This is a genomic window from Pantoea ananatis LMG 2665 (assembly GCF_000710035.2).
In the GTDB taxonomy this organism is placed as follows: domain Bacteria; phylum Pseudomonadota; class Gammaproteobacteria; order Enterobacterales; family Enterobacteriaceae; genus Pantoea; species Pantoea ananatis.
In genome coordinates this window covers 173,015-288,357 of the sequence record NZ_JMJJ01000017.1, presented here as the reverse complement: position 1 = coordinate 288,357, position 115,343 = coordinate 173,015, and the positions used below count along the sequence as shown (strand labels likewise).

Below are 115,343 nucleotides of genomic sequence, written 5' to 3'. Positions count from 1 at the left end.
TTGCCCTTTTACTGAAGATGCTGATGGCACTATTGGCGGGACCGGGGCGGTTGTGCTCGTACTGCAACAGCTGGAACAAGCACTGCTGGAGGGAGCCCCGTGTTGGGGCATAATCAAGGGCAGCGCAGTAAATAATGATGGTAGAAAAAAGGTCAGTTTCACGGCACCGAGTATTGACCAACAGATTGCCGTTATGCAGCGTGCGTTAAAAGTGGCGGGAGTAAAAGCCAGCGATATTGGCTTTATAGAAGGTCATGGTACGGCAACAAGCATGGGGGATGCGATTGAGCTGGCTGCCTTGAGTGAAGTCTATGGTCGCCAGATGCCGCTTCCTTCACTCGGGAGTATCAAAGCAAATATCGGTCATCTGGATGCAGCAAGTGGCCTTGCGGGCGTTGCAAAATGTCTGCTGTCATTCCACAACCAACTGATCTATCCGCAGCCTCACAAGACCGGCACGATCCTCAAAGGCACGTCTTCTTTTGCTTTACATGCCCGGCCCTTGCCATGGCGTGGTGCATCACGCATGAGCGTCGTCACGTCGCTTGGCGTTGGTGGAACAAATGTGCATATGGTATTGGGCGAGGCACCACCACGAGAAATGAAGCATATAACCGGGCCCTTCCTTATCCCTTTAGCTGCATCCACTGGGCAGAGGGTACAGGAACTGGCACGTCAGTTGCGCGAAGCGACTGAATCCATGTCGCCTGACACACTGCCATATTGCGCCTGGACGCTTCAACAACGTTATCTTTCTGAAAAATTCAGCTACCGTTGTCATTTGGCTGTACAGAACTGGGAGCACTGGCAGCAGCAGTTACAGCAGGTTGCTGACGGGGCTCCTCTGAGCATTATGCATTGTGAGGATGCTCCGCCAGTACTGAATAAAAATGAGGGGCTGTACAGAATCGCGCTACCAGCGACACCTCTTGACAGCCACAGCATCCCGTCACCAGTTGAGCAGCCCGGCAAGAACTTCATTCAGCCTGAAGGAGGGGAACCTGATAGCGATCCCGAAACCCTGATTGTCGCGGCCTGGCAAAAATGCTTGGGGTTCAGTGATAAACCTACCACTGACACCCATTTTTTTGAAGCAGGCGGGAATTCTCTGCTTTCTGTTCAACTTATACAGGCATTAAGGCAGCAGGGCTTCACCACCGTGAATATCGCCGATATCTACGCTGCGCCAAAGCTAAGCCATTTTGTCAGGCGGCTGAAACAGAAGGACAGTGAGAAAGCTGACGTAGTGCCACAGGAAGTCAATACTGATTATAAGGAGATGTGACTATGTATCTCAGCCCGGTACGTAATAACAGAGCAGATTTTGTCATCCTTTTTATTCCTCATGCCGGCAGTTGCGGTGAGGCTTACATGCCTTGGTTCAGGTATTTTTCTCAGCATGCGGATTGCCGATATTTGCAATTGCCAGCCCGTGGAGCCAGAAGGGAAGACGTTATGCCCGACAGTATCCAGTCAATGGCAGATTTGATATTGCCTGAACTAGAAAATCTCATGGATAAAAAGATAGTATTTTTTGGTCACAGCATGGGAGGTCTGATTGCATTTGAGCTGGCGTGTAAAATGGAAAGTTACTGGGATAAGCCTGCTCATGCTCTATTTATTTCAGGTTGCCGGGCACCTGATGAACCGATTATCCGAAGCCTTACTGGTCTGGGTGATAAACAATTAATCCGGGAGCTGGCAGGCATGGGAGGGACAGAGACTTTCTTACTTGAGCAGCCAGAACTGTTGTACCCCTTCTTGGCCACATTACGCCAGGATATTTGCTTGTGTGAAAAGTATGTCAGTCCGATATCTGAACCTTTGCGGACCCCTATCCATATTTTATGGGGAACGGAGGATTATTTGATCACAGAAAAGATGATTGACGGATGGAGGCGATTTTCCAGCGAAAAGAACATCGCCTTTTATCCTCATAAAGGTGATCATTTTTATCATCACCAGCAATCAGAAAATGTAATTAGGCTTATCTGTGAAATCTTAACTCCGGTTGGAAATAATTAATAAACTCACCCAACTTAACGATGGGTAAAATACGCATGCACGATATGGACATTAAAAATACAGAGGAAGATATGATTAACATCAATGAAGTGAATGTCAGTCTTTATATGTCGGGTAATATTTCTGAAAAATTTTCCTCCCTAGCTCGGCAATTGCCGGACATGCAGGTACGTTACCTTAACGGACTTCAGTATATCGACTGTGGTAAACGCTCTGATACCTTTAATACCGTTTTTGGAACACCGACATTACAGGAAGATATTACGCGTATTACCCAATATTATAGTCAAAGAAATATGCCAGCAGCGTGGTGGTTTGCTGAACCCACGACGGTTATTGCAGAGTTATTGGAACAGGCAGGCTGGTGTCATGAAGAAAACGATGTAGGAATGTATTTTCCTCTGACTGCACCGATATCAGCTTGTCCGAAAAAAGTATTATCTTGCATCGAATATTGTGATAGTCCGGTGCGTTTTCGGGATTTTGGAGAGGTTTTATCAGCTATATTCGAGCCGGGTAATCCTGTTGAAGCAGAAAACATCCGTGCAATTTATCAGGCAGCAGGTGAACATTGTACTCGTCTGGATGAACATCTTATTCAGTTGGTAGGGTATCTGGATGGGGTACCTGTGTCGACGGCCACCCTGTATTTAAAAGACAATGTTGCAGGGATTTTTGATATTGCGACTCCGGAAAAGTGGCGCAGGAAAGGCTTTGGTAGCGAGATGTTTCACAGTGCTTTACAGTTAGCACAGAAAAAACAAGCAAAAATTTGCGTGCTGCAGGCATCTCCTGACGGACTAAATATTTACAAGAAATATGGCTTCAAAATTTCCGGTAAATTTGAAGTATGGAATCTGTCTACTACGGCCTAATGCAAGGGCATATAAATACCGTTTGTGATTTTTATTCTTTGAGAGATGATATGTATCGCCACCTGAATACGACTATATTTTTATTTTTGACTTTAATGTCATACTTCTTTTCATTCTCGATTAACGCACAGGATGAAACGGAAAATTTAATTGAAAAGCTAACGAATCTTCCAGGCGCAAGTAGTTTTGAAGGGCCTGTGCGAAATGTCATAACCGAATTGTGGAAAAATAATAATGTTGATATTTCTGTTGACAATGTAGGCAATGTTATTGCGCGGATTAAAAACAAAGAATCAGAAAAATCAAAAAACAATCTTAATGTGTTGATCATGGCTCATATGGATGAAGTGGGTTTTATCATCACAGATATTGATGAGCGAGGATATATTAAAGCTAAACCATTAGGGGGCTGGATAGATCATGTTTTATGGGGGCATCGCTGGAATATTTCGATTGGCGATAAAACGCTGCCTGCTTTCACAGGAATGGATGCACCGCATGTACTCAATGATTTCAGCGTTCCTCCAGCGGTCACATCGGCAAAACTATTCTTTGATACAGGGCTTAATCGGCAGCAACTGTTGGATAAAGGTGTCAGGCCTGGTTTAGCTATCACGCCAGCCGCTAATTTCACGATTCTGGATCCGGGTAAACGCTATGCGGCTAAAGCATTTGACGATCGCGCTCTTCTTGCCATGATGACCGAACTGCTGGCTGACATTAGTAAAAATCCTGAAACTTATAAACATCTCAATCTCACCTTTGCTGCAACCGTACAGGAAGAAGTCGGCATGCGAGGCGCTGCCGCGCTGGCTGGTCAGGTCGATGCTGATGTGATTTTGAATTTGGAAGCGGGCATTGCAAAAGATTACCCCACTCAATTTACCCAGGAAACTACCCCCATACTGGGTGCCGGGCCGGCTTTGTTCGTCTACGACGGGAGTATGTTACCTGATACCCGGTTAGTGACATTTATTCATGATGTAGCCCGTGATCACCATATTCCGAAACAGTGGGAGAGTGAACACAGTTACGGTCAGGATGCCTCTTCGCTACAGTTCTCTGGAAAGGGTGTCCGAGCCATTAATCTGGCTCTACCGATACGTTATGCTCACAGTCAATGGGGAATTATGGCGCGGCAGGATTATGATGCCATGCTTCAGTTACTCAAAGTGGCTTTACAGGAGATAAGCAGGGATAAGCTATGAACCATCAGCGTAGATTCTGGCTAATCATGCTAATGTTGACTTTGCCATCGCTTCTGGGGGCGCTGGCAATGGATATGCTCTTGCCAGCGCTGCCGGACATGGCCGTGTCTCTCCAGCTAACCGCTGGCCAGATTCAGTGGATGCTGAATATTTTTATTCTGGGTTTTGCTTTTTGCCAGCTCCTGGTCGGGTTGGGAGCCACCCGTTTCAGCGATCATCAATTATTTTTGCTGGCAATTGTGTTGTTTATTTTGAGTTCAGCAGCTATTGCTTTCATGACATCTTATACCGGAATACTCGTGTTGCGTTTTATGCAGGCTTTGGCGTCCTGTACAACACTGGTTATATCAATGTCATTAATCACACAAAGTTTTTCCGCTTCACAGGTAACCAAAGGACACAGTATTCTGTCAGGCATAACCAGTCTTGGACCATTGCTTGCACCTCTGGTGGGTGTGGCAATTCTCAACACAGGGGCTAACTGGCGTGGCATATTCTTTATGCTCGCGCTGACGGGCTGCCTGATTCTGATTTTATTTTTTCGGGTTAACCCTTTATTTTACTGGCGCACGCAGCCCGCGCCTCGGCAATATTACGGGAAGATTGCACGGAGTCCTCAATTCTGGCGCTATGCTATATTTTCATCAGCAGGCATGAGTTGGATCTTTTTATTCTTTTCTACCTCGCCTTTTATTGTGCATACGGTCTATCTGCAGGACAAATGGGCGCTTGCCTTATTATTTTCTATAGCTTCGGGTTGCTTCATGATTGGCAGCTACATGGGAGCCGTATCACGGCAGAAAGAGCCTTCAGGGCTGCTTTTGGAGTACTGCCTGATAGCCCAGATAGCATTGTCTGCTTTTTTAGCAACGCTCACTGTTTTTTATGAATTGCCTTTTTATGGATTTGTTACCTGGATAATGATGATGCAAGTAAACTGTGGCCTTTATTTCGGACCTGCCATTTCTGCTGCATTACAAACATTTCCTGATATACCGGTTCAGGCTGCTGCTTTTCAGGGATTTCAGCAATTTTCCATCACTTTTCTGATCGCTGGCCTGTTGCTGTTTTTTTTCAGACACGAAATTTACGATTTGAGTGTGATGGTTCTCATTGTTTCTTTTCTGGCTATTAGTGCTGTTTCAATTGTTAAAATTAAATACGGAGTATGATATGGGATTTGAACATACAGAACTGAGTCTGGGATTTGGGCTCAAAGTAACCGGAATTGATGTAAAGTCAATCGATCAGTCAGATGTCGAGTCCTTAATCAGGCTCGTGATAAATCATCAGGTACTGGTTATTTCAGGGCAGCAATTAACACCTGAAGAACAGATTATCTTTTGTCGTAAATTAGGAAACATTTTTCCGCACCCGCTGAAAAAGAATACCTGCCCATGGCCGGAAATGACTTATGTGACTAACGTTCAGAAAAATGGTGAGGCGCAAGGGTATCCAGGCCCCGGGTTTCCTATCTGGCATTCCGATATGTGTTATGAAAAAGAACCCCCACGGTTTACTACCTTTTATGCTGAGAAAGTTCCTGAGCAAGGTGGAAAGACGCTATTCTGTAATACTCTGGCAGCTTGTGATGATTTACCTTTGGCACTTAAGGAAAAATTGGAGGATAAGCAGGCTATTTTCGGTTTTTCTCACAAACTGATGCAGCGCTGTCAGGAACGTGGTTTCATGTTAACTATTGAACCTGAAGATCAGAGACCTGATACTCTGCATCCTGTGTTGCGTCCACATCCAGAGACAGGGCGTAAATCAATTTATGTTAACTGGACTCACACAGACACTGTATCAGGCATGACGGAAGAAGAGAGCCAATCTTGCCTGAATGCCGTTTATGCGCATTGTGAAAAGTCGGATTATATTTACGCGCATCAGTACAAGCAGGGGGACTTAGTCATATGGGATAATGGTTCGACATTACACACCGGAGATGGGGCTGTGCCGGCAGGTCAGGCACGTATTATGCGCAGAGTAGTCATCATGTAATTTTAGTAAGCCCCCATGTCAGGGTAGTTGCCGCCTCTTACTGAAAAAAGTTAGGGAGCTGGAGGGTAGAGTCTGAGGGCGTGGTGTAAATTCAGCAGGATGGTGAAGGCCGTCGGCTTATCCGGTAAGTTAATGGTTGTGAAGACAATTATCTTAAAAGGAACAAACCGATGGCTGACAACACCATGACATTCAGCAATACCCTGATGCAACTCGGCGGTGAGGATTTTCTGCGAGAACGGTAGCACGCCTGCGGTGCAGCGGAAGTCCTTTCCACCTTCACTTTTGTATCCCGCCCAATGATGGTCTCCCCTTCAAGTTCGTTTTTCTGCACTAGGGCGGCGACAGAATCGACCACCACGCCGACGGCGCCGGAAAGCACCAAGGCGTCACAGATTTTCAGCGCCTGCTAGCCGGTGGTAAGCGTTAAGTGAGCGCCGTATTGACGGCTATTTATTGGTGAGATCCACACCATGGCAGGATTTCAGCCACTTTATTCGACGGCCACTCCGGCAACTTGATTACATCGAAATGTTCTATAACAGTAAGCGTCGGCATGGTTCGAGCGATCAGATGTCACCAACAGAATATGAAAACCAGTATTATCAACGGCTCAGGAGTGTCTAGATTATCCGTGGCGATTCAATCATCGTGAGTCCACAACTAAACTTTGGCAACTTTCTGATTCATCAGTAACATCTCTGAAAGAGAGGAACTCATGGACTTAAGATCAAATCCAGCATATTTAACATAAATAGCATTATACGAACTTACTGTGTAACGGGTAAATTCAGATGTCCGCCTCTAGCTGTATAGAAATGTCCGCATTATCGGCCTTTTTCAAGGGTTCGCGGCTGAGGACGCAACTGATGACGGCTTAGGGTTCGGAGTACTTTACGATGAATGAAGTTAACCGCTTCAAAATCCTGCAGGATGTCATTGATGGCAGGCTCACCACTTCGCTTGCATCACAACGACCTGGCATTACGGATCGCCACTGCCGGCGTCTGCTGATAGCCGAATGACGCGAGACAGAATGGCACCACACCGAGCATGTAGTGCCAGTAGGATCCTTCGTGATTTTGACTATCTAACAGATAATCAATTTATATGTAGTGGGGTACTGCTGTACTCCATGCGAAAACGTGAAAAATTATTATGTATCGACAATTTTTTAATTCTGGCGGTATAGCCTGGAAACCTTACTGCCGAGTAGCGCTCATTCGCCACCATTGGATGGCATATTATTCGACATGTGTCAGGTATCCACGGAACACCGCCACAATGGTCATAGTGACCGTGGGAAAGTACAGACGCGGTAAGGTTTGTCAAATCGACTCCCATTAAACCTGCATTATGCATGAAGCTATCATCAGGGCCGGTATCAAACAGAATTGAATCATTTTCATCCTGGATAAACAGACTAAGTCCGGCTTTAGCACGCAGCAAATTTTTAGATTCGGGCTTAAGTCGGTTTTCCAGCAGGACGCTGATGGTTATAGACATGTTCGCTCTTTCCCTGAAGTAATTCGTTACCGCCAGGCTGCGATAACTCTCTGAGGCACAGTCAATAATACTCCATTGGACTATTGGACTGCCCCCACAACCCTAGACAATTTGTGTCCTCACGATGAGGCCTGATCGAAGGCCTCTGGAGTGACGCCGCCGAGGTGACTTTGGCGCCGGGCCCGGTCATTATTCTCATCGAAAACCCTTTAAAGATGCGCGAAATACTTTCCACACCTGCAGATAACGGAGATTAAAAGTTGGAGTACTTGCCTCCCCTGTGACATCTCTCACCCCCTGCCAAAACATTTCCGTTTAGTACTGGAAAAACACTCTCTGTATCCGGCCAGACATTGCTGATAATTTGTCCAGACTCTGGTTTAACATAGCTGACACAACGCTTAACGGACGCATCAGAAAACGAACAGCATCAACGTAAGGCTTCGTGCCACGAGGGGCCGTTTCTGACATTTCAAAAAGCGACACGACTAACAGCAAACGAATACCGCTCATCTCCCTTTTCTGGCAACCGTTTCGACGTGAAGAAAGAACGTATTACTGAAATGCGACGCTCTGCCCTTTTGCTTACTAAGTATTCATTGCCCGGATGTTCAGGCGACCGTAAAAATTAACCACACTGACGAGTAGGGAAAAATGATGAATAAAACGATTCTGGCGCTAGCCGCCGTTGCAAGTGCTTCGGCCATTGTGCCGCTGATGGCTCAGGCATCTTACGCGTATGTGGGAACCTATAATCCCAATGGCGAAGGGGTTTATCGATTTATCGTCAATGCGCAGGGTGAACTGTCGGGAAAAACATTGGTGAGTCAACTGCCCAACCAGGCACAGATGGTGGCGTCAGCGGATGGTAAACATCTTTATGTGGCGAGTGAGACCGAGAAAGGTAGCATCACCGCTTATCAGATTGGTACGGACGGTTCACTCACTGCATTAAATCAGGTCGACACGCAAGGCAAAGGACCGGTGTACCTGTCCCTGACACCCGATCAGCGTTACCTGATGGTCGCAAATTATGTCAGCGGCAGTATTACAGTGTTTGCGGTGACGCCAGAAGGCAAGCTGAGTGAGGCTGTCGATCATCATCAGGACAGCGGCCCGGCTGGCGCAGGCAAGCCGGCCGCAGCGGTAGACGGCAGCTTTGCCATCAACGATCACAATGGTCCGCATGCACATATGGTCGCCAGCGATCCCACGGGCCAGTTTGTTTACTCGACGGATCTGGGGCTGGACCGCATTTACCAATACCACCTGAATAAAGACGGTACGCTGACGCCCGGCAAACCCGCATGGATAAACGCCTCGTCTGCCGGTGCAGGCCCCCGCCATTTCGTTTTTAGCGCTGAGGGTCATGCGCTCTGGTTAGTGAATGAAGAAGCCTCCACGCTCACACATTACCTCATTAATCCGCAAAGCGGTGCTTTGCAGGAAAAGGCCACGGTTTCTACGCTGCCTGACGGTTATAAAGGCACCAGTTTTGCAGCCGGGTTAGTCATTGATAAGGGCGGGAAAAATCTTTACGTCGCCAACCGTCTGCATGACAGCATTGCGCACTTTGAGGTCAATGCTAACGGCACACTGACGCATAAAGATGATGTGTGGACGCGCGGGGATTATCCCCGAACGCTGACATTATCCCCTGATGGCAGCATGATTTACGTGATGAATCAGCGTAGCGATAACATCACCAGCTTCAGGGTGGATAAAGCGAGTGGTGCCATCAGCTTTACCGGGAACTATGTTGCCGTAGGCGCGCCTTCACAGATGGTTATTGTTCCCTGAAACATTGATGCGGATAACATGCACGTCACACTGTGGTGCGTGTTACCGACGCAGCGTGCAGGTGCACGAGAAGGTCAGTCTCGCGCACCTGCCCGTTCAAGATCACTAACGGGCATGATCGATAAGCACTCAGGCCTAGCGATTATCGCTGCCAGTGCTAACGCAAAATCAGGTGTTATCCTCCACAATCACCGCAACCCGCTGTCCGGCGCGCACGGCACTGCCTGGCTGTACGTTAACCTGCTGGATGATCCCATCGCAGGGTGCCAGCAACGGAATCTCCATTTTCATGGATTCCAGTACCACCAGAACATCCCCCGCCTGAACCCGACTTCCCACCGTGGTTTGCACTTGCCAAAGGTTGCCGGAAACCGGGCTTTCGACACCCTGCTCGCCCTGCTGTAGTGGTGCATCACCGCCCTCTTCTGCCACGTTCTCCTGGCTGTCGAAATGGGCCTGACCACTGGCGATCCAGCGATCGCGTTCCGCATTGAACGCCTGTTGCTGGTGGTCACGAAACGCCGCGATGCTTTGCGCCTCATGAGCGAGAAACTGCTGATAATCACTCAACCGCAGCGTACTGGGCTCAATGCGCAGCGGATAACGCCCCAGCGGGAAATCGCGGCGGATTTGCACCAGTTCCTCGGCGGATACAGGGTAGAACCGCAGTTGATCAAAGAAGCGCAGCAGCCAGGGTTTCCCCGCAAAATCAGCAACCTCTCGATAGCGATTCCACATCTGAAGCGTGCGCCCCACAAACTGATAGCCGCCAGGTCCTTCCATGCCGTAAACGCAGAGGTAAGCGCCGCCGATACCCACCGAGTTCTCTGCCGTCCAGGTGCGCGCCGGGTTGTATTTTGTGGTGACCAGGCGATGGCGCGGATCCAGCGGTGTCGCAACCGGCGCCCCCAGATAGACATCGCCCAGCCCCATAACCAGATAGCTGGCCTCAAACACCGTCTCCCAGACCGCCTGTTCGTCAGGCAGATCGTTAATGCGGCGAATGAATTCAAGGTTACTGGGGCACCACGGTGCATCAGGGCGTACCGTCGTCATGTACTTTTCAATCGCCTGGCGACAGGCGGGATCGTCCCAGGAAAGCGGCAGATGTACTACGCGAGTTGGCACCTGCAGATCATCACTCAGGCAAACCCTGAGCCACTCGCCGCGTACCCAGTCCAGCAGCGCGTCATGGGTGAGGATTTCAGGCTGAAAATGGATCTGCAACGAACGAATCCCGGGCGTGATATCAATCACCCCGTCTTTTGCATGCGCTTCCAGCGCCTGCATCAGGGCATGAATGCGAAAACGCAGAACCAGATCCAGCTCCGGCTCCCCGGCTTCGAGTAGCAGATGCGTATCGCCAGAAAGTCGCGCGACCAGACGCTTATCGGCCTCACCGCAGGTCATCACGATCGGCGAGGTCAGCGGCGCAGGTTGCCAGGCTGTCGCCTGGCCACAGAGCGTTGCCAGTTCCTGGCCTCGCGCTTTAGCCAACTGGCGCGCGGTGGTTAAATCCACCGAGGTAAAGCGCACTTTATCACCGGCTTTCAACTGCCCTAACTGCCAGAGATCGGCTTCGATGACTGTGACCGGACAAACGAATCCCCCGAGGCTGGGTCCATCCGGGCCCAGAATCACCGGCATATCGCCGGTAAAATCAACCGCACCTACCGCGTACGGATTGTCGTGAATGTTTGACGGATGCAGTCCGGCTTCGCCCCCGCTGTCTCGGCTCCAGATGGGCTTGGGCCCAATCAGGCGGACGCCCGTGCGGCTGGAGTTAAAATGCACTTCCCATTCCGTGGCAAAAAAAGTGGCGATATAGTCCGGCGCGAAGAACTCCGGCGCACCGTGTGGACCATAAATTACCCGTAGGGTGCGGATCTGCGGGAGATCCGTGCGCAATGCCTCAGGAAGTGCCGCGCCAGCTTCCGTTGCTGTCTGTGGGGCCAGGTGCAGCACATCGCCGCTACGCAGTGCGCGTCCGGCGTGGCCGCCAAACTGGCCAAGCGTAAAGGTGCTTTTACTGCCTAAATACGTTGGCACCTGAATGCCGCCGCTCAGGCAGAGATAGCTTCGCACGCCCGCCCCACTCACAGCACCCAGCTTTAACGTCGCCCCGGCGGGAATGGTAAAAACACAATCCATCGGCACGGGCTGGCCATCCAGGATAGCGCTCAGTGGTGCACCGCAGATGACGGCCTGGATGGCGGTATTGAATTTCAGAGTGGGTCCGGTGAGGGTCATTTCCAGTGCGGCTTCCCCCTCATCATTGCCCAGCAGCCGATTGCCTGAACGCAGAGCGCGGTCGTCCATCGGCCCCGATGGCGGTACGCCGACCGCCCAGTAGCCCAGACGGCCCGGATAATCCTGCACGCTGGTTTGCGTACCGGCGCCTAGCACCTCAACCGTCGCTGCCTGATAGCTCAGCTGTTCCAGACAACGGGTCCAGGGTTCTCCCTGAACAAAGGGCGCAAACGCTAAAATTTGCTGCAGATAGAGGCGGTTGGTTTCAACACCGTATAAACGCGTTTCTGCCAGCGCCTGCGCCAGTGTGGCAATGGCCTCCGGGCGGCTGGGCCGCCAGGCGATCGTTTTCGCCAGCAGCGGATCAAAAAAGGGCGGCACTTCGCAACCGGCTTCAATCCAGTGATCAATGCGCAGGCGAGCATCCTGTTGGTCGGGAAAGGCAACGTCTGTCAGCAGGCCCGGTGAAGGCTGAAACTGCCGTCCCGGATCTTCCGCATAAATGCGTGCCTGGATAGCATGGCCTTGTGGCGCAAGCCCGGCAACCAGCTCGCGCAGGGGCGGCAAGGTGTCCGCAGCCAATTCAATCATCCATTTCACCAGGTCAACGCCCCAGACCTGTTCTGTTACGCCATGCTCGACCTGAAGGCGAGTGTTGACCTCCAGGAAGTAAAATTGTTGGTTCAGGCTGTCATAGACAAACTCCACGGTGCCCGCGCTGCGATAGTTCACTGCTTTACCCAGCGCAACTGCCGCCTCGCAGAGCGCCTGTGCCATGCCTTCAGGCAAATTGGGGGCAGGTGTTTCTTCGATGACCTTCTGGTTACGCCGCTGCACCGAGCAGTCACGCACACCCAGCGCGATAACGTCTCCTTGCCCGTCACCAAAGATTTGCACCTCAAGATGACGTGCGCGTTCGATATAGTTCTCGAGAAACACGCCGGCATCACTGAAGTTGTTCTGCCCCAGCCGCTGCACGGTATCAAACGCTTCCGTCAGTTCATGCGCATCGCGACAAACGCGCATGCCAATCCCGCCGCCACCCGCCGTACTTTTCAGCATCACCGGATAACCAACGGTCTCGGCGACGCGGCAGGCTTCGGCGGCATCGGCCAGTAATTCGCTGCCTTCCAGCAAGGGCACACCTTCAGCTTTCGCCAGAGCACGGGCCGTGTGCTTCAGACCAAAAGTCCGCAACTGCTGTGGCGTTGGGCCAACAAAAATCAGCCCTGCGGCCTCGCAGGCCTCAGCGAACCCGGCGTTTTCAGAGAGAAAACCGTAGCCCGGGTGAATCGCCTGTGCACCGCTTTGCTGCGCTGCGGCAATAATTTTTTCAGCGGCCAGATACGTTTGTGCCGCCGGGCCGTCGCCAAGGGACAACGCTTCATCGGCATCACGAATATGCAGGCTGCCCAGATCGGCCTCGGCATAGACAGCCACCCCCTTGACCTGCATGGCGCGCAGGGTGCGCAAGATGCGGCAGGCGATCGCACCGCGGTTAGCAATCAGTAAGGTATCAAACATAAACGGAACTCTCAGGAAAGCGGGTCGTCCCGCAGAAAGTCGACATGTCCCCTGGGGCCGTCCCCGGGGCTTCTCCTTTTCAGGCGTGCGTATTGTTTAGTCGCACCAGGCTCAGTTCCATACCAATACCTCGGCGGGCGTGGGATTCCAGCCGTTACAGGGGTTATTCAGCTGCGGACAGTTTGAGATTAAGACCACCGCATTACACTCGGCGCGCAGTTCAACATATTTGCCGGCGGCGGAAATACCGTCTTCAAAGGTCAGTCCACCCTGCGGCGTGACGGGAACGTTCATAAAAAAGTTGATATTGGCGCCGATATCGCGTTTATGCAGGCGACCGTCATGCAGGCAGGCACAAAGAAAATTATCCCGGCAGCTGTGCATATAGCGCTTGTCGTGAGCATAACGTACCGTGTTACTTTCCTGCGCGCAGGCACCGCCCAACGTATCGTGGCGGCCACAGGTATCGGCGACAATAGTCAGCAGCGGATTGCCCATATTCGAGTAAAGTACGCTGCCGGTGGTCAGGTAAGCATTACCCTGACGGCGCAGCGTACGCTGGGGATCGTAACGCTCGCGCGGATTATCTGCGTTGTAGAACAGCGTATCGATCGCCTGATTCCCTTCCAGGTCGAGCAGACGCAATGTTTGCCCTTGTTTGACCTCAAACAGCCAGGGTTCGCCCGCCGGAATCACATGACGGTAAACCGCATCCTCTGGGCGGCGGTCGCTGGAAATAATCATCATCGCTGACTCCTTACAGGGCAAAAAGTTGGGTGTTATGTATTGCGCGCTGATTTTCATCGCGGATGAACAGCGCTTCGGTGGTAGCCTGTACGTCATCGGCCTGATACCAGCTCAGCTGGATGGGACGCGGTGCATAGTCAGGGGCAGGATCCATTGGATGGGGGAGCGCGGTCAGGACGATCAGCACGTCCATTGGGGCAAACAGCTCAACAACATCCCCTGCGCGGCTATGTTCGGTATCGAAGCGGAAGCGGCCATCTTCATCGACGGTGACTTTGCTAAAGAAGTTAACGACCATGAGCAGATCTTCAAGACCCAAATCCCATTTGCCCATCTCGACCAGCAGATTATCGACTCCATTGCGGTAAAACCCATTCCGCAGCTCCTGATAGCGCCCTGCGCCATATTTTTCGCGCGTTTCCGCCGCGTTAAGTACGCCCCCAAACGGGTCGTGCCAGCCACAACTGTCCGCCACGATCCCGGCGAGTACGCGGCCCATATCGGAATAAAAACAGTGGCCGGTAGTGAGCCGGGCCGTATGCTGGCCCTTCAGCGTATCCGGTAGATTAAGGCGTTCACTTTTCTCATGCGGATTGAGCATCATCATGCTGACATTCGCGCCGCCATCAATATCGGTCAGGCGCAGGATGTGCCCTTTGCGCAGAATGAATGAGGTGTGCGCCCCGCCGGGAAGCCGCTCTTCGCGCAGGCTGGGCGCTGAGTGAAAACGTGCCGTCATTGCTGTCTCCTTAATGCATAAACGTTGTCTTTACTGTCTGTCATCAGCTGTGCCATTCGCGCCTCATTCAGCGGAATGTCATAGGTGATACGCGCCCCCCAGGCATGAGGGGCTTGGGGATCGTGGCGGACTTTGTCAAATACCAGTAGCCGTGTCCCCAGGTTGAAGCCTTCAGTAAGATCGTGGGTGACCATAAAGACCGTCATTCGGGTTTCACTCCACAGTTGAAGCAGCAGCGCGTGCATGTCTTTGCGGATACCGGGATCCAGTGCGCCAAAGGGCTCATCCAACAACAGCACTCGCGGTTGCATGATAAAAGCCTGGGCAATTGCCAGCCTTTGCTGCATTCCGCCGGAGAGCTGTGCCGGATATTTATCCAGCGCATTTCCCAGCCCTACTTTGTCCAGCATCTGTCGTGCCTGCTGCCGGGCCGCGCGTTTTCGGGCGCCGAACAGGCGACCCGACAAGGGCGAAGCAGGCAGTTCGAGCCCTATCGCGACGTTATCCAGTACATTGAGATGGGGAAACACGGAATAGCGTTGAAACACGACGCCGCGGCTGCGGTCGGGTTCTGTCGCCAGTGCCTTACCATCCAGGGTGATCTCTCCCCGGGTGGGTTTTTCCTGCCCCAGCAGCAGGCGCAAAAACGTCGATTTCCCGCAGCCCGATGCACCGACCATAGAGCAGAACTCGCCCGCCTTAACCTGCAAATTGATGCGTTCCAGCACCACGTGGTCGCCGTACTCCTGCCAGATATTGTTGATATTGATAAAACTCATTCCCGGCCTCCTTCCGCCCATGGGAAACAGGCGTTGTGCAGCTTGCGCAGGCCCAGATCCATCAGCCAGGCCAGCAGCGTGATCCAGATGACATAGGGGATAATCACATCCATCGCCATGTAGCGACGCACCAGGAAAATGCGATAGCCCAGCCCGGCGGTCGCCGAAATCGCTTCGGAGGAAATTAAAAACAGCCAGGCCGATCCCAGAAGCAGCCGTACCGAGGTGATAAGCCGCGATAACAGCTGCGGCAGCACGACCCGCAGCACGACCGTCCAGCTATTGGCTCCCAGGGTTTGCGCTTTGATTAACAGTTCCGCCGGAATTTCCCGTGCCCGCTGTTCAAGATCGCGTGCCAGCATCGGCGTAATGCCAATGACGATGAGCATGACCTTCGACAGCTCATCCAGGCCGAAAACAATAAACAGCACGGGCAGAATCGCCAGCGGCGGCACCATCGAGACAACCGTCATCAGGGGTGACAGTGCGGCGCGGGACATCGGAAAAACGCCCGCGGCAATGCCGAGGCACAGACCAATCAGCGAGGAGAGCGCCAGCCCCATGAGCAGACGGCTCAGGCTGATAAACGTATCGGCCCACAGCAGGTATTCACCACTGCGCTTATCTGGCGTGAAGGCCATCCGATCAATCGCCTCAATCATCTGCGACAGTCCGGGCAGCAGTTTGTCCTGCGGATTGGCCTCCAGCCGCACCGCTGATCCGATAAACCAGGCGGCGATGATCAGCACGAAGGGCAGCAGCATTAGCGTCAGGCGCATGCCCTGGCGGGGATAGCGGTTGATGTAGCGCATGACATGAACTCCCGTGGTCAGTGGTTACAACTTGCCCGCAGCGGCCAGCTTAAGATAGCTGTCGTCAAAGCGCAGTTTGCTGTTAGCCCTATCGCCAACGGTGACGTTGCCCGGGAATGTCATGCCGATAAAATCAGCGCTCTGTGCGCCCTGACCCAGCAGACCTTTGTCAAACGAGAAGTTCGCCACGCGTTGCATGGTCTTTGGCAGATCAGGCGAAGAAATAAAGGCCAATGTCTCAGCAGGCGTCCAGAACAGATGCGTTGTTTTAAGCTGAGCCTGATAGCCCGCGAGGTCGGTACCGGAATCTGCCGCCATTGCACTCAGCGCTTGTTTATCACCCGCCTGCATTTTTGCCATCATTTCAAACCACGCACCGGTCAGCGCTTTGCCGAGGGCGGGGTTATCTTTCAGCGTTTGGGTGTTCACGACCATCATGTCGATGAGTTCGCCGGGCACTTGGGTGGAGCTAAACACTTCGGTGGTTTGTGGCGTCTTTTTGATGACGGACAACTGCGGGTTCCAGGCTACCGCTGCCCGCACATTGCTGGTGCCAAAGGCCGAGACGATATCCGCATCGGAGGTATTAACCACTTTCACATCTTTTTCCTGCAGCCCGGCTTTTTCCAGTCCGCGAACCAGGAGATAGTGCGATACCGAGAGTTCGGGCAGATAAACCGACATACCTTTCAGATCGCTGAGTTTTTTATTCATCCCTTTTAGCACGACGCCGTCGTTGCCATCGGAATAGCTGCCGGTGATGAGTGCTGTCGAATCTACCCCACCTGCCGCCGGGATAGTCAGCGCATCCATGTTGGTCATGGTGCAGCCGTCAAACTGCCCTGCCGTGTAATGGTTGATGGATTCGATGTAGTCGTTGAGTTGAACAATATTGATTTTGATGCCGTATTTGCTGGCCCATTTATCAATAATTTTTTCATTGCTGATGGTGCCCCAGGGCATCCAGCCCGCATAGATCGTCCAGCAGATGTTGAACTCTTTTTTAACCGTGGCGAAGGAAGAAAAGCTGATCAGCAAGGTGAGTGACAGCAAAAGCGTGCGGATGAACGGCGTTGTTTTCATGGTTAACCTCTGGTTGGCACAAAAAAGGAGCAGCGCGACACCTGACGGTGCTGCTGTCTCCCGGGCTTTTGTCCCGCCGTGTAACCTCTCAGAGGTCGCCAGCTCTCGGACCAGACATTCACCTGCGTGAACCGGAACCCTAGCCAGCTATTTAATTCAGATTATGTGTTGCGCTGCTTACCGATCAGGTTTTTGCAATTGACGTGCCAGAATTAATGACAATAAAAATCAGTGATTTAGCATTATTCCTGGTGACGAAGCACCAGAATGATGAGTGACCGAGGGGCATTGCACACAATCAGTGCCGACTGGAACACGAAATATGCTGTGCAGTCCTTACATCATAAGCATCAGCGCGGTTTCTGGGCGACGTTGCAGCGGTAGTGTCCATCCTGACGAGGCGTAACGGTATAACGCCTGACGCAATACCGCTGACGGCGCGAGGTGCTTTAATCCTGTAGATGTCGCGCGGCCAAAGGGGAGCCACTATTACGCGATAGCCATCCTTGTAGCTTAAGGGAACGTACACGCTTTTAACGGTGACCATCCGCACTTCTCGTTTGTTGACCCTCCATTACTGCTATAGATGCCCGCACGCGGGTATGGCAGTGGCGTGCTACACAGAGACTGGCTTCGCATTCTGCCGGTTCTTTAACCCACCATAAACGTCGCGCGTTTTTTGCAGCAGGGTCATCCGGCCTGCACTACAGTTAACTGACTCAGTAACCAGCAAAAACATAACCATGTCCTCTTCCCTTCGCTCAAATCTGTTTGCCCGGTTGCGCCTGCTGATCTCTGTGGTGGCAGGTCTCGTCTGCTATGTTTTACTGCCTGAGCATCTGGGGCAAATGCAGAGACTGTTAATCAGTTGGAACGTGCTGGCATGGCTCTATCTGTGGTTTATCTGGTTTCGCATGTTGCGTACCGCGCCAGATGAGATTAAACGAATCGCCCAGATGCAGGATCAAAGTGCCGCGCTGGTGCTGGGGCTGGTCATCGTGGCCTGTATGATCAGTATGGTGGCCATCATGAGCGAGCTTCCCACGTTAAAAAGCCTGACGGGCTCTTCGCGGGCCCTGCATCTGCTTTTGACTGCCATGACGCTCATCGCCTCATGGGCCTTACTGCCCAGCGCATTTGCCATGCATTATGCCCATCAGCATTACCTGCTTCGCAGCAACAGTATCACGCCGATGATCTTTCCGGAGAAACCGACGCATCCGGGTTACTGGGATTTTCTCTACTTCTCTTTCACCATCGCGGTGGCATCCCAGACGGCGGATGTGGCGACGGGCACGACAGAAATGCGCAAGATCGCCTTGTTGCAGTCGGTTATCTCTTTTATTTTTAATCTGGCGATTCTGGGACTGTCCGTGAATGTGGCAGCCAGTTTGTTAAGTTGAGAGTCTGCCTGCGACGATAGCCAGCAGAGAAGCGCATTGACTGTTACGGGAATTTACCGCTTAAAGCCTGTGCGACGGGAAGCTGCACCCTCTTTGAGAGGGTGCAGAGACTGCGAGAAAAATTAACCGCCCTGCTGCTGTTGCCCTTGCTGTTGACTGGCCGCTTCTTTCTGTTTCTTTTTGGCCATATGATGTCCAACAGCGCAGCCTGCTGCGGCCCCAGCGACACCGTGATGTTTAAGATGCCCTGCCACGCCGCCCACGGCCGCGCCCTTTAAACAGCCTTTGGCTTCAGCTTGTGAACTCATCGCCATGAGCAGACCCGCGGTAACAAGAACAACTGACAATTTTTTCATCGAATGACTCCCTGATAAATAGCGAATACGCATTAATGTCTACTGAGCATAGTTAATCAGGACGCTTCTGCTGGCCGAAGTCAGTAAATCTTGAAACCGTTTACCCGCCGTTAAGCGTTTAACGTTCCGGGAGTGATAGCGATATCATAACAGGCGCTTTTTAGCACAATATTCAGTCCTTAACGCTTATCGATAACGATGGGAAGGAGATGTAAGAGAATATAAAAAACTGCACCTTACTCAGTCAGACGTCCAGCTTTTGAGGTGCAGTTCGTTGACGGGGTTGAGCATAATTAAAAGGCTAAATAATCAGTTCAGGATGTAAAACCGAGCAGGTTCAGGACATATCATCCTGAGTTTCATCGTGTGGGCAAGGTTCGCCGGTGTCATCACAGGCAGGATTAATGCGCAAACCGCCTGAAGGCTTTCGATGAGCAGCAAGTTTGATGTTCCCCGCACTGCCCGCATTGTTCTTTTGCAGCGTAGAAGCTGACTGTTGTTCATGTACAGATACAGCCAGTGCCGCATTCTGAAAGGTAATCAAGGTCGCGATGGTGAACGCCGTTGTTTGCAGTGCCACTTTTACGGATAACATTTTCATAACTTGCCCTTTAGAGATTACGCCAGGAAGGACAGAACGGTTAGCCGTTCTGCTCTGTGCTGTATTCAAACTCAGCAGTGTGAAAATAGAATCTTTATATTTCCATTTTAATACGGACCTGATAAATCAGATTAACCCTTGCCAGCCTGATGCAGAGAGCTCCAGGCGTAGGGAAATAACAAAGATTAAAATCATTATCTTATTTACCTCATTCTGCTCGTTGATATTGCAACATCCCCCCTTACTTACACATTTTTCAGATCCTGACTGAGCAGAGCATTAACCAATGACGAGCGGATGAGCGGTAACTGGCTGCACTTTCTCTCAAACTGTCTAAACCTGGCATCGATAGCACCATACTCAAAAACCTGTGTAGGCTGCGGCCAGAAATTTCATGCTTTTAGCGCAATGTATTCTGCGCATAACTTTCATGCCAAAGCGTTTAAGACGCGCTTTGTTTTTCCGTTTTTGTATACGCTGACGTATCAATTCAGACCACGCTGCATCGTTAACGACTGCTCAGGAAGCATGAAATGAAAGTACAAAAACTTAATCAACCCGCTTCAATCAAGACGCTGGAATCATGGGGGACCGTTGAGGGCCTTCCGGGATCGCCCGAGATTGCACTGGCCGGGCTGCAGACGGTGATCCCCGGTCATGAGAATACAGATATGGGCATTTTTGAATGTACGGCGGGCAGTTATCGTCGCGGCGTTAAGCAAGCAGAGATGATGCATTTCCTGTCAGGAACGGGTTCCTTCACAGCGGATGGCGAAGCACCACAGCATTTCAAACCTGGCGATACCTTGTTCTTTGAAGCGAATACAGAAGGGACATGGGTCATGGAGACCACCATGCGCAAGCTTTATGTGATTTTCGACACCCTGTAAAAGTTCGATCACTGATTCATCCCACTGAGGATGAATCAGGACAGCATAAAATCGACGGCATCGTTCGCATGAATGCGCGTTGTATCGAATACCGGTAGCGCGCTTTGTGCTTCTGAAACCAGCAAACCAATTTCCGTGCAGCCAAATATGACTCCTTCTGCACCTTGTGAAGCCAGTTCCTGTATCACCTCAAGATAAAACTGGCGGGAGCCTTCCGTAAATTTCCCCATGCAGAGTTCATCAAAAATGATTTGGTTGATGACGTTACGCTGTTCTGCCGGTGGTACCAGGGTAGCAATTGAGAATTGTTTATTCAGGCGGCCCAGATAGAAGTCCTGCTCCATGGTATAACGCGTGCCCAGCAAGGCTACTCGGGTCATGCCTTTGCTCGTTATCGCCCTGCCCGTCGCATCCGCGATATGTAAAAAAGGCAAATGACAGCGAGATTCAATCGCCCCGGCAACCTTGTGCATCGTGTTGGTACATAAGACGATTGCGTTTGCACCGGCACCCGCCAGACCCACGGCCGCCTCAGCCAGTAGTTCACCAGCCCGATCCCAGTCGCCACTGCGCTGGCAGGCTTCAATTTCATGAAAATCCACGCTGTGCAGAAGCAGCTTTGCCGAGTGTAAACCGCCTAATTTGCTTCTGATTCCCTCATTGATCAACCGATAGTAAGGAAGCGTTGATTCCCAGCTCATGCCGCCTATAAGGCCGATTGTTTTCATCACTCTCCTTTGAAATACATCACTGCCAAAGCCTGTCGAGGATAATAAAACTGCGCGTTGCCTGAAAGGATTATGACGGGTTAGCCGCGTGTTTTCAGGTGTTGCGCTAACCCGTTACCGCCAGAGCCTTGCCGCCGCCGGGCAGCGGAAATCCAATGCCCGGCAGGGATCTACCATCACATTTTATTGCCTTTTTCACTCGCCTGCTGCAATGCCGTGATGACGATCCCCGGCGTTAACACCTGAGGCAGGACAACGGGTTTTCCGCCGTCAGCAGGATAAACCACATACAGCGGCAAACCACCACGGCCAAAATCACTGAGTGCCTGCTCAACGTCAGGATTGTACTTTGTTGAGTCAGCAATCATATAAATGGTGTTGGTGCGCGCCATAGCCGTCTTTACTGCCTGGGTTGACAGCGAGGTACGTTCATTAACCTGACAGGTAATGCACCAGGAGGCGGTAAAATTCACCAGAACCGGTTTACCCTGGCCTTTTATAGCGTCCACATTTTGGGGAGACCATGCCACCGCAGCCGCTGCCACAACATCCGAAGAATCAGGGGCTGCCGTTGAGGTTTTCAGCGTAAATAACGGTGGTACCAACAGGATAATTACAACAGCTGTGGCGATGTGCAGAGCCCAGTGCCGCCTTCCCATCATCTGCCGCTTCTGAGCCAGGCCATACAGCCAGGCGGCAAAACCCAGCAGCAGGCAACAGGTCAGTATCGCTGCCAGCGCCGTCGAGCCAGCCTGCCGTTCCAGCACCCAGATTAACCAACCCGCCGCACCCAGCATCGGAAACGCCAGGCCATGTTTTAGGGTGATCATCCAGGCACCCGGCGACGGCAGTATTCGGGCAACGACAGGGAAAAAGGAAATCAAGGTGAAAGGCGCAGCAAAGCCCAACGCCAGAGAAAGAAAGATAATAAAGCTGATAACGGGGGGCTGTACAAGCGCATAACCTATGGCGCTGGCCATAAAGGGCGCGCTGCACGGGGTAGCAACAACAATAGCCAGCGCCCCCGTTAATGCGGACCCGGTCAATCCACCCCGCTCGCCCCCGACTTCGCCGGCCCGCTGAAGTGATAATCCCACCTCGAACAGGCCAAACAGATTAAGTGCGGATGCCAGCATCACCAGAACCAGCAACGCAATCACCAGCGGTGACTGCAGTTGAAAACCCCAGCCCACTGATGACCCACCGAATCTCGCCAGCAACAGCAGACCAACCAGTAACATCATGGTGACCACTACGCCAGCCAGAAAAGCGAGCCCTTCTGCACGAGCCTGTGCGGGCCTGGCGTGATGCCGTATCAGACTCAACGCCTTGAGCGAAATGACCGGGAACACACAGGGCATGAGATTAAGTATGATGCCGCCCAGAAAAGCGGCGGCGATAGCAGTCAACATGATTTATCTGTCCAGATCGGGAATTAAGCCGGGTTGGCCTGGCGGTATTTTTTCACGGCATCCAGCGTTTTCTGAATGTGTGATTCTGGGTTTTTATCCGTATAACTCAGCAGGATTTTGCCATCCGGTGCAATAACATAAGACGTACGATCGGAAAGCGTTTTACCTTTCATCTCCATCGTACTTTTGTATTCTGCAGCCACTTTTGCGCCCGGATCGGCAGCAACGGTGAATTTATCGCGGCATTCAAGTTTAGAAAATTTCTCAATCTGGTCAGTATTACCTGCGGTGACGCCGATTACCGTTGCGCCCTCTTTTTTAAAGTCATCTGTCGCTTCTGCAAAGGCATGCGCCTCTAAGGTACAGCCTGCACTAAACGCCGCCGGGAAAAAATATAGAACGACCGGGCCTTTTTGCAGTGCCTGCTGTAAAGAGAAGGTGGTTTCTTTACCTGCCAGTGCGGCTTCCAGTTTGAAATCCGGCGCCTTTGCACCCACCGGCAGTGCCGCGAACGCGGAGGTCATCGGAAGGCTCAGTGCCAGTAATGATGCAGCCGTCAGCATTTTCAGGTGATTCTTGATACGCATTCTCTTTTCTCCGTCGACAAGCAGGCATAAGTGCCCCTTGCACGTTAATACTAGGTTCATTCACTAAAAATGAAAAAGTTTGCGTCATGGAATAACGCGATAGCGTCACCAGAGCGTTAATGCAAACGTGTCTGGCATCTACAGTAAGATAGTCTTACAACCGATCATTTAGATATGTGGTTAGGCGATAATTTTGTGTCAGACGGTAAATATTCAGGGAACAGAGAGATGCCCTACCTGATAACGCTGAAAATGGCCCGAATCTTGCGCGGGCGCCGTTGTCCAGAGACAAAAATCTATGTGGCGCCAGTGAAAGGTATCCAGAGCCGATACGCGTGCTAACGCCCCGGCTTGTTTTGGGGGCTGTGTTAACCCGGCGAGATCGGCGTAAGCAGGAACGGTGCTGACGTCCAGGGAAGCAAAACCGGCTTGAACCATCTCTGGCGACAGCCTGGCCGATAAGACCGGGAAGGTATGCACCTGCGGCCAGCCAAAATCCTCAGTAAGCTTTTTAAAACCTGCCCCAGACAAAAAACAGTGCATGCTCTCTGCGTCCTGCCAAAGATAAAAGGGCGCATACACATTTTCATCCGTGTTTATGGGACCTTTGGCTTTGCACGCATAAAGCCAGGCTTTGAATATGAGACCAGGAAATCCCGCCATCTTATATCCGTTGTCATCAATCCGGCGTTGAATAATCGTCATGTCGTAATCGGCGGGAAGAACAAAACGGTATTGCATAGCAAGCATGGTTTTCTCCTTAAAGTTGGGGAATATCCGCCAGGTTAAACATCTTCCCATGACTAAAAGACCAGTCTTCTGGCTGAGTGAAATGAAGAACGATCATGACATCATGGGGCTTTATACCCATCGATTTTTCAAGACGCCGGGTAAGATCCTGATAAAAGGCCTGTTTCTGCTGCGTATTACGCGTTTTACCTGCGGTAATGGTAAACAGAAGAAAGTCATTGCTGCGGCCCGCCTCAGCACCACAAAGATAATGCCGATCAAAAATCCGGCTGTGCGCGTCATAACAATCAAAAAACTGAAAGCAGTCTCCGCGCGGTACGGAAAATGAAGCTTCAAGCGATTGCTGTAACGCAGCAGAAATTTTCTCTCTCCACTGCTGAAAACGCGCTGTTGAGATGGCTATATGGCTTACAGGCATCGGTATCCCTCACTCAGGCTGTGTGTTTTTGAAGACGGTCAACGCGGAAACGGCGTTGGGCCAGCCGCAATAAAAGGCAAGATGCGTTATCACTTCGATAATTTCATCGTCTGAAATGCCATTTTGGCGAGCAAATTCCAGATGCCAGCCCAGCTGTTCATTTCGATACAGTGCAATGAGGGCGCTGACCGTAATCAGACTTCTGTCCCGCGGTGAAAGCCCGTCCCGCTGCCAGATATCGCCAAATAAGACCTCTTCACTGAGACGTGCCAGCTTGGGGGCTATCCCGGCCATATTCTCCCGACTCACCTTTATCGTGTTCATTTTTGTTTCTCCTTGAGGATGTGGTAGAAAGATAGGATGCTTTGACGATCTATAAAATCAGAAATATTGGGACCCATAATCCCATAAAACGGGATGAAAAATGGCGAAAAGACCTGTTACGTTCGATGCTGAAACATTACGAACCTTTGTCACCGGTATTGAGTTGGGAAGTTTTGCTGCTGCTGCAGAGCGCCTGGGGCGTTCAACATCGGCGGTAAGCGCTCAGCTTAAAAAGCTTGAGCAGCAGGCAGGCGCCGCGTTGGTGCAAAAGTCAGGACGACATCTGGTCCTTACTGCCCAGGGGGAAATGATGCTTGCCTATGCGCGCAGGCTGATGAGTCTCAACGACGAAGCTTACCAGGCGATGAAATCGGTGGGCATCCGTGGCGAGGTTCGGCTGGGATTGCAGGAAGATTTTGGAGAATCACTTCTCCCCTCTCTTCTTGGGCAATTTTCACGTGCGCACCCCGACGTACAGGTCTCCGCGACCGTGACCCGCAACAAGCCTCTGCTGGATGCAATACGTCACAATGAACTTGATGTTGCCCTGAGCTGGCAGGGTGACGAGAGCACCGCTTACAGCGAGTCGCTCGGGTCATTACCACTCTGCTGGATTGGCGCAAAAGATTTCGATATCGGCGCATTTACCGATCGAAACCGACCTCTGCCGTTACTGGTTTTTGAAGCACCCTGTCTGATGCGTAGCGCGGCGACAGCGGCCCTGGACAGCATGAATATCCCCTGGCGCATTGCGTTTACCAGCAGAAGCCTGAGTGGGATATGGGCGGCCGCGGCGGCCGGGCTCGGAATGACGTTGCGAACACAAACGGGCATGCCGTCATCACTCGCGATATTTGACCAGCAAAAATTGCCAGATACTGGCGCGATTGGCATTCGTCTGCATCAGTCTGAAAAAAACGTATCAGCCGCAGCAGCCTCGCTTTGCCAGATGATAAAAACGCACTTTCGTGGCACATAAGCCAACTACCGCGCCTGAAGAAATCCAGCCAACAGACAGCATCAATCAATGACCGGACAGGCAGGATTTCTGGCGGTTGAGGCTGAGCACAGGGCTGTCAGATTGTGGTCGTTTAAGCAACGCCCTGCTTTTTGTCCGGCCCGGCTTTGGCACCCCTCCTGCTTGCTGCGCTAATCTTGACGCGGGCACCTGAGTAAGGCCAATTACAGTATGCTGTAACTAAAATCGTTACAAAAAATACTGTGCTCACACTTTTGTGACATCCATCGCCAATGCTGTTTACCCCCGGCTTATCTCTCCACCATAGCCTTTTACGCTGAGCGTATCACCGTCTGCTTCCACCCACGCGAAGGGCACAACTGAAGGGCCGTCGAGCATGCCCTTCATGATAAAAAAGTCGGTGTCCAGAATACGGGCATAGCCTCCGCGATGATCGTGTCCGGCAAAACAGGCGCGCACCCGGTAGCGGGTGAATAAATTCACCAGCGCGTCGGCGTTCATTAACATATGCGTATTCCCGGGAGCCAGCGGATAATGCCCGAATACCACGATGCTTTCTCCGCACTGCTGTGCCGCCTGTAACTGCTGCTCTATCCACACCAACTGTTGCGCGCCCACGGCACCGTTCCAGGGCTGCGCGTGGGGTTGATGCTCATGTTGCAGCCGGGCCAGCAACGCTGCCGCCTGTTGGCGATCGGTGCCGTTGAGCGCATTGCAGTAAAGACTCATATCATTGCCATCGTAGACAATGAAGCGCCAGCCGTTAAAACGGAAAGCGTAATAGCTCTTGGGTAGGGGAACCTTACCTTCAAGTCGTGTGGCAATCGTCTGCGCATCATGATTACCCAGCACCACGGCATGGGGATGCTTTAATTCTTGATATACCGGCAATACCGCAGCATAGCTGTACCAGTCGCGATCGACGAGATCGCCCAGGGTCACCACAAAATCGAGCGGCTGCGCGTTGAGCGCCGTGATGGCCTGGTGCAGTTTTTGTAGTCCGTTGCGATAGTAAAGATGGTTGTCAACATCCGGTTCGATATCTGCATATTGCGGGTCGGCGATCAAACCAAAACGAACAACGTTGTTCCGCGCAGCTAAGGGAGGCAGCAACGGCGGTTGATACAGCGGTACGACCTCCGCCAGCAGTTCGCGCTGCTGCAGACTAAGCGAGTGAGGCGTTAACATTGGCGTTCACCTTAACGTATACCGGCACGCATGAAAGACTGAATAAACTGACGCTGAAATATCAGAAAGAGCAGCAAAAGCGGCAGCGTTGTCATCAATGTTGCTGCACCAATAAGCGCCCACTGCACGCCCTGCTCTGGCGCGGAAAATAGCTGCAGCCCGACGGTTAGGGGCCGTACCTTAACCGAGTCGGTAATCACCAGCGGCCAGAGAAAATCATTCCAGTGAAAGCTGACAGAGACTAACGCAAAGGCGATATAAATCGGTCTGGCCAGCGGGATGTAGATCTTACGCAAGATATAAAACCGGCTGGCGCCTTCCACGATCGCCGCCTCTTCCAGCACTAAGGGGATGCTTTTAAACGTCTGGCGCAGCAGGAAGATGGCAAAGGCAGACGCAAAATACGGTAAGGCAATGCCGGTCAATGTATCGCGCAGGCCCAGTGCGCCAATGGTTTTATAGTTATTCAGGATCAGCACATCGGGGCTGATCATGAGCTGCAACAGGATAAGGGCAAACAACATGCCCGAATACTTCAGGCGAAAACGGACCAGTGCGTAAGCCGCCATCGTGGCCAACACCAGCTGGACTGTAACGATCATCATCACCAGCAAAATCGTATTCATAAAATAACGGGCAAAGGGCGCAGCATGCCAGGCGTTAATAAAATTTTGCAGCGTCAGCGGCGCAAAAAGCCTGAAGCTGCCCTGCTCTGCCGCGGGATGCACCGCAACCCACAGCGCCACCAGGATAGGGAGCAGCCATAGCAGCGCCGCTAACCAGATAATCAGATTCAGGCCGAGGCGGCCAACAGAAAAGGAAGGCTTCATTGATAGTGGGCTCGTTTATCCATCAACTTAAATTTAACTAGCGCAATCGCCGCCAAAATCAGCAGCAACACCACGGTCATGGCCGCGGCTGCCGGTAAATCCCAGTAACTGAATGCTGTGCGATAGATGTAAAACAGCAGCAGGCTACTGCTGTTGTCCGGGCCGCCATTCGTCATCGCAATAACCTGATCGACAATGCGAAACGCATTCATGGATGCATTGATCAAGACAAATAACGTGGTCGGCATCAGCAATGGCCACTGGACGCGCCGGAAGAAATAGCCCTTTGATGCCCCTTCGATTTCCGCCGCTTCACGCAGGCGCGGATCAATCTGCTGCAGGGCAGCAAGATAGAAAATCATAAAGAAACCGGCCTCACGCCAGACGGAGACCGCCATCAGGCACCACAGGGAGGTGCCCGGCTCGCCAAGCCAGTTAACCGGAGCAATGGAAAACAGCGACAGAAGTTTGTTCAGTAAGCCCAACTGTGGCGTGTAAAAAAACAGCCACAGGTTAGCAATCGCAATCATTGGCAGAAGAGAGGGAATAAAAAAAGCCGCACGTATCACGGCGTTAGCCGCCAGTCGTCGGTTAACGGCCAATGCCATGAGCAGAGCCAGCATCACCGCCAAAGGGATAGTGACCAGGGCATAGAGCAGATTGTTCCACAACGACCGGATAAACACATCGTCATCCAGCAGCGCAGCGTAGTTATCCAGCCCAACAAACTGGGCCGGATGACCGTTACGTGAGGCGCTGAACAGACTTTCCCACACCGTCGCCAGAGCAGGATAATGGGTAAACAGCAATAAAAAACCCAGTGCCGGTAAGATCAGCAAATAGCCGCACAGCTGTAATGATCCGACGCCTGAGCGTAAAGCAGGGGATGCTGTTCCAAGTGTGTTCATCGCCATCGTATTACTGGTAAGCCTTCAGCAAACGATCGGCCTGCTTCTGGGCGGATTCCAGTGCTTCTGCCGGTGTTTTCGTCTGGGTTATCGCGGCTTCAATGGCGTGGTTCAGCGCCTCCTGAATTTGCACGCTGTTATAGGTCGAGAGTTCTGGCTGGGCATAGTTAAGTTGCTCACGTGCCACCAGCGCCTGCGGAACCTGTTTCACATAGTCTTTCATGGCTGGCGTTTCCCAGGCGGCGGGTGAAGTCGCGACATAACCGGTAGCAATACTCCAGCGAGCAGCCTGTTCAGGGGCGGTGACCCAACGGATAAACGCCATGGCGGCTTTCTGCTGTGCCGGGGATGCATTTTTGAAGACATACAGATTACCGCCACCGGTCGGGCTTCCGCGCTGTGTCTTTTCAGGAAGCATCGCGACACCAAACGGGAACGTCGCATTTTTACGCACCACGCTCAGATTACCCGTGGTGGTCACCATCATCGCGGTTTTGCCACTCAAAAAATCTTGTGGCGTGGTGCCCCATGCAACGGCGCCTTTAGGTGAAACGCCCTCTTTCTGACCGAGATCGGTTAGCCACTGTAGCGTTTCAATGTTCCCGGGCGTATTAAAATACACGGCCGTGCCCTTGCCATTATCAAGATGCGCGCCATTGGTCGCAGCAAACCCCTGAAACACCCAATAGCCATTTGGCGTAGTCGGGATTTCGATGCCCCACTGGCTGACGTTTTGCCCGTCTTTCACGACCAGCTTTTTGCCAAAGTCCACCACCTGCTGCCAGTTCGCAGGCGGCGTATCAGCATCCAGACCCGCTTTTTCAAACGCCTGCTTATTCCAGTACAGCACCACGGTCGAGCGCTGAAAAGGAACGCCCCAGACTTTTCCATTGATATGGCGTAAGAAAGCAGGATAGAAACTGTCGATCCATTTTTTACCCTCATCGTCTTTGGCCAGATCGCTGGCCGCGACAATCGCCCCCGCATCCATCAGTGAATAAGCTTCGATATCGCCAATAACGGCCATTTGTGGCGCATTACCGCCACGAAAAGCGGTCAATGCTTTGGTCACCGTCGTGGCGTAGTCACCGGTATAGACCGGCTGAATACTGACTTCGGGATGAATTTTTTCGAAATCGGCAACCAGTGCTTCAACGGTGTGGCTGATCGCGCCTCCCACTGCGATGGGATAATACATTTGCAGTTTTACCGGATCGGCAGCAAAAACTGACGCGCTGGTTGCGATAAGCAATGCAGGAAGCAGATGTGACAGACGAATAGCAGACATGATTTTCCCTTAGGTAAAAAGATCGTTAAACCGCGTATTTTTTGGACGAAACAGACATCAGCTGTTCTGCATGCAAACAGCGTTTACCGCTATCGGTGGAAAACAGGTATTGCTTATCAGCAGGCCATTGCAGCCCCACCAGGCTTCCCTCACTGAACCGTTTCATTCCTGCTACCGTCACCGTTAATGTTTCGTGGCTGTGAGCAAGCTGGCACATTAATAAGGTATCAGCCCCCATATATTCGTAACTCACCACGCTGGCCGTCAGCACCGCGCCATCAGCGTTAATAAGCTGAATATCTTCAGCCCGAATGCCCAGACTGAGTGCGCCGGCGGTGAAACCTTCGACGACAGGCTCCCTGAGCGGACTCAGATAGTGGTTCGCGTTGTGGCAGGCGAGCGGCAGGATGTTCATGGGCGGTGCGCCAATAAACTGTGCCGCGAACACGCTGGCAGGGTTGTTGTAGAGATTATCAGGTGTGTCGTGCTGCTCAATTCGTCCCGCGTTCAGCAAAATAATGCTGTCCGCCATGCTCATGGCTTCTGTCTGATCGTGGGTGACATAGATCATTGTCAGACCCAACTTCTTCTGTAAGGCACGGATCTCACGGCGCATGCTTTGGCGTAGCTTGGCATCAAGGTTAGAAAGGGGTTCATCCATCAGGCAGAGCGTATTGTTGGCGATAACGGCTCGCCCCAGTGCCACCCGCTGTTGTTGACCACCGGACAACTGGGATGGCAAGCGATCCAGCAACGCCTCCAGTTCCATCAACTTACTGACCCGACTCAGACGATCGGCAAACGTGAGCTTATCTTCACCGCGGGCTTTTAAGCCAAATAACAAATTTTCTTTAACGCTCAGGTGAGGAAAAAGCGCATAAGACTGAAACACCATGGAGAGCTTGCGTTGGGAGGGGGGCAAATGGGTGATATCCACATGATTGAAACTCACCGAACCCGTGTCAGCCGTCTCCAGGCCGGCAATAGTGCGCAGCAGCGTCGATTTACCACAGCCTGAAGGCCCCAACAGAGCAACGAACGTCCCTTCGGCGGCGTCAAAATGGATATTATCCAGTGCGATTTTCTCGCCCCAGCTCTTGGTGATGTGATGAAGCGCCAGATGGCTCATACATGCGCCGCTTTGCAAATAAGAATTGCAGTAAGCTAGCCGAGAAAAATGAACGATTTATGGCTGAAAAATGACAGAAAAAAGATGCACCCATTGATTAATCATGCGGGCTTATCCTTCCCTGCCTTACCAGGCCGCCGTCACGACCGAGCTTTTCCTCTTGTTCCTGACAGCGAATGAACGCAGAAAGCAGCATCCTGACAACCTGTCGTGCCCATAAGTGACGTTGAACGTCTTGATTGACCAGCCGAGACTGCATGCGATTCTGCTGCACGACAGGGCCAGGGCTAACGTAATACGTTCGGCGGCACCCCGGATGCTATAAGAAATGACCAGACGCATGCAAAGCGCCAGAGACTCACACAACGTCTCGGAATCCTCGCTGCAGCCACAGAGAAAGGGCTGCAACGACTGTTCACTGCCGGAAACAGACACAGGTTGAATATTTCCGCTTAGTAGGTAGACTGGTATACATACATACCGCTAACAAAGGTTATCGTCATGCCAACTCAATCTGCCAGCGCAGAAACTGCTTATGATAAGTTGCTCAGTGCGGCGCGCGTGCTGTTTTACAACCACGGTATTAACGGGACAGGTATCGATGCCATCGTAAAGCGGGCCGGGGTCGCCAAAAAAAGCTTATATAACAACTTTGCCTCTAAAGATGAGCTGGTCGCGATTTATCTCAGGGTTCGTCACGAGGAATGGCTTGCCTTGTACAAAAATCGTCTGGACCTTGCCATGACGCCGAAAGAACGGGTACTGGCCGTATTCGCGGCTTATGAGGACCATGCTGAATTTGCCTATGAAAACGGGTTTCGCGGATGTGGCCTGCTGAACGCAGCGGCAGAGTTGCCCGCCAGCGCGCCGGGACGACAGGCCGTTCGTGAGCACAAGGAGGAAGTGGAGGCGATTCTGACCGCGCATCTGACAGATTTGATGATGGGAGATGCAGAAAGCGCGCGCAAGATGGCACGGCACTTCGCTTTTCTACTGGAAGGCAGCATTTCACGAGCCGGGCTGGAAGGTAACAGCGACTGCGTGAGTCAGGCCAGTATAATTGCTGAACAACTGATGGAGGCATACTGATGCCTGCATCCGGACACCAAACGGGTGGCGCAACGGCCGTCATTATCGCGGCTGTGCTCTGGGGAACGACCGGTACAGCCGCCACCTTTGCCCCGGCTTTAAGCCCGCTCGCCGTGGGCTCGGTGGCAATGGGTATCGGTGGACTGTTCCAGGGACTTATCGCTGCAACCCCGCTTATTCGACAGCGGCGACTGATTTTTCGGCATTGGCCTTTTCTGCTGACGGGCGCCCTCGCAGTGGCGGTTTATCCGCTCGCTTTTTATGCGTCTATGCGCTATGCCGGGGTCACTGTCGGCACTGTCATTTCCATCGGCTCTGCCCCGCTACTGTCAGCCCTCATTGAGTACCGTCTTGAAGGCGTACGCCTCACAAAGCAGTGGGCAGGCGGTGCCGCTACAGGGCTTGCCGGCATGATCCTGCTTTGCCTTGCGGAAAGCGGTGGGCACAGTACTGGACAAGGTTCTGCAATGACGGGCATTACGCTGGGGCTGCTGGCTGGTTTTACCTATGCCCTTTATTCGTGGTCTGCGCGGCGGTTAATGCAGGGCGGCATAGCTCCACGCGCGGCAATGGGGGCGACCTTTGGAGCGGGCGGTATCCTGCTTGTCCCTGTCCTTCTGATGACCGGCGCACCGCTTCTGGAAACCTGGAATAATGCCGCCGTCGGGATATATATGGCGCTGGTTCCAATGTTTCTGGGATATCTCTGCTATGGCTACGGACTGGCGCGCATCCCGGCCAGCATGGCAACCACGATCACGCTGCTGGAGCCGGTCGTCGCCGCTCTGCTGGCCGTTCTGCTTGTCGGGGAAAGGCTGCCGCTTTCAGGTTGGGCCGGTGTAGGACTCATTATTGCCTGCCTGGGTGTGATCACCTTTCCAGCGGACAAGCGCTCCTCCCCTTCAACCCAGCGCCGGGCTGATAACCTTTAATCTGGCGACAGGAAAAAAGAAGGAAAAAGCGGCCTTCGATGCATTCTGGGCTCTCGACGTACGCACGGGCGCTCTCATCAAGCTTGAGGAAAGCAAAACCCGCCTGGAGAATGATAACTGACCCCGTCCCTGAACCTGAGCGGAGGTGTCCTGTGGCGCCTGTATCAACGATAACGTCCAGGATTTACAGGGCCCCAGGGTAATCTGCATAGTCAATCCGGGTACGATGAAGACAGGACCAAAGAAATCGAATGTTCTGCTGCCTGGCGTCTCCGAGGGTTCAGGCGGGACGATACCTTTCGCTTTTTGCTCATGGCTGACATTACCAACATCAGCAGCGATGTCTCAGCCCTCTCGGTCTGCCCTTATCAAATATAAAACGCCTGTTGCAGGGCATCAGGCGTTTAAAAGCTGCCAGATTTCGATCCTTATCAGAACCTTTTATGGCCTACTTTTATCAGAACTGCTCCCAGTTTTGATCCTGTCCGCCAACCACTGCGGTCTGCGGTTTCTTAAAAACCGGCGACGATACCGCTGCGGCGCGGTTTTGCTCCCGATTATTACTGGCTAACTGACCCGCAAGCGTAATCGTGAAGGCACCCACTAAATGACCCAGCGTGGAGGCCTGATCTATCAGAGAACGCGATGCTGCGGAGGCCTGCTCAACCAGTGCGGCGTTTTGCTGTGTCGCTCCATCCATCTGATTTACGGCCTGATGGACCTGGCTGATGCCTTGCGACTGTTCTCCGGCGGCTACGGATATTTCATCCACCAGATCAGTGACCTGCCGCACCGCATCATTCATGCGTGACATGTTAGAGCCTACCCCTTCCGCCTGCTCAGAACCGGCCTCGACAAAGCCCATTGATGACTCAATCAACTCCTTGATTTCACGAGCTGAAGAGGATGAGCGCTGTGCAAGATTACGAACCTCACCCGCCACGACCGCAAATCCCCGCCCCTGCTCACCAGCACGTGCAGCCTCAACGGCGGCATTCAGCGCCAGGATGTTGGTCTGGAAGGCAATCCCTTCAATGAGTGCAATGATGTCAGTGATTTTGGCTGAGCTTGCCCTGATGTCACTCATAGTGGACAGTAGTGTGCGGACACGACCAGCACTGTCTTCTGAGATATCCCGGGCGTTTTTCGCCAACTGACTGGCAAGACGCGTATTTTCAGCGGTCTGACGGACGGTTTCGCTAAGCTCGGACATACTCGCTGCTGTCTGCTCCAGGGAGGCCGCCTGCTCTTCCGTACGGGAGGACAGGTCTTCATTACCCGCCGAAATCTGTGCAGAAGCAGAGCTTACCGACTGAGCAGAAGCTTCCACCTTAGACAGTGAATCTGAAACATTCTCAATCAGATGGTTGAAGGCCCTTGCCGTCAGGCCGATTTCATCATGACGTGACTCATCAACCCTGAGAGTCAGGTCGAGTTTTTCACTGGCCTCTTCCATGGTCTGACGCATGCCGTTCAACTGACGGCGTATAGACATGATGGTTTTGATCGTGAAAAAACCCAATACAAGGATGACGGCGCCAGAGCCGGCAATCAGTCCCCATAGAGTCGTATAGTAGATATGGGTATTGGTTTCATCCAGTTGAGTGCCGATATCAATATTTATCTGCAGTTGCTTACGGTAACTGCTTGTAAGCGTGCGAATGGCTTCACTCAGATTTTTACTGCTTTCATCTGAGTTCGCCGTCGATGATGACTGGGGAATCCTGTTGGTCTGCAGGAAAGGCAGCAGCCTGTCATGAATGTTTTTAATCATGACGAACGCCTCTTTGGTCAGCCGCAGATCTTCGTCGCTGGATATATCATTCTCAAGATAATGCTGATTGAGGGTATTAAGGCGCTCAACCGTTTTGTTCATTTCTGATTCAATTTGCCCCTGCCTGGCAGGGTCTTTTGCGCCCTGATAGTCGTATAGCTTAATGAGAAGTTCATTGTTCTCATCAATCAGTACGTTTAAGTCGATGATCGAAGGTATGGCGTTAATCTGAACATAGTGAAAGCGATACTGGAAGCCAGTAACGACCACGATGGAAATAATAACCATAGAAACGAGAGAAGCTGAGAGCAGAGAAAACGTAAGATAAAGTCGCTGTGAAATTGTCATAACTCACCCTGTGTGTATTTAAAAAATAAAAAACCAACGCTTAGTAAATCGTCGAAATCAACGAAAACCTGATTTTTTTAGAGAGAGGCTGGTGAGTTATGGAGATGAGTAGAGTGAGAATGTGCAGGGCCTGAACATAAACGTGAATATCGCGTAAAACCCAGGGCTAACAAAGCCGCGAAAGGCTGCTCAAGTTTCGCTTTCTGCTGAATGTGGACATTGCGCAATAAGCTGGCTGTTTTTTGCCTGAATGGGCACGGCTCACCCTTTTCACTCAGTTAGGCTAATGCAGCTTTTCATCGCTTATGATAAAAAAGATAACCCGCACTAAGGAGATTTTTATGTATCTGGATGATATTCCTTCTTCTTTTCGGCAGCATGACATGCTTTATCTGACAGCGCCTGACCTGGGCCGTGCAGAAGAAATGCAACGAAAACTGAATGCGTTCAGCTCACTTCATCATGAGTTCTTACTCTGGTCTCCGGGTTTTCACTCTATTGATTCAGTTGAGAAAAACATGGCAGATGCCGCAGATAACTTCCTGAATGACAGAGACGAATATAAGTTTTTAATCATTGAACGCAAGTCAGATGAACTCTTAGGCTGCATAAGCTTGTTCATCCGCAATCAGGCTATCCCTTACGTCGAAATCGGCTACTGGCTTGCAACCAATGCACTGGGCAAAGGCATCATGCCCGAAGCGTGCAAACTGGCCACTAAAATAGCCTCCGATTTTTTGCACGCAAAGAGAATTGAAATTCGTGTCGCGGGACGTAATGTGCGGAGTCAGTCCGTTGCATTAAAATGCGGTTTCAAACTGGAAGCCAGGCTGGTTAACGAGCGCCTCGACAGCATGGGAATGACTGACGATACCTTGATCTACAGATATGGCGGTTGACTCTCCCCATCCTGTGAAGTCAGCCTTTCGCTGAGCGCGGCTCTAGACTGTTACGCATGTCCGCTTTATGCCGGTACGGGTCGTTACCCTCAAATCAACCCATCTGTGTCCTCTCACCCACGGTTTCCCTTTCCGGCGAGCCACAGGAGAAAGAACGAATGATTAAGCGCGCCCAGGGTAAACAGTCAGGCTGCTTATTTGGTGAATGATGAGGAGATTAGTTTGATACCCAGTATGCCCAGGACCGCTGAGGAAACGCGATCAACTGACGTCTTGATACGTAAATATACCTGACGCGGTTTCTCGGCAGACAGCGCGACAGAAACGATGGAGTACCAGACAAAATCGATCAAAAAGCTCATCAGAGGGATGACGACATAAAACAGTAGCGGGATATTTTTAGGCAAAAGGGCACTAAAAATAGAGGCAAAGATAATGGCTGTTTTGGGATTGCTCAGTTGTGTTAACAACCCATCTCTGAATGTTTTTAGCCATGTCTTGCTGTGCCCATTTTGTCCATTCAACGCGAGGTGTACAGGCTGAGATGCACCTTTGAAGATGTTAAAAGCCAGCCATAATAAGTAAAACCCGCCCGCCACCTTCATAACCACAAACAGTTCCGGCACCAAAAGTAGCAGCCTCTGTAGCCCAAGCATCGCGACCAGGGCAAAAATCGCAGCACCAACGCCAGTGCCTAAAGCGGTCACGATTCCGTGAAGACGAGAATGCACAACAGCATTTCTGGCAACATAGATAAAGCTTGGGCCAGGGCGGCTTATCACCCCCATAATCAGAACGGCAGCAATGGCCATAAGGCTTGAAATCAACATCCTGGACCTCGGTAGGGAATAATCAGAGCGGCTATTCTAAAGGAAATGATCCGTTTTCACAGGGTGGATTGTGTTGTCTCCGGGATTCGAAAACGAAACAGGCCCGCTGAAGCAGCTTCTTGCTCGTCACCATCGTTCATCGCTCACCACCCAGGTGCATCTGTTTAATACCTTTGCTGGTTACCCACGAACAGCCTGACTCACCTGTTAAATTTGTTATTAATCGGCAGCTTAAAGCCAGTGCGGTTAAAGAGGTGCCAGTCTGTATTTGCTATCCTTGGGAAACGAATTCTTGGGTTACCCTTTTTGGAGCAATAATGAGCGATATTATTAATCTGTTCACCAGCCATAAAAGTGAGCGCAGCTTTACCGATAAACCTGTTGACGATGCCATCCTTGATCGCATTATCAGCACCGCCTATCGCGCCCCTACCTCCGTTAACTCACAACAGGTTTCACTGGTCGTTACGCGGGATGCCGCTCAACGTCAGGCCATTTCAGAGATTGCCGGTGGACAGCCCTGGATTGCCAAAGCGCCCGTTTTTATCACCGTCGTTCTCGATATGCATAAATCCCGGGTCGCCATGGCGGCCGTGGGCAAAGAGCAGGTTGCTCAGGACAGCATTGAAAGTATTGTTTCTGGCGCGACTGACGTGGGCATTGCACTAGGCAGTATTATGGCCGCTGCGCGGGCGGAAGGTTTAGGCATCGTGCCCATCGGGGGAATTCGCCGCGATCCTGACGCGATGATCGAACTGCTTAATTTGCCGGAATATACTTTCCCTGTCGCGGGCGTCGTTATCGGTTACGTCGACCAGCCCGCTTTCCAGAAGCCGCGCCTGCCTCTGCAGACCTTCCGTCACGAAGAAAGCTATCGCACCGAAGGTCTGGAACAGCAGATCGCCGCTTACAATGCCGAAATGGTTCAGCACTGGCAAGCCACCGGGCGAGCAGACGGCGAAAGCTGGAGCGACAGCGTGAGCGGATATTATCAGCACATCTATTTCCCAAAAGTCCTGCCTGCACTGCACAAGCAGGGATTTGGTAGCGACAAATAACCGTCATCCGTCCGGGCAATGCCCGGGCGATGTCTTTCCCTCTGGCTCAACTCTCACAGGCTAACCCCTTGCCCCGTTTCGCCCCTCGTGTTTAGCACGATAGAGCGCTTCATCCGCCCGTTTAATTAATCGTTCCGCCCTTTCTGGCCCTTCCCCTGCCACCGTTGTTGCCACGCCGGCACTCAGCGTGACGCACCCGGTTTCCAGCCCTGTCGAGCTGTGCGGTATCGCTAACTTCCTGACGGCCTCAACCACGCTTGAGGCTATTTTTAACGCATCCGCGGCGCAGGTGTCGGCTAACACGATGGCAAATTCTTCTCCGCCATAGCGTGCGGCGATATCGATGCGGCGCTGGGCAAACGTCTTCAGTAAGCGTCCTACTTGTTGTAAACAGGCGTCACCCGCGACATGGCCGTAGGTATCGTTGTAGCGTTTGAAATAATCGATATCGAAAAGGATTAATGATACCGGCCCACCGCTACTGCGGCCGTGCAGCAGGCTTTTTATCAGAAAGTGGTCAAAGTACCGGCGGTTAGCCAGCCCGGTGAGCCCATCGCCGTTTGCCAGATTCTCCAGTGAATGATTCGCTTCGGTCAGTTCATCCCTGAGATGGGTTAATTCAATTTGATAGCGTAAGCTACGTTTGGCCTCATGCCGTATCAACATCCACAGCAGAATGATCGCCATCAGAAGCACCAGGCTTAATACTACGCCCTGAACCCGGCTTTCGGCCCAGCTAATCAAAAGCCCCTCTTTGTCAAATCCTGCAGCGACAACCAAGGGGTAACGGCTAGAACTGGCGAAACCAAAAATGCGGGTTACGCCGTCAACCTTCGCTTTCCACTGGCCGCTGCCGCGTTCGGCATTGGCTAACAGCTGGTGAAAAAGCGGGCTGGAGGAGAGATTTTTACCGATGTAGCTGTTCGACAAAGGACGAGCATAGAGCACGGTGCTGTCTGCCAGCATCAGCGCCAGTAAGTCCTTTGGACCAATAACAAAATAATCGTAGTAGTGACGAAAGTAATCGATGCTCACCGTGGCAAGGAGTACACCACGGAATCCCTGGTAGTTATCACTGACGCGCAGCGAAACAGGAATAACGTAGCGGCCCGAACTGCGGCTTCGTAATGCAGGCCCCACGTGCAGGCTGTTGCGTGGATTGTTGCGATGATAGCTGAAATACTCCCGGTCGGCGTTATTTCCTGAAAACGACTGCATTAACGAACTGGCGACCCATCTCCCCTGCGCATCGTAATAGAAAATACCCTCCAGCTGCGGCAGGCGGCTCTGTAACGTCCGCATGATGTCGTTGAGGGTTGAGACATCTCCGCCCGTCTCTGCCTGAGACTCGATTTCACGCTGGACTTCACGCAGCGACAGTTCCGTTTGCAGAAAGGTATCTTCGGCCTGACGGGCCTGAGCCAAAGAAAGATCAATGGCGCGTTCTTCAGTGATACGAACCGTTCTTTGCCAGTCCTGGTAAAGCGTCCAGACATTGATCACAATAACGCCAATCGTCAATAAACTTCCCGCCAGGGTAATGCTTCTGAGCAGTGGTGAAAGGCGCATCATTGCCGCATCTTTTTTTCGACGTAATTCCATGCTGGTTAACCCTTCTCTCGCCACGGGATAATGCAACATATCAGAAACAACGTGTTATCAATAACATCCTGAAAGGCCATTTATATCTGCCGTTTTCAGTTTAGATTAAGACAGGAACGCCAGCCTCGCCTTGCGCCTGTTCAGAGTACAGGCAGCAGGCTCTGATAGCAGGCTGATGGTGCCAGCCTCACCGGTCGGGCGTATCGGGGAACGCGCAGATGTCGAGGCAGCGCTCCACGTCATCCATGACATGGAGAAGGAGAGGTTAACGTCGGCGGCGCCACCACCAAAACAGCAGCAGTCCGATCGTCAGCACAACTACTGCCAACCCTGCGCGGGCTATCGGTAAAAGCAGTGACGGCTCGCCGCCCTGACGCAGTGATTTCACCCGTTCCGGGGTAATGCGCACGGCACTGTTGCCTATATCCTGCATGACATAATTCGTGACGTCGGCAATTTGCGTATTATCCAGCGTATGGGCAAAACCAATCATGCCCTGACCGTTTGCGGGCCAGACACCTTCAAGCACGGCCATGGCAACGTTATCGGCCGTAGGCTTTTCCAGGATAGGATGTTTACTCAGGGCAGGTAAACCATTCAGGCCCTGTCCCTCAAGGTTATGGCAGGCGGCACAGTTGTTGCGGTATACGCGCTCGCCATCCGTTAAATCGGACAGCATGTCTGGCGTATCATCTCCGGTCACCGGCGTGAGTCCGCTAGCCGGTTCCTGAACATCTGAATCCGCGTCAGCCTCGCCTTCTTCCTGATCGGCGGCAGGCATCAGGTAGGTTGCTATGGCCGCCCGATCTTCCGGCGTCATACGCGAAAAGCTCTTGTCTATCGCTTCAAGCATCGGCCCCGCCGCCGTCGCACCGTTATCGGCGTGACCGCTCGCCAGATAAGCTGCCAGCGATTCCCGTGACCACTGATCGTCACTCTGTAAGGTATTGGCGGTGATGTCAGGCGCAAACCACGTCCCTAAAGAGGCGCCCTGTAACGATTTGCTCTGCTGCTCAGCCATTAAAAAATTGCGCGGCGTATGGCAGGTGCTGCAGTGCGTTAGCCCTTCGACCAGGTAAGCCCCCCTGTTCCATTCCGCGGACTGGCTGGGATCGGGCTTGAAGGGTTTTGTGTCCAGGAAGAGGAAATTCCACGCCGCCATACTTAAGCGAAGATTAAACGGAAACGGCAAATCGGTTTTTTCTGGCTGGCTATCGACCGCTTTCACACCATGCATAAAGTAAGCATAAAGCGCAGACACATCGCTATCACTCACTTTGGCATAGGCGGTGTAAGGCATAGCCGGATACAAATGACTGCCATCGGCACGAATGCCCCTGCGTAGCGCATCGGCAAACTGTTTTTCAGTGTAGTGACCAATACCGGCTGTTTTCGAGGGCGTGATATTGGTGCTAAAAATAATGCCTAAAGGGCTACCGATGGCATGGCCGCCGCTGAACGGCGCTTTGCCTTCCTCTGTGTGGCAGGCCGCACAATCCCCAGCCACAGCAAGATATTCCCCTCGTTTTATGAGGTCAGTCTGGCTTTCCGCCCACGCGCTACTCTGAGTTGCAGTCAGCATTAGCAGCGTAGCGGGCAGCAATCGGCTCAATCGCTTACCCATGCTGTGTCTCCTGCAAAATCTTATCAGCGGTACGCAGCGCAAGCGCCATGGCGGTGAGCGTGACATTACAGGTGCCGACCGTTGGCATCACGCCAGTACCGACCATAAACAGGTTTTCATGATCGTGCGCCCGTCCCCAGACATCGGTTACGCTGGTTGCCGGATCGAGTCCCATCGACAACGTACCGATGATATGTTGACGGTTCGAAAATTTACCGCTTTTGCTGTGTCGGATATTGGTCGCACCCAGTTTTGCCGCTATCGCATCGTAGCACTCTCGCGTTTTTTCCGTGCCCTTCTGCACATAGTCATCCACATCCCAGAAGAGCGCAGGCGTGGGTAATCCTAATGCATCTTTATTGCTGCTCAGGGTCACGCGGTTATCGGGATTGGGGAGCTGTTCCAGCGCATTTTTAATGCTCAGTCGGCGGGCCGCACGAAAACGAACCTGCTCCTGGAGTTTTTTACCAAAGTACCCCTCTTCCAGCACTTCCTTCGTCACCGCCGCCACCTGTGATGCATTGGAGATATCCAGACGGAATGGCGCATGTTCGCGGCGGAATTCGCCGTCTCTGAACTGCCCTATTGAACAGGGACTGACAGGTCCGCGTCCGGGCCAAATCTCTTCATCCACGTCGAAGGTGACGCCAATGGCGGGATGGTCGCAGAGATTACGACCAACATTGTCACGGGCATTGCCAATCCCGTGCGGAAATTTATCGCTGGTCGACATCAGTAAAAGCTTTGGCGTTTCAATCGCATTGGCCGCCAGAACAAATGTCTGTGCCGTAATGCGATGGCTGGTTTTATTCCAGTCATAATAGTGGGCGGCAACAATCCTGCCCTGCGCGTCATGCTCAAGCTTATACACGACCGCCTCGGTGATCACCTGAACGCCTGTGTCCTCAGCCTGCTGAGCGGCCAGACCGCCGTGATACTGAGCATCAATCGGACACACCGGCATACAGTTGTTGTTACCGCAGCAGGCCGGGCGACCATCGTAACTGCGACTGTTGCGTCCCGTGCTGTCGTCCAGCACGCTGAAGTCGGGTGCCAGTCTGGCCGTGACGCGTTGCTGAAGCCATGAAGCCGGCACGCGCGCCATCGGAAACGGTTTACTGCGTGGCGAGCCGTTATCAGGTGAACCGCCGACGCCGGCAATGACCTCAGCCTCATAGTAATAGGGCTCCAAATCCTGATAGCCGATCGGCCAGTCTTTGCCCACGCCATAAAGGGTATGCTGCTGAAAATCATTTGGCACAAAGCGCCACAGCTGAGCAGCCCAGTGCCAGCTGGTGCCGCCAAAAATACGGATGTACTGCGCATTAAACGCCTGCGGACCGAGCTGTTGCAGATAATCATTAGGCTCAGGCGTATAGCGTGGCTGAGGTGCCATGGGAGAAAAGGGATAAGGTGACATAAAGTCAGACTTAAAGGCGGAACTGCGAAAGCGCTCGACCAGTTCATCGCGCCCAATTTTCGGCCCGGACTCAAGTAATACAACGGATTTACCCGCTTTGGCCAGTCGGGTGGCCAGCAAAGCGCCATTTACGCCCGCGCCTATCACAACGACATCCGCCGACTCATTCTTCTTCATTGATGACATTACTCATAAAAAGGATCACGGTTGACTCGACCAGCTGCCGCAGACGCCATAGGAGAAGCTCGGCGGTACCAGTTTGTCATTCACAATTTGATTCGCGAGCGTGCTAATGTAGGTGATGTAGCGTGCATTTTTGCCTTTGCCCACAACCCCGGTGTACCAGCCGCTCAGGATAGTGCTCGCCAGCTTCGCGCTACCTGCGTCACTCTCAGCAAACGGCAGGCGTTCCTGTTGCAACAGATCGGGCTGATGGGCCAGCAGGCTACTCAAACGCAAAAGCGCAGAGGAGAAATTCTTTTGGGTCTGACTCAACGTGTCATACAGCGCAGCACCCACGGTTTCGTTAAGTTCATCCTGCTGGGTAAGCTGCTGAGAAACCTGCATAAAGATATCCAGCTCATCTGTCTGGGCATCGGGTTGGGCGGCGTTGAGGCGAGCAAGAGGGAGCAGATGTCCGGCAGCGCTGGTTACAGCAACCAGACCGACCATCTTCAGCACGCGTCGGCGTGAATAGTGATTCATCATATCTTCCAGTAAAAGCCACCTGTCGCTGGCAGCAAATCAGCCTGCGTAATACGGATTATTATGCTGGCAGCGCGCATAATATTTGGGCCAGGATTCACAGCAATTCCCTGCCGCGTTCGCACCTGAAGCCGCTGGTTAAGCGCCAATTCAACAGCATAATGGTTGGTGAGTCTGCCATCTGCCGCTTTCAGTCTGCGGGATCATGAACGTCTCTTTCTCAATGATCCACTGGTAATTAACTAAATGTTAACAATCCGCTGAGGATAAACCAGATAGTTGCTTGGGTTATAAATATATTAAATCGATATTAAACAAATTTGATACAAAGCGGAACTGAGAGCACGCTGACCCATGTGGCATTTTCAGGCTATGGAGGGCGATCGTTGTCTTTGAAGCGGAGTGAAGTAAACTGCCATTCTGCCCTGCTGCAGCGGCATACGTTCTCAAGCAAACGGAGTTGATCATGCCCCCATTACGTTTACTGTTATCAGAATCGAACGATCCCTGGTTTAATCTGGCGGTAGAAGAGTGTATTTTTCGCCAGATGCCGGCTAAACAGCGCGTGCTGTTTTTGTGGCGTAATGCGGAAACGGTGGTCATTGGTCGGGCGCAGAACCCGTGGAAAGAGTGCAATACACGTCGTATGGCAGAGGACGGTATTAAGCTGGCGCGACGCAGCAGTGGAGGCGGCGCGGTGTTTCACGATCTGGGCAACTGCTGCTTTACCTTTATGGCGGGCAAGCCAGGTTACGATAAAAGTGTCTCAACCGCTATCATCCTGCAGGCACTGGCAACGCTGGGCGTCAATGCGCAGGCTTCAGGACGAAACGATCTGGTGATCGACACCGGTGACGGCGTGCGCAAAATATCCGGCTCTGCTTATCGCGAAACGCCCGACCGTGGCTTTCATCACGGCACAGTTCTAATTAATGCCGATCTGTCGCGCCTGGCTGATTATCTCAATCCCGACGTGAAAAAGTTACAGGCGAAAGGCATCGCCTCCGTGCGAGCACGCGTGACAAACCTGCAAACGCTGGTGCCCAATATCAGCTACGAACGCCTTTGCCATGCCATCACGGAAGCCTGTTTTGAACACTTTGCAACTCGCTGTGAACCCGATGTTATTTCTCCTGATAACCTGCCGGATCTGCCGGGCTTTGAACAACAGTTTGCCCGTCAAAGCAGTTGGGCGTGGAATTTTGGCCAGGCGCCAGACTTTTCGCATCTTCTGGATCATCGCTTTGTATGGGGCGGCGTGGAGATACATTTTGATGTTGAACGGGGCGCCATTAGCCGCTGTCAGATATTTAGCGACAGCCTGAACCCTGCGCCACTGGAGGTGCTGGCCTCCCGCTTACAGGGTGCAGCCTATCAGCCTGACGTTTTGGCTCAGCATGTAGAAACGTTGAAAACGGACTATCCGCTGCAGCAGCACGAACTGGATGAGCTTGCACAATGGCTGGTGACAAGTCTCCGCTGACAGTCCGGTGAGCGAGGTAGCGTTTGCCCGGCTCAGCAGCAGAAATGGGCCGCGTCAGACGATTGCCTGCGGCTGCCCAGGTTCAACTTAACTTCCCGTATTGACGCGTTTGCCGATATCTTTCAGTTGCGAATATTTTTCAAGCAATCGGGGTCCGTCATCCAGGCTCATGGCAAACATCCACAGATAGGTCATGACCGAATAGATGTGCCCTGCGTCACCCATCCCTTTACGGGTCATGGACAGGATGGTAAAGGCAAACAGCAGCGCCGCTGCTGTACCTATCGTTATAAAACCTAACGCCTCGCGATCGGATAGCCCTATGCGTAATCGCGCCAGTACGCCGTAGTGTTTCGCCAGAGCGGGTGCCTGGGCAACGGTGACCAGGCTAACCTCTTTTTCAAGCCGGTTATTCAGACGGCCAAACAGCGCTTCGTTCTTGCGCGAAAAGCCCGGCAGAAAGCAGGCAAGTATCAACAAAATGATCAGACAGCCCACGCCCGTCCAGAACTCAATTACCAGAAGCATAATGGCTGCGCCGCTAATTGATGCCAGAGAGGTGATCAGCGTTGGCAGATGCAGCTCAAAAAAATCGACAAACTCACGTGACAAGGTCACGCGAGCGGCGATAGTGGAAGCATTTTGCTTCTCGTGACGTTGTGCCACGATAACCGGCACGGCCAGTTCGGCATAAATCCGGGCGAAGGTGCGGGTATCAACGCTGCGTCTTGCGGCGCCTAGTGCCCACATTGTAAAGACCATGACCGCATAAAGCACAGCATGAAGCGCCTGCCCGGTGACAATGGCGTTAATGGCAAACCCGGCTAACAGCGGATAAAGCAGGTAGGTAACGTTTTCCGCCACTACTAACAGCAGGGTAAGAAAGAGCTTTTTACTGTGACGACGTCCCAGCATCTTGAGGGTGGCAATGGCATTTTGCGGCGCCGTCTCCGGCGTTATTGTTTTGTGAGAACACATGATTTTCTTTTGGTAAACGGTTAAAATTGAGCGGTCGCTCAATAGCCAGCGCATCGTATTTGAGCGATTGCTCAAAGTCAATCCAGGAGTCACAATGAAAGCATCAACGGCAACATCTGGAGAAACACGCAAAGAGACGATTATTGCGGGCGCCATCGCGCTGTTTATCGAGAAGGGAATTGAAAAAACCACGACACGTGACTTAACGGAATCGCTGGGTATTTCACGCAGCCATATTTATCACTACTTTCCTGACTGGCACACGCTCACCCTGACTGCGCTGGAGCACTTTATGCAGCGCGAGTTGGATGATTTCACCCTTGAGCTGGCCGCGCTGGATCCTGTGCAGCAACTACACTCTATGATTGAAGGCCACATTCCTGACACATCAGATTCAGTCTGGCGGCTTTATGCTTCCTTCTGGCAAATGGCCAGCCATAATGCCGATTACGCTGAACTGGCCGACAAGATTATCGCCGGTTGGGATGCGTTGCTCTGCAAGATTATTCGCGCGGGCGTTGAACAAGGGTGCTTGCATACGGATGATGTGGCACGCAGCGCACGCCAGCTTAACGCCTTACTCAACGGCTACGCCGATCTGCTGAGTATTACGTCTTCACCCGCGCGAATTGAGCAGGCGTTGGCCGACATTCACCACTTTGTGCAATTTATGCGTTAACGGAGCGGGAAGTCAGTAAAGCGCCGTTTTCTTCTTTATTGCCATTAATTAAATGTTAAATAGAAGTTATACGAATGATGTGCATTACGCTTTAAATGTGTCATTCAAATGGCGCGTGCTTTACATTTTGTGGCTTGATTAATCTCAAATTTTATCGCTTATTCGCGCAGAAATGCTTGCTAACACACTTTATTTTTCTCGCCCAGACTGATGCCGAAATGCGATAAGCAGGTGTTTTTTGGCGCTTTATTGTTTACAGGTTTTGATAAAAGTGGCTGCCCTGACCGTTAATTTGGGTCTAAGTCGCTGGTTTATAAAGTAAATACATTAATAAATCCTCATAAAATTAATCATTGAGTCCTGTGATAAAAACCAATATATTGGCCGCGTTTTTAACACTAGCTCTAAATTTTATTCACTTATCCAACTGCAGCGTGATGCCACGCCCGGTTGTAGGAGAGATATGATGACGGATAAAGTCCGTATTGATAGTTTGAATGCGAATACATTAAACGGTAACAATGAGTCTTATCTGGCCCGCCAGGCCGAGTTTGAATCAAATGTTCGAAGTTATCCGCGTAAATTACCATTAGCGATTGCGAAAGCTGATGGTGTCTGGATCACAGACGTCGAGAACAAACAGTATCTTGACTGTCTTGCCGGTGCCGGAACGCTTGCGTTAGGTCATAATCACCCTGACGTACTGCAAAGCATCCAAAATGTCATTACCAGCGGCTTGCCGTTACATACTCTGGATCTGACCACGCCACTCAAAGATGCGTTTTCAGAATACCTGCTCTCCCTGTTACCGGGTCAGGGCAAAGAATACTGCCTGCAATTCACCGGTCCTTCCGGCGCGGATGCCGTTGAAGCCGCTATCAAGCTGGCGAAGAAACATACTGGCCGTTCAGGGGTGATCAGCTTCTCCGGGGGTTATCACGGCATGACGCACGGTGCGCTTTCTGTCACCGGTAACCTGTCACCGAAAGAAGCCGTTAACGGCATGATGCCTGAAGTGCAGTTTATGCCTTATCCGCACCTGTACCGTTGCCCGCTGGGCATTGGTGGTGACGCGGGCGTAAAAGCGCTGACCTACTACTTCGAAAACCTGATCAACGACGTTGAAAGTGGTGTGCGTAAACCTGCGGCCGTGATCCTTGAAGCGGTTCAGGGTGAAGGCGGCGTGAACCCTGCCCCGACTGAATGGCTGCAGCGCATCCGTAAAGTTACCCAGGAACACGGTATTCTGCTGATTCTGGATGAAGTTCAGGCAGGTTTTGCCCGCACTGGTAAATTCTTTGCGTTCGAGCATGCCGGTATTGAGCCCGATATCATTGTAATGTCAAAAGCCGTCGGCGGCGGTTTGCCGCTTGCCGTGCTGGGGATCAAAAAGCAGTTTGATGCCTGGTCACCTGGCCACCACACCGGGACATTCCGTGGCAACCAACTGGCCATGGCAACCGGCCTGACCACGCTGAAGCTGCTGAAAGAAAACAACATCGCTGGCAGCGTCGCTGAAAAAGGTGAGTGGCTGAAAGGCAAACTTGCCGAACTGCAGAAACGTTATCCTGCCATCGGTAACGTTCGCGGTCTTGGCCTGATGATCGGTATTGAAATGGTCAAGCCGAACGAAGCGCAGGATCATATGGGCTGCTACCCGGCCGATGGCGATTTATCGGCTCTGGTTCAGAAGAAATGCTTTGAAAACGGTCTGATCCTTGAGCGCGGGGGACGTCACGGTTGCGTATTGCGTCTGCTGCCTTCCCTGTTGATCAATCATGACGAAATGCAGGTTTTCCTGGATAAGTTCGAAAGCGCCCTGCTTGCCGCTGGCGTCGAAGCAGTTTGAGTGGAGTAAATTCGATGTCACGGTCAAATCCGATTCTGGCGTCCTCAGTGCAAAGCACTGAGGCTTACCAGCAGGCTATCGCACAAAGCAGTGCGGCAGTGGTTAAGTGGCTGGAACAGCCTGAAATGTATCAGGGTAAAACAGTTGCTGAACTGCGCGAACGTATCCAATTGGACTTTAATCCCGAGGGCCTGGGCAACCAGGCCGCCATTGAGCGCGCGATTGAGTATTTCCTGAAAGACAGTCTGTCGGTCCATCACCCACAGTGTGTGGCGCATTTGCACTGCCCGAGTCTGGTCATTAGCCAGGCTGCCGAGGTGCTGATTAACGCGACGAATCAGAGTATGGATTCCTGGGATCAGGCGCCTTCTGCCACCCTGATTGAAATGAAGCTGATTGAATGGCTGCGTTCACAGGTGGGTTATCAGGCAGGCGATGCCGGTGTGTTCACCAGCGGCGGCACCCAGAGCAATCTGATGGGGCTGATGCTGGCGCGTGATGCCTTCTTTGCCCGTCAGGGCCATTCTGTTCAGCAGGACGGACTGATCGGCGATCTCAGAAAGATCAAAGTCTTTTGTTCAGAGAATGCCCACTTCTCCGTGCAGAAGAACATGGCGCTCCTCGGCCTGGGCTACCAGTCCGTGACGTTAGTGAAATGCGATGAGTTTGCACGCATGGACATAACCGATCTGGCTGACAAACTGGCACAGTCGAAAGCCAATAATGAACAGGTGCTGGCCATTGTCGCGACAGCAGGCACCACCGACGCCGGTGCTATCGATCCGCTGCGTGATATCGTCAAACTGGCCGCAGAGCAGAAAATCTGGGTGCACGTTGACGCGGCCTGGGGCGGTGCATTGCTGCTGTCAGAGAAGTATCGTCATTATCTGGACGGGCTGGACCTGGTGGATTCCGTTACGCTGGACTTCCACAAACAGTTTTTCCAGACCATCAGCTGCGGTGCTTTTCTGTTAAAAGAAGCCCGTCACTATGAGCTGATGCGCTATCAGGCGGCATACCTGAACTCTGAGTTTGATGAAGCACAGGGCGTGCCGAATCTGGTTTCGAAATCGTTGCAGACCACCCGTCGTTTTGATGCGCTGAAACTGTGGATGGGGCTGGAAGCCCTCGGTCAGAAGCAGTACGCCGCCATTATCGACCATGGCGTAACGCTGGCTCAGCAGGTGGCGCAGTTTGTTGAGCAGCACGACGCCTTGGAACTGGTTATGAAACCTCAACTGGCAAGCGTCCTGTTCCGTTATCGTCCACAACAGATGGCGGAGTGGAGCGATGCCGACGTTGCGCTGTTCAATCAGCGTATTGGCGATGCTCTGCTGGAATCAGGTCGCGCCAACGTTGGCGTGACCGAGCATAACGGCGTTACCTGTCTGAAAATGACGTTGTTAAATCCAACCGTGACGCTGGAAGATATTACCGTCCTGCTGGCACTGCTTGAGAAAACAGCTCAGTCATTACGCTAAATGCTTTATCATGCCGGTGACAGTGTCACCGGCATGGCGCTTTTATTCCCCATGCTGATGGCGCATGAGTCCGCTGCACCTTCCCTCTGAATGCCTCCCTGCCCCTTTAATCAACAGGTTATCATCTGTTTGGACGTCACGGCGTTGCTGGACTTGCCGTTTGCAGGTCTCTTTAAGGCGAAGAAAAAGCGCAGCACCTATGGGATATCGCGCAGCACTGGCGTGATCATCTCCGTGGCCGAAAACAGCGAGAACGGCTGACGCAGAAACGTTATCGTCCTTCTGTTGATAACCGGAGGAGCACAATGACCTATCAAATCTCAGGCCTGAAAGCCGATGCTTTCACTCACCTTTACGGACAGAACGAGCGCTATTTAAAACAACATGGCGTAATGAGACTGAAAGTAGAAAACGCTCCTGGTTATCCCGACAGAATTTCACTGCGTGATATCCCGGCGGGTGAAACCGCGCTGCTGATTAATCATCTCTATCAACCGGCCCGAACGCCTTATTATGGTTCTCATGCGATCTACCTCTGGGAGCACTGTACCCAACAGGGCATTTACATTAATGCATTACCCCCGGTCATGACGCACCGGCTTCTTTCGTTACGGGGCTTTGATGTGCAAGATTTACTGATCCAGGCAGACGTCTGCGAAGGAAAAGCAGCAGACGAAATGATAACGCACTTTTTTAGCCACCCGACGGTGCGCTATATCCAGGTCCATAACGCCAGGCAGGGATGTTATTCCTGCCGGGTAGATCGTTGTGAGTAACGGGCCCGGCAGTGACCGGGGGAAGGCGAAAGGTGCGCTTCGTCTGTTTTGTTCCCGAAGTCGGTGAGGCGCAGAGAGTGAAATGATACAGCGCGCTCAGATAGCCCAGGAATGCGTGCAGCAGATTTTCAGAACAGACAGCGAATATGTCCAGTCAGCGCTTGCACCCTGAGGCACCATACTGCAGGATCGGTTTTTTACCGCATTTATCGGAAAGACTATGACCGTTCACGCCTCTAAAGATCCCCTGCATGGCGTTACGCTTGAAATGCAGGTCAACAGCCTTGTCGCACAGTATGGCTGGCCTGAACTGAGTAAGCGCATCAATATTAACTGTTTTAAAAACGACCCCAGCGTGAAGTCCAGCCTGAAGTTTTTACGCCGTACGCCGTGGGCGCGGGCAGAAGTGGAAGCGCTCTATCTGGCTTCGCTGAGTGAATCTCAGCCGGATTCTGCGCCCCCAGCCAGTGATGATCCCTGGGCTAACTGGCGCGAAGATAAAACCTGAAAACGTGTTAACGCCCTTCTAAACAAAAAAAAGCCCGCGTCACGGATGGCGCGGGCTTAGTTTCGTTCAGATGACCGTATTACAGCGCCATATCGTGCTTCGCCGAGGCTGGGGCTTTTTCGCTGTTAGCAGCGGGCGCTTCAGTTGGCTGATTGCCCATCTGAATAACCGGCGGCTTGGTCAGCTGCAGCGTTGCTGCCGTTTCATCCCAGACCTGCTGTGTGAGCGCAGGGTTGTCGTTCAGTTTCTGGCCGTAAGCAGGAACGATTTTACGGATTTTTTCCTGCCATTCTGCTGACTTGAATTGTTCAGGGAACAGTTTCTGCATCACATTGATTGCGATAGGTGCAGCCGTGGATGCGCCAGGCGATGCACCCAGCAATGCGGCAACGGTTTTCTGCTGATCGGTCACAATTTCCGTACCCAGTTTCAGCACGCCGCCTTTATCCGCATCCTTTTTGATGATCTGCACGCGCTGACCGGCCTGAATCAGTTTCCAGTCTTCTTTCTTCGCTTCAGGATAGTACTCTTTCAGCGCGGCAAAACGGTCATCATCGCTCAACATAACCTGACCGATCAGGTATTTGACCAGGTCAAAGTTATCCATGCCTACGTGGGTCATCGGCATAAAGTTGTGGGTGGTCGTTGTGCTCAGTAAATCAAACAACGAACCATTTTTCAGGAACTTGGTTGAGAACGTTGCGAAAGGTCCAAACAGCACGACACGCTTACCATCAAGGTAACGGGTATCCAGATGCGGAACCGACATCGGTGGCGCACCCACGGAAGCCTGACCATACACTTTTGCCAGATGGCGATCGGCAATCGCGCTATTCTCTGTCACCAGGAAGGATCCCCCTACCGGGAAACCTGCGTAATTGTCGGCTTCCGGAATACCGGTTTTTTGCAGCAGTTTAAGCGCACCGCCACCTGCACCGATAAAGACGTATTTCGCGTCTACGGTACGTTCGCCGCCATTTTTGGCGTCTTTAATGGTAACGTGCCAGGAATTATCACTGTTACGTTTAAAATCGGTCACTTCCGAAGAGGTTTCCAGGCGGAAATTATCGTTCTTCTTCAGGCTGCCAATTAACTGACGGGTGATTTCACCATAGTTAACGTCGGTTCCTACTGGCGTCCAGGTAGCAGCCACTTTTTGTTGTGGATCGCGACCTTCCATAACCAGCGGCGCCCACTGCGCGATCTGCTTGTGATCGGTTGAGAACTTCATGCCCTGGAACAGCACAGTTTTCTGCAGTGCGGCATAGCGTTTCGTCAGATAATCAACGTTATCGCCCCAGACAAAGCTCATGTGCGGCGTTGAGTTAATGAACGAACGCGGATTATTTAACACGCCGTCTTTAACCTGAGAGCTCCAGAACTGACGAGAAATCATGAAGGCTTCGTTGATTTCCAGCGCTTTGGTCACGTCAATAGAACCGTCTGCACGCTCTGGCGTGTAGTTCAGTTCCATGTTGGCTGAGTGGCCGGTACCGGCGTTGTTCCAGCCGTTAGAGGATTCCAGCGCTACGCCATCAAGTTTCTCAACCATGATCTGTTTCCAGCCCGGTTGCAGCTCTTCCAGCAGGGTGCCCAGAGAGGCGCTCATGATACCGCCGCCAATCAGCAGAACATCTGTTTTTTCTGGTGAATTTTCAGCGTGGGTCACTGAAGAAACGAGTAACGCTGCAAGCGACAGTGCAGGTACAAATTTAGTTGATTTAATCATTAGGGATCTACGATTTCGTGGAGAACTAGTTAAAAAAAGTTCCGAAACTTTAAAATATTGTTATTTCGTAGTTAATATGAAAATAGTTAAAAAATTAAAAGACAGGGTTTTGCAGTTAATTTAGTTACAAAAGATTAACTTTGTTATCGATATATTTTAACCACACAATAAAGGGGCGTTTCGAAATATACAATGCCCTAACACAAATATTCTCTGTGCGACGAATAAACGGAAATGGCGGCGCCTGACCGGAAAGTGGGGTTATTTACTGCGGCAAACGTGCATTAACATGTACGGAACAGGATGAGGCGGTTGACGAAAAAGTATGGGCAGTACACGCAACCTGATGTCCCTGAACGATACGCCTTCAGGGACATGGATTAGTGGCGAATCAGCGCCAGTTCGTCTTCACTCAGACCGGTCATCTTCATAACCGTCTCACGGTCAAGACCGCTTTGAAGCATAGTGCGGGCGATTTTCAGCGTCGCTTCGCGCTCTCCCTCTGAGCGGCCTTCTTCGCGACCCAGTTGGATGCCTTTTTCCATGCCTTTTTCCATGCCTTTTTGTTCGAGCTGCTGCGCAATGGTCATCAGTACGTCTCCGTGTTGCGGCACGCGATGTGCCAGTTCTCTTACCAATGCTTCGGCGTCGGCGGTTTCTCCCGCCTGCACGATATAGTGTATCAGCGATACGACCTGTGATGAAGAAAGATAGCCCGCCAGTAAGACCGGGACAAACTTATCAACCAACTCCGCTAAATCGCGCTGGTGGATATGTTTCTGAAGCAGGGTTAACGCGGCCATACTGCGGTGCTCTGCAATCTCCTCGTCAGGAATAATCGTGACATCCACCAGCGGAAAAGCCGTGCTATAGAGCCGGTTGGCCAGCGCAGGATCGGTAAATTCATCCAGCCAGCGCGTGGAATAAGGATAAGGACGACGTTTCCCGGTATAGAACAAGACAGGGATGACCAGCGGCAATTTTTTATGGCCGGCTTCAAGGTGGCGCTGCATCGCCGCCACGGCATAACGCAGCAGCCTGAATGCCATGTGCTTATCCGGTGAGGACTGATGTTCGATCAGGACGTGAACATAGCCGTCATCGCCTTGTGCGGTTTTCAGGCTGTACAACACGTCGCTGAAATATTGGCGTAGATCATCTTCAACGAAAGATCCGGATTCGAGTTTTAACGTGCTGAGATCGCACACGGCCCGTAATTCCGCAGGCAGGTGCAGTTCCATAAAATCACGCGCAATCTCTGGCTGCGTAAGAAACTGGCGGAAGGTGGCATCGTGAGGCGTGGGTGTACTGTTTTTTTTCTTCATCTGTCCTGACTCTGCAAGCGCAACCTGGCGTAATGCTTACCGGCGCGAAAACGAATATGTCGATTCACACATACATTTTTTCCAGCACTCTCTGATTTACCTGCCATGCTGTCAGTATGATTTACAGGCGTTGTCCGTCATCATGCCAGATATCAACGGTTAAAAGCACGCTAACCTGCTTAATTTACTGGATTTCAGGCGCAAACTGTACTGGTGCGACGACTTCGCGTATGTTGCAACGCGTACCTCAACACATCTGATGCTGACTATGAATGACTCCCGGCCACAACGATCGTTAAAGAAGCGCCCAATGAAGCTCAGCACCCTGTCGTCATTGATGATGGCGGCCGTGCTGATGACCGTAATATTAAGCGTCCATCTGCTTTATTACATCCAGATCGATAACTTCACCCGTTCGCATTTGAAAGATAAAGCGATGGCGGTGGCGCGCACTCTGGCCGACAGCCCGGAGATTCAGCAGGCCCTGACGCGGCCAGACGGAAGCACCATCATTCAGCCGATCGCGCAGGCAACGCGAAAACGTAACGATTTGCTGTTTGTCGTCGTCACCGACATGCGCGGTATTCGCTTCTCTCATCCAAACCCTGAAGTGGTTAATCAGCACTTTGTCGGGGACGATATTAAACCGGCGTTACGCGGCAGGGAGAATGTCGCGGTGAATCATGGCGTACTGGTTGAGGCGCTCAGGGTATTTACGCCCGTTTTCAATCAGGCGCATCAGCAAATTGGCGTGGTGGCAATTGGGATCTCGGTGAATGACGTCGCGGCGCAAATTGCGAAAAGCCGCTGGAATATTCTCTGGACCGTGCTGTTTGGCGGACTGGTTGGCATGCTCGGCATATTAATCTTAGTGAAACGCTTAAAGCACATTTTACTGGGATTAGAGCCGTATGAGATTTCCAGCTTGTTTGAAGAGCGCCAGGCTATTCTCGATTCGATTAAAGAAGGTGTGATTGCGGTTGACGATCAATCCCGTGTCAGCCTGATTAATCAGGCTGCGCAGCAGCTGTTAAAAGAAACCACCCGCGAAGCATTTCTGAGCGGTGACCGCGTGCCGGAAAATGCACAGATGCTGACGCATTTACGCGATGCATTGCACGAGGGCAAAGCCTCTTATGACGAAGAGCTGAACGTACGCGGCAAAATACTGATCAGTAACACCGTGCCGGTGCGCAGTCGTGACAGTATTATTGGGGCAGTGAGCACATTCAGGGATAAAACAGAAATCAGCCAGCTAATGCAGCGTCTCGACGGCATGGTAAACTATGTCGATGCACTGCGGGAGCGATCCCATGAATTCATGAACAAGCTGCATGTGATTCTTGGTCTGCTGCACATGAAAAACTATGCGCAGATGGAAGAGTACATCCTTAAAACGGCCAATAACTATCAAACGGAAATAGGTTCGCTGCTACAGAAGATTAAGTCGCCTGTTATTGCAGGCTTCCTGTTGAGCAAAATTAACCGCGTAACAGATGAAGGCCACCAGCTGATCCTGAGCGAAGCCAGCTATCTGCCCGACAACGGCAGTGAACAGCAAATCGCAGCACTTATCACGGTACTGGGCAATCTGATTGAAAACGCGCTGGAAGCGCTCGATCCGGAAATGGAAGGGGAAATCCATGTCATGCTGCATTATCAAAACGGCTGGCTGTCGTGCGAGGTCAGTGACGATGGCCCCGGTATTCCTGCCGATCAGCTCGCCGCCATTTTCGAACGCGGCGTCTCTACCAAAGGTGAAGATCGTGGCGTTGGACTGTTTTTACTCAAGCAACAAACGGAAAGTCTGGGCGGTAACGTCAGCGTGGAATCAGAACCGGGCGTTTATACCCAGTTTCTGGTTCAACTTCCGTGGGAAAGAGGGAATATTAGCGAATGATCAATGTGTTAGTCGTAGACGATGATGCCATGGTGGCCGAACTGAACCGATGCTATATCGGGCAGATTGACGGTTTTACCTGCTGTGGTACCGCGTCCACCTTACAGCAAGCCAAAGAGCGCCTGTTGCAGACAGATCCGCCCGTTGATCTTATTTTGCTGGATATCTATATGCAGCAGGAAAACGGACTGGACCTGTTGCCAGAGCTGCGCAGTGCGGGGCGTCCGGTTGACATCATTATCATCTCATCCGCTGCCGATGCGGCGACCATTAAAACGTCGCTGAACTACGGCGTTGTGGATTATCTGATAAAACCCTTTCAGTTTTCCCGCTTTGAAGAGGCGCTGACCGGATGGCGTCAGAAAAAACGGCTGATGGATAATCATCAGTTTTATCAGCAGGCCGATGTGGATCAACTGCTGCATGGTAATCAGGCCAATGCCAGCGAGACAAAACGCCTGCCAAAAGGGCTGACGCCACAGACATTACGCACGCTGTGTTTGTGGATTGATGCGCACCCCGGTACCGAGTTTTCTACTGATGAGCTGGCCACTGAGGTGAATATTTCTCGCGTATCGTGCCGTAAATACCTGATTTGGCTGGCGCAGAGCAATATTTTGTTTACCAGTATTCACTACGGCGTCACGGGACGTCCGGTGTATCGCTATCGTCTGCAGCCGGAGTACCACACGCTTTTACGCCAGTACTGTCAATGACGGAGCTGAAAGCGGTTATCCAGTAAGGTGAAGTGAAAGTGACGTTGTGACGAGCAAATGACCTGCTTGTCGCGCGTCACGAAGACAGCCTCAATATCAGGATGGCTTTTCAGATACGCAATGCCCTTCTCAACGCCCATGCCATAAATCAGCGTGGTATAAATATCACCGTCGATCGACTGGTCGGAAATAATGGTCACGCTATACAGCTCATTATCCAGCGGATAGCCGGTATGTCTGTCAAGAATATGGTGATAACAGACGCCATCCTGTTCGAAGTAACGTTCGTAGATCCCGGACGTCACCACGGATTTGTTCACAACATGAATGACCCCAATCAGGGCATCCTGGGCCGCAAAAGGGGTTTTCAGACCGATTGCCCATCCCTGCTGCGGCGCATCACGAGGTGCGCCTAACGTTTGCACGTTGCCGCCAAGGTTAATCAACGCGCTATCGACGCCCTGCTGCTGCAAAAAAGCCTGCACCCGATCGGCAATGTAGCCTTTGGCGATGGCACCCAGATCAATTTCCATCCCCGTTTTGTTCAGAAACACCGAACGCGTGTCCGCATCAAGCTGGACATTTTCAGGACAGGTTAAGGGCAACGTTGCCAGTATTGTCTCCCGCGCAGGAACGCAGTCACCCTGAAAGCCAATTTTCCAGCATTTCACCAGCGGGCCAATCGTGAGATTAAAACTGCTGTCTGGTAACAGACTGACGTTAAGTGCGCGCTGAATTAAATCAAAGACGGGTTGACTGACGCTCACGGGATGCTGACCGGCAGCATGGTTAATCGCCATCACTTCGGAGTGCGTCCGGTTAACCGTCAGCAGATTTTCGTACTGTTTGATTAATCTGAAAGCCTGTGCCGCAAGCTTTTCGTCGTGCTCGAATAGCTTAAGCAGAATGGGCGATCCCATCAGGACGGCGGAATAAGCACAGACTTGCGACTCGGTTTGCATAAGCGACACCGCTCTGGGAGGGAATAAAACCGGCACCTGCATGCGGGCAGATGCCGGCGGTGACGACTAGCGTTTGGCTAACGCCGCAGCGTTGGCACCTGCCAGAATACCAAAGATGATGATGTCCGCAACCGCGTTACCACCGATACGGTTTGCACCGTGGATCCCGCCGACAACTTCACCGCACGCCCAGGCACCGTGGATTGGCTGTTTATGGCTGTCGAGCACGGCTGTGGTGGTATCAATGGTGACGCCACCCATTGTGTGGTGAACACCGGGCGCGATGCGGATCGCATGGAAAGGGCCCTCGTTCAACGGATGACGCAGCGCGGTCTGACGATCGAAGTCCGCGTCTTTCTGCTGTATCACAAAGCCGTTATAGCGATGCAGCGTTTCTTCCAGCGTCCGGTGTTCCATATTCAGTTTCACCGCCAGCTCGCCTACGGTTGGCGCGCTGATGACAAATCCTTTGGCAATATACTCATCGGCCGCTTTGTTATTCATACGAACCTGCTCATCGAAGACAATCCAGGCGCTTTTCTCCGGCAGTGCAATAATCTGCGCAGAAACTTTATCGCGGGTTTCCATCTCATTACAGAAGCGCTGTCCCGCCTGGCTGACCAGAATGGCCCCACCGCCACGAATAGACTCTGACACCAGATAGGATGTGGTTTGCTCAACCGTTGGGTGAATCTGAATCTCGCCCATATCCACGGTATCCGCACCAATTTTTTGCAGCATCGCAATGCCTGCGCCAGTGGCCCCTTTATGGTTGGTGGTGACAAAGCCATCCAGCTCAGGGCGGTATTTCACCACCATTTCCCGGTTGGCGCTGAAGCCACCTGTTGCGACGATGACGCTTTTCGCATTGAGAATACGGCTGTCGTTGTATTCATCCACCACTTTGACACCGCTGACCGCGCCGTTGTCGAACAAAATTTCCTCTACGGCGGTTTCAAGCAGGACGTCAATATTACGGTTATTGATATTTTTCACTAACCCACTGATCAGGAAGCCGCCAACGGCCGAGCGGTCGGCAGGACGGTGCGTACGATCAATGCTCATGCCGCCGGTGATGGTGATGTCATTCAGTTCGATACCGTGATCGGCCAGCCAGTCAATGGCTTCAGGCGCCAAATCAACGAACTCGCGCAGCAGGGTCGGGTTGTTTTTGTACTTACCGCCCTTGAGCGTTTCCTCATAAAACAGTTCTTTGCTGTCTTCGATACCTTTCAGTTTCTGAAAACGCGTCTCGGCGGCGTTCATCCCTACGGATGCTTTGATCGTGTTACCGCCGATAGTGGGCATTTTCTCAATGACAACCACTTTGGCACCTTCATCATGCGCCTGAATGGCCGCGGCCAGACCGGCACCGCCGCTTCCCACGACCACCACATCATACTGTTGCGGTGCATTGGGATTACCGCCCTCTTCAATCACATGGGCTTTATTTGAAGTGGTCATTGCACGCGATACTGCTTTTTTCAGGGCCTCACTCTGCGTGGTCGCGCCGGTGATAGCATCAACGTGTGGGCTGTTAGCCACCAGAATACGATTACGCAGGCTTTCGAAGGTGGTAGTGAAGTCAACGTCCAGCGTGTCGTCCGGTACCAGCGAGATATCTGTAATACGGTCGGTATCCAGCGTGACGTTGATCTTCAGCTTAAGCGCTTCGGCCTCAACTTTTTCCTGATAAACACCGGCTTTGTATTTGCGTCCCGACTCACTCATATCACGAATCATGGCGTCAACCAGCGAGAAACGCCACAGCGGTTCAGGGATCAACAACGCTTCACGCTGGTTACTGTCGATGTAAAGTTCAAGATGCTCATTATTGATAATGCGATCTGTCCAGTCGGGATAAGCGATGCAGGCTTTACCTATCGCAACCAGGTCATAGCCTTTTTCCAGTGCTTTTTCCGCATCTTCTTTGTTTACCACACCGCCAACGCCAATGACCGGCACTTTCGCCAGCGTTGGGGACCGCATGTTAATAAACTTCTCAATCAGCGGGGTTGGATCGGTGGTATCAACGATAGAGGGGCGCATAAGCTGCCCAACAGAAAAGTGGACATAATCGAGCCCGCGTGCCGCCAGCTTTTCCAGTAGGTACAGGGTGTCATCGAAACGGATGCCCGGGACTTCAAGTTCTTCAGGGGAAAAACGGTAGCCGATGATGAACCCGTTATGTGCAAATCGAGCGGCCATTTTATGGGTAATTTCGAGAACTTCCAGCGGAAAGCGGGCACGGTTATCGCGACTGCCGCCCCATTTGTCATCGCGTTGATTGGAATTGGGTGAGTAAAATTGCTGTATCAGATAGGTGTTTGCGCCATGAATTTCAACGCCATCAAATCCGGCTTTAATGGCGCGGTTAACGGCGTCACCAAATTTAGTGATCATGGTATCCACTTCTTCTGCCGTTAGCGCGCGCGGCGTCGTGGCACCCTCACGAGGTGCGGCAATGGCGCTTGGGGCGACAGGGGTTTTCCCCCCTATCAGCTCAGGCTCAACCATGCGGCCGCCGTGATAGATCTGCAAAATCGCTGTCGAACCTTCCTGCTTGATGGCGTCAGCAATTCGCTTTAGGCCCGGAATTTTGTTGTCGCTGTCGATGGCTATAGCCCCTGGAAACGCGGGACCTTTTGGATCGATAAAACAGCATTCAACAATGACCGTTCCGATGCTGCCAGCACGGGCACGATAATATTCAACCAGTTCACTGGTGACCGTTCCGTCATAAAAACCGGTGCAGGTTGTCATGGGTGCCATGATCAGGCGATTTTTTAAAACCGCGCCACGCGGCAACGTAATGGGATTGAGAATGGGGGTGAGTGTATTCATTGCGATTAACTCCAAAAATTCAAAACTCGGGAATTCTGTGCGGACGCTTTTTTATTAATAAATAAGTGGTCCGATGTCATAACGCCAATATACCAATTATTTTAATTTCATAAGTTATAATTTTAGTTTTTTAACTTTTAAATATTTCAGGTTTACTATTTGATTAAAGCAGGATCGTAATGTATATTTATTGTTAATCAATAGTTAAAGAAAATCAATGAGAATTATAAAATTAAAAATAATACAATAAAAACAACAAGTTAAACATATATTCGTGTTGCTCGCCCTTGCGAGAGCAAGGCTTAAAACCCTTATTATTGCAGTTTAAATATTTACCTTTGGGTTATTAATAATTTAGTTGTTAAAAATTTAATCGTATATTTTAACTTACTTGATCTGGATCAATATTCTGTTTTTAATTAATCGCATCATATCCACATGATGTTTATAAATGCCTCCATCGCACCAGAGGACAAGTTAAAGAATTATAAGGCATCACGGTTTATTCTCATAATTTAGAATAAAAATTCCCTATGGCCGAATTGCCGGGACGCTGCTCGAATTATCCTTAACACGTAGAAAAATACTATGAAAACACTCTCAAACGTCAAAGAGCCTCCAAAAGCAGCCCCTGCAGCTGCGGGCAAAAATAAAGCACTTATGCTCCTTTTGCCGGTTTTGGTCGCCGTCCTGTTGTTACTCGTCCCCGTGCCAGCGGGTCTTGAACCTTATGCATGGCACTTCTTTGCCATCTTCGTCGGCGTCATCGTCGGGCTGATTTTTGAACCCTTGCCCGGCGCAGTGATTGGTCTGACCGGCGTCGTCGTCATCGCCTTGTTCAGCCAGTTCCTGCTCTTTAGCCCGGCAGAACTGGCCAACCCCAAATTTAAAGTGGCGAGTGAGTCATTTAAATGGGCGGTCAGCGGCTTCGGTAACTCAACCGTCTGGCTGATTTTTGGCGCATTCATGTTCGCTGCGGGCTATGACAAGACCCAGTTCGGCCGCCGTCTGGCATTGATTCTGGTGAAATACCTGGGCCGCCGGAGTTTAACCCTCGGCTATGCCATCACCTTCGCGGATTTGCTGCTGGCCCCTTTCACCCCGTCGAACACGGCCCGCAGTGGCGGTACCATTTATCCCATCATTGCCAATCTGCCGCCGCTTTATGGTTCAAAACCCAATGACCCCAGCGCGCGTAAAATTGGATCTTATCTGATGTGGGTTGCTATCACCGCCGCCTGTATCACCAGCTCCATGTTCCTGTCCGCCCTGGCCCCCAACCTGCTCGCCCTTGCGCTGGTCAAAAGCGTCATTGGCTTTGATATCTCCTGGGGAATGTGGTTTCTTGCCTTTTTGCCACTGGGCCTGCTGTTGATTCTGACCATGCCGCTGCTGGCGTACTGGTTCTATCCGCCTGAAGTGAAGGTGAATGATGAAGTGCCTCGCTGGGCGATTGCTGAGCTGGAAAAACTGGGTAAGTTGACCCGTAATGAAATCCTGTTACTGGTGTTTGTTGTCTGTGCGCTACTGATGTGGATTTTTGCCACTGCCTGGATCGAACCTGCCATGGCCGCTCTGCTGGTGATTATCCTGATGCTGTGGACCGGGGTACTTAACTGGAACGACATCACCAGCAATAAAGCCGCCTGGAACACCTTTGCCTGGTTTGCCACACTGGTTGCGCTGGCCGATGGTTTAGCACGCGTAGGCTTTATCGCCTGGCTGGGCAAAGAAGGGGGAATGTTACTGCAGGGATACGATCCTCAAGTGTCGGCTGTGGTGCTGTTGATTGCCTTCTTCCTGCTGCACTACCTGTTTGCCAGTACCACCGCGCATACGACCGCCTTGCTGCCTGCGATGTTAACCATTGCCGCTTCCATTCCAGGTATTAACATGCCCGTGTTTTGCCTGATGCTGTGTACTTCACTGGGTGTGATGGGGATTATCACCCCTTACGGTACCGGCCCAAGCCCTATTTATTACGGCAGCGGCTATTTACCTACGAAAGATTACTGGCGTCTGGGCACCATCTTTGGCGCTATCTTCCTGATTGCTATGATGCTCATCGCCTACCCCTGGATGGTGTGGATGTTCTGATTGTGTCAAATGCATTTCGACGCGTCATACGATAACATGCCAACACTTGCCAGCCTGTGCTTATGGCTGGCAAGCATAATAAACAACTCATTCGCCTTTGATGTTGCTCCTGTCAGCCTGCGTTAACGGAGCCAGCACGTCATTAAGTGAGATACTATGTCGAACAAACCTTTTTTTTATCAGAACCCCTTTCCTCTTGCCCACGAGGACACCGAATACTATTTGCTTAGCCCCGACCACGTTTCCGTGGCTGAGTTTGACGGCCAGTCCATATTAAAAGTGGACCCACAGGCATTGACGCTGCTGGCCCAGCAGGCCTTTCATGATGCGTCTTTTATGTTGCGCCCGGCCCACCAGCAGCAGGTTGCGTCAATTCTGGCTGACCCTGAAGCCAGCGATAACGATAAATACGTCGCACTGCAGTTCTTACGAAACTCCGAGATCGCCGCTAAAGGTGTCTTGCCAACCTGCCAGGACACCGGCACCGCCATTATCATGGGCAAAAAAGGCCAGCGAGTGTGGACCGGTGGCGGTGACGAAGCCGCGCTGTCGCAAGGTATCTACAATACCTACATTGAAGATAATCTGCGTTACTCCCAAAACGCCGCGCTGGATATGTATAAAGAAGTGAACACCGGCACCAATCTTCCGGCGCAGATTGACCTCTACAGCGTGGACGGTGATGAATACAAGTTCCTTTGCATCGCCAAAGGCGGCGGTTCCGCCAATAAAACCTATTTGTATCAGGAAACCAAAGCACTGCTCAGCCCCGGCAAGCTGAAAAATTATCTGGTCGATAAAATGCGTACGCTGGGTACTGCGGCTTGTCCTCCCTACCATATCGCCTTTGTCATTGGCGGCACCTCTGCCGAAAGTACGCTGAAAACCGTCAAGCTGGCATCGACTCACTACTATGATGGTTTACCTACAGAAGGTAACGAGCATGGTCAGGCGTTCCGTGATGTTCAGCTTGAGCAGGAGTTACTGGAAGCGGCGCAGCAGCTTGGGCTGGGAGCACAGTTCGGCGGCAAATATTTTGCACATGATATCCGCGTAGTGCGTTTGCCTCGCCACGGCGCATCCTGCCCGGTTGGCATGGGGGTTTCGTGCTCCGCTGACCGCAATATCAAAGCTAAAATCAACCGCGAGGGTATCTGGATTGAAAAACTGGAAGCCAATCCTGGGCGTTATATCCCTGAGGCACTGCGCAAGCAAGGTGAAGGCGAAGTGGTCCACATCGACCTGAATCGCCCGATGAATGACATCCTTGCCCAGCTTTCGGAATACCCGGTTTCGACACGTTTGTCCCTGACCGGGACCATCATCGTTGCGCGTGACATTGCCCATGCCAAACTAAAAGAACGCATTGATAACGGCGAAGGCTTGCCGCAGTACATTAAAGATCACCCTGTCTATTATGCGGGTCCGGCCAAAACACCGGAGGGTTACGCATCTGGCTCACTGGGCCCGACGACGGCAGGCCGCATGGATTCGTATGTCGATCTTCTGCAGGCGAATGGCGGCAGCAAAGTCATGCTGGCAAAAGGTAACCGTAGCCAGCAGGTCACCGATGCCTGCCACAAGCACGGCGGTTTTTACTTAGGCAGCATTGGTGGTCCGGCTGCCGTTCTGGCGCAGCAGAGCATCAAGAGTCTGGAGTGCGTGGAGTATGCCGAACTGGGGATGGAAGCTATCTGGAAAATAGAGGTCGAAAATTTCCCGGCCTTTATCCTGGTGGATGACAAAGGAAATGACTTCTTCCAGCATATCGAACGTGAGCACTGCTCGCGCTGTGTGAAATAAACACGCGGCGGAAAACATGAAAAAACGGCCCCGTTACAGGGGCCGTTTTTTTATCATCGTTGCAGACGGAACATGGCGTCGCTTATGCTTTCGTCGCCTTCGGTCAGCTCAATAATTTTGCGCGAAATTTGCGGTGTTTCGACCAGAGCCACCAGCGTGGCGGCCACATCCTCACGCGGGACCGACCCGTAAGGAATCGCAAAATCTGCACGTACGGTGCCGCGGCCCGCCACATTGGTTAGCGTACCGGGACGAAGAATTACCCAGTCGAGTTGGCTTTCGACCAGGCGAACATCAGCCAGCCGCTTCACGCGCATGTAATTTTCGAAACCTTCAGATGTCTCTTCGCCACGTGCGGCATCCGGGAAGACTGAAACCAGCAAAAACCGCTTCACACCGGCCTTTTCGGCTGCGGCAACCGCCAGGGATGACCCCTCGCCGTCAATGGCGTTGGTCAGCTCAATACCCGCGCCTCCCGCCCCAGCGCTAAAAATCACCACATCGTGGCCGGCCATTTTCTGCGCCAGTTGATCCACGGTCAGCTTCTGGAGATCCCCCGCCACGGGAACCGCTCCGGCGGATTTAAGTGCTTCGGCCTGCTCAGATTTACGATGCAGTGCAGAAACCGCATGTTGCTTAGCGCTGAGCTGTTTCGTCAGATGAGAGCCAACGTTGCCCGCCGCGCCAATAATAAAACATGTCGTCATCGTCCTGCTCCCTTGAAAAAGTCAGATATCAGTATAGACAATAAGCGCAGCGGTAATGAGCGCCCGTCGGGGCGCTCCAGGACATGATTAAGGAATGATTTTCTCATGCTTCAGCTTATCGAAAAGCTGAGTGAAGGAATCCAGAGTGCTCCGGTAGCCGGTAAAGCCCGCCTTGCGACTTTTACTCATGTCGGTGAAGGCTTCCATGGGTCGCCCCAGATCCGCGTCGGTGTGCCACCATGAGGCCAGACGCGTGATATCCTGTTCACGCAGGTTTTCACGCTGAGCAAGCGCCTGCCATACGCTGGCCGCCTCCTGCATGCGCCCGTCAAGCGGCATCATTTTCGCCGGATAAGCGGCAGCCTCGAGACCAAAATACGCCGCCAGTTTTGGCCACATCCAGTTCCAGCGGAAAACGTCACCGTTTACCGCGTTGAAGTCCTGATTTGCCGCGGCCGGGCTGGTCGCCGCCCACTCAAGTTGCTCAGCCAGAAGACCGGCGTCGGTCATATCCACCACGCCATTCCATTGCTCGGGTGAGCCTGGGAAGATAAACGGCCAGCCTTTTTCTTTACATAAGGTGGCGTAAACGGCCAGAGTCTGCCCCATGTTCATGGCATTTCCGAGCGCATAGCCAATGATGGTATGCGGACGGTGGACGCTCCAGCGATAGCCATATTTTTCGGCGCCAGCGAAGACTTCATCCTCCTGGGCATAATAGAAGTTGTCTACCGGCTGACGACCCTGCTCTTCGCGGAAAGGCGTGACCGGCACAGCGCCTTTGCCGTAAGCTTCAAATGGCCCCAGATAGTGCTTAAGGCCTGTCACCAGCGCCACATGTGCGCCCTGGAGGCGTTCGCCAAGCGCTTCAATAACGTTGCGGATCATGCCGCCATTGACGCGGATATTCTCTTTTTCACTGTCCTGGCGCGCCCAGACGCTGAAGAACACTGCATCAGGTTTGACCGCTTTCAATGCCGTTTTTACCGCTTCAGGATCGGTTAAATCTGCGGTGAGGTTGCTGCAGCCCTCAGGTACCGCGCTGCGGCCCCGTGACAACCCGCTGACCTGCCAGCCTTCGTTATTTAGCCTTTCTGCTAACGCTCGACCAATCACACCACTGATTCCAACAATCAAAGCCTGCTTTTGCATGTTAATTCTCCTCTTTTTGCGTAATGCTAAGCGTAATAGAGAATTTCATTCCTATTTTGGGTAATAATTCACATCATTATCAACCTGAGTTCATCAATCATGCACGATCAGCGTCTTAAAGACATTGTTCCTTTTGTGGCCAGTGTAGAAAGCGGGAGTTTTACCGCTGCGGCTGCCCGTTTACATGTCACGGGTTCTGCCATCAGTAAAAGCGTTAGCCGACTGGAGATGCGACTGGGCTCGCGCCTGCTCGAACGCACAACGCGAAAACTGCAACTGACGGATGCGGGCAGCGCCTATTACCAAACCTGCTTACGCATCATGGAAGAGCTGGCCGAAGCAGAAGCCGTCCTGGCTGCGCAACGGATTATTCCTTCCGGCCGTCTGAGACTGGCCGTGCCGCATACTTATGGTCGGCTGAACGTGATGCCGTTGCTGATTCCGTTTTGTCAGCAGCATCCCGAGCTTGAATTGAGAATGAGTTTTTCAGATCGCTTCATCGATCTGTTTGATGAAGGCATCGACGTTGCGGTCAGAATTGGCGGCTCAGATGATTTACCCGCATCAATGGGCTGCCGTCATATTGGTCGTGAACGCATGGTGTTTTGTGCCTCGCCAGCGTGGCTGGAACGCGAAGGACGGCCGCAAAATGAACAGGCACTCATGCAGCATCGGGCCATTCTGTATGAACGGGCCGATAACACGCCAAAACCCTGGTTATTTAGTGGTAAAGACGGTCATTCGTACTGGCGGGACGTTCCCTTTCGCATGGCGCTGGCTGATGTGGATGCACAACTACAGGCAGTAATTGCCGGATTAGGCGTTGCACAAATGCCCTCGTGGCTGGTACAGAACGCCGTTGACAGTGGTGAACTGGAAATCTTACTGCCGCAGCAGCAACCCGAGGGGCTGCCACTCAGTGTGATTTGGCCCCGGCGTAAGCAGCTTCTGCCTAAAGTGGATGTTTTATTAACCACGCTAACGCAGTTAACCATTCGTTGATTGCGAGAGAATTTAATCGCTTTTTCACAGGGTGAGTAATGGAATATGGCGGATAATATAACGTCATTATAACGTTTATGCCTGTGCTGCCAGAATCGGATGGGCAGGTTAGGTCATAATATTTCAGTACTTTCTGGTCAACCCAATGGTGTTTATAACGGAGTGGCGCTAACGTAGAGGCATTCCAATCCGCTCAGGCGTAGGGACAAAGGCGATATGGCAGCAAGGGCGGTGAGCGTTAAAAAAATCAAAGGTTGTGAAACGTTGCCGGTACCTGACAGTGAACGGCTGCGTTTATGCTAAGTCTGCTCTTTCGCCTGATGATACTGACCATAATGGCACTTACGCTGGCGGGTTGCGCACGCTCAGATGCATTATGGGCGGTGACAGACAACGTTTGCATGGTGAACTATCACTACACTGGCCACCCGTCACCCTGTCAGCAAATCTATATCCCAGAGGGCAAACGGCAGGGTTTTAGCATTATTCAAAATCCTCGTTATCCCTATCATTTCATTCTGGTTCCCACGATTCCGGTATCCGGTATTGAAAGCCCGTGGCTATTCATGCCTGGCCGTCCAGATTATTTCGGCTACGCCTGGCTGATGCGTTATCAGTTGATGTCTCAATACGGCAGACCTGTGCAGGAGGACATGCTGGGCATGGCAATCAACTCGGCCTGGGGCCGCAGTCAGAATCAGCTACATATCCACCTCACCTGCCTGCGAGAAGATGTTTACAGGCAGTTAAGGGCTGAACGTCCCTATATTCAAGATGCGTGGCATCCCCTGCCCGATAAGCTCTTAACGCATACTTATTACGCTCGCCGTGTCCTTCAACCTACAGCGATGGGCATTTACCCTATCGCATCCGTTGCTCACTACTTTCGCCTGACGCCGCCTATGCTGGCTGAATATGGCGTCGCGTTAGTGCCGACAACGTTCTCGGGTGAAAAAGGGTTCATCCTGCTGGCAACCCGTCGCGGCTGGGATAAAGGCAATCGCGCCTCCGTTGAGTCTTTACTGGATAAGCAATGTGACATTCTGGGTTCGGGATCCGCAAAACCCTTACGTTTTAGATAATTAACTCACTTATGTAAAATGCGCTGAACCCACGCCCTCAACGCCTGATGTTCCCGAGGATGATGAAAATAGTGTTCGGCTCCTTGCACCGTCGTCAGTACCGCTTTGTGGCGGTGTGCAAAGGTGACAACCGCACTGAAATCGGCAATCTGGTCCTGGCTTCCAACCATAATATTCAGGGACAAGTTTTCTCCCGAAACCCGGTGCTATTGGAGATACGCAAGATAATCGGCTCGAAAAACCGTGCCGTCAGAAGCAATGATGGCCTTCTCGCGATTGAGCCGGGTTTCATCAACATCAGCCTTGACCATCATTTTTCTGATGAGACTGTCGAGATCGATAACAGGCGAAAGAAATAATGCCTGACTTATTTTTATTTTCTGAGCTGCAATCATGCTAAAACTGGCACCAATGCTGCAGGCAAATAGTGCCGTTGCACTGAATTGTTTCTGAGCATAAGCAAGCATGATTTTAATGTCATCAACGGCTTGTGCTACATGGCATTCAGACTCTACATCACGCCTTTCACCATGAGCAGGAAGATCGAAACTCAGTATGCTATATCCCGCTTTTACAGCCTCAGATGCCAGAATCTCAATGCATTGATCTTTTTTATGGGAAAAATAGCCATGTACGGCAAGGATAAGCTTACCGCCTGCCCGATTACCCCAGTGAACGCAGGAATGCCCTGCACATGGCTTCGTGTGTTTAACATAGCGCTTCGCCTTCTTCAGCCTCTCACGTCCTCTGAGTCTAACCGGGCTCACAGCAGAAAATTTTGATTCTGGAAAGTCTTAAACGGGACAGTTGTCGACGCCGCCAGAGAATGTGGACAACAGTGTACCCCTGCATGGATACCTCTCACCGCAGAACGGCCTTCAGACCTCACCGCCGCTAGACCAGATTACATAAAAAGTGAATTTTTTCATTTTGTAACTTTAACGTTATGTTACTTGGTATTTTTGCTGCCATGATTCATTGCGTTACTTATTGAAATGTGTTGGTCACCCAAACCTTACTATTGCTACAGGGAAAATCACATGTCACAACGGTCACTTCAGGCACTGTGTCTGATGAGTTTTTTTCTGGCCGACGTCAGAGACGGTCTGGGACCATTTTTAGGCATTTTTCTGACAGAACGCCACTGGAGCCCGGATGAAATAGGCCTGGTCATGACCTCAGGCGGCATTGCAGGGCTCCTCTCAACGTTGCCCGCAGGCGTGGTGGCGGATGCAACGCGCTATAAACGTCTTGTCATCCTGACAGGATGCATCGTGATTACCGTTGCGACCTTATTACTCTGGTACAGCAACCAGTCCTGGACGGCGATCATTTCACAGATCGTTGCCGGTATTGCTGCCGCCTTTATTGGCCCGACCGTAGCAGGGATAACGCTGGGCCTGACGGGGCAAAAAGGGTTCAACCACCAGATGGGGCGGAACGAGGCTTACAACCATGCCGGAAACACTCTGGCGGCTGTACTGGCAGGATTCGCTGCCTGGAAATGGGGGCTCGGCGCCGTTTTCATTTTAATGATGATAATGGCCGTCTTTGCCGCCATCGCGACGTTGGCGATACGTGGAGAGGATATCAATCATGAGGTTGCGCGCGGATTAGAAGACAATCAGTCTCAAAAGCCGACTCTGAGCCTGTGGATCCTGGCGCGCAAACCCGCACTGCTGGTAACCGGTCTGACTTTACTGCTGTTTCATCTGGCCAACGCCGCACTGTTGCCCATGCTGAGTATGCGCGTTGCCTCATCAACCGGGCCAGATGCGGTCGATCCCGGTTTGTATGCTGCGGCAACGGTTGTTATTTCTCAGCTGGTGATGATCCCTGTCGCGATTTACGTTTCACGCCGTGTGGATAAAATTGGCTATCGCTATTTGATCATGACGGCCCTGTTAATGATGCCGCTTCGGGCGCTTATTGCGGCAGAATTTCCAGAGACGCTATTCGTTATTCCAGTCCAGGTGCTTGATGGCATTGCGGCAGGAATACTGGGCGTTGCCGTGCCGGGCTACATTGTCTCCCTGCTGCGCGGCAGCGGGCACGTTAATGCGGGTCAGAGTGTGGTGATGCTAATGCAAGGCGTAGGTGCCTCCATGAGCCCGGCGATGACGGGGCTGATTGTGGCTCGCTATTCCTACAGTATTGCCTTTAGCGCATTGGGTTGTATCGCCCTGGTGGCCTTACTGCTGTGGTGGAGCACCGGACGAACGCCGGCGGCTGAACCGGCATAATTAAGGGTAATCTGCCAGCAATCTCACGCTGGCGGATTCTGGTTTGCCCCTGAATACCGCATGCAATAGGCGAATCCGCCATCCTGAATGCCGTTTAAAAGGGACTCAGGCACCATCATATGTGCCAGAATGTAAACAAAGGTAAAAAATGATTTATGCCTATCTCACTTATTAATCACTCTTTTTTCCTGATTACTTGCAAAAAATTACATTCATGTACTATGTTTTCTCGCTGCGGTTAAGAACGCTCTATCATTAATGTCACTGGCCTCTTATAGCTTTCTCTTCCTTTATTTCCGTTAACCTCGCTGACTGGCTGCGAAAGCTATAGGTCGTCTTCATTTAAGTAGTTTGAGGAAAATATGGATACAAACCGTTCATCGTCACCCAGGCCTAAAAAACATTTCTGGAATAAAAAGCAAAAAAAACTCACGGTTGATGACATAACCGTTATCGATAATGACATGTTAAAACGCGCTGTCGGTGCCGCCGCATTAGGTAATGCCATGGAGTGGTTTGACTTTGGCGTCTACAGCTACCTGGCTGTTATCATTGGTAAGGTCTTTTTCCCCGATGCCAATACGGCAATTCAGTTGATCGCGACCTTTGGTACCTTTGCAGCGGCGTTTTTAGTCCGCCCACTGGGCGGTCTGGTATTCGGTCCGCTGGGTGACCGAATCGGACGTCAGAAAGTGCTGGCCATCACCATGATCATGATGTCGATAGGCACATTTTGCATCGGCATCATTCCATCCTATGCCTCAATCGGCATCATGGCACCCATCCTGCTGCTGGTGGCCCGACTCGTTCAGGGATTCTCTACCGGTGGCGAATATGGCGGTGCAGCAACCTTCATCGCAGAGTATTCGACAGATAAACGTCGTGGTTTTATGGGAAGCTTCCTGGAGTTCGGTACATTAGGCGGCTACCTGCTGGGTGCCTGTCTGGTGACCGTAATGACGAGCTTTATCTCATCAGAAGCCATGATGTCCTGGGGCTGGCGCGTGCCCTTCTTTATTGCCGCGCCCCTTGGCTTGTTCGGCCTGTATGTGCGTTTGAAACTCGAGGAAACACCGGCTTTTAAACAACATATGCAGAAGCAGGAGGAGCTGGAGCAGAGTAAACCGCGCCTGACGCTCTTCAAGATGTTAAGTAAGCACCGCGTGCCCATGATGAAGTGTATCGGGCTGGTCTTATTGTTTAACGTTTCCAACTACATGCTGACCTCGTATATGCCCAGCTATCTTACCGGCGTACTGGGTTTACCTGAGCTCAGCGGGCTGCTGCTGGTAATGATCGTGATGTTTGTCATGATGCCGTTAACGCTGATGTGGGGCCGCTGGACCGATCGAATTGGTCGTCGCCCGGTGATTGGCTTCGGTGCAGTGGGCCTGATCCTGCTCGCTATCCCCAGCTTTATGTTGATCGGTTCACATAATATGTGGGCAGTCTTTGCCGGCCTGCTCATACTGGGTATTCTGCACACCTGCTTCAGTGGCACCATGCCCTCAACGCTACCCGCGCTTTTTGCCACTGATATTCGTTACAGTGCACTGGCGATCGGCTTCAATCTTTCGGTTTCACTGTTTGGCGGCACCACGCCTTTACTTACCGCATGGCTGGTTGATACCACGCAAAATACCATGATGCCGGCGTACTACATGATGGTTGCAGGGGTGGTGGGATTACTGACGATTCTGACGGTACGTGAAACGGCCCGTAAGCCCTTAACCGGCTCTTCTCCTGCTGTCGCAAGCGAAGCCGAAGCCCAAAGCCTGATTAATAAAATGGACAGAAAGGCTGAATCCGATCGACCCGCGCCAGCTGACGCGAAATAACCCGCCGTTTTCATCCAAAACACCCTGTCCGCAGGGTGTTTTTTTATGTGTACATTCAGTCTAGTCATTACCAAACCGGGCCACCGTGCTGGCCGCACCCAGGGCATGTCCTTTGAGTTTCTTCAACAGCTCGTCATGAGTCAAACCCGGTTCAAGCGCAGAGGGTGCAAGATCCGTGGCAATCAGCACGAAGTTATAGTGGTGAATGCCTGAACCGACAGGCGGACAGGGGCCGTAGTAATGGGCGGTGCCCGGTGAGTTTTTCCCACCCGTGTAACCTTTCCCCGTTGTCAGTTCACCCTGAGCAAAAGCACTGCGTTCAGAAGCAATGTTGTAAGCCACCATATGACTCACCCCGAGACCTTTAGCCCCCACGGGATCGGTAATCAGTAAGGCAAAGCTTTTGGTACCGGCCGGACTCTCTGACCAGTTAAGTTCGGGTGATACGTTTTCGCCGGTACAGGCCGCATTACTTTTATTCGCACCGGCAAATTTTTTATCTAACAAGCCATTATCGCTGAAGTCTTTCGACTGCAGGGTTAAAGCCAATGCAGCAGGACATAAAAAGATTAACAACAGATAAGGAAATTTTTTCACCTGATACTCCTGTGTTATCGAGAGGTTATCCTGGGACGAGAGTGAAATTCATCCAATCCACAGTGAAACAGTATATGTCTCAAAACCCGACAGAGAAGTGAGACAGGAGCCCACTGAAGAGAGGAGAAGAGAAATAAAAACGGCAGTTCGCCAGGGGCGACAGGCCTTAAGGATCGGCCTGTGAAGGGGAATAAGGCTTATTTTACTGTCATCTTTCAGGGTGAAATCGCCAGTATTTAGCGCCAGATTGCCGGTAGCAAACCGGTCTGACGCCTTTTTTTTATTTACACAAAAGGCCTGATACTTGATCTGAATCACAAAAATCCGCATGATCTGCATCAAACATTTAAACAGGTATTGAGGCAAAAATGACACTTTATCAACACATGCTGGTCTTCTATGGCATTGTTGCCTCGGTAGCGGCACTCATCACCTTCTTTATCGCCAAAGACAAGCTCAGCATCAAACTGTTGAGTGCTTTTCTGGTTGGTGCAACATGGCCTATGAGTTTTCCGGTAGCATTAATGTTCGCGCTATTTTGAAATTTCTCTCCTGTAGGTCAGATACATCGCTGCCTGCTGCGCGGTCTTCGCACTTCAATCAGACACCTTCACCAGACAATTTTGCATAACCTTCCCTTGGCGCAACAGTTGCCCTCTACTGTTCTGCAAAACCCGCTTTTTCTTGCAAGCGATGGCTGCAATCATCGCCACAGCGTGCCGTTCCGATAGACGCCTTTTGTCATGCACCGCACTCACTGACTTGCTGACGTCGCAAGATACCTGCTTTAAGCAGCGCGCGATCGCCCGCTACCGAAAGGGAAAATCGTAGGTTAAAAGACTGAATTTATTTAAGTTTTTACCCCACCTTTATTGTGAACCCAGGTGTGTTATTTCAGCATAACGGGCCGTCAGTTGCTTCAGGTGCATTTCCAGTTGAGACCGGGCAGCGGCAGGTAAAGGTTCGCCCGCAGGATGTTGTGACAATGCCCGCAGTTGCTCTTCAACCGGTATGGATTGGTTAAAGGACTGCATAGTGGAAAAAACCACTGATTTCAGCTCGCTGACCCGTTTCAAGAATGATTGCCGTCCGACCTCAGGCCAGATTCCCGGCGTTAATATCTGCGCAATTTCGCCCTGCTCACTCAGGCCCGATCGTGCGTTGCATTGGCCTCCGCCTCACTTTGTTGCTGCTTTGCCAGAGTCCGGGCGAGAAGCGTTGAATACAACGGCGTTCCGCCGAAATATTGCGCAGACAGGGTAGCCCCAAGACAGGTAATAATCATTGGCAGAATAAGCTGATAATTATTCGTCATCTCCAGCACCAGAATAATGCCGGTCAAGGGTGCGCGTACCGAGGCCGCAAATAACGCCCCCATGCCCGCAACGGCAAAGGTTGCCGCTTCAAGATGATACGCCGGAAACATTGCAACACAGAGTTGACCGACGCTGATGCCGAGTAATGTGCCGAGCGTCAGCATCGGCGCGAAAATACCGCCTGGCGCCCCGGATGCGAAACACAGCAAGGTAGTCAGCGCGCGAAGAAAAAACAGGGAGAGTAAAGCGGCGGAGGTATATGTACCGGCTGAAAAGTCGGGAATTAACGTAATACCGCCAGTGACGGCCTGAGGCAGTACCAGCCCCAGCAGACCGCATAATCCGCCCAACACTGCACCGCCCAGCACCCAACGTGAGGTTTGGCCCTTGTGAAGAGTCTGAAACAGATCCTGCAGCGTGAATATCAGACGATTAAAGGCCACACCGCAGCCACCAAATAGAATCCCTAACAGCAAATATAACCACAGGGTTTGTATCGGCGCATCTTTCAGTTGCCCGATGTTAATGATGGGTTCGTTACCGTTCAGCGCGCGAAAAACAATGCTTGAGGTAATGACCCCAACAAACACGGCTTTGATAGAAATAAGGCTAAAGCGAAACTGCAGGCGCATTTCTTCAATGATGAACAGAATGCCTGCCAGCGGGGCATTAAAGGCGGCGGCCAGGCCTGAAGCAGCACCGGTAGCCAGAATAGTATGACGGGATTCAGAAGACCGCATGCGGAAGATATCCAGACACATGCGTCCAATGTTACCGCCAATCTGAACTGTCGGCCCTTCTCGCCCAAGCACCATGCCCGAGCCCAGCGCGCCCAGCCCCCCAACGAACTTCACCGGTAAAACTCGCCACCAGCGTACGGGCCTTAACTCCTCCAGCGCACCTTCTATTTCAGGAATGCCCGATCCACCCGCTTCAGGCGCAAATCGCCTGACAAGAAAATAGCCTGACGCTGCCAGCCCTGCGGAAAAAATAAAGGCAAACAAGCCCATTAACAAGGCATTGTTTTCAAACTGGCTCAGCCAGTGGAGGCGGGAATGTATGACCCAGCTTACCGCTCTGTCGAATGCCACCGCCGTCAGGCCTGTTAATACGCCCACCAGCGCGGCGAGCAGTAATAAGGCAACCGGCGTTTTATCTCGCCGAATAAGATATTGTAACAACCGTAGCCGACGGGGGCGAAAAAGACCGGGTCGGTTTGAGACAAAAGCGCGCATGCCTGACCTCAAAATTAGCGTGCTGAACAGCACCAACAATGCAAATTAAATCCAGAGGTTATCGCATCCCCGCCATAATTCCTCGCTTTTATTTATCTCCGAATTTTACTAAATCAGCAACCTGCTGCTGCATAAGGGATGATGTAGGGTAATCATCACGCCTGATAAAATTTCAGGCCTCCTCTGACAATTTTATCTGCAAGCCATTGATTTGCAGCCTGAGGACGCTCATCATCCTGCGCCATCAACGATCTTTCTGGAGACGCGTGTGTGACCACTCTCAGTAATTCACTGCTTGAAGCCGTTCTTGAGCAGGTCCGTCCGTTAGTTCATCAGGGCAAAGTCGCTAATTACATTCCGGCGCTGGCTGACGTCGCGGCCGACCATCTGGGTATAGCGGTCTGTTTACGTGATGGCACAGTTTTTCAGGCAGGCGATGCTGAAACTCGTTTTTCGATCCAGTCCATTTCGAAAGTGCTCTCACTCACCGTCGCGCTGACGCGTTATGAGGATGCGGAGATATGGCGGCGAGTGGGTAAAGAACCCTCCGGTCAGCCTTTTAATTCGCTGGTTCAGCTTGAACTGGAGCAGGGAAAACCCCGTAATCCCTTTATTAACGCCGGGGCGCTGGTGATCTGCGATTTGCTTGAAACCCGACTGACAGCACCGCGTCAGCGTATGCTGGAAATAATCCGTCAGCTCAGTCAGCAATCGGATATTCAGTACGATCGTCACGTCGCCCGTTCTGAATACGAACACTCTGCCCGCAACGCGGCTATCGCCTGGCTGATGAAGTCATTTGGTAATTTTGACAACGACGTCACCAGCGTTATGCAGACTTATTTTCACTACTGCTCATTGTCCATGAACTGTATTGAACTGGCTCGCAGTTTTATTTATCTGGCTAATCAGGGAAAAACCCTGGATGGCGCGTCCCTGATTTCGTCCCGCCAGGCGCGGCAGATCAATGCGCTAATGATTACCAGCGGTATGTACGACGGGGCTGGCGAATTTGCCTGGCGGGTGGGCATGCCCGCCAAATCCGGGGTTGGCGGCGGTATCATTGCCGTCATTCCTGGTGAAATGAGCATCGCGGTCTGGTCACCCGGATTGGATAGCGCGGGCAATTCGTTAGCCGGCACCGCCGCGCTGGAGTGCCTGACTGACAAACTCGGCCGTTCGATATTCTGATTCAGCTCACGACATTCACGGGCCGGTTTTGCTCAAATCCCGCCAGGTTCACCATGAGTCCCTGAAGCAGATTGTGCATGCCGCTGTTACTCGCCCAGGCAATGTGCGGTGTCAGGAGAAGATTGGGGATATCGGGCTGGAGTAGAGGGTGATCCCGCGCAGGGGGTTCACTGCTGAGAACGTCCAGCGCTGCACCGGCAAGGGTGCCATTCCGCAGGGCATCTGCCAGTTGCGCCTCGTGAATTAAGCCGCCCCGCGCGGTGTTAATCAGTAACGACTGGGGTTTCATCTTTTCCAGCGTCTCGCGATCGATCAGATGACGGGTTTGCTCGCTAAGAGGGCAGTGCAGTGAAATGATATCGCTGGAGGCCAGCATCGCATCAAAGCTGACATAGCCGTCACGGATCCTGCTGCTGTCTTTGCGTTCGGCATAAAGCACACGCATTCCCAAGGCCTGTGCCAGCCTGCCGACTGCGCTGCCGATGTCGCCCTTTCCAACAATACCCAGCGTTGCGCCAGCAATATCCTGAATCGGCGCCCGGTGCAGGCAAAAATGAGAGGATTCAGGCCAGGAGTGACGCGTGCTGTTGGCGTATTCCACGATCTGGCGCCGCAAGGCAAAAATAAAGGCTATCACGCCTTCCGAAACACTTTGCGTTGAGTAACCCGGAATGTTGCTCACCACAATGCCACGTTCTTTGCAGGCTGCAATATCAATGCAGTCATAGCCCGTTGCCGTGACACAGATGTATCGCAGGTCGGGGAGCTGTGCCAGCGTCGCCGCACGTAAGGGCACCTTGTTGGTGATGGCAATGGTCGCCCCCTTTAGCGCTGTAACGATCTCGTCTTCGGCCGTGTCCGTTCGAAATTGCCAGTCACTACACCAGGCGGGCTGAGTCGGTGGCACGGGCAATGTGTCGCCATCGAGTGTTACGATTTTCATTAGATCTCCTTTATTACAATATCACCGACAAATAATGTTATTTAAATGTACGGCATGAGTAACGATAAAGTTAATTTCAAAGCCAATTTGAGTGAAGGTGCTCAAAAGGTGCGACTTTCGATGGCTTAAATGCCATTTTTTTTAACCCTTTTATCTCCGTCGCGTTACACTGCCGCCCTGAAATTGTGAATAACTATCCTGTTCTGATGATGAAATCCACCCGCTGTAAACAACAACGACTGAGCGCCTGTATTGCGATACTGGCTGTACTGCTGTTGTTTATTGCACCTGTGGTATCAAAAAATCTTGCTGAACGCCATGATGCGATGACGATGTCAGGCATGAGTGCGGATATGCCGATGATGGATCATCACAGCGATATGGCGATGACCGATCACAGTATGATGAACGACGGCCTCGCCTGCGGTTATTGCGATCTGCTGGTGCATGTTCCGTTAATGTTGTGGGTATTTATTCCCTTCATCTGGTTGATCTGCCTGACCTGTCGCGCTCCTCCGCCCCGGCACATTGCGCGCCTGGCGTTACCGCGCCTGAACGGTATTTATCGACCCCGCGCACCACCGTTGCCCCGGTTGTTTATTTCCTTGATGTGATCTTTTCTTCTTACGCCATGGCGCAGGAGGAAAAGCCCGGTATTCTGAAAATATGGAATCGCTATGACTTTTTCACGGGAAAACAATCTTCCTCAACGCGGGGCGATGTTGAATGTTCTTCGTCGTTTACATTTTTATATTGGCCTGTTTATTGCGCCCTTTATTTTTGTTGCGGCATTAACCGGCACGCTGTATGTCATTACGCCGCAGTTAGAGAACCTGATTTATAAAGATGCACTCACCACCAACGCCCAGGGCACTGCAAAGCCGCTTTCCGATCAAATTAGTGCGGCCAGGCGTTATGCCGGTAATGCCCGGATTTATGCCGTAAGGCCCGCTCCGGGCGAACACGACACGACGCGTGTGCAGTTTTCAGAGCCGCAGTCAGGCCCTTCAGAATCGCGTTCTGTTTTTATCGACCCTTATACGCTCGCTGTAAAAGGGGACATGACGGTTTATGGCACCAGCGGCGTATTACCTCTTCGCATGTGGCTCGATCAGGTTCATCGCGGTCTGCTGCTGGGCGATGTTGGCCGTAATTACAGCGAACTGGCGGCGTCATGGTTATGGGTTGCGGCACTGGGTGGCATTCTGCTGTGGCTGGGGACGCGTCCGCGGCGCAAAGTCAGACAGCCGCGTTCTGGCTTTTTATTAACGCGTTCCTGGCATATTACGCTCGGCTTAGTCCTGTCCCTTGGTCTGGTCTTTTTCTCGGTAACGGGATTAACCTGGTCACAGTGGGCTGGCAGTAATATTGATAAAATGCGCAGCGATTTTGGCTGGTTGACGCCTCAGGTCAGAACAGCGCTAAATGGCGATGCACCGGTGGTGGCTGCCGATCCTCATGCCGAACATCATGCCACGATGGACGGTATGGCAATGGGCGGCACCCTGCCCGGCATGCCGGGTCATAAGACCGACAAACCCGTTATCCTTAATCAGCCTGATGCTGACTGGGACAGGGTCGAGGCGGCCGCACGTAGCGCAGGTATCAAGGCGGCAAAAATTGAATTACGCCAGCCGAAAAGTGCCGGTCAGGCATGGACTGTGAGTGAGATCGATCGCCGCTGGCCAAGTCAGGTCGATTCGGTTTCCGTTAATCCTGATGACTTCAGCATTGTCGATCACGTGGAGTTTGCCCATTTTCCGCTGGTCGCGAAGCTGACACGCTGGGGCGTAGATGCACATATGGGCGTGCTGTTCGGCCTACCGAACCAACTCATCCTGGCGCTGTTTGGTTCGGGGTTATGTGCGATGATCGTTCTGGGTTATCGCATGTGGTGGATTCGCCGCCCGGCATTACCGCAGGCCAATCCCGCGCAAACGCTGCTGGCAGCATGGCAGGCCTTACCGCGCTATCAGCAGGGGACCAGCCTGATCCTGGCTCTCGCATTCGGTTATGCGCTGCCGTTGATGGGCGTGAGTTTACTGGCCTTCTTACTGCTTGATATCCAGCGCTGGCGGAAAGCACAGCGTGCTTCACGTCAGGAGGTTGTCACGCCGCTGGATAAGCAGTCTCCATTGGCGATTGTTCAATCCCGGTTTGCCGTTAAGCGTAAAGAGATGCGTTATTTCCTGCGCAGCGTGGTCATTCTGGCAATTATTGTGGGAACCGTTATGGCACGCGCCATGGTGAGTGGCGTAATTGAGCAATACAATATTCCGTTCAGCGACTGGACGATAATGATGTATATCACTCAGGCCATGATGATTCTGCTTTATACCACCGTATTTACCGGCTTAATGTCGATTCCACTCTGGTATTTTTTCCTGGGTGAAAGTGACGAGCAGGGCAAGTAATAAAAATGCCCGCATTATGCGGGCGTTTGATGAATCAGAATGCATGGTAAGCCGGGTCTTTAATCATGATGGATATCGTGAACGCGTTGCAACGCGTGTTTTAACTGGCTGACATCCTCTTTTAACCAGTGCCGTTGCGTCAGAGGCAGATGATCCAGTCCTTCGGGAAGCGGCACACCCTCTAACGCCCCCTCATTACAAAGCGCCCTGACCAGGGTTGCCTGCGAAACCCCTAGATAGGCTGCCATTTCAGATAATGTCATACGATCTGAGTGCATTTTTCACCTCCTGATCTTCACTTGCTGATGCATTTTTGTTCAGGCCTCCCCCGGCTATATTGATCTCAAACAGGTTTGGGCATAAAACAGTTGAAAGTGAATAAAGTTGCTAAGCTGGTAACTCAGATCCTAAAAACAGGGATAAGACTGTGCAACGTTATGGATTGATGGCGCTTTTGCTCGTTTCCTGCTGGGCCAGCGCGCATGACATCGTCATCGGGCAGCCCCTTCCGTCGGTTTTTATTGCGGATAAAGGTGAAATGCGGCTGGATAGCGGCAAGGTTAACTATCAAAAATGGAACAGCCTGTCTCTTCCGGGTCGGACACGTTTAGTTATTCATGTTGCAGGACGATTGTCGGCCAAAGAGCAGTCCGCCCCGCTTATTGCGGCCCTGCAGCGCGCCAACCTGCCACAAGACCGGTTCCAGACCACAACCATCGTGAATACAGATGATGCTTTGCCTGGCAGCAGTCTGTTTGTGATTAACAGTATCCGCTCCAGTAAAAAAGCCTCACCATGGCAACAATTTATTATCGACAGTAGCGGCGTGGCACAACATCGCTGGCAGCTTAAGCCAGAAGGTGCCGCTGTCATCGTGCTGGACCCTGATGGTCAGGTAAAGTTTGCGAAAGACACGGCGCTCAGTGCGGATGATGTTTCTCAGGTCATTGCAACATTACGTGCGCTGACAGGCTGATCCTGGCAACCCGGTAAAGGTACCGCACGGTCTGCCAATCCGACGGAGGTTTATGAATTTTCCACCTTTTCCACAAGCTCAACTAGTATTAACGATGTGGATTTAGCAAAAAAAACCTGTAACCCTAAATGTAAAATAACGGGTAAGCCTGCCAACCATGTTATGGCAGATTAAGCGTCTTTTTGAAGGGCACCGCATCTTTCGCGTTGCCGTAAATGTATCCGTTTATAAGGACAGCCCGAATGACGGTCTGCGCAAAAAAACACGTTCATCTCACTCGCGATGCTGCGGAGCAGTTACTGGCTGATATTGATCGACGCCTTGATCAGTTATTGCCCGTGGAGGGAGAACGGGATGTTGTGGGTGCCGCGATGCGTGAAGGTGCGCTGGCACCGGGAAAACGTATTCGCCCCATGTTGCTGTTGCTGACCGCCCGCGATCTGGGTTGCGCTGTCAGCCATGACGGATTACTGGATTTGGCCTGTGCGGTGGAAATGGTCCACGCGGCTTCGCTGATCCTTGACGATATGCCCTGCATGGACGATGCGAAGCTGCGGCGCGGACGCCCCACCATTCATTCTCATTACGGAGAGCATGTGGCAATACTGGCGGCGGTTGCCTTGCTGAGTAAAGCCTTTGGCGTAATTGCCGATGCAGATGGCCTCACGCCGCTGGCAAAAAATCGGGCGGTATCTGAACTGTCAAACGCCATCGGCATGCAAGGATTGGTTCAGGGTCAGTTCAAGGACCTGTCTGAAGGGGATAAGCCGCGCAGCGCTGAAGCTATTTTGATGACGAATCACTTTAAAACCAGCACGCTGTTTTGTGCCTCCATGCAGATGGCCTCGATTGTTGCGAATGCCTCCAGCGAAGCGCGTGATTGCCTGCATCGTTTTTCACTTGATCTTGGTCAGGCATTTCAACTGCTGGACGATTTGACCGATGGCATGACCGACACCGGTAAGGATAGCAATCAGGACGCCGGTAAATCGACGCTGGTCAATCTGTTAGGCCCGAGGGCGGTTGAAGAACGTCTGAGACAACATCTTCATCTTGCCAGTGAGCATCTCTCTGCGGCCTGCCAACACGGGCACGCCACTCAACATTTTATTCAGGCCTGGTTTGACAAAAAACTCGCGGCCGTCAGTTAAGGATGCTGCATGAGCCATTTCGCGGCGATCGCACCGCCTTTTTACAGTCATGTTCGCGCATTACAGAATCTCGCTCAGGAACTGGTCGCGCGCGGTCATCGGGTGACCTTTATTCAGCAATACGATATTAAACACTTGATCGATAGCGAAACCATTGGATTTCATGCCGTCGGGACAGACAGCCATCCCCCCGGCGCGTTAACGCGCGTGCTACACCTGGCGGCTCATCCTCTGGGGCCGTCAATGCTGAAGCTCATCAATGAAATGGCGCGCACCACCGATATGCTGTGCCGCGAACTCCCCCAGGCATTTAACGATCTGGCGATAGATGGCGTCATTGTTGATCAAATGGAACCGGCAGGCGCGCTCGTTGCTGAAGCACTGGGACTGCCGTTTATCTCTGTCGCCTGCGCGCTGCCTCTCAATCGTGAACCGGATATGCCCCTGGCGGTTATGCCTTTCGAATACGGGACCAGCGACGCGGCTCGCGAACGTTATGCCGCCAGTGAAAAAATTTATGACTGGCTAATGCGTCGTCATGACCGTGTCATTGCCGAACACAGCCACAGAATGGGCTTAGCCCCCCGGCAAAAGCTTCACCAGTGTTTTTCGCCACTGGCGCAAATCAGCCAGCTTGTTCCTGAACTGGATTTTCCCCGCAAAGCGTTACCGGCTTGTTTTCATGCCGTCGGGCCTCTGCGCGAAACGCACGCACAGTCAACGTCTTCATCCCGTTATTTTACATCCTCAGAAAAACCCCGGATTTTCGCCTCGCTGGGCACGCTTCAGGGGCATCGTTATGGGCTGTTTAAAACGATAGTGAAAGCCTGTGAAGAAATTGAAGGTCAGCTCCTGTTAGCCCACTGTGGTCGTCTTACGGACTCTCAGAGTGAAGAACTGGCGCGAAGCCGTCATACACAGGTGGTGGATTTTGCCGATCAGTCAGCCGCGCTGTCACAGGCGCAGCTGGCGATCACCCACGGCGGAATGAATACGGTACTGGACGCGATTAATTACCGGACGCCCCTTTTAGCGCTTCCACTGGCCTTTGATCAGCCCGGCGTCGCGTCACGCATCGTTTATCACGGCATCGGCAAGCGTGCTTCCCGCTTTACCACCAGCCATGCTTTGGCTCGTCAGATGCGTTCATTGCTGACCAACCTCGACTTTCAGCAGCGCATGGCGAAAATCCAGACCGCCCTTCGTTTGGCAGGGGGCACCATGGCCGCTGCCGATATCATTGAGCAGGTTATGCGCACCGGTCAGCCTGTCTTAAGTGGGAGCGGCTATGCAACCGCATTATGATCTGATTCTCGTGGGGGCTGGACTCGCGAATGGCCTTATCGCCCTGCGTCTTCAGCAGCAGCAACCTGATATGCGTATTTTGCTTATCGACGCCGCACCCCAGGCGGGCGGGAATCATACGTGGTCATTTCACCACGATGATTTGACTGAGAGCCAACATCGCTGGATAGCTCCGCTGGTGGTTCATCACTGGCCCGACTATCAGGTGCGCTTTCCCACACGCCGTCGTAAGCTGAACAGCGGCTACTTCTGTATTACTTCTCAGCGTTTCGCTGAGGTTTTACAGCGACAGTTTGGCCCGCACTTGTGGATGGATACCGCGGTCGCAGAGGTTAATGCGGAATCTGTTCGGTTGAAAAAGGGTCAGGTTATCGGTGCACGCGCGGTGATTGACGGGCGGGGTTATGCGGCAAACTCAGCACTGAGCGTGGGCTTCCAGGCGTTTATTGGCCAGGAATGGCGATTGAGCCAACCGCATGGTTTATCGTCTCCCATTATCATGGATGCCACGGTCGATCAGCAAAATGGTTATCGCTTCGTGTACAGCCTGCCGCTCTCGCCGACCAGATTGTTAATTGAAGACACGCACTATATCGATAATGCGACATTAGATCCTGAACGCGCGCGGCAAAATATTTGCGACTATGCCGCGCAACAGGGTTGGCAGCTTCAGACATTGCTGCGTGAAGAACAGGGCGCCTTACCCATCACCCTGTCGGGCAATGCCGAGGCATTCTGGCAGCAGCGCCCCCTGGCCTGTAGTGGATTACGTGCCGGTCTGTTCCATCCTACCACCGGCTATTCACTGCCGCTGGCGGTTGCCGTGGCCGACCGCCTGAGCGCACTTGATGTCTTTACGTCGGCCTCAATTCACCAGGCCATTACGCATTTTGCCCGCGAGCGCTGGCAGCAGCAGCGCTTTTTTCGCATGTTGAATCGCATGCTGTTTTTAGCCGGACCCGCCGATTCACGCTGGCGGGTTATGCAGCGTTTTTATGGTTTACCTGAAGATTTAATTGCCCGTTTTTATGCGGGAAAACTCACGCTGACCGATCGGCTACGTATTCTGAGCGGCAAGCCGCCTGTTCCGGTATTAGCAGCATTGCAAGCCATTATGACGACTCATCGTTAAAGAGCGACTACATGAAACCAACTACGGTAATTGGTGCAGGCTTCGGTGGCCTGGCACTGGCAATTCGTCTACAGGCTGCGGGGATCCCCGTCTTACTGCTTGAACAACGTGATAAACCCGGCGGTCGGGCTTATGTCTACGAGGATCAGGGGTTTACCTTTGATGCAGGCCCGACGGTTATCACCGATCCCAGTGCCATTGAAGAACTGTTTGCACTGGCAGGAAAACAGTTAAAAGAGTATGTCGAACTGCTGCCGGTTACGCCGTTTTACCGCCTGTGTTGGGAGTCAGGGAAGGTCTTTAATTACGATAACGATCAAACCCGGCTCGAAGCGCAGATTCAGCAGTTTAATCCCCGCGATGTCGAAGGTTATCGTCAGTTTCTGGACTATTCACGCGCGGTGTTTAAAGAAGGCTATCTGAAGCTCGGTACTGTCCCTTTTTTATCGTTCAGAGACATGCTTCGCGCCGCACCTCAACTGGCGAAACTGCAGGCATGGAGAAGCGTTTACAGTAAGGTTGCCAGTTACATCGAAGATGAACATCTGCGCCAGGCGTTTTCTTTCCACTCGCTGTTGGTGGGCGGCAATCCCTTCGCCACCTCATCCATTTATACGTTGATACACGCGCTGGAACGTGAGTGGGGCGTCTGGTTTCCGCGTGGCGGCACCGGCGCATTAGTTCAGGGGATGATAAAGCTGTTTCAGGATCTGGGTGGCGAACTCGTGTTAAACGCCAGAGTCAGCCATATGGAAACGACAGGAAACAAGATTGAAGCCGTGCATTTAGAGGACGGTCGCAGGTTCCTGACGCAAGCCGTCGCGTCAAATGCAGATGTGGTTCATACCTATCGCGACCTGTTAAGCCAGCACCCTGCCGCGGTTAAGCAGTCCAACAAACTGCAGACTAAGCGTATGAGTAACTCTCTGTTTGTGCTCTATTTTGGTTTGAATCACCATCATGATCAGCTCGCGCATCACACGGTTTGTTTCGGCCCGCGTTACCGCGAACTGATTGACGAGATTTTTAATCATGATGGCCTCGCAGAAGACTTCTCACTTTATCTGCACGCGCCCTGTGTCACGGATTCGTCACTGGCGCCTGAAGGTTGCGGCAGTTACTATGTGTTGGCGCCGGTGCCGCATTTAGGCACCGCGAACCTCGACTGGACGGTTGAGGGGCCAAAACTACGCGACCGTATTTTTGAGTACCTTGAGCAGCATTACATGCCTGGCTTACGGAGTCAGCTGGTCACGCACCGGATGTTTACGCCGTTTGATTTTCGCGACCAGCTTAATGCCTATCAGGGCTCAGCCTTTTCTGTGGAGCCCGTTCTTACCCAGAGCGCCTGGTTTCGGCCGCATAACCGCGATAAAACCATTACTAATCTCTACCTGGTCGGCGCAGGCACGCATCCCGGCGCAGGCATTCCTGGCGTCATCGGCTCGGCAAAAGCGACAGCAGGTTTGATGCTGGAGGATCTGATTTGAATAATCCGTCGTTACTCAATCATGCGGTCGAAACGATGGCAGTTGGCTCGAAAAGTTTTGCGACAGCCTCAAAGTTATTTGATGCAAAAACCCGGCGCAGCGTACTGATGCTCTACGCCTGGTGCCGCCATTGTGACGATGTTATTGACGATCAGACGCTGGGCTTCCAGGCCCGGCAGCCAGCCTTACAAACGCCCGAACAACGTCTGATGCAACTTGAGATGAAAACGCGCCAAGCCTATGCAGGATCGCAGATGCACGAACCGGCGTTTGCGGCTTTTCAGGAAGTGGCTATGGCTCATGATATCGCCCCGGCTTACGCGTTTGATCATCTGGAAGGCTTCGCCATGGATGTACGCGAAGCGCAATACAGCCAACTGGACGATACGCTGCGCTATTGCTATCACGTTGCAGGCGTAGTCGGCTTGATGATGGCGCAAATCATGGGCGTACGGGATAACGCCACGCTGGACCGCGCCTGTGACCTTGGGCTGGCATTTCAGTTGACCAATATTGCTCGCGATATTGTGGACGATGCGCATGCGGGCCGCTGTTATCTGCCGGCAAGCTGGCTGGAGCATGAAGGTCTGAACAAAGAGAATTATGCGGCACCTGAAAACCGTCAGGCGCTGAGCCGTATCGCCCGTCGTTTGGTGCAGGAAGCAGAACCTTACTATTTGTCTGCCACAGCGGGCCTGGCTGGGTTGCCCCTGCGTTCGGCCTGGGCAATCGCTACGGCGAAGCAGGTTTACCGGAAAATAGGTGTCAAAGTTGAACAGGCCGGTCAGCAAGCCTGGGATCAGCGGCAGTCAACGACCACGCCCGAAAAATTAACGCTGCTGCTGGCCGCCTCTGGTCAGGCCCTTACTTCCCGGATGCGGGCTCATCCTCCCCGCCCTGCGCATCTCTGGCAGCGCCCGCTCTAGCGCCATGTCTTTCCCGGAGCGTCGCCTGAAGTTTTGACAGGGGCGGCGCATAGAGGAAGCCAAAAGAAACACAACCTTCTTTGCCCCTGACGGCGTGATGCATACGGTGCGCCATATACAACCGTTTGAGGTAGCCCTTGCGTGGAATATAGCGGAATGGCCAACGTTGATGCACCAGCCCGTCGTGCACCATAAAATAGAGTAATCCATACGCCGTCATACCTGCGCCAATCCACTGGAGCGGCCACATTCCTGTACTGCCCAGATAAATCAGCAGGATCGATAATGCAGCAAAAACCACGGCATAAAGATCGTTAACTTCAAACGCACCTTTACGCGGTTCATGATGTGAAAGATGCCATCCCCAACCCCAGCCGTGCATGATGTATTTGTGTGCCAGTGCAGCAACCACTTCCATGCCAATCACGGTAACGAAAACGATCAGGGCATTCCAAATCCACAACATAATTTCTCCGGTAGAGACGTCTGGCAGCAGGCTTAAGGATTCAATTTTAACAGAGATTAGCCGATCTGGCGGCGGGAAGGGAAAAAGGCGCGCCAGAAAGGCGCGCCAGGGATCAGAAGTCGGCTTTCAGAACCACACGGTAGTTGGCTTTACCTGCACGAACATGGTCCAGTGCATCGTTGATTTTCGACATCGGGAAGTACTCCACTGTCGGCGCAATATCTGTACGGCCAGCCAGCTTCAGCAGTGAACGCAGCTGCGCAGGTGAACCGGTTGAAGAACCCGTCACGGCGCGGTCGCCTAAAATCAGGCTGAAAGCCGGCACGTCAAACGGCTTCAGTACGGCACCCACGGTATGGAACTTACCGCGAGGCGCCAGGGCCGCAAAGTAGGGTTGCCAGTCGAGATCGACGGCGACCGTGCTGATAATCAGGTCAAACTGGCCCGCCAGGCTTTTTAAAGCTTCCGGATCGCGGCTGTTCACCACATGATCGGCGCCCATGTCCAGAATAGCCTGCTTCTTATTGGCCGAAGAACTGAACGCCGTCACTTCTGCGCCCATCGCGTGCAGAATCTTTATGGCGATGTGGCCCAGACCACCAATACCGATCACGCCGACGCGGCTCATCGCGGTAATGTTATGCATAAGTAAGGGTTTAAAGACGGTAATCCCACCACACAGCAGAGGGCCGGCCGTGGCCGCATCCAGCTTTTCAGGTAATGGGATAACCCACTGCCAGTTGGCGCGCAGTTTGTCAGCAAAGCCCCCATTGTTGCCAATCGTGGTTGTGGTGCCATTGGCGCAGTTGACGTGATCGCCGCTGATGCAGGGATCGCAATGCTGGCAGCTCTTGGCTGTCCAGCCGATGCCCACGCGCTGTCCCACTTTCAGGCCTTTCGTTTTGGCACTTTCGCCAAGCGCAGCCACGCGTCCAATCACTTCATGGCCGGCAACAACGGGATACGCGGAAATTCCCCATTCGTTATCGATCATCGACAGATCTGAGTGGCATACGCCGCAGTATTCAACTTCAACTTCTACATCTTCAGCGTCTAACGGGCCGGGATCATAGTCGTAACGCTCCAGTGCTTGTCCCGCCTGCATGGCTGCGTAACTCTTAATTGTCATTCTGTACCTCATTTAACGCGTTGTTTTGGCGGTCAGCGTATTTGCAACTGTCACGAACTGACCGCCGCCAAGATGATGTAAAGTGTGTAGCGCTGAGTTGCTGTCATCGAAATGCCAGCGACCATCGTAAAAAACCCGATTGTCTGCCGCAGCGGTGACCACTTCACCAAACAGCGTGTCGTACGCCTGCTGCGCTTCGGTTTCAGGTAACAGACGGCATTCCATCCACGCTACACAGCTCTCCTCCAACAGAGGCACACCGAAGTGTTGACTCTCGCTGGCCTGAATATCAAAAGCCGCAAATTTATCCTGGTCGCGCCCGGTCGTGCTGCCAACGGCATAAGCCAGATCGACAAATTGCGCGGCAGGGACACAAATACCAAATGCACCACTGGCTTCAATCAGCTCACGTGACCAGGTCGATTTATCCACAATAATCGCTACCCGCGGCGGCGAAAATTCGACGGGAACGGACCAGGCTGCGGCCATGATGTTGCGACGCTGTGACTGACTATCCCGACTGGTTATTAATATAGTCGGTCCGTGGTTCAGCAAACGGCTTGCGTGTTCCAGCGCGACAGGACGAAAGTGCGACATTCGAAAATCCTTAATGACTGGGTCAGGCAATATAACGCCAGTACACCCGGTTTGCAGGTTGATGAATCCGGTACTCTAGCGGTTTTTATCTCAGATGAACTTGCCGCTTTGTGCCTTAGCTTGACAAAATAGTGTTTAATATCATGATTTAACAATCTTGAAATTTTAAACAGGTTGCACGACAAGCGGAACCGCTGAAGGGATAATTTTAGTTCGGTTTGGTATGAAAGATGAGAAATAAGACTAATCCTTATCAGTCTGCATTCACGGCTGCTGGCAGGATCACCTGGCAGAATAAGCGTAAGTTTGTCACAGTCAGTGAAGCAGATTTTAACCATCGTAACGGGAGTTGCTATGAACAATGACAAGCTACAGGCTGAACCTCTTGTCTGGGGACAAGGTCCACAGGTGTTTGAGGTTTTTATCGAACCCACCTGCCCTTTCTCTGTACGCGCGTTTAACAAATTCGATGCGCTGTTAGAGCAGGTTGGTGAAGATAAAATGACACTCAAAATTCATCTTCAGTCGCAGCCCTGGCACATGTACTCTGGCGTAATCGTGCGCTACATCCTCGCGGCATCGGTAGAAAGTAAAGCGGCGGCTAAAGCGGTTCTACAGGCCGTTGCCGATCATCGGGAAGCCTTTGAGTTTGCAGACCATTGTCGTGGTCCAAACCGAGACGTTACGCCTAATCAGCTTCTCGCCAGACTCAGAGAGTACAGCGGCGTCGATGCTTATGCGGCATTTGACCGGCCTGATTTGCAAAACCTGATCAAATGGCACTGTAAATATGCCCGCCAGAACGGTATTCATGTTTCACCCACCTTTATGATTAATGGCCTGGTGCAGCCCGATATCGGCAGTGGCGATACGGTTGATGAGTGGGCAAAACGTATTCTGGCCTGACAGACTTGCTGCCCAAAAGCAGCCATTCAGGCCCTGCTGTAAAAGGACTTAATATGACGATGACGCTTGAACAGATTAAAACGAAATACCCTGACGCGCTGGCCTGGTCGTTTGGCGATTCACCCGATCTGGCCAATGAACTGGCCACGTTGGTCCTTACCGGCAAAAAAATCGCCACCTGCAGTTCTCTGCAAGGCTGGTATGAAGATGACGTGAAACCGCAACCCGGCGGCTATAGCATCATCTTAAACGGCGCGGATAATCCGGTTTGCGTCATCAGGACGACGGGGCTGTTTGTGACACGCTTCGATCGCGTTACGCCGGAGATGGCCATGATGGAAGGCGAAGGTGACCTGAGCCTTGAGTACTGGCAGCGTGAACATCAACGCTTTTTTCAGCGTAACGGTGGATTTAGCACTGAAATGGAACTGATATTTGAGACCTTTCAACTTGTTGAAGTCATTTGAATCAGCCGTTAATCCGCACGCTATCCGGATTAACGGCCTAAATCACGCAGTGCATACCAAAATCAGCCCTGCTCACTCAGTACAGGATCCAGTAGCGAAGTGCCATAGGAGTTATCCACGGTGCAGCGCCACTGGTTATCGCTTTCCAGGCGAAATACATAGGTGGCCCGGCGGGTGCTTTCTACGGACTGTCCCTGCCCATCGGGATAGCGCAGCACAGTTTCCATAATCACCAGCGCGGTGCCTGCGCCCTCAATGACCTCCATCCTGCCCTGCTCTACCACCAGCTGATGCTGAAAATAATTTGCAATCGCTTCAAAGGCGCGACGAATGGCTACGCGACCCGTAACGGTCATTCCGGGCTTCACAACCAGGCTGGCATCGGCAGCATAGTGTTTCATCAGGGCATCATAATTACCGGCTGATATCGCCCGGTCGCATAACCTGACAACCTCTAAAACGGGATGGTCATTCATCAGCTCTTCCTCACACATAGCGGGTGTGCTAAGTATATCGCCATCAATGTTAAAAAGGAGTTATGTATGTTTAGCCATATGGTTGTTGGTACGGATAATATTGAGCAAGCTAAAAAATTCTACGATGCTGTTTTTGCTGTGATCCGTTGCGAAGATCAGGGCATTGATGCCCTGGGTCGCCCTTTTTACGTTAAAAATCACCAGCGTTTTATTATCACTCAGCCCATTAATGGCCAGCCCGCGACCTTTGCCAACGGGGGTACCATTGGCTTTACCATGGCCTCCTCTGAAGACGTTTTCAACTGGTATCAAAAAGGTCTCGAAAACGGCGGCTCTTCGGCTGAAACACCGCCTCATGTCAGAGAAACGGATGGAAGATGCGTCGCCTATCTGCGGGATCCAACCGGCAATAAGCTGTGTGCTTTTTATAATCCGGCATAATTTTTTAACGAATTTGGTGTGCGCCTTGAAGCGCTCCCACAAGCCGGTGGCGGATGGAGATTAACCTGACAGGGTTTCTGCCTGCGCTTCTACCGATTGCCCTTTCTCCCGGCGCGAGTTTCACGCTGGCGATGAACAGCGCGCTTACGGCTGGCCGCAGGGGGCTGGTGAAAACGCTGCTTGGTACCGCGCTGGGTATTTATACGCATGCTTTGCTGATCGGTCTGGGCCTGTCGACAGCGCTGGTTGCGTCCCCCGCGCTGTTTGCCCTGTTAAAAATAGCTGGCGTACTTTACCTGTTCTGGCTGGGCGGCCTTTTATTTATCACTGGCGTCAGGACCACGGCATTCGTGCTGAAGACAACGGGTAGCGCAATTACCGTTAAAGGTGCGTGGCTGGCTAATGTCGCTAACCCCAAAGCTATCCTGTTTTACCTGACGGTGGTTTCACAGTTTGTTGGCGACAGGGCCGGTATTGATGCCTTTCTGACGCTGGCAACAGTGCACATTGTCGTGATGAGCCTGTGGTTAGCGCTCTTCAGCCAGGCGCTGGTCTTCTCGGCGCAAAAAATCAATCCTGTCGCGCTGAAACGCTACGTCAATATCGGTGGTGGATTACTGCTTATCGGCATTGTCGTACGCACTCTTATCGCCTGACAGGTCTTTCGCCACCGACTCTCATACTTAAACAAGGAATACGGGAAAAATGATGGCACCTGTTCAGCACTGGCATAACGGCGAGTATGCCGTTACGACGGATAAGTCGCAGATGGATATCGGGGCAATACACCGTTACCTCACCCGTTCAAGTTGGGCAGCGGGAATTGATTACGCCACGGTCGCGCGGTCAATTGAAAACAGCCTGAATTTTGGGCTTTTTCATCAGCAGCAGCAGATTGGCTTTGCGCGATTCATTACTGATTACGCGACCTTTGCGTACCTGTGCGATGTCTATGTACTTGAAGAATGCCAGGGGCAAAGGACTGGGCGGATGGCTGATCGAATGCTGTCAGTCACATCCCGTGGTTAACACATTGCGCCGGCTGTTGCTCTTCACCTCAACCGCGCCCTGGTTATATCAAAAATTTGGCTACCAGCCGGTAAACAAACCCGACTATGCCTGGACAATCACCCGGCCCGATATTTATCAGGCCAACCGCGATGCCCAGACGTGATCAGCCGCCTGTATTACCGATCTGCAATAATCGCCAGCCGCTGGCAGCCACGTGCCTCCAGGGCCAACGCGACCTGAGCAGCACGCATGCCGCTGGCACAGACCAGAACAATGCGTTTATCCGCGGGCGGCTGCCAGCCGGCAATGTGCTGTGGCAATATCCGCTGTGCATACTGGCTGACACTGACAGGTGCTTCCTCTGTCCCCCGTAGATCCACCACACAGTCATCGGGGGTCAGCAAAGCAGGATCGATAAACGGGATGCCGGCCTTTTTGGGCTCAGGCGCATTATCGAACCGGAACTGACGCAGTTGCCATGAGACAAAATCACAGTTGATCATGCAGCCCAGTGGTGAGGGCGACAGGTGCAACAGAATGCTGAGCGCCATCTGCGCCTGTAAGGCGCCAAGGGTGGCAACCGCCGGGCCCAGCACGCCTGCGGTGTTACAGTTACCTGAGGCTTTGGGTAATTGTGGGAACAGTGCGCGATAGCTGGGCGCGCCGCCGCAAAAACTGCCTGCATAACCCTGTCGCCCCAGCACCGAAGCGCAAACCAGCGGTAGGTTACGGGCAAAGCAGCTGTCGGAAAGCAGATAAGTCACCGCGAAGTTATCCGCAGCGTCGATAACCAAATCAATATCCACCAGTGCTTCTTCAATACGACTTGCCTGTAACGCTACGGGATGTGCTTCAACCACCGTATCAGTATTACGCTGTGCCAGCGCACGTTGGGCGCAAAACACCTTTGGCTCGCCAATATCGGCAGTCGTAAATAGCGTCTGACGATGCAGGTTATGCAGCGCCACGACGTCGTCGTCATAGAGCCGGATATAACCGATGCCAGCGCCCGCCAGGAGCGGTAATAACGTGGAAGCCAGTCCACCCGCGCCAACCACTAAGACGCGGGCAGCGGACAAAGCCTGCTGCCCCTGCTCGCCCACTTCTGGCAGCATTGTCTGTCGTTGATAACGTGCCATATCTGCTCCTTAGCGAAATTGCGCCAGGCCGAAAACGGGCGTAGAGGCGGCAGCCATGTCGCGACGCTCCATCATGCCAGCCTGACGTGCCTGATATCCCGCTTCAATGGCGCGCGCAAATGCGCCAGCCATGCGAACCGGATCGCTGGATTTCGCCACGGCGGTATTCAACAGCACAGCATCAAACCCCAATTCCATCGCCTGAGCCGCCTGGCTCGGCGCACCGATCCCGGCATCAATAATCAGTGGAACGTCCTTAAACCAGGCACGCATCGTGCGTAATCCCTCGATATTGCGTAATCCCTGGCCTGAGCCGATAGGCGCCCCCCACGGCATCAGCACTTCACAGCCCGCGTCCAGCAGTTTCTCGCCCACAATCAGATCTTCTGTGGTGTAAGGGAAAACGTGGAAACCCTCTGCACACAAAATACGTGCTGCTTCGACGAGGGCAAAGGGATCGGGCTGTAAGGTATCGGCATGACCGATCACCTCAAGCTTGATCCAGGACGTGGCAAACAATTCCCGCGCCATATGCGCAGTCGTCACGGCTTCTTTCACCGTGTGGCAGCCTGCGGTATTGGGTAAAACGCGTTTATTTAAGGTTTTCAGGAGATCGCGAAAGGCTCCGCCCTGGCTTCCTTCACGACGCAGACTCACCGTAATAATCTCGGCGCCGGATGCGCCAACGGCCTGTTGCAGAATATCCGGCGAGGGATAACCTGCAGTACCCAGTAAAAAACGTGACTGTCCGCTAAAGTCATAAAACATCGTTAGCCTCCCTGCATCGGCGATAACACTTCAAGACGACAACCCGCCACAAGCGGCTCTGAGGAATAGCGCTCCCGGGGAACAAATTCGCCGTTCACGGCACTGGCGACACAGCCAGCATCGATATGTTGTTCCACGAGTAATTCAGCCAGCGTGCGGGCTTCGGTTTCAATAGCAAGGCCGTTCAGTTCTATTTTCATCGCACTCCCTCGGACGTCAGTTGTTGCATAAGCTTCTCGGCCATCATCGGGGCCAGCAGGAAGCCGTGACGGTACATGCCGTTAATAGAAAAAATGCCATTTTCGTAACGCACTTCGGGCAGATTGTGGCGGTAAGCCGGACGCATACCTGTGCCGCTTTCAATAATGCGTGCTTCGGCGAGGGCGGGATGGATGCTGTAGGCTGCGCTTAACAGTTCCATCATAGCGCGCGCGCTGATTGGGCTGTCATCCTGGCTTTCGACCATGGTCGCGCCCAGCATAAAATGCCCCTGTGCCCTGGGCACCAGATAACAGGGAAAACGCGGGTGCAGCAGGCGAACAGGACGGGAAAACGTTATTTCGTCGGTGTGGAGAATAACCATTTCACCGCGCACGGCACGCAATTCGGGTTGGGATTGCCGGGCATGAATACCCCGGCAATCGATAATTTTCCCGCTGGGTTTACCCGGGTGAAACCGGACCCCCGCATTCAGTAAACGCGTTTGTAATTGTTGCATTGCCAGCCGGGGATCAAGATGACCTTCTGCGGCAAAGAACAAGCCACGGGCAAAACGGTCTTCCAGCGCAGGTTCAATCTCTGCTGGCGTCACCCACTGATGTGATGAGGTCATGTTAGCGAAACGCGTTAACTCAGCACTGTCGCGCGGGGGCGCAATCACCAGGGTACCCTGCTGTTCCACGCCGCTGACCCGGGCCGACCACCATGCCGCAGCATACTGACCCCAGTCAACGACCTGCTGTGGCGCACTTTCCGCTTCGCACCAGGGCGCCAGCATACCGCCAGCCCAGTGCGATGCCGCGCGGCAGTCCGGTAAGGTAATGATTTCGACAGGTTCACCTTGCTCCGCCAGTAGCGTGGCGATACACAGTCCGGACACGCCGCTGCCGAGCACTGACCAGCGGCTCATTGCCAGCCAACCTGACAGGGTAACATCAGAAACAGGATTTTCACTTTGGCCTCTCTGTTAACAGTCAGAGACCCGTGATACAAGAAGGGAAAAAGCATGAGCCCGGCAAAAGCAGACTCTGCGGCAAGTATCTGCCTGTGGCAAAGATACCCGTCTTCCTACGCCAGTATCAACTGGGTCAGGTTCTAAGGGTCGCTAAGCCGCGCATTGCGCTATTAGCCTCTCAGTCTCTTTGGCGAGACTCCCCTGACGGGTTCTAGTTTTATTTTAAGCCGCGCCTTACGTCAAGGCTGATGCAGCAATTTGTCGTTAGCGACTAAGGCACATTCAGGTAACGCAGCAGAGCGGTCATACAGGCTGCGCCCAAAATGATGACGATCAGCGGCGCCCTGCGCCAGGCGAGAAAAATGGCAAACGACACGCCCAGCAGCCTTGCCATCCCGGCAAAATGCTGACCTTCGAACAACGTGGTGGTGGCTGCAACGGCCAGTAACAGTACCGTGGCCGCATCGGATAACACATTTTGCGTGCGCTCACTGACAGGCAACCGGTTACCCAGTTTGACGCCCGCATAACGAATGGCATAGGTTCCGGCAGCCAGCAAGGCAATGCCTGCAATTATCATCGGATGATTCATTTACGCGATCTCCACGTAAGCAGCCCTAACAACGAAAACAGAACAGGCATCCCTGCTGGAACAAATGGCGTGACCGCCAGCGACAGCACGGCGCCGGTAGCAGCAGGAATGCGGGTTCGGGGTTTGCGTAACGCCGGGAAGATGAGTGCGATAAGAATGGCGGGAAACACGGCATCCAGACCGATAACGGAAATATTCGGGATAAACTGGCCAATCGCGGCCCCGAGCATGACGGTGAACGGCCAGATCAATCCGATACCGATGCCGCACAGCCAAAACGCACTGCGGCGCTGAGCCAGCTGCGGCTGAGAGATGCCGAACACCACACTTTCATCGTTCATAATGTGACAGCCGAGCGCCCCCCGCCAGCCTCTGCCCACTAAGTCTTTAACCGCAATGCCAAAGGGAAGATGGCGGGCGTTGACCAGCAAACCTGCCGCCGCCGCGGTTAACGGACTGCCACCGCCGGCAACGATGCCAATAAATAAGAATTCCGATGCGCCAGCCAGCACCAGCGTTGATAACGCCAGCGGTACCCAAAACGGAAAGCCATCAGCAGTGGCGAGCGACCCGTAAGACAGGCCGACAATGCCATCTGCGATACAGACCAGAAAAATTGCTTTTATAACGCCTTTATCCAGCGTGAATTTTTTTGCCAGCATCAACATAGAATCCCATAACGAACGATAAATCCATTATAATGAACATCGGATATGTATTACAAGACGAACGATACGTTCATTTTAACGAACAGGAAAAGTGATGAGCACGCCCATTGATATCATTGCCCGAGGTTTAGTAAGAGAACGCCAGCGTGCCGGCCTGACGCTGGCTGAAGTTGCTCGCCGGGCGGGGATTGCAAAATCGACCCTGTCTCAGCTTGAAGCCGGTAACGGCAATCCGGGTATTGAGACGTTGTGGTCGCTGTGTGTCGCGCTCAATATTCCATTTGCACGCCTGATGGAGCCGGAAACGAACCGGTTACAGGTTATTCGCCGCGGAGAAGGCCCCACGGTGGCTGCTGAGCAGGCTGATTACAAAGCCGTCTTACTGGCAACCTGTCCACCGGGCGCACGACGGGATATCTATCTGCTGCACATACAGCCCGGCAGCGAACGCTGCTCACAGCCGCATTCACCGAATACCATCGAACATTTAATTTTGACGCAAGGGCGCGCAGAGGTTGGGCCGGTTGATTCACCCGTTGAGCTTGAGGTAGGCGATTACATCAGCTACCCGGGCGACACTGAGCATATTTTTCGTGCGCTTGAGCCAGATACGCTGGCTGTGCTGGTCATGGAGCATGTGTGAAGGCAGGTTTCCCTGCCTTCGGTTAAATACAGACTTCCTGGGCTATTGCGGCGCTCTGGCTGAGGGAGGCCAGTGAGATAACACGATGCGCGCTTTTCTCCAGTAAAGCGAGATCGTGGCTGACCAGCAAAATGGCGCAGCGTTGCTGTGTTGCCAGTTCGCTAATCAACGCCAGCGTCTGCTGCTGAACGACAGGATCCAGGCGCGACGTCGGCTCATCCGCGAATAAAAACACAGGGTCCAGTAACATCACCCTGAGCAGTGAAAAGCGCTGAAGCTCGCCGCCTGACAAACCTGAAGCCGGACGGTTCAGCAACGCGTGCGCTAATCCCAGTTGTGCCATCAGTTCATCACGTCGTTTCACCGTGGCGTGGTGCAGCCGCAGAACATCATCGATAACCCTGGCCATCGCGATGTCAGGTGGAAATATGGCTGAGGGATCCTGATAAAGTTTTTGGTAACGTAACCTACTGGCAGCCCCTGGACGCACGACCTTGCCCGCATCGGGCGTTATCAAACCGCATAGCGTATCCCCCAGGCTACTTTTACCGCAGCCGCTTTCGCCGTAAAGCCCCACGATTTCGCCAGCCCGGAAGATTAGCGAGGCATTGTGAAATAGTTGCTTCCCTGACCGTTTCAGAGAAAGGCCCTCTGTCTGTAACACGATGGTTTCATCACAGGGTACTCGCGAGCCTGGCGCCCAGGCCTCAGGATCGGCCGCCAACAGCAGTTGGGTGTAAGGCGCTTGTGGACGGTATAACACCTGCCCGGCGCTGCCCTGCTCAACGACTTTGCCTTTATGCATCACCATGACCTCACCACCTAACTGCCGGGCCAGTGCAATGTCGTGCGTGATCGTCAGCAAGGTTTCACCCTGAGCCACCGCCGTATTTAACAGGTTACCCATTTCATCCCGCCGCGCGACGTCCAGCCCTTTAGTCGGCTCGTCTGCAATCAGCAGCGTCGCGCCCCCCGCGCGAGCAGCCGCGAAGCAAACCCGCTGGGCCATTCCCCCTGAAAGCTGCCAGGGAAAACGCGCAGAGGCATGCGCAAGCCCCAGTTGGTCGAGTGCCTGTGCCGCGGCCTGTTGTGCATCCCTCCTGGCTAAGCCCCGCACGTACCGGTAACCTTCCGCGACCTGAGCGCTGACACGCATTGTTGGATCGAGCGCCAGCCCGGGTTCCTGGGGCAAAGACGCGATGCGATGCCCCCACTGAGCGCGAAGACGGGCCAGATCGGTTTGGAGATCATAACGTTGTCCGTCAATCTCAACCGTGCCTGTGGCACGGAGTCCTTCTGGTAACGCCCCCATGATGGCCTGGGCGAACAGACTTTTTCCCGATCCGGTTTCGCCCACCAGCGTCATGGGTTTGCCCGGCTGAATGACCATGCTCACGGGCTCGACGATGCAGTCTTCGGCGTAAACGGCGACCTGTTTAATTACTATGCCCGTCATATCCGATCCTTATTCACTAATAAATTCATGCCAGTCAGTAACAAAAAAAGCACCAGCACGGGCTGGAGTAGAAGCCAGGGCGCTTCCCAGGCATAGGGAAAAAGTTCTGTCATCATCAGCCCCAGTTCTGGTGTCGGTGGGCGAACCCCCACGCTGATGAATCCCAATGCGGACACCGCCATAACGGCACTGCTAAACGCATAGACCGTTAACGTCAGCAACAAGGGCGCCATGGCTGGCCATAAGTGTCTGCGAAACAGATAGCGTATCGAGAAACCAAGCAGTGAAGAGGACTGGACGGCGGGAGACGTAACAACGGGTCGCAGGGTGGCTCGCGTCACGCGAAAAAACTCGACCCACAGCACCAGTGAAATCCCCAGCCACAACATTTCTGGCGAGTCAGGTGAGATAGCCGCTAACAACAGCACCAGCAGCAGACCGGGAAGCGCAAGGCACATATCCGCTAATGCGTTGCACACCTTGTCCACCCAACCGCCGCGCCAGGCACTCATGATCCCCGCCAGCGTGCCCATTATCAGTGCCGTGATAACGCATATCGCTGCCAGGCCCAGTGATAACCTGAGTGCCGCACTCAACCGGGCCAGCATTGAGCGGCCAAGATGGTCATAGCCCAACCAGGCCTGCCCAGAGGGAAGCTGTAACATCTGCAACAGGTCCTGCTGCACAGGATCCCCAGCCCCGAATAACGGCACCAGCCAGGCAAACGCGAGCAACGCCAGAATAATTGCCAGACCTGTTTTTTGACGAAAGGTCATATGCGTTTCCCCCTTGGATCCAACACATAGCACAAACCATCGACCAGCATGTTCAGGGTGACAAACGTCAGCCCCAGTACCATTGCGCTGGCCTGTATCACGGGCACGTCCCGGGCAAAAATCGCATGGACCAGCGCATGGCCAATGCCTGGCCAGGCAAACAGCGTTTCCACCACCACCACGCCTTCCACCAGCCAGACGAACTGCATGCCGAGCCAGGTCACGACCGAAACGCTGAGATTACGCAGGGCGTGACGCCAGAAAAGACGCGGTTGAGAGAGACCCTTTTGTGCCCCCCAGCGATACCAGCTGGCCGTTACAGCCTGGAATGTCGCCTCACGTACGACCCGAGCGCCCACGGCACTTAGCGGCAGCGCCAGCGTCACTGACGGCAGGATGAAATGTCGCCAGTTCCCCTGCCCGGCACTGGGCAGCCAGTCCAGACGCAGCGCAAACAAAACGATAAGCAGCAGGCCAAGAGCAAAATGCGGAACCGATTTGAGAATGGCGGCAGCGCCGTTAATGGCCCGGTCCAGGAAACGGCCGGGATGACAGCCTGCCCAAATCCCGAGTGGAATAATCAGCAGCAGGGTCAGTAACAGAGAAAAGCCGGCAAGGGCGAACGTTTGTTTCAATTGCCAGACCAGTTCGCCACTGACAGGCTCACCCGATACCAGTGAACGGCCAAAGTTGAAGCGCAGCAGATCCCACATCCACTGCCCCAGCGCACTTCCCTGGGCGGTCATATCCGCCAGTTGCTGTTTTACCTGGGCTACCGCTGCCAGATCGACCCTATCATAACCATAACGTCCCGATGCGATACGCCAGGCCATATCACCCGGTAATGCCTGTACCAGAACAAACGTTAAGATCCCGACCGCGAGAATGACGAAGGCGGCCTGGCAAAGGCGCCAGCTGAGTGGTTTAAGCATCATTTCACCCATTGCATATCACGCAGGCCAAAATGGCGTTCAAACGGATCCAGCGTGACCGAGGTGAGGCTGGCATTAACTGCCGCCGACTGCTGATACCAGGCGATGGGAATAACCGGCAAATCGCGCTGGAAAGCCGTAGTAATGACCTCTCTGGCCTTTTGTCGCACCGCAGGATCATGACTCTGCGATAACGTACCGAGCGCCTCGTTAAAGGCCTTGTCGTGCCAGTTCATTGCTCCCCAGTCACCGCCTTGAGGGCCGTAATCCTGAAGCAGCGTACCGGTGGGATCGGGCGTTAAGGCAAAATTACGGGCGAACAGCGCCATCTGCAGGCTCCCGTCGTGATGACGAGCGGGGATTTCACTGGAGTTAGTTGAATTAATGACGACATCGATTCCAATCTGACGCAGCTGCTGTTGGATTACCATCGCGATGAGCGGCAATTCAGGACGGTCCGGATAGGTCAGCAGCGTGAGCGTAAAACGCTGTCCATTACGGATCAGTATCCCATCCTGACCGGCTTGCCAGCCTGACTGCGTAAGCAATGCTGCTGCACGCTGTGGTGAGTAATCCAGCGTGGGCAATGCCGGATTGTGCCACTCGGCCATCGAAGGCGGGAACATCTGTGTCGCCGCCCCCGGATAGCGCAAAACCGCATTAGCAAGCGCACTCCGGTTAATCGCCAGGCTTAACGCCTCGCGCGTGGTGTGGTCGCTGAGAAAGGGATGTGCCAGATTCAGTTTGAGCATCACCGTTCGTGGAACGGAAACGGTAAGCAGCTGCAGAGATTTTTTATGTGACAGGCGCTGCCGACTGGCGGCATCAAGGTTAAAAACATAATCGGCGTCTCCGCTTTCAGCCAGCAGTGCGCGTGTTTCAGCGCGTCCCGCAGATAAAAATTCAGCGCCAGCGATGGCCGGTTTTCCCCCCCAGTAACCCTCAAATCGCTTTACGCTCAGCGCCTGAGGCGGCTGGAAACTTACCAGCTGAAACGGACCGCTGCCAATGATCCGCGTGACAGCGTTCGTGCTATCCCATGATGCCAGCGCCAGAATTTGTGAACGACTTTCTGCCAGCACCGCCAGTAGCGGTGTAAAAGGTTCACTGAGTGTGATGGTGACCTGTCGATCTTCACCCACAATCGACGTTATCGGTGCCTTATCCAGCAAGCCCGGCTTACCGCGGGCGATGTTAAGTGATTTCACCACGCTTTCAGCAGTAACAGGGGAACCGTCGTGAAAATGGGCGCCTGGACGCAGTGTAAAGCGCCATTGCAGACCATCCGGAGAAGCCTGCCAGCTCTCTGCCAGCGCTGGAACAGGGGCTCCTTTAGCATCCGTCTCCACCAGCGTTTCCACCACATCCATGCGGAGTAAAATATCACCCGAAAGAGCGGGATCGGCACCCTTAATTTCAAATGGGGCGGCAATACGGACCGGTTTTGTTTCGGCAGCACCGGCACTCAAGGAGGCAAATAACAGGCACGCAAGCGTGCTGTGAAGGAGGTGCTTAAGTTGTTTCATAATATGTCTTTTAACCACATAATGTTACCCAGAAATATTATGTTATAACATATCAACCCAAAGCAAAACCCATCTGAACATGTCGAGTCGAAAACGGGATAGTCACTCAGCAGTTTCACGATCCTGTGTTTTGCTATTCCTGACAAACAGTGTTGAAAATCACCGCCATTTTGTTATGTTATAACATATTAAATGACACTGATTTTAAGGATCTCTCATGGCGCTTCATTCCTTACCGGACTCACCCGATCCCCGCTTGCCTGTTTCTGTACTGTCAGGATTTCTCGGCGCAGGTAAAACGACACTGCTAAATCACATTCTTAATAATCGCGAGGGTCGACGCATTGCAGTGATTGTTAACGATATGTCTGAAGTCAACATTGATGCGGCGTTGGTGCGTAATGGCGGAGCTGAACTCTCTCGTACCGACGAAAAGCTGGTGGAAATGAGCAATGGCTGCATATGCTGCACCCTTCGTGAAGACCTGTTACTGGAGGTCAAACGGCTGGCGCAGGAAGGCCGCTTTGATCATCTTGTCATAGAATCGACCGGCATCTCTGAGCCGCTTCCGGTTGCAGAAACCTTCACCTTCGCCGATGAGGACGGGGAGAGTTTATCCACTATTGCGCGGTTAGATACCATGGTCACCGTCGTAGATGGGTATAACTTCCTTCAGGATTACCGTTCGGTCGACTCGCTTCAGGCACGAGGAGAATCTCTTGGGGCAGAAGATGAGCGATCTGTCGTCGATCTTCTGGTCGATCAAATCGAATTCTGTGATGTGCTGGTGGTTAATAAGACTGACCTCATCACGGAGGATGAGCAACGGACGCTTAAAGCGATGCTACATTCGCTGAATCCACGAGCGCGTATCATCACCAGCCACTTTGGTAACGTTCCCCTTGATCAGGTACTGGATACCGGTCTGTTTGACTTTGATCAGGCTGCACAGGCACCGGGTTGGCTGAAAGAGCTGCGCGGCGAGCATCAGCCTGAAACAGAAGAGTATGGTATTCGCAGTTTTGTTTACCGTGCCAGGCGCCCTTTTCATCCAGAACGTTTCTGGCATGCTGTTAACTACCAGCTTGATGGCGTCATTCGCTCAAAAGGCTATTTCTGGCTGGCCAGCCGTCCGGAATATGCGGCGATGTGGTCACAGGCCGGTGCGGTCGCACAGCATGGTTATGCCGGGAGCTGGTGGGCCAGCATTCCGCGGGACAAATGGCCCAGAGACAGCGAGTCTCTGAATTTTATTGCTGAGAACTGGCTGGATGGGATTGGCGATGCCCGACAGGAACTGGTTTTTATCGGCATTGAAATGGATGAAGATCAGGTGCGCAGCGCGCTTGACGCTGCGCTGTTAACGCCGCTGGAAATGGCTCAGGGCCCCGAATACTGGGTAACGCTTCCGGATCCCATGCCGGGCTGGTTTGGTGATGCTGATTCCTGATCGTTATATCCTGATTGCATCCTCTGACTCGCAATAGAAAACCCGTTTGTCTGTTCTGCATGAAGGCTGAAAGTGATAAGAAACAGGCGCATTGACATGCGCCTGTGTTATTGTTGTTGTCGCCAGAAGCCAGAACGTGGATTACTGACGGTTTTTCCAAATCGTCTGCACATTACAGAACTCATGCACACCAAAATGTGACAGTTCGCGGCCATAGCCACTCTTTTTCACACCACCAATGGTGACGCGCGGATCTGAAGCGCCATTGCCATTAATAAACACAGCGCCCACTTCCAGCTCTTCGCTCATCCGGGCAGCCATATGCTCATCGCCTGTCCAGACGGTCGCGCTCAGCCCAAAGTCGCTGTTATTGGCGATTTCCAAGGCATGCTCCGCATCCCGGGCCACGGCAATCGCCGCTACCGGACCAAACAGCTCTTGCCGGAAGGCGGTCATTTCGCTGGTGACGTCTGAAAGGATGGTGGGGGCGTAATAGTTGCCCTGCCCTGCTATTTTCTCACCGCCTAACACCAACCGGGCACCCTCACGCAGGCTGGCTTGTACCTGCTGATCCAGCTCATCACGCAGATCGGCGCGGGCCATTGGGCCGATATAGGTGTCCTCATTCAAAGGATCGCCGATTTTAAGCGCTTTGACAGCCTCTACAAAACGGGCCTCAAATGCCTCTGCGATGGATGCCTCAATGATGAACCGTTTAGCCGCCATACAGACCTGTCCGGTATTCTGATAACGGCCTGTCACCGCAGATTTCACCGCTTCATCGAGGTCTGCATCAGCCAGCACGATGAAAGGATCTGATCCGCCCAGTTCCAGCACGGTCTTTTTCAACGCTGCGCCCGCCTGTGCTGCGATCGCTGCACCAGCCCGAACACTGCCTGTTACTGCGACTGCAGCAATACGATCATCTTTGATAGCGGTTGAGACACCTTCGTTATCAACGTTAATCAGATTAAAACCGCCCTTTGGCAGGTCGGTTGCATCAAATAACTCAGCCATCAGCGTTGCGCTTCCCATGACGTTGGGCGCGTGTTTAAGCAGATAGGTGTTACCCGCCAGCAGCATGCCTACGGCGCCGCGCAGAACCTGCCAGAAGGGGAAATTCCACGGCATGACGGCCAGTATCACGCCTATTGGGCGAAAGGACTGCCACGCATCAGGTACCTGTGATGGCTGGTCTTCCAGCATCGCAGGTCCAAATTCTGCATACCAGTCACACAGATTGGCGCATTTCAGGATCTCCGCTCTCGCCTGCGCCACGGGTTTACCCATCTCGAGGGCAATCATGCGTGTCAGTTCAGGCTCGCGTTCACGAAGCTGATGACCGAGCTGGCGAAGCACCGTTACGCGTGATGCCATGCTGCTTTTTCGCCATTTTTTAAACGCGGCCGCGCTGGTGCTTAATGCCTGTTCCAGTTCAGCTGTGTTCTGCATGGGATAGCTGGCAAGAATGTCACCCGTGGTTGGATTACGTGACACGGCAAAGTCAGTCATGGTTTCGATCCTTTTCAGTAAGTGATGTTGTCACCATACGCTGGGATAATGCTGATGAAAAATGAATAATGCTGAGCAAGTTGTTTATAAAAAATGAAGTGATCGCTTTGTCACGCCAGGTTTCGCTCAGGCGAACACCACGAGCAGCGCGTTACTATTTTGGCAGAACGGATCCGGACAGACGGCTGGATAACGTGAATGCCATATGTGTTTCAGGCAAGTTATCCACTTATACAGTGAATAGTTCCTATATAACGATCATAAAGAGATCCATTATAGATCCAAAGAGATCCCCGATCGCCGCAGGCCGCACCACACAAGGGCTGAGAGGGGGTTTGCATTCACTGTAATCAGTAAAGTATTCACTGTAATCAGTACTTTATTCACTATACACAGTAGAATGTTCACTATAATCAGTGCTAATGTTCACTGTAATCAGAAAACGATCCTTTTCATCCACAGAATGAAGATCTTATCCAATGGCAGATAAAGATAGTGAAAACAAAGCGTTACTAGAGCCTTTTCTGTCTGTGACCAAAAACAGTGGTGAAGTTATTCAGCTTCATCCCAACAAAAATAATACCGTTCAGCCCGTGGCCTTAATGCGTCTGGGACTCTTTGTTCCCACGCTTAAATCCACAGCGCGGGGCATTTCTGGTGCTATGGCTTCAACCGATGCCACCAAAGAGCTTAAAAACCTCTCTCTGGTTAAAGCGGAAGGTTATGAAAAGATTACCATCACCGGTGCCAGACTGGATATGGATAATGACTTTAAGACCTGGGCCGGTATTATTCAGTCTTTTTCCCGTTACCCTACACAGGGTGATACGGTAACCCTGCCTTTTATTGATTTCGTGAAGATGTGCGGTATTCCCTCCGCCAACTCCTCTGCCGCATTGCGTAAGCGACTCGACGCTTCGTTACGCCGTATTGCGACGAACACTCTCTCTTTTGAAGGTAACGGTAAGGCCTATCATACGCATCTGGTACAGTCAGCTTATTACGATCGTGAAAAAGACATTGTTCGCATACAGGCTGATCCCAAGCTCTTTGAGCTGTATAATTTCGACCATAAGGTTTTACTGCAGCTGAGGGCTATCTCCCGCCTTAAGCGTAAAGAATCGGCTCAGGCGCTTTATACGTTCCTGGAGAGCCTGCCGACCAACCCTGCGCCCATTTCTCTTGCCCGCTTACGTATGCGGCTCAATCTTGGCTCAAAGATTACCACGCAGAATCACGTGGTACGGCGCGCGATGGAACAGCTTAAAGAGATTGGCTACCTTGATTACTCTGAAGTCAAACGAGGCCGCTCCGTATTTTTCATCATTCACAGCAGAACACCGAAACTCGATGGTATCAGTAACCTGGAAGGAATCGATACGCTCGATGACATCGATTTTGAAGACTGAGCCCAACGTTCACTGTAATCAGTACTCCTCGCGTTGCAGTGTCACTTTTGCCAAAAAGTGACACGTATGCCTATCATTTTCGTCTGATTTCTTCAGGCAGTTGGCTGGCCATTCACTGTAATCAGTCGTGTTCACTGTAATCAGTAAAAGTGAGCTGGTCCATATCTCTACTCTCGCCGTCCATTTTTTTAAGTGCATTTTTATCAATAATTTATAAGTTAGCTTGCACTTACTAACCTTTTTTAGATCACCTCTCTACGTGCGTTTAAACCGCTTTTACTGATTACAGTGAATGTCGGCTCGAAACCAGACCTCCGCGTCGTCATACTGTTTATAGTGAATTTACTGGGCTTTGTTATTTACAGAATACAGTGAATGTTAGATTTAAGTCATTGTTTAATAGTGTCTTTTTTTATTTCTGTTTTGCTGGCTATTTGCCCTGCCTTTCCTGTTCCAATTGGGTGCTTTTCCGCTTAAAAAAAAGTGACAGGGTTAAGCCAGTGCTGATTACAGTGAATGATGTGTGCCGTTTGGGATGAAGCTTCAGCATTTGTCACGAAGTCAGCTGACTACAGTGAACACTTAGCTCATTACAGTGAATGTTGAGATACTGGCAGGTTAAATGAAAATCACGTTTGCTGATTATAGTGAACATCCCATCTGACGCGGCCAGGTTCCGTTTGCAGCCAACCGAATTCCTTTCCTTCTTTTACTGATTACAGTGAATGTTTTACTGACTACAGTGAATCCCCTCTCACCCGTAAGCCCGCCCATGATGAGACGTGGCCTGATTCTGGTCACTGACCCGCGGGTCAGGACTTACGAAGTATACTGATTACAGTGAATGCTCTGACCATGCTGGGGCTGGTGGAAGTCGATTGAGTTGTTTAGCATTCAACCCCGTATGAGGTGTTTGGCTGGATGTGTATTTACTGATTACAGTGAATGTTTGAAACTCAGTCCCATAGCCGTTCTGCGTTTAAGTTAGAGTCTGGCTGTGGGAAAGGCCAGCCTGATGACTCCTCGTAAAGGGGCCATCAAAATGAAAGCGGAAGGTTACTGACTACAGTGAATGCCTAAAGTTACCCATAACTTTTACTGATTACAGTGAATATACTGAGCGCTGCACTTGCTGATTATAGTGAATCCTCTGTCGGCGCCCTGTGAAATAGTTGCCAGTTGCCAGTTGCCAGTTGCCAGTGCGTTCAACTCAGTACCCTTTTGTCTACCGGCTTCACAGCAGGGTCACACATCGGCCAGAACTCATGATGCACCCATCCCTCGTTACTGATTACAGTGAATCTTTTGCTGACTATAGTGAATCTTTCAGTTTAGCGATCTTACCGCTGCCAACCGGCATGAATCTGTGATCCAGATATGCGGTGAAATCAGCATATTGGCCTGGCCCTCCTGCTTACGGTTAACACGTATTGGAACTGAATTGACCTCCATCAGGTCTGCAAAAATTCGAATGCATTCATTCACTGATTACAGTGAACGTTCGACACTGTTATTGATGCCTTTTCTTACCAGCTTTTACAGGAGATAGAATTTGTCAGCCTTATCGTGTGCTGGATCAAGCGTCAAGGTTAAGGCTGTGAAGATGAATGGGCGGTATTTCATGTGCGCGAGCTCGAGATGTGTCCCGCTCATCACAGTGAATTGTGCGAACAAAGTCACAGAAATCAGGAGTCCTACATTTAACACAGTATTGCGTTGATATGATAACTTGTTGCCTTGTGTGCAGGATTTAGGTATAAATTCATAAATCCTACATATTTGGAGTAAGTATGGCTAACGATGATAGTCAGGTCATGAAAGTTGCTCAGCGTTCCGAACGCATGTTATTGAGCCTTACTGAACAAATTCAGGCACAAAAGCTTGAGTTGCAGGAAAACAGCTACTACCAAATTTATGCCAAGGCGGCTCTGGCTAAACTGCCAAAACTGACCCGCGCCAGCGTTGATTATGCCGTAAACGAAATGGAAGAGAGTGGTTATCAGTTCGATAAGCGCGCCGCCGGTAGCTCGGTGAAGTACGCCATGTCCATTCAGAACATTATTGATATCTATCATCATCGCGGCGTGCCGAAATATCGCGATCGTCACACTGAAGCCTTTACCTTATTTGTGGGAAATCTTAAAGGTGGCGTTTCCAAGACGGTTTCTACTGTTTCTCTGGCTCACGCTCTTCGGGCTCACCCTCACCTTTTATATGAAGACCTGCGCATCCTTGTGATTGATCTCGACCCACAGTCTTCTGCCACGATGTTTTTGAATCACGAGCGTTCTGTCGGGCTCGTGGAGGCGACTGCCGCTCAGGCGATGCTACAAAACGTCACACGGGATGAGCTGGTAAGTGAATTTATCGTTTCATCCATTATTCCTGGTGTGGACGTATTACCTGCATCAATAGATGACGCATTTATTGCATCAAGTTGGGATCAGCTGTGTGCCACTCATTTGCCAGGGCAAAACATTCATTCGGTGTTATATGATAATGTCGTGTCTAAGCTTAAAAAAGATTACGACTTCATCTTCATCGACAGTGGCCCACATCTGGATGCATTTTTAAAGAATGCGATCGCCGCATCCGATCTCCTGATGACTCCAGTCCCACCGGCACAGGTTGATTTCCACTCTACCCTCAAATACCTGACTCGTTTACCAGAGCTGATTGGCATTATTGAAGAGTCGGGAGCCGTATGCCGTCTCCAGGGCAATATCGGGTTTATGTCAAAGCTCTCTAACAAAGCAGACCATAAACTTTGCCACAGCCTTGCTAAAGAAATTTTCGGCGGCGACATGCTGGACGCAACCCTGCCCCGTCTGGATGGTTTTGAGCGTTGCGGTGAGTCGTTTGACACGGTTATATCGGCTAACCCGTCAACCTATGTAGGTAGCAGTGAGGCGCTGAAAAACGCTCGTTCTGCCGCCGAAGACTTCGCTAAAGCGGTTTTTGACCGCATTGAATTTATCCGCCTGAACTGAGGTTTTTATGAGTGCGAAAAGAATAACGATCGGCAGAACCTTCAGCCAGACACCGTTAAACACAGAAAAACTCTCTGATAACCCTTCGCAGACGTTTGTTCTTGCCACAGGAAAACGTGCCGTATTCCGTTTTGAACACATTCCTGCGAATGAGATAGAAAGCAAAACCTTTGTGACCATGGAAACGAATGGTCGCGATCAGTCTGGTCTTACGCCTGACTCACTGCGGGATATTATCCGCACGATTAAGCTTCAGCAGTTTTTCCCTGCCATTGGTGTGATGCAGGGCGAACGTATAGAGATACTGGACGGCTCACGACGTCGCGCGGCAGCACTTTATTGTAAAACCGGTCTGGATATTCTTGTGACCGATGCGGTCATCACTCCGGATGAGGCACGCAGGCTTGCGCAGGATATTCAGACGGCTCGTGAGCATAATTTGCGTGAAGTCGGGATGCGATTACTGGCGCTCAAAGACGGCGGCTTATCCCAAAAAGAGATTGCTGAAAACCAGGGCCTTTCGCAAGCCAAGGTCACCCGTGCTTTACAAGCTGCCAGCGTTCCCGCTGATTTGATCTCTCTTTTTCCTAATCAGTCAGAGCTGACTTATCCTGATTATAAAGCCTTGCTCCAGGCTGCGGATAAACTGAGTGAGACCGGGCAAACCGTCGAGGCATTGATAAACGCTATCTCGGCTGAAATCGATGTTGTCAGTGCTCGTGATGGTTTGGCTGAGGACGAGTTAAAAAACACAATTCTGAGATTGATTCGTCAGGGCAGCCAGACGCTCGTTAAAGAACCTGAGAAAGATAAAACCACAGCGGTGGCTCTCTGGTCCTTTGCTGATAAGGATCGATTTGCGCGCAAAAAAACGCGAGGAAGAATGTTTAGCTATGAGTTTAACCGCCAGTCCAAAGAACTCCAGGACGAACTAGATAAGGTCATTGCTGAGACATTAAAGAAGTATATGACCCGATGAAACATATCAAACCAGGCAAATCTATTGTCTGGTTTTTTTATTCCCTCATATTTCCTTTATCCCTGTAATATTCGATATCGCTATAGCAGATTTCAGGCTGAAATCGCCAAGTAAATAGCCTGAAATTAATCTATAAGATACTGTTTTTTAAATGTTTTAATTTGCTTTCCCTAAATGAAATTCGCTATATTTCCCGCCTGTCGCCTGCTGCCTGCCGCCTGTGGTTTTAATGTGGTTGTCTGCCTCGGTGCTAAAAGATTTTTGATTCGACTGATCTGCTCCCCGTTGCTGGCCACAACATGATGTTATAGCAACGCAAGGACATCCCAATGAAGACAGTTTTCGTACGAACAGATCATCAGTATCGCTTGCATAGCCGAGGCTGGCATTTCCTCCCGTAAGCATATTATTTCTGACGCAAACTTTTGCGCCTGGCGTAAGACATTTAATGGCTTGGCACTCCCTGAAGTAAAACGTCTGAAGAAGAGAGAGCCCGTCTCAGGAAGTGACTTGCAGAAGTGATGCCTGAGTGAAGATGCATTACAGGTGGTTGAGCCGATAATACTGACGACAGATCGCAAGCGGGAAGCGGTTGCAGTGAGGTGTGAAGTGATGAGTCTGTCACGACCTCGTGCGTGCACGTATGCTGATTTGTTCCTGTCGACTTGCTGCCATGAGAAGCAGCCTCCGGTGGCTGATGCGCATTTTTTAGGGCGCACTATTGCGCTGCCATCCGAGCGACGGCATTTCGGTTAGCGCCGTATAGCGGGAAACTACGGCAACGAGAAGGCCTGCATGTTAATCACAAGTACTTGTGATGCCTTTACCATCTCAGCGGCTCGGGTGTTAATTGCAGGCGAGGTCGTAGAGTACGGATTACAGAACGCCTTCCTCTGCTCCGTCTTGCTGCTCCTGGTCTGTCGTGGTCACCGTATTTCGTCATGGACGCACAGGCATCCTGACGCAGAATAAAGTGTTATATCTGCGTTGATTATTTTACCAATGAATACCTGTCAGTTTCTCTTACCTCAGGTATATCTGGTATGCAGGTCACACGTATTCTGGACAGTATTGTGCTATTTCATGGCTATCCGGTAACGTTAAGACCAGACCAGACCAGACCAGACCAGACTCTGCACCAGCGCTTACCTGGCGGGCACTGAACCAGTGGACCTTCGCGCATGGCGTTAAGCTTCGGCTTATTCAGCCGGGCGATCAAATACCTATGGGGTTATCGAAAGCTTAAATGGTAGTTTTCTTAAGGCGTGTCAGATTAAGCTCGGGTTAAGCGAAAGTGTTCACCCAAAAAATACATTAACGACTGGCGGAAGGACTATAAGCGTTTCAGCCTCATTCCTGAGTGATTTATCTGACGTCAGCGAGGTTAGCAGTGGGCTGGCAAAATGCTAACAGAGAAGGTAACCCAACCGACATGGCTAACGGTCTATTGTGCTCAATGCTGTGGGGGCAAATCACGTCGATGATTTTTATTGGATGCAGTCTGCGCGATATTTACACAAACAGAGACGGATACAGCAATTTTTCGACGGCATCTCAATTAGCGGTGTTGCTGTGATTGCAATAAGAGATTTAGAAGTGTGTGGATTATCGGTGTCAGGGCGAAAGAGACGCTTTTTTCAACCCTATCTTCATGAAAAATATTGTTTTTATGATGGCGATTTCAGCCTGAAATTCAGTCAGCGATAAAAAGTAATCCCTGGGTTTCTGAGAGAAGTCAATGCGTCAGGGTTTTGCTTTGTTATTTTTTTGAAGACGAACGTCCCGGTCAAACTCTGGTTAAATTGATATACAGAAAATATCCCTTAGTTATCCACAGAAAAAGTGGATAAGTTGAGAAAGCCTTAATGACAGAGACATGCGCCAATCTTTCGCCTTACTGATAGGCGTTTCAGGAGTAAGTAAGTTAAGCACATGGAGTTGGTTTCATGCCCCGATGCTAAAAAACATGTCGCAGTTTGCATCGTGACTCTGGCCTTTCGCTTAAGCGGAACAGATTCACGCCTGGCAATCGGCCTCACGTTGATAACATAACGATTTAGTGAAAACGAGCGCTGACGCGACGACAGAATGCACAGCGACAAGCTGAAATCGGTGCAGTCATCATCCAAAACCCGTTTCAGCCCAGGTATTATTCGAATCAGTAAGAGACAAGGCTGGAGAGCGAAAGCGTTCTGTTAGGCGCTAATGAAAGTAAAAGCCTGATGCTGTACAGCATTTTATCAAATTCGCATCAGTGCCTGCAGGAGGAGAAAAACGCTATTCCTTACAGAACAGTGATGCCCGGGCGAAAGCTAACGGCTTATGGCGTTGGCATGATGTTTTTACTAAATACTATAAGCTGCATTCAGGCCAACCCGACGTTCACTGTAATCTGTAAACGTAGGTCATAGGCTTGATTATCGACTGTGTGTGGCACTGTCACATTTCCATCCATGATGAACAACTGATTACAGTGAATCGGCAACGAGATCCTTTTGAGATTAACTGTTCTGGTTTTCACTCATAACATGCTCATGTTGGCTGAGTTTTGTTTATTTCATCCTGCTGAGGCCACATCCCGCGTCAATCACGGGAATGACTTTCGATACTGATTACAGCGAATCACAACCACTGTAATCAGCAATCGGAGATGACCTGTTTGGCGATTTCAGGCTGAAATTCATACTTATCAATGGGTTTGCTGCATGAAATTGTTGAAAGCAGTCATTATGAAATCAGGCAAGCCTCGCTGGCAAGTGGCCGTTTAGACAGGTTTTTTTGATCGCATCATCCAGGCTTTACATAGGTATCTGGGTTGCAGTGTACAGTGAACGGTTAAGATGCGTTGCTCACCCTGGTTAAAAGTATTCTTCACATGATGGCGGGTTGGGGACAACTGTTTTTAACAGGCTTAAAATCGCTTTAAAGCAGATAAATGACGACTCGCCACGAAGGGAAATCCACGTGGCGGTATTAACGTGTTTTAGCCAAATCGAAGGAAAAATACGTCACTGTCTTCTCAGGACGTCAACGATTTCAGGGGCGAAAATTTGCGACCGTGCCTGATTATTTAACATAATATAAAGGTTTGCCTGTGTTTTTGACGTTCAAAAAAATCATTCATCCTCTGGCTGGTTTTTATTTCCTCTTTCACTGATTACAGTGAATGCCACTTAAACGTTCACTGTAATCAGTAACACCTAAATGTTGGCGATTTCAGGCTGAAATTTACCTTATGCACCTAATGGCAATTTGCGCCACGTATATCAGCCTTGTGTAAATGGGAGTCTTACACGATTTCTATTTATGAGCAGATAGCCACTGGTTCAGCATTCAAGCCGAAAAGCGCGCAGCCTTCCTCGTTAACTGAAACTGCTCAGCCCGGCGTGGAGTGCGACTGGCGTAAGCGTTCACGCAGACAAGACACAAGCGGCGATTCGACAACATACGTATCTCTCAAGACGAAAATGTCTTTGCCAGCGTGACTGCAGAGTGAAAGCGGTAATGGGAGGAGATGGAGAGATGAGGGTTCAGTGACAATTCATGTGTCATGCGCGTTTCAAGGCAATAATGGTCAGTGGCTATTAGCCAGCACTGAGCTTCAGGTAAGTAAAGGGTAGGGCAGCGGGCTTTGTTACTCAACGATTCCAGAACTTCCACCAGACTACTCAGCATCACTAACGTCGGGGGCATTTATAGCCTTTCAGCACTGTGCCACTTACGCATAAACCTGTTCGTTCAATGCCATCTGACGGTGCGGCAACTGAAGTATAAAGCGTTGGGTCAAGGATGAGACAAGGAAACGACGATCATAATCAGATGTTAATCATGCCGTATGATCAGAATTTGTTGTGTCTTTTTTGCCGGAATAGATGCCAGACCTGAAAACATCTGTCGTCATCTGATATATCTGTCGATAACAGCCAGCGAAGGTTCAGGTCGCTCTGCGTGGTTTGAACGGCTTTGCGCGAAATGAAACTTTGCTCCCATTGCCAGTGAGTTGCACTGGATTAAGTACTGTGTCGAACATCATTGCGTTACCTCAATTTCTGCCCTTTTCATAACCCAGAAAATGAGGTTTATAAATGTTCAAAGACCCAGGATTGCGTCGATCTCAATCAGCAAGTCAGGTGAGAACAGAGCACTAACCTGTACCAATGCGCTCGCAGGTAAATAATCACCATAACGTTTAAACAGCATGTTGCGGAGTGCATCAATATCTTTAAAAGAGGTTACAAAGAGGGTGACCTTAATGAGTTGCTGCAGAGAGGTGTTTTCAGCCGCTGCTATGCTTTCCAGCTGATCAAAAATCACTTCAGCCTGCCCGCGATATCCCCCTGGTGTGCAGGCGTGCCAAACGCCGTTAAGCCTGAGACATAGAGTGTTTGATTGTGGCTGACGGCATGGACATAGGGGGCAGTGACTTCCCCAAGCGAAGCATAGTTTTTCCGTACAGGCATCATAGTGCCTAACTCCCAATGTATTACTTGTTGGTCATTAGCAACTGCGAGCACGCATGATTGCTAAGTGCTGCCTGCTGCTGCTGTTCTTGAGTCAGACTTTTCCAGTTGTCGATCACCCG

Annotated in this window: 102 protein-coding genes, 6 pseudogenes and 2 riboswitches (2 of these 110 running past the window's edge); of the genes and pseudogenes, 49 read left to right on the top strand and 59 right to left on the bottom strand. The window is 51.9% G+C overall.

Annotation, left to right across the window (positions count from 1 at the left end; translation table 11 throughout):
- The 6 genes in view from EL29_RS22915 to EL29_RS22890 are tightly spaced (at most 35 nt apart) and all read left to right on the top strand, a layout consistent with a single transcriptional unit that may run on beyond the window.
- Positions 1–1,285: the 3' portion of a beta-ketoacyl synthase N-terminal-like domain-containing protein gene (locus EL29_RS22915; RefSeq protein WP_024472079.1), read on the top strand. 641 nt of this gene lie to the left of the window's left edge; 1,285 of the gene's 1,926 nt are visible here — the last part of the coding sequence; its start codon lies beyond the left edge, outside the window; the stop codon is at positions 1,283–1,285.
- 2 nt (positions 1,286–1,287) lie between these two features.
- Positions 1,288–2,025: a thioesterase II family protein gene (locus EL29_RS22910; RefSeq protein ID WP_019105941.1), complete on the top strand. Its 738-nt coding sequence runs from the start codon at positions 1,288–1,290 to the stop codon at positions 2,023–2,025.
- A gap of 35 nt (positions 2,026–2,060) precedes the next feature.
- Complete coding sequence (locus tag EL29_RS22905; protein ID WP_019105940.1) at positions 2,061–2,900, top strand: GNAT family N-acetyltransferase; 840 nt, start codon at positions 2,061–2,063, stop codon at positions 2,898–2,900.
- The gene (locus EL29_RS22900; protein WP_232285099.1) at positions 2,876–4,108 is read left to right on the top strand and encodes a M42 family metallopeptidase; all 1,233 of its coding nucleotides are present in this window, start codon (positions 2,876–2,878) and stop codon (positions 4,106–4,108) included. Before EL29_RS22905 ends, EL29_RS22900 begins: the two co-directional genes overlap by 25 nt.
- Positions 4,105–5,280, top strand: a complete 1,176-nt coding sequence (locus EL29_RS22895; RefSeq protein WP_028716086.1) for an MFS transporter — start codon at positions 4,105–4,107, stop codon at positions 5,278–5,280. The genes EL29_RS22900 and EL29_RS22895 overlap by 4 nt, the downstream gene beginning before the upstream one ends.
- Position 5,281: 1 nt before the next feature.
- Complete coding sequence (locus EL29_RS22890) at positions 5,282–6,112, top strand: TauD/TfdA dioxygenase family protein (protein WP_019105937.1); 831 nt, start codon at positions 5,282–5,284, stop codon at positions 6,110–6,112.
- A gap of 304 nt (positions 6,113–6,416) precedes the next feature.
- Here EL29_RS22890 and EL29_RS22885 read toward each other — a convergent pair.
- A pseudogene (locus EL29_RS22885) lies at positions 6,417–6,521 on the bottom strand (hypothetical protein); the annotation flags it as partial.
- Between the two features lie 110 nt (positions 6,522–6,631).
- Between EL29_RS22885 and EL29_RS22880 the strand changes: the two are divergent.
- A pseudogene (locus tag EL29_RS22880) lies at positions 6,632–6,739 on the top strand (IS3 family transposase); the annotation flags it as partial.
- A gap of 480 nt (positions 6,740–7,219) precedes the next feature.
- Here EL29_RS22880 and EL29_RS22875 read toward each other — a convergent pair.
- A pseudogene (locus EL29_RS22875) lies at positions 7,220–7,618 on the bottom strand (MBL fold metallo-hydrolase); the annotation flags it as partial.
- A gap of 654 nt (positions 7,619–8,272) precedes the next feature.
- On the opposite strand from EL29_RS22875, the gene EL29_RS22870 reads away from it, so the two are divergent.
- The gene (locus EL29_RS22870; protein WP_028716085.1) at positions 8,273–9,418 is read left to right on the top strand and encodes a lactonase family protein; all 1,146 of its coding nucleotides are present in this window, start codon (positions 8,273–8,275) and stop codon (positions 9,416–9,418) included.
- A 168-nt stretch (positions 9,419–9,586) separates the two neighbouring features.
- Here EL29_RS22870 and uca read toward each other — a convergent pair whose 3' ends face one another.
- The 6 genes from uca to EL29_RS22840 all read right to left on the bottom strand — a co-directional run bounded on the left by uca (position 9,587) and on the right by EL29_RS22840 (position 17,352).
- The gene (gene uca, locus EL29_RS22865; RefSeq protein WP_022622864.1) at positions 9,587–13,192 is read right to left on the bottom strand and encodes an urea carboxylase; all 3,606 of its coding nucleotides are present in this window, start codon (positions 13,190–13,192) and stop codon (positions 9,587–9,589) included.
- Between the two features lie 111 nt (positions 13,193–13,303).
- On the bottom strand, positions 13,304–13,939 hold the full coding sequence (locus tag EL29_RS22860) for an urea amidolyase associated protein UAAP2 (protein WP_014333187.1): 636 nt from the start codon (positions 13,937–13,939) through the stop codon (positions 13,304–13,306).
- 10 nt (positions 13,940–13,949) lie between these two features.
- Complete coding sequence (locus EL29_RS22855) at positions 13,950–14,678, bottom strand: urea amidolyase associated protein UAAP1 (protein WP_014333188.1); 729 nt, start codon at positions 14,676–14,678, stop codon at positions 13,950–13,952.
- Positions 14,675–15,457, bottom strand: a complete 783-nt coding sequence (locus tag EL29_RS22850) for an ABC transporter ATP-binding protein (RefSeq protein WP_022622862.1) — start codon at positions 15,455–15,457, stop codon at positions 14,675–14,677. The genes EL29_RS22855 and EL29_RS22850 overlap by 4 nt, the downstream gene beginning before the upstream one ends.
- Positions 15,454–16,269: an ABC transporter permease gene (locus tag EL29_RS22845; RefSeq protein WP_013027909.1), complete on the bottom strand. Its 816-nt coding sequence runs from the start codon at positions 16,267–16,269 to the stop codon at positions 15,454–15,456. Before EL29_RS22845 ends, EL29_RS22850 begins: the two co-directional genes overlap by 4 nt.
- Positions 16,270–16,293: 24 nt before the next feature.
- Entirely contained in the window at positions 16,294–17,352 is a 1,059-nt protein-coding gene (locus tag EL29_RS22840) for a putative urea ABC transporter substrate-binding protein (RefSeq protein WP_028716084.1), read from the bottom strand.
- Positions 17,353–17,407: 55 nt separating this feature from the next.
- A riboswitch (guanidine-I (ykkC/yxkD leader) is annotated at positions 17,408–17,506 on the bottom strand.
- A gap of 589 nt (positions 17,507–18,095) precedes the next feature.
- Between EL29_RS22840 and EL29_RS22835 the strand changes: the two genes are divergently transcribed.
- Positions 18,096–18,755, top strand: a complete 660-nt coding sequence (locus tag EL29_RS22835; protein ID WP_013027911.1) for a DUF1345 domain-containing protein — start codon at positions 18,096–18,098, stop codon at positions 18,753–18,755.
- A 122-nt stretch (positions 18,756–18,877) separates the two neighbouring features.
- Here EL29_RS22835 and EL29_RS22830 read toward each other — a convergent pair whose 3' ends face one another.
- Together EL29_RS22830 and EL29_RS22825 are read right to left on the bottom strand one after the other, a co-directional pair.
- Positions 18,878–19,111, bottom strand: coding sequence for a hypothetical protein (locus EL29_RS22830; RefSeq protein WP_014604649.1), 234 nt, complete (start codon positions 19,109–19,111; stop codon positions 18,878–18,880).
- A 337-nt stretch (positions 19,112–19,448) separates the two neighbouring features.
- Positions 19,449–19,712 carry a hypothetical protein gene (locus tag EL29_RS22825; RefSeq protein WP_022622861.1) on the bottom strand — a complete coding sequence of 88 codons (264 nt, stop codon included), beginning with the start codon at positions 19,710–19,712 and terminating at the stop codon, positions 19,449–19,451.
- 533 nt (positions 19,713–20,245) lie between these two features.
- Here EL29_RS22825 and EL29_RS22820 point away from each other — a divergent pair.
- A complete protein-coding gene (locus EL29_RS22820; protein ID WP_019105927.1) occupies positions 20,246–20,602 on the top strand; it encodes a cupin domain-containing protein in 357 nt (118 codons plus the stop codon).
- Between the two features lie 35 nt (positions 20,603–20,637).
- Here EL29_RS22820 and EL29_RS22815 read toward each other — a convergent pair whose 3' ends face one another.
- From EL29_RS22815 to EL29_RS22790, 6 genes are all read right to left on the bottom strand, one after another.
- Positions 20,638–21,330 (bottom strand): aspartate/glutamate racemase, encoded by a 693-nt coding sequence (locus EL29_RS22815; RefSeq protein ID WP_022622860.1) that lies wholly within the window; start codon positions 21,328–21,330, stop codon positions 20,638–20,640.
- A 176-nt stretch (positions 21,331–21,506) separates the two neighbouring features.
- Positions 21,507–22,742 (bottom strand): protein-disulfide reductase DsbD family protein, encoded by a 1,236-nt coding sequence (locus EL29_RS22810; protein WP_022622859.1) that lies wholly within the window; start codon positions 22,740–22,742, stop codon positions 21,507–21,509.
- A 23-nt stretch (positions 22,743–22,765) separates the two neighbouring features.
- Entirely contained in the window at positions 22,766–23,329 is a 564-nt protein-coding gene (locus EL29_RS22805; RefSeq protein ID WP_014333199.1) for a peroxiredoxin, read from the bottom strand.
- 213 nt (positions 23,330–23,542) lie between these two features.
- The gene (locus tag EL29_RS22800) at positions 23,543–24,079 is read right to left on the bottom strand and encodes a DUF4865 family protein (RefSeq protein WP_028716083.1); all 537 of its coding nucleotides are present in this window, start codon (positions 24,077–24,079) and stop codon (positions 23,543–23,545) included.
- Between the two features lie 10 nt (positions 24,080–24,089).
- Positions 24,090–24,497: a tautomerase family protein gene (locus EL29_RS22795; RefSeq protein WP_019105923.1), complete on the bottom strand. Its 408-nt coding sequence runs from the start codon at positions 24,495–24,497 to the stop codon at positions 24,090–24,092.
- A 9-nt stretch (positions 24,498–24,506) separates the two neighbouring features.
- Positions 24,507–24,821: a carboxymuconolactone decarboxylase family protein gene (locus EL29_RS22790; RefSeq protein ID WP_028716082.1), complete on the bottom strand. Its 315-nt coding sequence runs from the start codon at positions 24,819–24,821 to the stop codon at positions 24,507–24,509.
- A gap of 100 nt (positions 24,822–24,921) precedes the next feature.
- Here EL29_RS22790 and EL29_RS22785 point away from each other — a divergent pair, with 100 nt between their 5' ends.
- Positions 24,922–25,800, top strand: coding sequence for a LysR substrate-binding domain-containing protein (locus tag EL29_RS22785; protein ID WP_028716081.1), 879 nt, complete (start codon positions 24,922–24,924; stop codon positions 25,798–25,800).
- Positions 25,801–26,079: 279 nt separating this feature from the next.
- Here EL29_RS22785 and EL29_RS22780 read toward each other — a convergent pair whose 3' ends face one another.
- Genes EL29_RS22780 through EL29_RS22760 form a run of 5 tightly spaced genes read right to left on the bottom strand, consistent with a single transcriptional unit; the run spans position 26,080 to position 31,143 of the window.
- Positions 26,080–26,988, bottom strand: a complete 909-nt coding sequence (locus tag EL29_RS22780; protein WP_028716080.1) for a metallophosphoesterase — start codon at positions 26,986–26,988, stop codon at positions 26,080–26,082.
- A gap of 11 nt (positions 26,989–26,999) precedes the next feature.
- Positions 27,000–27,818, bottom strand: coding sequence for a carbohydrate ABC transporter permease (locus EL29_RS22775; protein ID WP_013027924.1), 819 nt, complete (start codon positions 27,816–27,818; stop codon positions 27,000–27,002).
- Entirely contained in the window at positions 27,815–28,732 is a 918-nt protein-coding gene (locus tag EL29_RS22770) for a carbohydrate ABC transporter permease (protein ID WP_014333206.1), read from the bottom strand. Before EL29_RS22770 ends, EL29_RS22775 begins: the two co-directional genes overlap by 4 nt.
- Positions 28,733–28,736: 4 nt before the next feature.
- Positions 28,737–30,014 carry an ABC transporter substrate-binding protein gene (locus tag EL29_RS22765; protein WP_028716079.1) on the bottom strand — a complete coding sequence of 426 codons (1,278 nt, stop codon included), beginning with the start codon at positions 30,012–30,014 and terminating at the stop codon, positions 28,737–28,739.
- 25 nt (positions 30,015–30,039) lie between these two features.
- The gene (locus EL29_RS22760; RefSeq protein WP_014333208.1) at positions 30,040–31,143 is read right to left on the bottom strand and encodes an ABC transporter ATP-binding protein; all 1,104 of its coding nucleotides are present in this window, start codon (positions 31,141–31,143) and stop codon (positions 30,040–30,042) included.
- Positions 31,144–31,644: 501 nt separating this feature from the next.
- On the opposite strand from EL29_RS22760, the gene EL29_RS22755 reads away from it, so the two are divergent.
- Entirely contained in the window at positions 31,645–32,232 is a 588-nt protein-coding gene (locus EL29_RS22755; RefSeq protein WP_014333211.1) for a TetR/AcrR family transcriptional regulator, read from the top strand.
- Positions 32,232–33,164, top strand: coding sequence for a DMT family transporter (locus tag EL29_RS22750; protein WP_028716078.1), 933 nt, complete (start codon positions 32,232–32,234; stop codon positions 33,162–33,164). The genes EL29_RS22755 and EL29_RS22750 overlap by 1 nt, the downstream gene beginning before the upstream one ends.
- A gap of 457 nt (positions 33,165–33,621) precedes the next feature.
- Here the strand turns inward: EL29_RS22750 and EL29_RS22745 are convergent, their stop codons facing one another.
- The gene (locus EL29_RS22745; RefSeq protein ID WP_019105917.1) at positions 33,622–35,286 is read right to left on the bottom strand and encodes a methyl-accepting chemotaxis protein; all 1,665 of its coding nucleotides are present in this window, start codon (positions 35,284–35,286) and stop codon (positions 33,622–33,624) included.
- A gap of 341 nt (positions 35,287–35,627) precedes the next feature.
- Here EL29_RS22745 and EL29_RS22740 point away from each other — a divergent pair, with 341 nt between their 5' ends.
- Complete coding sequence (locus tag EL29_RS22740; RefSeq protein WP_014333214.1) at positions 35,628–36,185, top strand: GNAT family N-acetyltransferase; 558 nt, start codon at positions 35,628–35,630, stop codon at positions 36,183–36,185.
- A gap of 194 nt (positions 36,186–36,379) precedes the next feature.
- Here EL29_RS22740 and EL29_RS22735 read toward each other — a convergent pair whose 3' ends face one another.
- Complete coding sequence (locus EL29_RS22735) at positions 36,380–37,015, bottom strand: LysE family translocator (protein ID WP_019105916.1); 636 nt, start codon at positions 37,013–37,015, stop codon at positions 36,380–36,382.
- Between the two features lie 317 nt (positions 37,016–37,332).
- On the opposite strand from EL29_RS22735, the gene EL29_RS22730 reads away from it, so the two are divergent.
- Entirely contained in the window at positions 37,333–38,073 is a 741-nt protein-coding gene (locus tag EL29_RS22730) for a nitroreductase family protein (RefSeq protein ID WP_014598286.1), read from the top strand.
- 60 nt (positions 38,074–38,133) lie between these two features.
- Here EL29_RS22730 and EL29_RS22725 read toward each other — a convergent pair whose 3' ends face one another.
- From EL29_RS22725 to EL29_RS22710, 4 genes are all read right to left on the bottom strand, one after another.
- Positions 38,134–39,675, bottom strand: a complete 1,542-nt coding sequence (locus tag EL29_RS22725) for a sensor domain-containing diguanylate cyclase (RefSeq protein WP_026021009.1) — start codon at positions 39,673–39,675, stop codon at positions 38,134–38,136.
- Positions 39,676–39,940: 265 nt separating this feature from the next.
- Complete coding sequence (locus EL29_RS22720) at positions 39,941–41,299, bottom strand: c-type cytochrome (RefSeq protein WP_019105914.1); 1,359 nt, start codon at positions 41,297–41,299, stop codon at positions 39,941–39,943.
- Complete coding sequence (locus tag EL29_RS22715) at positions 41,292–42,896, bottom strand: GMC family oxidoreductase (protein ID WP_014604668.1); 1,605 nt, start codon at positions 42,894–42,896, stop codon at positions 41,292–41,294. Before EL29_RS22715 ends, EL29_RS22720 begins: the two co-directional genes overlap by 8 nt.
- A 24-nt stretch (positions 42,897–42,920) precedes the next feature.
- The gene (locus EL29_RS22710; protein WP_028716077.1) at positions 42,921–43,424 is read right to left on the bottom strand and encodes a sugar dehydrogenase complex small subunit; all 504 of its coding nucleotides are present in this window, start codon (positions 43,422–43,424) and stop codon (positions 42,921–42,923) included.
- A gap of 466 nt (positions 43,425–43,890) precedes the next feature.
- Between EL29_RS22710 and lplA the strand changes: the two genes are divergently transcribed.
- Positions 43,891–44,907, top strand: a complete 1,017-nt coding sequence (gene lplA / locus EL29_RS22705; protein WP_028716076.1) for a lipoate--protein ligase — start codon at positions 43,891–43,893, stop codon at positions 44,905–44,907.
- Positions 44,908–44,994: 87 nt separating this feature from the next.
- Here lplA and EL29_RS22700 read toward each other — a convergent pair whose 3' ends face one another.
- Complete coding sequence (locus EL29_RS22700) at positions 44,995–45,885, bottom strand: ABC transporter six-transmembrane domain-containing protein (protein ID WP_024471510.1); 891 nt, start codon at positions 45,883–45,885, stop codon at positions 44,995–44,997.
- A 94-nt stretch (positions 45,886–45,979) separates the two neighbouring features.
- On the opposite strand from EL29_RS22700, the gene EL29_RS22695 reads away from it, so the two are divergent.
- The 5 genes from EL29_RS22695 (at position 45,980) to EL29_RS22675 (ending at position 51,178) form a co-directional block, all read left to right on the top strand.
- The gene (locus EL29_RS22695) at positions 45,980–46,564 is read left to right on the top strand and encodes a TetR/AcrR family transcriptional regulator (RefSeq protein ID WP_014333223.1); all 585 of its coding nucleotides are present in this window, start codon (positions 45,980–45,982) and stop codon (positions 46,562–46,564) included.
- A 466-nt stretch (positions 46,565–47,030) separates the two neighbouring features.
- Positions 47,031–48,413 carry a diaminobutyrate--2-oxoglutarate transaminase gene (locus EL29_RS22690; RefSeq protein ID WP_028716075.1) on the top strand — a complete coding sequence of 461 codons (1,383 nt, stop codon included), beginning with the start codon at positions 47,031–47,033 and terminating at the stop codon, positions 48,411–48,413.
- Positions 48,414–48,427: 14 nt separating this feature from the next.
- Entirely contained in the window at positions 48,428–49,894 is a 1,467-nt protein-coding gene (locus EL29_RS22685; RefSeq protein WP_014333224.1) for a pyridoxal phosphate-dependent decarboxylase family protein, read from the top strand.
- 305 nt (positions 49,895–50,199) lie between these two features.
- Positions 50,200–50,670, top strand: coding sequence for a DUF1203 domain-containing protein (locus EL29_RS22680; RefSeq protein WP_013027943.1), 471 nt, complete (start codon positions 50,200–50,202; stop codon positions 50,668–50,670).
- 220 nt (positions 50,671–50,890) lie between these two features.
- A complete protein-coding gene (locus EL29_RS22675) occupies positions 50,891–51,178 on the top strand; it encodes a VF530 family protein (RefSeq protein WP_014333227.1) in 288 nt (95 codons plus the stop codon).
- Positions 51,179–51,257: 79 nt separating this feature from the next.
- Here the strand turns inward: EL29_RS22675 and mqo are convergent, their stop codons facing one another.
- The gene (mqo, locus tag EL29_RS22670) at positions 51,258–52,907 is read right to left on the bottom strand and encodes a malate dehydrogenase (quinone) (protein ID WP_014598277.1); all 1,650 of its coding nucleotides are present in this window, start codon (positions 52,905–52,907) and stop codon (positions 51,258–51,260) included.
- Between the two features lie 380 nt (positions 52,908–53,287).
- A complete protein-coding gene (locus EL29_RS22665; protein ID WP_028716074.1) occupies positions 53,288–54,232 on the bottom strand; it encodes an Rpn family recombination-promoting nuclease/putative transposase in 945 nt (314 codons plus the stop codon).
- Between the two features lie 268 nt (positions 54,233–54,500).
- Between EL29_RS22665 and EL29_RS22660 the strand changes: the two genes are divergently transcribed.
- On the top strand, positions 54,501–56,132 hold the full coding sequence (locus EL29_RS22660; protein WP_423139593.1) for a sensor histidine kinase: 1,632 nt from the start codon (positions 54,501–54,503) through the stop codon (positions 56,130–56,132).
- Positions 56,129–56,848 carry a two-component system response regulator DcuR gene (dcuR, locus tag EL29_RS22655; RefSeq protein ID WP_028716072.1) on the top strand — a complete coding sequence of 240 codons (720 nt, stop codon included), beginning with the start codon at positions 56,129–56,131 and terminating at the stop codon, positions 56,846–56,848. Before EL29_RS22660 ends, dcuR begins: the two co-directional genes overlap by 4 nt.
- Here dcuR and EL29_RS22650 read toward each other — a convergent pair.
- Positions 56,842–57,810 (bottom strand): FAD:protein FMN transferase, encoded by a 969-nt coding sequence (locus tag EL29_RS22650; RefSeq protein WP_028716071.1) that lies wholly within the window; start codon positions 57,808–57,810, stop codon positions 56,842–56,844. The genes dcuR and EL29_RS22650 overlap by 7 nt on opposite strands.
- A 66-nt stretch (positions 57,811–57,876) precedes the next feature.
- A complete protein-coding gene (locus EL29_RS22645) occupies positions 57,877–60,654 on the bottom strand; it encodes an NADH-dependent fumarate reductase (RefSeq protein ID WP_014333233.1) in 2,778 nt (925 codons plus the stop codon).
- 588 nt (positions 60,655–61,242) lie between these two features.
- Between EL29_RS22645 and EL29_RS22640 the strand changes: the two genes are divergently transcribed.
- Both EL29_RS22640 and fumA read left to right on the top strand, forming a co-directional pair.
- Positions 61,243–62,751: a DASS family sodium-coupled anion symporter gene (locus EL29_RS22640; protein ID WP_013027951.1), complete on the top strand. Its 1,509-nt coding sequence runs from the start codon at positions 61,243–61,245 to the stop codon at positions 62,749–62,751.
- Between the two features lie 156 nt (positions 62,752–62,907).
- On the top strand, positions 62,908–64,554 hold the full coding sequence (fumA, locus tag EL29_RS22635) for a class I fumarate hydratase FumA (RefSeq protein WP_014598272.1): 1,647 nt from the start codon (positions 62,908–62,910) through the stop codon (positions 64,552–64,554).
- Between the two features lie 53 nt (positions 64,555–64,607).
- Here the strand turns inward: fumA and EL29_RS22630 are convergent, their stop codons facing one another.
- Complete coding sequence (locus EL29_RS22630; protein WP_014598271.1) at positions 64,608–65,261, bottom strand: SDR family oxidoreductase; 654 nt, start codon at positions 65,259–65,261, stop codon at positions 64,608–64,610.
- Positions 65,262–65,348: 87 nt separating this feature from the next.
- Complete coding sequence (locus tag EL29_RS22625; protein WP_014333237.1) at positions 65,349–66,413, bottom strand: SDR family oxidoreductase; 1,065 nt, start codon at positions 66,411–66,413, stop codon at positions 65,349–65,351.
- Between the two features lie 99 nt (positions 66,414–66,512).
- Between EL29_RS22625 and EL29_RS22620 the strand changes: the two genes are divergently transcribed.
- Both EL29_RS22620 and EL29_RS22615 read left to right on the top strand, forming a co-directional pair.
- Positions 66,513–67,415 carry a LysR family transcriptional regulator gene (locus tag EL29_RS22620; protein WP_013027955.1) on the top strand — a complete coding sequence of 301 codons (903 nt, stop codon included), beginning with the start codon at positions 66,513–66,515 and terminating at the stop codon, positions 67,413–67,415.
- A 296-nt stretch (positions 67,416–67,711) separates the two neighbouring features.
- Complete coding sequence (locus EL29_RS22615) at positions 67,712–68,497, top strand: CDP-diacylglycerol pyrophosphatase (protein WP_028716070.1); 786 nt, start codon at positions 67,712–67,714, stop codon at positions 68,495–68,497.
- Between the two features lie 5 nt (positions 68,498–68,502).
- Here EL29_RS22615 and EL29_RS22610 read toward each other — a convergent pair whose 3' ends face one another.
- Both EL29_RS22610 and EL29_RS22605 read right to left on the bottom strand, forming a co-directional pair.
- Complete coding sequence (locus EL29_RS22610; RefSeq protein ID WP_019105900.1) at positions 68,503–68,682, bottom strand: alpha/beta hydrolase; 180 nt, start codon at positions 68,680–68,682, stop codon at positions 68,503–68,505.
- Positions 68,683–68,703: 21 nt separating this feature from the next.
- On the bottom strand, positions 68,704–69,264 hold the full coding sequence (locus EL29_RS22605; protein WP_019105899.1) for an alpha/beta hydrolase family protein: 561 nt from the start codon (positions 69,262–69,264) through the stop codon (positions 68,704–68,706).
- A gap of 273 nt (positions 69,265–69,537) precedes the next feature.
- On the opposite strand from EL29_RS22605, the gene EL29_RS22600 reads away from it, so the two are divergent.
- Both EL29_RS22600 and proP read left to right on the top strand, forming a co-directional pair.
- Complete coding sequence (locus EL29_RS22600; RefSeq protein ID WP_014598266.1) at positions 69,538–70,740, top strand: MFS transporter; 1,203 nt, start codon at positions 69,538–69,540, stop codon at positions 70,738–70,740.
- Between the two features lie 362 nt (positions 70,741–71,102).
- Complete coding sequence (gene proP, locus EL29_RS22595; RefSeq protein WP_013027960.1) at positions 71,103–72,578, top strand: glycine betaine/L-proline transporter ProP; 1,476 nt, start codon at positions 71,103–71,105, stop codon at positions 72,576–72,578.
- 60 nt (positions 72,579–72,638) lie between these two features.
- Here the strand turns inward: proP and EL29_RS22590 are convergent, their stop codons facing one another.
- Positions 72,639–73,175 carry a YbhB/YbcL family Raf kinase inhibitor-like protein gene (locus EL29_RS22590; RefSeq protein ID WP_024471506.1) on the bottom strand — a complete coding sequence of 179 codons (537 nt, stop codon included), beginning with the start codon at positions 73,173–73,175 and terminating at the stop codon, positions 72,639–72,641.
- Positions 73,176–73,543: 368 nt separating this feature from the next.
- Between EL29_RS22590 and EL29_RS22585 the strand changes: the two genes are divergently transcribed.
- Complete coding sequence (locus tag EL29_RS22585) at positions 73,544–73,717, top strand: GhoT/OrtT family toxin (protein ID WP_014333244.1); 174 nt, start codon at positions 73,544–73,546, stop codon at positions 73,715–73,717.
- A 327-nt stretch (positions 73,718–74,044) separates the two neighbouring features.
- Here the strand turns inward: EL29_RS22585 and EL29_RS22580 are convergent.
- Both EL29_RS22580 and clcA read right to left on the bottom strand, forming a co-directional pair.
- Positions 74,045–74,242: pseudogene (locus EL29_RS22580) on the bottom strand (VasL domain-containing protein); the annotation flags it as partial.
- A 77-nt stretch (positions 74,243–74,319) separates the two neighbouring features.
- Complete coding sequence (gene clcA, locus EL29_RS22575; RefSeq protein WP_024471503.1) at positions 74,320–75,738, bottom strand: H(+)/Cl(-) exchange transporter ClcA; 1,419 nt, start codon at positions 75,736–75,738, stop codon at positions 74,320–74,322.
- Positions 75,739–75,996: 258 nt separating this feature from the next.
- Between clcA and glsB the strand changes: the two genes are divergently transcribed.
- Complete coding sequence (gene glsB / locus EL29_RS22570; protein ID WP_014598235.1) at positions 75,997–76,917, top strand: glutaminase B; 921 nt, start codon at positions 75,997–75,999, stop codon at positions 76,915–76,917.
- A gap of 1 nt (position 76,918) precedes the next feature.
- Here the strand turns inward: glsB and EL29_RS22565 are convergent, their stop codons facing one another.
- Complete coding sequence (locus tag EL29_RS22565; protein ID WP_028716069.1) at positions 76,919–77,860, bottom strand: D-2-hydroxyacid dehydrogenase; 942 nt, start codon at positions 77,858–77,860, stop codon at positions 76,919–76,921.
- A gap of 185 nt (positions 77,861–78,045) precedes the next feature.
- Here EL29_RS22565 and EL29_RS22560 point away from each other — a divergent pair, with 185 nt between their 5' ends.
- Entirely contained in the window at positions 78,046–78,474 is a 429-nt protein-coding gene (locus tag EL29_RS22560) for a DUF2946 domain-containing protein (RefSeq protein ID WP_013027988.1), read from the top strand.
- A 63-nt stretch (positions 78,475–78,537) separates the two neighbouring features.
- Entirely contained in the window at positions 78,538–80,274 is a 1,737-nt protein-coding gene (locus tag EL29_RS22555) for a DUF2534 family protein (RefSeq protein ID WP_014333251.1), read from the top strand.
- A 59-nt stretch (positions 80,275–80,333) separates the two neighbouring features.
- Here the strand turns inward: EL29_RS22555 and EL29_RS22550 are convergent, their stop codons facing one another.
- Positions 80,334–80,552: a helix-turn-helix domain-containing protein gene (locus tag EL29_RS22550; RefSeq protein ID WP_014333252.1), complete on the bottom strand. Its 219-nt coding sequence runs from the start codon at positions 80,550–80,552 to the stop codon at positions 80,334–80,336.
- A 167-nt stretch (positions 80,553–80,719) separates the two neighbouring features.
- Between EL29_RS22550 and EL29_RS22545 the strand changes: the two genes are divergently transcribed.
- The 6 genes from EL29_RS22545 (at position 80,720) to crtB (ending at position 87,254) form a co-directional block, all read left to right on the top strand.
- The gene (locus EL29_RS22545) at positions 80,720–81,250 is read left to right on the top strand and encodes a YtfJ family protein (protein ID WP_014333253.1); all 531 of its coding nucleotides are present in this window, start codon (positions 80,720–80,722) and stop codon (positions 81,248–81,250) included.
- Between the two features lie 242 nt (positions 81,251–81,492).
- Positions 81,493–82,401 carry a polyprenyl synthetase family protein gene (locus EL29_RS22540; protein WP_014333254.1) on the top strand — a complete coding sequence of 303 codons (909 nt, stop codon included), beginning with the start codon at positions 81,493–81,495 and terminating at the stop codon, positions 82,399–82,401.
- 9 nt (positions 82,402–82,410) lie between these two features.
- Entirely contained in the window at positions 82,411–83,706 is a 1,296-nt protein-coding gene (locus EL29_RS22535) for a glycosyltransferase (RefSeq protein ID WP_028716067.1), read from the top strand.
- Positions 83,690–84,838: a lycopene beta-cyclase CrtY gene (gene crtY, locus EL29_RS22530; RefSeq protein WP_014333256.1), complete on the top strand. Its 1,149-nt coding sequence runs from the start codon at positions 83,690–83,692 to the stop codon at positions 84,836–84,838. The genes EL29_RS22535 and crtY overlap by 17 nt, the downstream gene beginning before the upstream one ends.
- An 11-nt stretch (positions 84,839–84,849) precedes the next feature.
- Positions 84,850–86,328: a phytoene desaturase gene (locus EL29_RS22525; RefSeq protein WP_014333257.1), complete on the top strand. Its 1,479-nt coding sequence runs from the start codon at positions 84,850–84,852 to the stop codon at positions 86,326–86,328.
- On the top strand, positions 86,325–87,254 hold the full coding sequence (crtB, locus tag EL29_RS22520; RefSeq protein WP_013027995.1) for a 15-cis-phytoene synthase CrtB: 930 nt from the start codon (positions 86,325–86,327) through the stop codon (positions 87,252–87,254). The genes EL29_RS22525 and crtB overlap by 4 nt, the downstream gene beginning before the upstream one ends.
- On the opposite strand, the gene EL29_RS22515 is transcribed toward crtB, so the two are convergent.
- The 3 genes from EL29_RS22515 to EL29_RS22505 all read right to left on the bottom strand — a co-directional run bounded on the left by EL29_RS22515 (position 87,193) and on the right by EL29_RS22505 (position 89,446).
- Positions 87,193–87,720 carry a sterol desaturase family protein gene (locus tag EL29_RS22515; protein WP_013027996.1) on the bottom strand — a complete coding sequence of 176 codons (528 nt, stop codon included), beginning with the start codon at positions 87,718–87,720 and terminating at the stop codon, positions 87,193–87,195. The two genes, crtB and EL29_RS22515, sit on opposite strands and share 62 nt — an antisense overlap.
- 112 nt (positions 87,721–87,832) lie before the next feature.
- Positions 87,833–88,849 (bottom strand): NADPH-dependent aldehyde reductase Ahr, encoded by a 1,017-nt coding sequence (gene ahr, locus EL29_RS22510; RefSeq protein WP_014333258.1) that lies wholly within the window; start codon positions 88,847–88,849, stop codon positions 87,833–87,835.
- Between the two features lie 12 nt (positions 88,850–88,861).
- Positions 88,862–89,446 carry a flavin reductase family protein gene (locus EL29_RS22505; RefSeq protein WP_014333259.1) on the bottom strand — a complete coding sequence of 195 codons (585 nt, stop codon included), beginning with the start codon at positions 89,444–89,446 and terminating at the stop codon, positions 88,862–88,864.
- 354 nt (positions 89,447–89,800) lie between these two features.
- Between EL29_RS22505 and EL29_RS22500 the strand changes: the two genes are divergently transcribed.
- Positions 89,801–90,352, top strand: a complete 552-nt coding sequence (locus EL29_RS22500; protein WP_013027999.1) for a DsbA family protein — start codon at positions 89,801–89,803, stop codon at positions 90,350–90,352.
- Positions 90,353–90,405: 53 nt separating this feature from the next.
- Complete coding sequence (locus EL29_RS22495; RefSeq protein WP_014333261.1) at positions 90,406–90,819, top strand: ASCH domain-containing protein; 414 nt, start codon at positions 90,406–90,408, stop codon at positions 90,817–90,819.
- Between the two features lie 62 nt (positions 90,820–90,881).
- Here EL29_RS22495 and EL29_RS22490 read toward each other — a convergent pair whose 3' ends face one another.
- Complete coding sequence (locus tag EL29_RS22490; RefSeq protein ID WP_014333262.1) at positions 90,882–91,295, bottom strand: YybH family protein; 414 nt, start codon at positions 91,293–91,295, stop codon at positions 90,882–90,884.
- 66 nt (positions 91,296–91,361) lie between these two features.
- On the opposite strand from EL29_RS22490, the gene EL29_RS22485 reads away from it, so the two are divergent.
- The 3 genes and pseudogenes from EL29_RS22485 (at position 91,362) to EL29_RS22475 (ending at position 92,910) form a co-directional block, all read left to right on the top strand.
- Positions 91,362–91,736, top strand: coding sequence for a VOC family protein (locus EL29_RS22485; protein WP_019105888.1), 375 nt, complete (start codon positions 91,362–91,364; stop codon positions 91,734–91,736).
- Between the two features lie 53 nt (positions 91,737–91,789).
- Complete coding sequence (locus EL29_RS22480; protein ID WP_019105887.1) at positions 91,790–92,392, top strand: LysE family translocator; 603 nt, start codon at positions 91,790–91,792, stop codon at positions 92,390–92,392.
- Between the two features lie 49 nt (positions 92,393–92,441).
- Positions 92,442–92,910 (top strand): annotated as a pseudogene (locus tag EL29_RS22475) (GNAT family N-acetyltransferase).
- A 13-nt stretch (positions 92,911–92,923) separates the two neighbouring features.
- On the opposite strand, the gene EL29_RS22470 reads toward EL29_RS22475, so the two are convergent.
- The 6 genes from EL29_RS22470 to EL29_RS22445 all read right to left on the bottom strand — a co-directional run bounded on the left by EL29_RS22470 (position 92,924) and on the right by EL29_RS22445 (position 97,088).
- Positions 92,924–93,886 carry a HesA/MoeB/ThiF family protein gene (locus tag EL29_RS22470; protein ID WP_028716066.1) on the bottom strand — a complete coding sequence of 321 codons (963 nt, stop codon included), beginning with the start codon at positions 93,884–93,886 and terminating at the stop codon, positions 92,924–92,926.
- A gap of 9 nt (positions 93,887–93,895) precedes the next feature.
- Positions 93,896–94,654, bottom strand: a complete 759-nt coding sequence (locus tag EL29_RS22465) for a thiazole synthase (RefSeq protein ID WP_013028007.1) — start codon at positions 94,652–94,654, stop codon at positions 93,896–93,898.
- A 2-nt stretch (positions 94,655–94,656) separates the two neighbouring features.
- Positions 94,657–94,854 (bottom strand): sulfur carrier protein ThiS, encoded by a 198-nt coding sequence (gene thiS, locus EL29_RS22460; protein ID WP_013028008.1) that lies wholly within the window; start codon positions 94,852–94,854, stop codon positions 94,657–94,659.
- A complete protein-coding gene (locus tag EL29_RS22455) occupies positions 94,851–95,783 on the bottom strand; it encodes an FAD-dependent oxidoreductase (RefSeq protein ID WP_028716065.1) in 933 nt (310 codons plus the stop codon). Before EL29_RS22455 ends, thiS begins: the two co-directional genes overlap by 4 nt.
- Before the next feature lie 138 nt (positions 95,784–95,921).
- Positions 95,922–96,041, bottom strand: a riboswitch (TPP riboswitch).
- A gap of 58 nt (positions 96,042–96,099) precedes the next feature.
- Entirely contained in the window at positions 96,100–96,420 is a 321-nt protein-coding gene (locus EL29_RS22450) for a branched-chain amino acid transport AzlD family protein (protein WP_013028010.1), read from the bottom strand.
- The gene (locus EL29_RS22445; protein WP_013028011.1) at positions 96,417–97,088 is read right to left on the bottom strand and encodes an AzlC family ABC transporter permease; all 672 of its coding nucleotides are present in this window, start codon (positions 97,086–97,088) and stop codon (positions 96,417–96,419) included. Before EL29_RS22445 ends, EL29_RS22450 begins: the two co-directional genes overlap by 4 nt.
- A 94-nt stretch (positions 97,089–97,182) precedes the next feature.
- Here EL29_RS22445 and EL29_RS22440 point away from each other — a divergent pair, with 94 nt between their 5' ends.
- Positions 97,183–97,731, top strand: a complete 549-nt coding sequence (locus tag EL29_RS22440; RefSeq protein ID WP_014604694.1) for a helix-turn-helix domain-containing protein — start codon at positions 97,183–97,185, stop codon at positions 97,729–97,731.
- A 22-nt stretch (positions 97,732–97,753) separates the two neighbouring features.
- On the opposite strand, the gene EL29_RS22435 is transcribed toward EL29_RS22440, so the two are convergent.
- Genes EL29_RS22435 through EL29_RS22420 form a run of 4 tightly spaced genes read right to left on the bottom strand, consistent with a single transcriptional unit; the run spans position 97,754 to position 102,421 of the window.
- A complete protein-coding gene (locus EL29_RS22435) occupies positions 97,754–99,187 on the bottom strand; it encodes an ABC transporter ATP-binding protein (protein ID WP_028716064.1) in 1,434 nt (477 codons plus the stop codon).
- Positions 99,184–99,963 carry an ABC transporter permease gene (locus EL29_RS22430; RefSeq protein ID WP_022622827.1) on the bottom strand — a complete coding sequence of 260 codons (780 nt, stop codon included), beginning with the start codon at positions 99,961–99,963 and terminating at the stop codon, positions 99,184–99,186. The genes EL29_RS22435 and EL29_RS22430 overlap by 4 nt, the downstream gene beginning before the upstream one ends.
- Positions 99,960–100,895 carry an ABC transporter permease gene (locus EL29_RS22425; RefSeq protein ID WP_028716063.1) on the bottom strand — a complete coding sequence of 312 codons (936 nt, stop codon included), beginning with the start codon at positions 100,893–100,895 and terminating at the stop codon, positions 99,960–99,962. The genes EL29_RS22430 and EL29_RS22425 overlap by 4 nt, the downstream gene beginning before the upstream one ends.
- Positions 100,895–102,421 (bottom strand): ABC transporter substrate-binding protein, encoded by a 1,527-nt coding sequence (locus EL29_RS22420; protein WP_028716062.1) that lies wholly within the window; start codon positions 102,419–102,421, stop codon positions 100,895–100,897. Before EL29_RS22420 ends, EL29_RS22425 begins: the two co-directional genes overlap by 1 nt.
- 217 nt (positions 102,422–102,638) lie before the next feature.
- Here EL29_RS22420 and zigA point away from each other — a divergent pair, with 217 nt between their 5' ends.
- Entirely contained in the window at positions 102,639–103,871 is a 1,233-nt protein-coding gene (gene zigA / locus EL29_RS22415) for a zinc metallochaperone GTPase ZigA (RefSeq protein WP_028716061.1), read from the top strand.
- Between the two features lie 141 nt (positions 103,872–104,012).
- Here the strand turns inward: zigA and EL29_RS22410 are convergent, their stop codons facing one another.
- Positions 104,013–105,383: an aldehyde dehydrogenase family protein gene (locus EL29_RS22410; RefSeq protein ID WP_028716060.1), complete on the bottom strand. Its 1,371-nt coding sequence runs from the start codon at positions 105,381–105,383 to the stop codon at positions 104,013–104,015.
- Positions 105,384–105,862: 479 nt separating this feature from the next.
- Here EL29_RS22410 and EL29_RS22405 point away from each other — a divergent pair, with 479 nt between their 5' ends.
- The 3 genes from EL29_RS22405 (at position 105,863) to EL29_RS22395 (ending at position 110,761) form a co-directional block, all read left to right on the top strand.
- On the top strand, positions 105,863–106,792 hold the full coding sequence (locus EL29_RS22405) for a RepB family plasmid replication initiator protein (protein ID WP_013028019.1): 930 nt from the start codon (positions 105,863–105,865) through the stop codon (positions 106,790–106,792).
- A 1,790-nt stretch (positions 106,793–108,582) separates the two neighbouring features.
- Positions 108,583–109,782, top strand: a complete 1,200-nt coding sequence (locus EL29_RS22400; RefSeq protein ID WP_013028020.1) for an AAA family ATPase — start codon at positions 108,583–108,585, stop codon at positions 109,780–109,782.
- Positions 109,783–109,789: 7 nt separating this feature from the next.
- Complete coding sequence (locus EL29_RS22395; RefSeq protein ID WP_019105877.1) at positions 109,790–110,761, top strand: ParB family protein; 972 nt, start codon at positions 109,790–109,792, stop codon at positions 110,759–110,761.
- A 3,456-nt stretch (positions 110,762–114,217) separates the two neighbouring features.
- On the opposite strand, the gene EL29_RS22385 is transcribed toward EL29_RS22395, so the two are convergent.
- The 3 genes and pseudogenes from EL29_RS22385 to EL29_RS22375 form a co-directional block, all read right to left on the bottom strand.
- Positions 114,218–114,454: a hypothetical protein gene (locus EL29_RS22385; protein WP_071999642.1), complete on the bottom strand. Its 237-nt coding sequence runs from the start codon at positions 114,452–114,454 to the stop codon at positions 114,218–114,220.
- 396 nt (positions 114,455–114,850) lie between these two features.
- Positions 114,851–115,224, bottom strand: a pseudogene (locus EL29_RS22380) (RidA family protein).
- Positions 115,225–115,244: 20 nt separating this feature from the next.
- Positions 115,245–115,343: the final stretch of a hypothetical protein gene (locus tag EL29_RS22375; RefSeq protein ID WP_013028026.1), read on the bottom strand. 234 nt of this gene lie beyond the right edge of the window; 99 of the gene's 333 nt are visible here — the last part of the coding sequence; the start codon falls outside the window, past its right edge — the gene reads right to left on this strand; it ends in the stop codon at positions 115,245–115,247.

Coding starts and splice junctions, on each gene's coding strand:
- zigA (WP_028716061.1), top strand. CDS start 102,639: ATGGCGCTTCATTCCTTACCGGACTCACCCGATCCCCGCTTGCCTGTT.
- EL29_RS22755 (WP_014333211.1), top strand. CDS start 31,645: ATGCCAACTCAATCTGCCAGCGCAGAAACTGCTTATGATAAGTTGCTC.
- EL29_RS22420 (WP_028716062.1), bottom strand. CDS start 102,421: ATGAAACAACTTAAGCACCTCCTTCACAGCACGCTTGCGTGCCTGTTA.
- EL29_RS22525 (WP_014333257.1), top strand. CDS start 84,850: ATGAAACCAACTACGGTAATTGGTGCAGGCTTCGGTGGCCTGGCACTG.
- uca (WP_022622864.1), bottom strand. CDS start 13,192: ATGTTTGATACCTTACTGATTGCTAACCGCGGTGCGATCGCCTGCCGC.
- EL29_RS22905 (WP_019105940.1), top strand. CDS start 2,061: ATGCACGATATGGACATTAAAAATACAGAGGAAGATATGATTAACATC.
- EL29_RS22900 (WP_232285099.1), top strand. CDS start 2,876: ATGGAATCTGTCTACTACGGCCTAATGCAAGGGCATATAAATACCGTT.
- EL29_RS22650 (WP_028716071.1), bottom strand. CDS start 57,810: ATGCAAACCGAGTCGCAAGTCTGTGCTTATTCCGCCGTCCTGATGGGA.
- EL29_RS22810 (WP_022622859.1), bottom strand. CDS start 22,742: ATGTTGACTGCTATCGCCGCCGCTTTTCTGGGCGGCATCATACTTAAT.
- EL29_RS22825 (WP_022622861.1), bottom strand. CDS start 19,712: ATGAAAATGTTATCCGTAAAAGTGGCACTGCAAACAACGGCGTTCACC.
- EL29_RS22695 (WP_014333223.1), top strand. CDS start 45,980: ATGAAAGCATCAACGGCAACATCTGGAGAAACACGCAAAGAGACGATT.
- EL29_RS22385 (WP_071999642.1), bottom strand. CDS start 114,454: ATGCCCCCGACGTTAGTGATGCTGAGTAGTCTGGTGGAAGTTCTGGAA.
- EL29_RS22665 (WP_028716074.1), bottom strand. CDS start 54,232: ATGAAGAAAAAAAACAGTACACCCACGCCTCACGATGCCACCTTCCGC.
- EL29_RS22515 (WP_013027996.1), bottom strand. CDS start 87,720: ATGTTGTGGATTTGGAATGCCCTGATCGTTTTCGTTACCGTGATTGGC.
- EL29_RS22640 (WP_013027951.1), top strand. CDS start 61,243: ATGAAAACACTCTCAAACGTCAAAGAGCCTCCAAAAGCAGCCCCTGCA.
- EL29_RS22750 (WP_028716078.1), top strand. CDS start 32,232: ATGCCTGCATCCGGACACCAAACGGGTGGCGCAACGGCCGTCATTATC.
- mqo (WP_014598277.1), bottom strand. CDS start 52,907: ATGATTAAATCAACTAAATTTGTACCTGCACTGTCGCTTGCAGCGTTA.
- proP (WP_013027960.1), top strand. CDS start 71,103: ATGGATACAAACCGTTCATCGTCACCCAGGCCTAAAAAACATTTCTGG.
- EL29_RS22795 (WP_019105923.1), bottom strand. CDS start 24,497: ATGCCTGTAAGCCATATAGCCATCTCAACAGCGCGTTTTCAGCAGTGG.
- EL29_RS22505 (WP_014333259.1), bottom strand. CDS start 89,446: ATGTCGCACTTTCGTCCTGTCGCGCTGGAACACGCAAGCCGTTTGCTG.
- EL29_RS22710 (WP_028716077.1), bottom strand. CDS start 43,424: ATGAATCACTATTCACGCCGACGCGTGCTGAAGATGGTCGGTCTGGTT.
- EL29_RS22545 (WP_014333253.1), top strand. CDS start 80,720: ATGGCGCTTTTGCTCGTTTCCTGCTGGGCCAGCGCGCATGACATCGTC.
- EL29_RS22730 (WP_014598286.1), top strand. CDS start 37,333: ATGAGCGATATTATTAATCTGTTCACCAGCCATAAAAGTGAGCGCAGC.
- EL29_RS22745 (WP_019105917.1), bottom strand. CDS start 35,286: ATGACAATTTCACAGCGACTTTATCTTACGTTTTCTCTGCTCTCAGCT.
- EL29_RS22870 (WP_028716085.1), top strand. CDS start 8,273: ATGATGAATAAAACGATTCTGGCGCTAGCCGCCGTTGCAAGTGCTTCG.
- EL29_RS22740 (WP_014333214.1), top strand. CDS start 35,628: ATGTATCTGGATGATATTCCTTCTTCTTTTCGGCAGCATGACATGCTT.
- EL29_RS22615 (WP_028716070.1), top strand. CDS start 67,712: ATGCTAAGTCTGCTCTTTCGCCTGATGATACTGACCATAATGGCACTT.
- EL29_RS22690 (WP_028716075.1), top strand. CDS start 47,031: ATGACGGATAAAGTCCGTATTGATAGTTTGAATGCGAATACATTAAAC.
- EL29_RS22555 (WP_014333251.1), top strand. CDS start 78,538: ATGACTTTTTCACGGGAAAACAATCTTCCTCAACGCGGGGCGATGTTG.
- EL29_RS22430 (WP_022622827.1), bottom strand. CDS start 99,963: ATGACCTTTCGTCAAAAAACAGGTCTGGCAATTATTCTGGCGTTGCTC.
- EL29_RS22585 (WP_014333244.1), top strand. CDS start 73,544: ATGACACTTTATCAACACATGCTGGTCTTCTATGGCATTGTTGCCTCG.
- EL29_RS22405 (WP_013028019.1), top strand. CDS start 105,863: ATGGCAGATAAAGATAGTGAAAACAAAGCGTTACTAGAGCCTTTTCTG.
- EL29_RS22800 (WP_028716083.1), bottom strand. CDS start 24,079: ATGCTTGCTATGCAATACCGTTTTGTTCTTCCCGCCGATTACGACATG.
- EL29_RS22680 (WP_013027943.1), top strand. CDS start 50,200: ATGACCTATCAAATCTCAGGCCTGAAAGCCGATGCTTTCACTCACCTT.
- EL29_RS22550 (WP_014333252.1), bottom strand. CDS start 80,552: ATGCACTCAGATCGTATGACATTATCTGAAATGGCAGCCTATCTAGGG.
- EL29_RS22500 (WP_013027999.1), top strand. CDS start 89,801: ATGAACAATGACAAGCTACAGGCTGAACCTCTTGTCTGGGGACAAGGT.
- EL29_RS22815 (WP_022622860.1), bottom strand. CDS start 21,330: ATGAAAACAATCGGCCTTATAGGCGGCATGAGCTGGGAATCAACGCTT.
- EL29_RS22395 (WP_019105877.1), top strand. CDS start 109,790: ATGAGTGCGAAAAGAATAACGATCGGCAGAACCTTCAGCCAGACACCG.
- EL29_RS22805 (WP_014333199.1), bottom strand. CDS start 23,329: ATGCGTATCAAGAATCACCTGAAAATGCTGACGGCTGCATCATTACTG.
- EL29_RS22845 (WP_013027909.1), bottom strand. CDS start 16,269: ATGCGCTACATCAACCGCTATCCCCGCCAGGGCATGCGCCTGACGCTA.
- EL29_RS22645 (WP_014333233.1), bottom strand. CDS start 60,654: ATGAATACACTCACCCCCATTCTCAATCCCATTACGTTGCCGCGTGGC.
- EL29_RS22720 (WP_019105914.1), bottom strand. CDS start 41,299: ATGGGTAAGCGATTGAGCCGATTGCTGCCCGCTACGCTGCTAATGCTG.
- EL29_RS22565 (WP_028716069.1), bottom strand. CDS start 77,860: ATGAAAATCGTAACACTCGATGGCGACACATTGCCCGTGCCACCGACT.
- EL29_RS22735 (WP_019105916.1), bottom strand. CDS start 37,015: ATGTTGATTTCAAGCCTTATGGCCATTGCTGCCGTTCTGATTATGGGG.
- EL29_RS22715 (WP_014604668.1), bottom strand. CDS start 42,896: ATGAAGAAGAATGAGTCGGCGGATGTCGTTGTGATAGGCGCGGGCGTA.
- EL29_RS22625 (WP_014333237.1), bottom strand. CDS start 66,413: ATGCAAAAGCAGGCTTTGATTGTTGGAATCAGTGGTGTGATTGGTCGA.
- EL29_RS22445 (WP_013028011.1), bottom strand. CDS start 97,088: ATGTTGATGCTGGCAAAAAAATTCACGCTGGATAAAGGCGTTATAAAA.
- EL29_RS22775 (WP_013027924.1), bottom strand. CDS start 27,818: ATGAAGCCTTCCTTTTCTGTTGGCCGCCTCGGCCTGAATCTGATTATC.
- EL29_RS22535 (WP_028716067.1), top strand. CDS start 82,411: ATGAGCCATTTCGCGGCGATCGCACCGCCTTTTTACAGTCATGTTCGC.
- EL29_RS22485 (WP_019105888.1), top strand. CDS start 91,362: ATGTTTAGCCATATGGTTGTTGGTACGGATAATATTGAGCAAGCTAAA.
- EL29_RS22410 (WP_028716060.1), bottom strand. CDS start 105,383: ATGACTGACTTTGCCGTGTCACGTAATCCAACCACGGGTGACATTCTT.
- EL29_RS22675 (WP_014333227.1), top strand. CDS start 50,891: ATGACCGTTCACGCCTCTAAAGATCCCCTGCATGGCGTTACGCTTGAA.
- EL29_RS22850 (WP_022622862.1), bottom strand. CDS start 15,457: ATGAGTTTTATCAATATCAACAATATCTGGCAGGAGTACGGCGACCAC.
- EL29_RS22630 (WP_014598271.1), bottom strand. CDS start 65,261: ATGACGACATGTTTTATTATTGGCGCGGCGGGCAACGTTGGCTCTCAT.
- dcuR (WP_028716072.1), top strand. CDS start 56,129: ATGATCAATGTGTTAGTCGTAGACGATGATGCCATGGTGGCCGAACTG.
- EL29_RS22840 (WP_028716084.1), bottom strand. CDS start 17,352: ATGAAAACAACGCCGTTCATCCGCACGCTTTTGCTGTCACTCACCTTG.
- EL29_RS22480 (WP_019105887.1), top strand. CDS start 91,790: ATGGAGATTAACCTGACAGGGTTTCTGCCTGCGCTTCTACCGATTGCC.
- EL29_RS22820 (WP_019105927.1), top strand. CDS start 20,246: ATGAAAGTACAAAAACTTAATCAACCCGCTTCAATCAAGACGCTGGAA.
- EL29_RS22470 (WP_028716066.1), bottom strand. CDS start 93,886: ATGGCACGTTATCAACGACAGACAATGCTGCCAGAAGTGGGCGAGCAG.
- EL29_RS22620 (WP_013027955.1), top strand. CDS start 66,513: ATGCACGATCAGCGTCTTAAAGACATTGTTCCTTTTGTGGCCAGTGTA.
- EL29_RS22835 (WP_013027911.1), top strand. CDS start 18,096: ATGTCCTCTTCCCTTCGCTCAAATCTGTTTGCCCGGTTGCGCCTGCTG.
- EL29_RS22600 (WP_014598266.1), top strand. CDS start 69,538: ATGTCACAACGGTCACTTCAGGCACTGTGTCTGATGAGTTTTTTTCTG.
- EL29_RS22785 (WP_028716081.1), top strand. CDS start 24,922: ATGGCGAAAAGACCTGTTACGTTCGATGCTGAAACATTACGAACCTTT.
- EL29_RS22490 (WP_014333262.1), bottom strand. CDS start 91,295: ATGAATGACCATCCCGTTTTAGAGGTTGTCAGGTTATGCGACCGGGCG.
- crtY (WP_014333256.1), top strand. CDS start 83,690: ATGCAACCGCATTATGATCTGATTCTCGTGGGGGCTGGACTCGCGAAT.
- EL29_RS22855 (WP_014333188.1), bottom strand. CDS start 14,678: ATGACGGCACGTTTTCACTCAGCGCCCAGCCTGCGCGAAGAGCGGCTT.
- thiS (WP_013028008.1), bottom strand. CDS start 94,854: ATGAAAATAGAACTGAACGGCCTTGCTATTGAAACCGAAGCCCGCACG.
- EL29_RS22455 (WP_028716065.1), bottom strand. CDS start 95,783: ATGAGCCGCTGGTCAGTGCTCGGCAGCGGCGTGTCCGGACTGTGTATC.
- EL29_RS22765 (WP_028716079.1), bottom strand. CDS start 30,014: ATGTCTGCTATTCGTCTGTCACATCTGCTTCCTGCATTGCTTATCGCA.
- EL29_RS22685 (WP_014333224.1), top strand. CDS start 48,428: ATGTCACGGTCAAATCCGATTCTGGCGTCCTCAGTGCAAAGCACTGAG.
- lplA (WP_028716076.1), top strand. CDS start 43,891: ATGCCCCCATTACGTTTACTGTTATCAGAATCGAACGATCCCTGGTTT.
- EL29_RS22770 (WP_014333206.1), bottom strand. CDS start 28,732: ATGGCGATGAACACACTTGGAACAGCATCCCCTGCTTTACGCTCAGGC.
- EL29_RS22540 (WP_014333254.1), top strand. CDS start 81,493: ATGACGGTCTGCGCAAAAAAACACGTTCATCTCACTCGCGATGCTGCG.
- EL29_RS22660 (WP_423139593.1), top strand. CDS start 54,501: ATGAATGACTCCCGGCCACAACGATCGTTAAAGAAGCGCCCAATGAAG.
- EL29_RS22700 (WP_024471510.1), bottom strand. CDS start 45,885: ATGTGTTCTCACAAAACAATAACGCCGGAGACGGCGCCGCAAAATGCC.
- EL29_RS22790 (WP_028716082.1), bottom strand. CDS start 24,821: ATGAACACGATAAAGGTGAGTCGGGAGAATATGGCCGGGATAGCCCCC.
- EL29_RS22465 (WP_013028007.1), bottom strand. CDS start 94,654: ATGTTTTATGACTTTAGCGGACAGTCACGTTTTTTACTGGGTACTGCA.
- EL29_RS22760 (WP_014333208.1), bottom strand. CDS start 31,143: ATGAGCCATCTGGCGCTTCATCACATCACCAAGAGCTGGGGCGAGAAA.
- EL29_RS22830 (WP_014604649.1), bottom strand. CDS start 19,111: ATGAAAAAATTGTCAGTTGTTCTTGTTACCGCGGGTCTGCTCATGGCG.
- EL29_RS22860 (WP_014333187.1), bottom strand. CDS start 13,939: ATGATGATTATTTCCAGCGACCGCCGCCCAGAGGATGCGGTTTACCGT.
- EL29_RS22780 (WP_028716080.1), bottom strand. CDS start 26,988: ATGTTAACGCCTCACTCGCTTAGTCTGCAGCAGCGCGAACTGCTGGCG.
- EL29_RS22895 (WP_028716086.1), top strand. CDS start 4,105: ATGAACCATCAGCGTAGATTCTGGCTAATCATGCTAATGTTGACTTTG.
- EL29_RS22440 (WP_014604694.1), top strand. CDS start 97,183: ATGAGCACGCCCATTGATATCATTGCCCGAGGTTTAGTAAGAGAACGC.
- EL29_RS22910 (WP_019105941.1), top strand. CDS start 1,288: ATGTATCTCAGCCCGGTACGTAATAACAGAGCAGATTTTGTCATCCTT.
- EL29_RS22450 (WP_013028010.1), bottom strand. CDS start 96,420: ATGAATCATCCGATGATAATTGCAGGCATTGCCTTGCTGGCTGCCGGA.
- EL29_RS22425 (WP_028716063.1), bottom strand. CDS start 100,895: ATGCTTAAACCACTCAGCTGGCGCCTTTGCCAGGCCGCCTTCGTCATT.
- EL29_RS22890 (WP_019105937.1), top strand. CDS start 5,282: ATGGGATTTGAACATACAGAACTGAGTCTGGGATTTGGGCTCAAAGTA.
- ahr (WP_014333258.1), bottom strand. CDS start 88,849: ATGACAATTAAGAGTTACGCAGCCATGCAGGCGGGACAAGCACTGGAG.
- EL29_RS22495 (WP_014333261.1), top strand. CDS start 90,406: ATGACGATGACGCTTGAACAGATTAAAACGAAATACCCTGACGCGCTG.
- fumA (WP_014598272.1), top strand. CDS start 62,908: ATGTCGAACAAACCTTTTTTTTATCAGAACCCCTTTCCTCTTGCCCAC.
- EL29_RS22435 (WP_028716064.1), bottom strand. CDS start 99,187: ATGACGGGCATAGTAATTAAACAGGTCGCCGTTTACGCCGAAGACTGC.
- EL29_RS22725 (WP_026021009.1), bottom strand. CDS start 39,675: ATGGAATTACGTCGAAAAAAAGATGCGGCAATGATGCGCCTTTCACCA.
- EL29_RS22400 (WP_013028020.1), top strand. CDS start 108,583: ATGGCTAACGATGATAGTCAGGTCATGAAAGTTGCTCAGCGTTCCGAA.